This window comes from Glycomyces terrestris (assembly GCF_003933745.1).
GTDB lineage: Bacteria > Actinomycetota > Actinomycetes > Mycobacteriales > Micromonosporaceae > Glycomyces > Glycomyces terrestris.
The window spans coordinates 393,635-502,091 of the sequence record NZ_RSEB01000001.1 but is presented as its reverse complement, the minus strand read 5'-3'; the positions used below and the strand labels follow the sequence as shown (position 1 = coordinate 502,091).

Here is a 108,457-nt window from a genome sequence, read left to right as displayed (position 1 = left end):
GCCGAGAAGACCGTCGAGGCCCAGCGCCGCGCCATCCCCACGTTCGGCGGCATCTACGACATGCACCCCGACCGGCCCGACTCGTGCGTGTGGGTCCTCCCGCACGGCATCGGGCACCTCGTGCGCGTCCACCCGCCCGGCTACGTCCAGTGGATGCTCGACCGCGACTACACCGCCGACTACCGCTACCTCAAGCAGACCCTCCAGGTCCTCCAGCACGGCCTCCCGCGCCGCCGCTGGGTCCTGCGCGCCCCCGCGCACCTGTGGAACCTCGGCGCGCTCATGAAGACCTTCCCGGACGCCCAGGTCGTGTGGACCCACCGCGACCCCGCCACCGCGCTCGCCTCGCTGTGCTCGATGACCGAGACGGCCACCGCCGTCAGCACCACCGAGCACGACCCGCGCGACATCGGCCGCCTGTGGCTCGGCCTGCTCGCCACCGGGGTCGACCGCGCCCGCGCCGAGCGGGCCCGCCTGCCCGCGTACACGGTGGTCGACGTCCCCTACCGGCACCTCACCGGCCAGACCGACCGGCTCCCGGGGCTCTTCGAGCGCCTCGGCGTCCAATGGGGGAGGACCGAGCAGGAGGCGCTCGACGCCGCCGTCGCCGCCCGGCCCTTCGACCACCGGTACGACCTGGCGCGCTACGGCCTCGGCCCCGCCGAGGTCGACCACGCGTTCGCCGACTACAAGCGCATCTACGGGGGCTTCCTCTAGGTCCTCACAGCGACAGGGAGAACGCCCACAGCAGCACGCCCGGGACCGGCTCCCAGTCCAGGGACGGCTCCCGCTCGAACCCGAGCCGGCGGTAGATCCGGTGCGCGGTCGTCATCGTCTGCTGCGAGCACAGGACGATCCGCTTCGTGCCGGGTTCGGCCCTGGCGCGCTCCACGCACGCCGCCGCGAGCGCCGACCCGACGCCGCGCCCGCCCGCGGCCGGGTCGACCGCGAGCATCCTGATCTCGGCGTCCCCGTCCCCGCCGAGCTCCATGAGCGGGCTCCCCGGGAACGCGATGGTCACGCCGCCGAGCACCCGGTCGCCGTCCACGGCCACGAGCACCGTCGCCGACGCCGCCCGGTGCGCCACGTCCCGCAGGTGCGGCACGTACCCGTCCTCGAGCCCTCCGATGAGGAACCCGCCCGCCTCGTACGAGCCGACGGTCAACTCCCCGAGCCCCGCGTACTCGGCCGGGCGCACTGCGCGGACCTCGAAGGTCCCGCTCGCACTGTCACTGGTCACCCCCGGATTCTGCCCCGCGCGCCCGGCTCCCCGCCATCGGGAATCCGACGGGGTTTTCCAGCCCGCCCATGACCGGGTCGTTTCCGCAGGTCGCGCCCGACGTCACGGGTCCATTGGAGGGGGCCGGTGCATGATCGGCGGGCGAAGGGGTACCCCGGGGTCGAACCGCACCGAAGGAGGAGCCAGCAATGGGTGCATTCGACCAGGCAAAGGACAAGGCCGAGCAGATGAAGGGGCGCGCCAAGGAGAAGTGGGGCGACGCCACCGACAACGAGAGTCTCGAGAACGAGGGCCGCGCCGACGAGCTCAAGGGCAAGGCGAAGGAGAAGTGGCACGACGTCCAGGAGGGCGCCGGCGACAAGCTCCACGAAGCCAAGGAGCGGATGACCGGCAACCGCGACGAGAACCGGTAGAGCCCAGAGCGCTCCGGGCCGGGACGCCTCCAGCGTCCCGGCCCTCGCGCGCGTCTAGCCCCGGCGCCGCGGCGGGGCGACGGTCTCCCGGACCACGATGTGGGTTCCCAGGACGATCCTGTCGTCCAGTTCGAGTCCCCTGTGGAGCGCCAGCCGCACCGCCTCGCGGCCCAGCTGCTCGTGCGGGACGTGCACCGTCGTCAGCGCCGGCGTCAGGTCGGAGGCGAGCGGGATGTCGTCGAAGCCGACGACCGACATGTCCTCGGGCACGCGCACGCCCGCCTCGCGCAGCGCCTTGAGCACCCCGGCCGCGACCATGTCGGTGGCGGCGAAGACGGCCGTGACGTCGTCGCGCTCGGCGAGGAGCCGGCGCGTCAGCTCGTGCCCGGCGGCCTTGCTGAAGGTCCCCGGCAGGATCAGCGACTCGTCCACCGCGACGCCGTGGTCGGCGTGCGCCCGCTTGAACCCGCGGATGCGCTCGTCGGTGGTGGTCAGGCCCGCGCCGAACCCCAGGTAGCCGATGCGCCGGTGCCCGGCCGACAGCAGGTGCGAGGCCATCGCGTACGCCCCGCCCTCGTTGTCGTAGTGGACGACCGTGGCCGGGACGTCGTCGCCGGGGGAGGGCCGCCCGCACAGCACCAGGCGCGACCCGGACCGGTCGAGCGCGGTCGCGAAGTACCGCATGCGCTCCTGGTAGTGCTCGTCGTCCCAGCCGCCGCCGACGACGATGACGGCCTCGGCGCGCTGCTCGCGCATGAGCTCGACGACCGCGAGCTCGCGCTCGGGGTCGCCGTGCGTCGTGCACAGCAGGCACAGCCGGCCCTCGGAGGCGGCCTGCTGCTCGACGCCGCGCGCGATGTGCGCGTAGAAGGGCCCGGTCACGTCGTCCACGACGAACGCCACGGTCTTCGTGGTCGCCCCCGCCAGGGCCCGGGCGTGCGCGTTCACCACGTAGTCGAGTTCGCGCATGGCCCGGAGCACCTTCGAGCGGGTCGCGGGCGCGACGGGGTAGTTCCCGGCGAGGACCCGCGAGACCGTCGGCACCGACACGCCCGCGCGCGCGGCCACGTCCCGGATGGTCGGGCGCTTGCCGGCCTCGGCGTTCGACTTCTTCGGCACAGGGGTCCTTCTCTCACCGGTGGGGATGCGGCGGGTCCGCACTCAGGGTAGTTCACACCGTGGACGCCCCTGTCGCGCGAACCCGCCGCGCTCCTACTCGGCGACCTCGAATCCCAGCGTGAACGCGGCGGCGCGCGGCAGCAGGCGGTGCTCGGGGAGCACGCCGGGGCCGCACGCGGCCGAGCCCATGCCCTGGAGGCCCGCGTCGAGGTTGAGGTAGAGCCGGTCGCGTTCGACCAGGTCGGTGCGGTGGCGCGCGGCTGCGAGGTCCTCGCTCGTCCACGGCCGCACCGTGAACGCGAAGTGCGGGGCCCCGAGCACCGTGAGGGTGCGGCCCCCGCCCGAGAGCGATGCCCAGCGCACGTCGATGCGCGAGCCGTTCTCCTGCGGGAACACGTACGGGGTCTGCATCCCGGCCACAGTGGACCGGAACCGGCCGACGCGGGCGGCGTCGCGCGTGTCCGCGTACGCCTCGCCGGGGCCGCCGCCGAACCACGTCACGTCGTCGAGCTCCTTCGGGACGGCGGCGCGCACGCCCAGGCGTGGCAGCGGGAAGTCCCAGTCGCCCTGGGGTTCGACCTCGACGGTGAGCCACAGCCGCCCGCCCTCGGACCGCCACTTGTAGACCGCGCCCATGCCGATCTCGGCGGCGCCGGCGGCGACCCTGGTGGCGACCGTCAGGCCCTCGCCGTCGGCCTCGATCCCGAGGACCTTGTGCTCCAAGCGGTGCAGGCCCACGGTCTCGCGCTTCCACGTGTCGGCCAGCGGCGCGTGCCACGACCGCAGGTCGTTGTCGGTGGGGGCGCGCCACAGGTCGAGCCGCGGCCCGTCGAGCTCGAGGCCGCCGATCGCGGTGAGCCGCCCGAGGGCGTCGAAGGCGGCGTTCCCGAGCCGGTAGCCGCGGTCCGCGGCTTCGGCGGGCGCGCCGCCGGCCGGGACGGGGCCCGCCGCGGCGGCCAGTCGCCCCTGGCCCCAGGCGATCTCGTGCCCGGCCTCGGCCCACGGCTCGTCCTTGGCGAGGACGGCGCGCACGGTGAGCCAGCGCTCGCCGCGCGGTTCGCCGAGGTCGGCGAGGACCGCGGGGAACTGGACGATCGCGGCGTTGCCGGGATCGAGGGCGGGCAGGTCGAGGCCGCCGGAGTGCTCGACGTCGCCGCCGTCCTCGACGGCCCACGTGAACTCGAGGTCGCCGGTGTCGGCGAAGTCGCGGAGGTTCTCGACGGTGATGCGGCGCGAGCCGGGGTCGACGGTGATGCGGACGGGTTCGACGACCTTCTTGAACTCGATGAGGCCGGGGGAGGGCTCGCGGTCGGGGAAGACGAGGCCGTCGATGACGAAGTTGCCGTCGTGGAGGGGTTCGCCGAAGTCGCCGCCGTAGGCGAACCACTCGCGGCCGTCGTCGGTGCGCCTGCGCACGCCGTGGTCGATCCACTCCCAGATGAACCCGCCCTGGCAGCGCTGGTGCTGCTCGAAGAGGCGCTGGTACTCGCTCATGCCGCCGGGGCCGTTGCCCATGGCGTGGGCGTACTCGCACAGGATGAAGGGGAGGTTCCGGCGGTGCCCGTCGAGCGCGGGGTCCTTCGTGGACTCCTCCGTCTGGTGCCCGATGCGGTCGGTCTCGGCGTGGTCGGCGTACATGCGGGAGTAGACGTCGACGTAGCCGGAGTCCCAGTCGCCCTCGTAGTGGATGGGGCGGCCGGGGTCGCGCTCCTTGGCCCAGGCGGACATCGCGGCGAGGTTCTGCCCGGTGTGGCTCTCGTTGCCGAGGGACCACATGATGACCGAGGCGTGGTTCTTGTCGCGTTCGACCATGCGGGCCATGCGATCGAGGTAGGCGTCCCTCCACATCGGCACGTCGCTGGGGTTGTTCCGCCACTCGTGGAAGACGAAGCCGTGGGTTTCGAGGTCGCATTCGTCGATGACCCAGACGCCGATCTCGTCGCACAGGTCCAGGAAGCGCCGGTCGGGCGGGTAGTGGCTGGTGCGCACGGCATTGACGTTGTGCCGCTTCATGACCTCTAGGTCACGGCGCATCGTCGCCACGCTCAGGGTGCGGCCCTGGTCGGGGTCCCACTCGTGCCGGTTGACCCCGCGCAGCAGAATCCGGCGGCCGTTGACCTTGAGCACGCCGTCCTCGACCACCACCGTGCGAAAACCGATGCGCAGCGAGACGCGCTCGGTCGCGGTGGCGACCTCGGCGTCGTACAGGCGCGGGGTCTCGGCCGTCCACGGCTCGACCGCGACACTCACCGTCTCGCCTGCACTGATGTCGATGCCCAGCTCGGGCACGGTGACCCGAGCGCCCTCGGGTGCCTCGATGCGCAAATCACCTCGGCCGGTGCGGTGGTCGTACCCGGCGTGGACGAACACGTCCTCGATCCCGCCCTCGGGCCGGTGGACCAGGGACACGGGCCGGAAGATCCCCGACAGCCACCACATGTCTTGGTCCTCCAGGTAGGACCCCGCCGACCACTGGTGGACCCGGACGGCGACGGTGTTCTCGCCCGGGCGCAGGTGATCGGTCGCGTCGAACTCGGTCGGCAGCCGCGAACCCTTCCCGTCGCCCAGACGGATGCCGTTGACCCACACCGCGAACGCCGAATCCACCCCCTCGAACCGCAGCACGGTACGCCCGGTCCCTGGCCAGTCGGTGGGAAGAGTGAAGGCGCGGCGGTACTCCCCGGTCGGGTTCGCGTCGGGGACCCGCGGCGGGTCGACCGGGAACGGGTAGACCACGTTCGTGTAGGCGGGCCTGCCGTAGGGGGCGTCGCCGTCGAGGTCGTGCATCTGCCACATGGACGGGACGGCCAGGACGTCCCAGTCCTCCGCGTCGAACGCGGGGTCCTCGAAGCCCACGGCGGTGTCGTGGAGCCCGGCGGCGAGGCGGAAGCGCCAGTCGCCGTCGAGGCTGAGCGCGGCGGCGTCGGAGGCCAGCGCCGCTCGCGGATCGCGCCGCCCGCTCCCGGGGCTAACGCTTTCCACGTACGTGAAATCGGTGCGACTCATGAGTCAGCTTCCCTCTCAGTGTGCGTGCATTCCCGTCGAGCTGCCGCGCGGGGGCGCGGCCGCCTCGTCTCGGTTCGACGGGAGGGGCCCGCCCATTGTCCGTCATGATCCGCGCGCCGGGGAGCGGCGTCGCACCATCCGGACCACCCGAATAGATAGCGGTTTCTATCGTAGGGGCCGCCCTCCCGCCCCACCCGGCCCGGGGCCCCGCCCCCGATTCCCAGTCGATTCACAGATGACCGGTGTCGCCCCGCGATGCTAGGTTTTCCCGGGCGCGACCCGCGCCCGCCGCCCGCCGCCGCCGATCCGCGGCCGCCCATCCAGAGGAGCCCCCGCCCCATGAGCGAGCGATTCCACACCCGCGCGGCTCTCGCCGTCGGCGTCACCGTCTTCTGCTGGGCCTCGGCCTTCGTCTCCATCCGCGACGCCGGCCAGCACCTCGACCCCGGGCCCCTGACCCTCGGCCGCGCCGCCGTCGCCGCCGTCGTCCTCCTCGCCGTCTGGGCGCTGCGCCGCGAGGGACTCCCCGGCCGCCGCGCCTGGCCCGGCATCGCCACCGCCGGCGTCCTCTGGTTCGGCCTCTACATGCTCGCCCTCAATTGGGGCGAGCAGCTCGTCGACGCCGGCACCGCCGCCCTCATCGTCAACATCGGCCCGATCCTCATCGCCCTCCTCGGCGGCTGGATCCTCAAGGAGGGCTTCCCGCCCCGCCTCTTCCTCGGCATCGCCGTCGCCTTCGCCGGCGTCGCGGTCGTCTCCCTCTCGATGTCCCGCGACAGCGCCGCCTCCGTCGTCGGCGTCCTGCTCTGCCTCGTCTCGGCCGTCACGTACGCCATCAGCGTCGTGGTGCAGAAGCCCACGCTCCAGCACTGCTCCTCGCTCCAGTTCACCGCCTTCGGCAACGCCATCGCCGCGGTCCTGTGCCTGCCGTTCGCGCCCCTGCTCGTCACGCAGCTCGGCGACGCGCCCGCAGCCGCGACCCTGCACGTGCTCTACCTCGGCCTCTTCCCGACCGCGATCGCCTTCCTCACCTGGGGCTACGCGTTGCGGTACACCACGGCCGGGAAGATGGGCGCCACCACGTACGTCGTCCCCGCGATCGTGGTCGCCATGTCCTGGCTCCTGCTCGGCGAGGTCCCGACCTGGCTCACCCTCGCCGGCGGCGCGCTCGCGCTCGTGGGCGTCGCGATCTCCCGCTCCGGCGGCCGCGCCGGCAAGCAGGCGACCCCGCCCGCCGCCCCGGCCGAGGAAGTCGCCCCGACCGCGAAGCACTAGACCGCGCTCGGGCCGCCGATCGGCGGCCCGAGCGCGGTCCCGGCGACGACGCCGGTGACCGCCTACTCGATCGCCGAGCCGGCGACCGGGTCAACTCAGCCGAGCCGCTCGGCGAGGCGGCCCAGCCGGTCCTTCCACGCCGCCTTGGCCGCCGCGGCGGCCTCGGCCGACTCCAGTTTCGCGACCTCGATGCCCACGGCCGTCTTGTCGCCCTTCGCGGTCAGGTTCGCGTACACCTGGGTGCCGTCCGAGGCGTCGAACCGCACCGACTTCGGCGGCGACGCGCTCCGCTGCGACAGCTCGATCCCGTCGAGCCACGCCGCCTGGAGCTCCGGGTCCGCCAGCTGCTCGAAGACCGATCCGATCGGGGCCGCCACGGTCTTGGACGCGCTGGCGCTGAACGTCCCGTCCGGGCGCTGGCCCGGCTCGCGCAGGTTGCGCTCCTGCTCGTACCCGACGGTGATCGACTGCGCCCACCACCCGTCGATCTCGAACTCGCTCACCAGCATCCGCGCGATCGCGGTGTGCCCGAGCTCCGCCGCGCCCCGCTCGTCGAGCAGGGCCAGCCACGTCTTCCAGTCCGCGCCCGTGCCCTCGATGAGGGCCTGGTCGGACATGCTCTCCCGCCGTCGCGCCGTCGATTCGCCCATGCGTCCAGCCTAGGCGCGCCGACCGCCCGGGACGGCCGGATCGCCCCGCTTCTCGGGCCCGCCGCTCCAGGCAGTCGACCGCGCCGCCAACCCCGTGCCGTCGACCGCCGGCCCGGCGCCCCGCAAGAATCCAAGCGGCTCTCGCGTTTTCGCCACCGCAGGGCGATGTCATACCCTCGCGGTAAACTTGATACCAGGGGTCCCTTAACGGCTGAAATATCGTGACATAGCGCGACTCATCCGAAAAACGACGATTTTCAGCCTCTTTAGGCGCAACGGGCAATACAGTTCCACCTCGTACCGACTTGGAACGGAGCCCGAATGAACCCTCTGCGCCTCGCGGCGGCGGCGCTGGCCGCCTCCGCCGCCCTCGTCCTCCTCCCCGCCGCGGCCCAGGCCGAGCCCTGGCCGAAGGAGTACGCCGCCCTCGGCGACTCGTACGCCTCGGGCACGGGCGCGGGGGAGTACACCGACCCCCAGTGCCTCCGCTCCGACCTCGCCTACCCGCGGCTCCTCGCCCACGGCCTCGGCGCCGACCTCGCCTTCGCGGCCTGCTCGGGCGCGACCACGGCCGACCTCCTCGCCGAGCAACTCGGGGCGCTCGACGCGGGCACCGACCTCGTCACGGTCAGCATCGGCGGCAACGACATCGGCTGGACCGAGGCCGTCGCCGCCTGCCTCACCCCGCTCGCGGACTGCGCCGACGAGATCGCGGCCTCCGAAGCGCTCATCCGGTACCAGCTGCCGGCGCTCCTCGACGGCGCCTACGCCGCCATCGCCGACCGCGCGCCGAGCGCCCGGGTCCTCGTCCTCGGCTACCCGCGGCTGTTCAACGAGCGCAGCACCTGCGGCGCGCTCCACCAGCCCTCGCTGGCCGAGCAGGTCCGCATGAACCAGGCCGCCGACCTCCTCGCCGACGTCCTCGGCGAGGCCGCCGCCGAGCACGACTTCACCTATGTGGACGTGCGCGACTCCTTCGCCGGGCACGCCGTCTGCGACGACGTGCCCTACCTCCACGGCCTGCGCTACCCGGCGGCCGAGTCGTACCACCCGAACGCCCTCGGCCACGCCAACGGCTACTACCCGGCCGTCGCCAGAGCCGTCTGACCGACCGGCGGGGCGACCGCGTCGCCCCGCTCCCGCAGTGCCGCAACCACATCGGTCCCGGCCGACGCCACCATCAGAACGAGATGTGTAAATTTCCCGATTTGTTACCGTCGCAGGGTTCCCAACAAGTTACCGGCGAGTTCACAATGTGGGGCAAGTCTTCCCCCCGACCGCGAAGGACGCCTTCCATGGACCGACTCCGACGATCAGCGACGATCGCCGCCGCCGCGCTCGCCATGCTCCTGCTCGCCCCCGCCGCGGCCCAGGCCCAGCAGACCGAGTACGTCGCCCTCGGCGACTCCTACTCCTCCGGCTCGGGCGCGGGCTCCTACACCGACGCCTGCCAGCGCTCGACCAGGGCCCACCCCGCGCTCCTCGCCGCAGAGCTCGGGGCCGAGTTCACCTTCGTCGCCTGCGGCGGCGCGACCACCGCCGACGTCCTCGCCGAGCAGGTGCAGGCCCTCGACGCCGGCACCGACCTCGTCACGATCGGCATCGGCGGCAACGACATCGGCTGGACCGACGCCGTCATCGCCTGCATCACCCCGTTCCAGAACTGCACCCCCGCCATCGAGGAGGCCGAGCGCAAGGCCACCCAGGAGCTGCCGGCGAGGCTCGACGCCGTCTACACCGAGATCGCGACCCGCGCCCCCGACGCCGAGGTGTACGTGACCGGCTACCCGCGGCTGTTCGCCGCCCGCAACACCTGCGACGCCCTCGGTTCGATCAGCATCGCCGAGCAGGTCCGCATGAACCAGGGCGCCGACCTCCTCGCCGGGGTCATCCAGGCCGCCGCCGAGGACCACGGGTTCACCTATGTGGACGTGCGCGACGAGTTCACCGGCCACGAGATCTGCTCGCGCACGCCGTGGCTGCACGGCTTCACCCTCTTCGACGTCCCCTACCACCCGAACGCGGCCGGCCAGGCCTCCGGCTACTACCCGGCGCTCCTCGGCGCGCTCTGAGCACGGCACGGGGCCCGGCGGCGATCCGCCGGGCCCCGTCACGCGCTTTCGACGGCCCCGCGGCCCCGAGCGCCTGAGCCGGTGCCTCGTGAACACCGGAACCCGCGCTTCGAACGCCCCGGCCCCGCGGCCCCGAGCACCTGAGCATCGGGAACCGCGCTCCGACCCCCCGGCCCCGCGGCCCCGGCGCCTGAGCTAGTGCCTCGCGAACACCGGGAACCCGCCCTTCGAACGCCCCGGCTCCGCGGCCCAGCGCCGGAGCCGATGCGTCGTGAACACCGGAAACCCGCGCTCCGAACACCGGAACCCTGCGCCCTGAACGCTTGCGCCCCTAGAACGTCAGGCCTGGAGTGCCAGTGCGAGCGGATGCACCGAGGTCGCGCCAGCCTGCCGCAGCCGCATCGCGGCCACGGTCGCCGTCCAGCCGCTGTCGCGCACGTCGTCCACGAGGAGCACGCTCACCGGCGGCACCGGGAAGTCGACCGTGAACGCGTCCAGGACCTGGTGCAGCCGCTGGGCGCTGTTCGCGCGCGGCGCGCCCGAGACGGCGCCCGGGGTGCGCCCGAGCGCGCCGAGGTACTCCATGCGCCCGAGCGCCGCGATCCGCTCGGCGAGCCCGTTCACCAGGCGCGGGCGCGAGAGCGACCCGGTCGAGACGACCGCCGCGGGCCGCTCGGCCCAGTCCCAGGCCGCCAACACCCTGACGACCGCGCCGAACACGTCGTCGGGCACGTCGCGGTCGGCCCCGTCCGACAGGAGCGCGCGCAGCGGCCCGCCCCAGCCGATGTCCGACAGGCGCGCCAGCGCCCGGCCCGGCTCGGCCCCGAGCTCGGGCGCGATCTTTCCCTTCAGGTCCACGCCGAGCGCCTGCATGCCCGTGGGCCACATGCGTTTCGGCTCGACCGTGACGCCCGGCTTCGACAGCGCCGCCGCCGCGCCCTCGGCCGCCTCGGACGACACCTTCGCCTCGATGCGCTCCCCGGTGCAGTTGTCGCAGCGCCCGCACGGCGCGGCCTCGGCGTCGTCGAGCTCAGCGCGCAGGAACTCCAGCCGGCACCGGTCGGTCGCCTCGTACTCGAGCATCCGCTGCTGCTCGTGCCGGCGCGCGGCCGCGACCTTCGCGTACCGCTCGGCGTCGTACGTCCACGGCATGCCCGTGGCCTCCCAGCCGCCCTTGACGCGGCGCACCGCGCCGTCGACGTCGAGGACCTTGAGCATCATCTCGAGCCTGGTGCGGCGCAGGTCGACCCGCGTCTCCAGCGCCGCGGTCGACAGGGCCCGGCCCTCGACGGCGAGCACGTCGAGCGTGCGGCGCACCGCGTCCTCGGCCGGGAACGACAGCGACCCGAAGTAGTCCCAGATGGCGCGGTCCTCGGCGCCGGGGAGCAGCACCACCTCGGCGCGGTCGCGGGCGCGCCCGGCGCGGCCGATCTGCTGGTAGTACGCCACCGGCGACGACGGCGCTCCCAAGTGGACGACGAAGCCGAGGTCGGGCTTGTCGAAGCCCATGCCGAGCGCGCTGGTGGCGACGAGCGCCTTGATGCGGTCGTTGAGGAGGTCGTCCTCGCGGGCGAGGCGCTCGGCGTTGTCGGTGCGCCCGGTGTAGGAGGCGACGGCGTGGCCGCGGCTGGAGAGGTAGTCGCTGACCTCTTCGGCGGCGGCGACAGTGAGCGTGTAGACGATCCCGGAGCCGGCGAAGCGGGGGAGGGCCTCGTCGAGCCAGGCGAGGCGGTGGGCGTTGTCGGGTAGGTCGGCCACGGACAGGTGCAGGGACTCGCGGTCGAGGGTGCCGCGCAGGACGAGCGTAGGGGTGCCGGGCCGGTCGAGCTGCTCGGCGATGTCGTCGGAGACGCGGGCGTTCGCGGTGGCGGTGGTGGCCAGGACGGGGACGCGCTCGGGGAGGTCCTCGATGAAGGTGGCGATGCGGCGGTAGTCGGGCCGGAAGTCGTGGCCCCAGTCGGAGATGCAGTGGGCCTCGTCGACGACGAGCATGCCGCAGCCGGCGGCGAGCTTGGGGAGCTGGTAGTCGCGGAAGGCGGGGTTGTTCAACCGCTCGGGGCTGATGAGGAGCACGTCGACGGCGTCCTCGCCGATCGCCTCGGCGATGGCGTCCCAGTCTTCGGGGTTGGCGGAGTTGATGGTGCGGGCGCGGATGCCGGCGCGCTCGGCGGCCTCGATCTGGTTGCGCATGAGCGCGAGGAGCGGCGAGACGATGACGGTGGGACCCGCGCCGCGGCGCCGCAGCAGCGCCGTGGACGTGAAGTACACGGCCGACTTGCCGAACCCGGTGCGCTGCACCAGGAGCACGCGCCGTCCCGCGCTGTCGGCGCCGCCGGTGCAGAGCGCCTCGATGGCCCGCCACTGGTCGTCGCGCAGGCGGGCGTGCTCGCCGGCGAGTGCGCGCAGCAGCGCTTCGGCTTCGTTCCTGAGCGTTTCGGTGGTTTCCCCCATGGGCCCTTTTGTACAGGACTGGTGTGACAGCGGCGGCGCCGCTACGCTCGGACCGATGCACATCGACGCACCCATCGAAGTCCCTTGGAAGTCCGGCGCCTGGACGGCGCTGCCGGCCGCGGCCGAGGAGGCCGGCGGACGGCTGCGGGTCACCGCGGTCGAAGGCAGTGACGCGTGGCGGCACACCGCCTACGGCTTCGTCCATGACGACGAGCACGCGCTCCTGGAGGAGTGGGACCGCGGGCAGGCCGTCGAGGTCTCGTTCATCGCCGACTACGGCTCGCAGTTCGACCAGGCGGGGCTGATGGTCCGCATCGACGCCGAGCGCTGGATCAAGACCGGCGTCGAGTTCGCCGACGGCGCGCTCCAGCTCGGCGCGGTCGTCACCGACGGACGCTCCGACTGGTCGACCGCGCCGGTTCCCGAGTGGGCCGGCAAGGAGGTCACGATGCGCGCCACCCGCTTCAACGACGCGGTCGTGATCCGCGCCCGCGCCACGGACGCCGACGGCGTCGAGGAGCCCTGGCGCCTGGTGCGCCTCGCCCCGCTCGACCCCGACGCGACCGTGCACGCCGGCCCGTACTGCTGCGCGCCCTCGCGCGCGGGCCTGACGGTCGAGTTCACCTCCTGGCGCCTGACCGAACCGGACGCCGACCTCCACTGAGCGAGTACTACCGAATCGGACGCCGATCTCCGCTGAGCGAGCACTGCGGCCCGGCCGGCATTTCGCCGGCCGGGCGGCTTTCCCGAGGGGGTTTCCTGCCGCTCACCTCGGCCGAACGGCCTTCCCGCGGGGGTGTTCCGCCGCTCGCTCCGGTCGGGGCCGCCGCTGGGACCTGCCCCTGACCGCCCGCATCGACCGGACTCCGGCCGAAGGCTGCTTCGTTCAGCTGGGATCGCGCGGGTGCCGAGCGATTGCCGAAGAACATTCTGAAGAAGCTTCAGATTCCTTGTGGCGCTGCAATGTCGTACCCCTGGGGTATTTTTGAACCAGGGGTCCCTTAGGCCTGAAATATCATGATTTAGCGGTTATTTCCGGTCTTTGGTGTCCTCTGGTGCCGCGCCGTCCAGTTCTGCGGCGAGGAGCTTCAGGTCGTAGACGAACATCCGCTGCGCCTTGTCGGCCCGGCCGCTGCGGCTCACCGTCACGCCGTCCTCGCGGAGGAGGTCGGGCACGTCCTTGCCCGAGCGGCCGTCGGACCAGCGGAAGCCCTCCGAGACCGTGCCGCCCGCGGTCAGCACCCGGTAGGCGCGGGAGACGTCCCCGTCGCGCATGTACGCGCCGACTTGGCGCGGGCCGGTGCCGATGAGCTCGGCGAGGTCGCCGTACGAAGTCCAGGTGCCGTCCGGCAGCGCCTCCACGACCCGCTTCACCAGATCCCAATCCTGCTCGCTCGTCATGCCCGCGAGCCTAACCGCAGCGGGCGACGGCCCCCTCCCGCGGACCGGTCCGGCTCGGCTGGCCGCGAGCACCGGCCCCAGACACGCGCGTCCCCCGTACAGGCGTCCCGAACCATCGGCCCCCGCACCCGGGGCACCGGGCCGCCCCGCGTCACCGGCCTGCACTCGCCCCGCTACGGACGCCGCACTTGGTGTTAACGTCGAAGCAGACAGGGGAGCCGATTGGCTGAGAGTGCGGAACCGACCGCAGACCCTCACACCTGATCCGGGTCATACCGGCGTAGGGAGTCGTCGTGTGCCGCTGTCGCGCTGTGTACCCATCACTTGAAAGGCAAGCCCATGCCTACCGACAGCACCCTGGCTGCCCCCGGCCGCTGGCGCACCGTCGACATCCTCACCTGCGCCGTCCTCGCCGTCGCCTTCGGCGTCGTCTTCTGGGCCTGGAACTTCGTCTGGACCGGACTCGACCCCGTCCTCGCGTTCCTGCCCCCGCTCAAGGGCATCCTGTACGGCGTCTGGCTCATCCCCGCCGTCCTCGCCCCGCTCATCGTCCGCCGCGTCGGCGCCGGCCTCCTCACCGAAGCCCTCGCCGCCACCGTCTCCGCCCTCCTCGGCTCCGTGTGGGGCGTCCTCGTGATCTACCAGGGCCTCATCCAGGGCCTCGGCGGCGAGCTCGCCTTCGCGGCCGGACGCTACCGCCGCTTCGGCACCCCGATCGCCGTCGCCGCCGGCGCGCTCGCCTGCATCGCCGCCACCATCTTCGACGTCCTCGTCTGGTACCCCGACACCGAACTGTGGGCCTTCAAACTCCCGTACATCGCCTTCGCCGCCCTCTCCGGCGCGATCGTCGCCGGCCTCGGCTCCAAGGCCCTCGTCGCCGCCATGCTCCCCACCGGCGTCCTCGACCGGTTCCCCGCCGGCCGCGAACGGGCCCGGATCTGACCCCGTGATCCCGGTCGAGTTCCGCGGCTTCGCCTGGCGCCACGCCGGACGCCGCGCCCAGGCGGTCACGGGCGTCGACCTGCGCGTCGAGCCCGGCGAGCGGGTGCTCCTGCTCGGCCCCTCCGGGTCGGGCAAGTCCACCCTGCTCGCCGCGCTCGCCGGGCTCCTCACCGAGGACGCCGGCGAACAGGAGGGCGAGGTCCTCCTCGACGGCAAGCCCGCCGCCGACCAGCGCGGCCGCGCCGGCATCCTCTTCCAGGACCCCGAGACGCAGCTCGTCATGGCCCGCGCCGGCGACGACGTCGCCTTCGGACTCGAGAACCAGGCCGTCCCCCGCGGCGACATCTGGCCCCGCGTCCACCGCGCCCTCGACGCCGTCGGCTTCCCCTACGGACCCGACCGGGACACCCACGCCCTCTCCGGCGGCGAGCAGCAGCGCCTCGCGCTCGCCGGCGTCCTCGCCCGCCGCCCCGAGCTCATCCTCCTCGACGAACCCACCGCGAACCTCGACCCGCAAGGCGCCCAAGGCATCCGTGACGCGCTCCGGGCCGCGCTGGCCGACACCGACGCCACGCTCATCGTCGTGGAGCACCGCGTCGCCGACATCCTGGACCTCGTCGACCGCGTCATCGCCCTCGGACCCGGCGGCGCGCTGATCGCCGACGGCCCCGCCGCCCGCGTCCTCACCGAACACGGCGCGACCCTTGCCGCCCAAGGCGTCTGGGTGCCCGGCGCGCCCCTGCCGCACCGCCCCGCGCCCGCCCCGGGCGGGCCCGCCCTGCGCAGCGACGGCCTCGCGCTCGCCTACCCCGGCGCTGCCCGGCCCGCCCTCGACGGCGTCTCCTTCGAACTGCGCCAAGGCGAACTGCTCGCCGTCACCGGCCCCAACGGCTCCGGGAAGTCCACGCTCGCGCTCCTCGCCGGCGGCCTCGCCGCACCCGACGCGGGGACGGCCACCGTCCCCGGCGAGCGCCGGCCGCTGCACCGCCTGCCCGCACGTCGCCTTGCCACGCGCGTCGGCTCGGTCTTCCAGGACCCTGAGCACCAGTTCGTCACCGCCACCGTCCGCGACGAGCTCGCCTTCGGCCCCAAACAGGCCGGGTGGGCCAAGGACCGCATCGAGGCGCGCGTCGCCGAACTCCTCGACCGCCTGCGCCTCGCGCCCCTCGCCGAAGCCAATCCGCACACCCTCTCCGGCGGCGAGGCCCGCCGCCTCTCCGTCGCCGGCGCCCTCGCCGCCGCGCCCGGCGTGCTCCTGCTCGACGAGCCCACCTTCGGCCAGGACCGCCGGACTTGGGGCGAACTGGTCGACCTCACCGCCGACATCCGCGACGAGGGCACCGCCCTCCTCGCCGTCACCCACGACCGCGACTTCGCCCAGGCCCTGGAAGCCAGGGAACTCGTACTCGAAGGCGGCCGTGTCGCCGAGGAGCGCCCATGCTGACTTCGCGGGCAGTTCGCGCGCCGGGTCATCGCGAACGCTGCCGATGGGCCGCCGCGACCGGCGGGACCACTGGGGAGGGCCGGTGCTGACCCTGGCGCCCGTGTGCGGTCCCGAGGCGGCGATTGCGCGTGCCAATCCTGTCGCCAAGCTCGCCGCTGTCGTGCTCGTGACGACCGTGGCGCTGGTCGCGGGGGACTGGCTCACTCCGCTGCTCCTGCTCGCCGCACTCGCGATCGCCTTGCCGTTCACCGGTATCCGGCCCGGGCCGCTCGTGCGGCGGCTGCGTTGGCTGTGGCTCGCCGCCGCTGCGGTCGTCGTCGTCAACGCCGTGTTCGCCGCCGAGCAGACCGGCCGGCTCCTGGTCGACCTGGGCCCGATCGCGATCAGCTCCGGGACGCTCCTCGACGGCACCGCCATCGGCCTGCGCGTCTGCGTCGCCGCCACCGCCGGGGTCCTCGTCTTCGCCACCACCGACCCCACCGACCTCGCCGACGCCCTCACCCAGCAGCTCAACGCCCCGCCGCGCTTCACCATCGGCTCGCTCGCGGCGCTGCGCCTGCTCCCGCTCCTGGCCGCCGAGTGGCGCCAGATCACCACCGCCCGCCGCGCCCGCGGCCTCGAAGGCGGCTGGAACCCGCTGCGGCGCACCAGGCTCTTCGCCTCGACCATGTTCGCGCTCCTCGTCGGCGCCCTGCGCCGCGCCGGCCGCCTCGCGGCCGCCATGGACGCCCGCGGCTTCGACACCGAGATCCCCCGCACCCACGCCCGCGAGCAGCGAATGCGCCCCGCCGACTGGGCCCTCATCGCGCTGGCGGCCGTAGCCGCTGCGGCCGCCGTGGCCCTCAGCGTCGCCGCCGGCACGTTCAGCCTCTGAGCTGCCGCCGCAGCGCGGGGTGCGCGCCGGCCGCATCACGGGTCCGGCGCCCGCCGACCACCGCCGAGGTCGCGGCCGGCGACCGCGACGCGACCAGCCTGCCGCAGACGCGCAGCGGCGCCCGCCGACCATCGCCGAGGTCGCGGCCGGCGGCCGCGACGCGACCGGCCTGCCGTAGACGCGCAGCGGCGCCCGAGGCATGGCCTCGGGCGCCGCTGCGGTTCGGGGCCCTGGTTTCCTTGCAGCGCTCCGAGTCTCAGGCGCGGGCCGGCGCCGCCGTCACGGCCTCCTCTTCCTCCACGGCCGGCCGCGCGAACTGGGCCTCGTACAGCCGCGCGTACGGGCCGCCCGCGGCCAGCAGCTTCTCGTGCGGGCCCTGCTCGACCACCGTGCCGTGCTCCATCACCACGATCACGTCGGCGTCGCGGATCGTCGAGAGCCGGTGCGCGATCACGAAGCTCGTGCGCCCTCGCCGCAGCGCGACCATCCCCTGCTGGACCAGCATCTCGGTGCGGGTGTCCACCGAACTGGTCGCCTCGTCGAGGATGAGGATCGACGGATCGATCAGGAACGCCCGCGCGATCGTCACCAGCTGTCGCTCGCCCGCGCTCAGGCCGCCCTCGTCCGACTCCACCACCGTGTCGTAGCCGTCAGGGAGCGTCCGGATGAAGTGGTCTGCGTGCGCCGCCCGCGCGGCCGCCACCACCTCCTCGCGGGTCGCCTCCGGCCGGCCGTACGCGATGTTCTCCGCGATCGTGCCCTCGAACAGCCACGTGTCCTGGAGGACCATGCCGATCCGCCGCCGCAGCCGTTCGCGCTCCACCGTGGACACATCGACGCCGTCGACGGTGATCCGCCCCGCGTCCAGGTCGTAGAAGCGCATGAGCAGGTTCACCAGCGTCGTCTTCCCCGCCCCGGTCGGGCCCACGATCGCGACCGTCTGGCCCGGCGCGGCCTCCAGCCACAGGTGCTCGATGAGCGGCTCGTCCGGCAGGTACCGGAACGACACGTCCTCGAACGCCACCCGGCCCTCCACGGCCGCCAGGGCCCCCGCCGCCGCGACCGGCTCCGGCGACTGCTCCTCCGCGTCGAGCAGCTCGAAGACCCGCTCGCCCGAGGCCACCGCCGACTGCACCTGCCCGAACATGGCCGCGAGCATGTTCAGCGGGTTCTGGAACTGGCCCGTGTACTGGATGAACGCCTGGATCTGGCCGAACGAGAGCGCACCCGCGGCCACCTGGAGCCCGCCGGCCACGGCCACGAGCACGTACGTGAACCAGCCGAGGAACATCATCGCCGGGCCCAGCAGGCCCGACACCCACTGCGCCCGCACCGTGTGCTCGTACAGCTCCTCGTTGTGCCGCTTGAAGACCGCGGCCCCCTCCTCGCGCCGGCCGAACAGCGTCACCAGCTGGTGGCCGGTGATCATCTCCTCGACGTGACCGTTGAGCTTCCCGGTCGTGGCCCACTGCTGCGCGAAGCGCGGCTGGCTGCGCCTGCCGATCAGCCGCGTCGCCAGGAGCGTCAGCGGCAGCGTCACCACCACGACCAGCGTCAGCAGCGGTGAGATCGTGAGCATCATGACCGGCACGCCGATGAGGAACAGCAGGCCCTGCACGATCCGCTGCGTCACCTGCCCGACGGTCTGCGTCAGGTTGTCGATGTCGTTCGTGACCCGCGACAGCACCTCGCCCCGCGGGCGGGAGTCGAAGTAGGACAGCGGCAGCGCCGCCACCTTCCGGTCCGCCTCCTCCCGCAGCTCGAACGCCATGTGCTGCGCCATCTTCGCGATCGTGCGCCCGTTGTGGACGGTGATCGCGAAGGTCGCCAAGGCGATCGCGGTCGCGATGCCGAGGATGCGGGTGAGCGCGCCGAAGTCGACGCCGCCCGCGGCCGCGCCGTCGATGACGAGGTCGGTGGCGTCGCCGAGGATCGCGGGGATGGCGAGCATCCCGCACACCATGAGGACGCCGAAGCCGATCACCGAGGCCAGCCGGAACCGGTCGCGCCGGATGAGCGCCACGATCCGGCGCACGGTGCCGCCGAAGTCCTCCGCCTTCTTCAGGGCCGGGCCGCCGCCCATGCCGGGTCCGCGCATGGTCACAGCGCCTCCTGGAGGGTGAGTTGGGAGTTGACGATCTCGGCGTACACGGGGTTGGTCTCCAGCAGCTGCTCGTGGGTGCCGGTGCCGACGACGCGGCCGGCGTCGAGGACGACGATGCGGTCGGCGTCGCGGATGGTCGAGACCCGCTGGGCCACGATCACCTGCGCGGCGTCGGCGATCTCGGTGGCGAGCGCCGCCCGCAGGGCCGCGTCAGTGGCGGTGTCCAAGGCGGAGAAGGAGTCGTCGAACAGGTAGATCCGGGGGTTGGCGACGAGCGTGCGGGCGATCGCGAGCCGCTGGCGCTGGCCGCCGGAGACGGTGGTGCCGCCCTGGCCGATCACGGTGTCGAGGCCGTTCGGCATGGCCCGCACGAACTCGGCGGCCTGCGCGGTCTCCAGGGCCCGCCAGAGGGTCGCGTCGTCGGCGTCCGGGTTGCCGTAGCGCAGGTTCGAGGCAATGGTGCCCGAGAACAGGTAGGCGCGCTGGGGGACCAGCCCGACGGTCTTGGCGATGAGGGCCCGGTCCATGTCGCGGACGTCGACGCCGTCGATGCGGACCGCGCCGCCGTCGACGTCGAACAGCCGCGGGACGAGATTGAGGAGGGTGGTCTTGCCGGCGCCGGTGGAGCCGATGATCGCGGTGGTCTGGCCGGGGCGGGCGATGAGGTCGACGCCGCGCAGGACGGCCTCCTCGGCGCCCTCGTAGCGGAAGGTGACGGCCTCGAGGTCGAGTTCGCCGCGTCCGGGCAGTTCGCGGACCGCGTCGGCACGGTCGGTGATGGTGGGTTCGGTGCCGAGGACCTCGCGGATGCGCCCGGCCGCGACCTTCGCGCGCGGGGTCATCATGAACACGCCCATGGACATCATGACCGAGCCGAGGATGAGCCCGGCGTAGGAGATGAAGGCGATGAGGTCGCCGATCTGCATCGAGCCCTCGGCGATGAACCGGGCGCCGAACCAGACCAGGGCGATCGAGGTGACGTTGCCGAAGACCATGGCGGTGGCGCCGAAGAACGCCTGGACGCGGCCGACGCGCAGCGCGGCGTCGGTGAGCTCGGCGTTGGCGTCGGAGAAGCGGTCCTGCTCGTGGTCGTCGCGCACGAACGCGCGGATCACGCGGATGCCGGTGATGTGCTCGCGCATGACCTGGTTGATGGAGTCGATGCGCTGCTGCATGACGCGGCTGGCCGGGACCATCGAGACGACGATGAAGTAGATCGCCAGGGCCATGAACGGGATCGCGCCGAGCAGCACGCCCGTCATCGGCACGTCGAGCGTGAGCGCGAGCGACAGGCCGACGACCGCGGTGATCGGGGCCGTGATGAACATGGTGAGCCCGAAGACGAGCAGGGTGACGACCTGGGTGACGTCGTTGGTGGTGCGGGTGATGAGCGAGGGCGCGCCGAAGCGGTTCATCTCGGCGGCCGAGAACCGCTGCACCTGGGCGAAGAGGTCGGCGCGGAGGTCGCGGCCCAGGCCCATCGCGGCGCGGGCGCCGAAGTAGACGCCGAGGGCGGCGGCGGTGAGCTGGACGACGGTGACGGCGAGCATGATGCCGCCGTGGCGCAGCACGTACGCGGTGTCTCCGGCGGCGACGCCGTTGTCGATGAGGTCGGCGTTGAGCGTGGGGACGTACAGGGACGCGAGCGTCTGGACGATCTGGAAGAGGACCGCGAGCAGGAGCGGGGTGCGGTGGGGCCGGAGGTAGTCGGCGAGGAGGCGGAGGACCGAGGCCTCCGGTGCGGCCTCCCCGCCGGCCGGTGGCGCGGTCTTGCGGGGGGTGTGGGCGGGACGGTTTCCTGTCATGCCGACGAGCCTAGCACCGAAGTTTGACCGGGTACAAAGTTTTTCCGGGATTATTTTTTGGCCGGGTCCATGGAGTTCTGGTACAGTGGCGGGGTGGAACAACGCAGCGGCCTGCGCGAGCGCAAGAAGAACGCCATGTGGGGGCGCCTGAAGGCCACCGCCCTCCAGATGTTCGAGGAGCGCGGGTACGAGAACGTGTCCGTCGCCGAGATCGCGGCCGCCGCGGAGGTCTCCAAGGCCACCGTGTTCAACTACTTCCCGTCGAAGGAAGACCTCGTCATCGGCGGCATGAAGCACCACATCGAGGACCCGGCCCGCACGGTCCGCGAGCGCCCCCTCGGCCAGACCCCGCACGCGGCCCTGCGCGACCGCTACCTGGACCTGCTCGAACACCGCGCCCCGCAGACCGGCCTGAGCGACAAGCCGCTGTTCCTCCAGGTCCAGCGCCTCATCCAGGCCACGCCCTCGCTCCTGATCAGCGCCATGGACTACCGCCGCCGCTCCTCGGTGCTCCTCGCCCAGGAGCTCATCGAGGAGGGCAACCCGCCGCTCACCTCGCGCCTGGTCGCCTCCCAGCTCCTGCACACCCAGCACATCCTCGTCGAGGTCAACGTGCACCACGTCCTCGAAGGCCGCCCGGTCGACGAGGTCTACTCGCAGGCCGTCTCCGCCGCCTTCCACGCGTTCGGACTGCTCGAGACCGGCATCGGCGACCTCATGCGCCGCGACACCGACCCGCCCGCGGCCGACGCGGCCTTCGCCCCGGACGGCTGCCGCGTCGGCTACGAGCCCGGCCGCGCCGAGGCCGAGGCCGTCCTGGAGCGCTTCGCCGGCGAGGCCGGCGACGAGATCATCGAGGCCCTCGCCGACCCCGGCCGCGCCTGAACCGGGCCGGTGCGGTTTCAGGACGGCCGTTACGGCTGTGGCGCATCGTGACTAGAATCCGGCCCATGTCCTCACTCGACCACCTCGTTCTCGCCACGCCCGACCTGGCCGTCACGGTCAAGGAGGTCGCGCGCCTGACCGGGACGCAACCCGTCCCCGGCGGCGTCCACCTGGGCCTGGGCACCCGGAACTTCCTGCTCGGCCTCGGCGAGGGCACCTACCTCGAGATCATCGGCCCCGACCCGGAGCAGGAGGCCCCCGACAAGTGGCGGCCGTTCGGGATCGACACGCTCACCGAGGCCCGGCTCGTGACCTGGTCGGTGCGCGTGGAGGGCATCGACGCCGCCGTGGCCGCCTCCCGCGAGGCCGGGTACGACCCGGGCGAGCCGTGGGAGATGTCCCGCCAGAGCCCGGCCGGCGACACGCTCACCTGGCGCCTCACCCTCGACAAGGAGGGCCGCCACCGCGGCCCCGTGCCCTTCCTCATCGACTGGGGCGCCACCCCGCACCCCGCCGCCGACCTGCCGGTCGTCCCCCTCGTCGGCCTCGAAGCGGTCCACCCCCACCCCGAGCGGGTCGAACCGCACATCCACGCCCTCGGCGCGAAGCTCCCGATGAAGGCCGGCAACCGCGGCTCCCTCGCCGCCACCCTCTTCGGGGAATCCGGCCTCGTCGTCCTGATCTGACCATGCGGAAGGCCCGCGACCCCGTGCGGTCGCGGGCCTTCCGCGCGCGTTCAGCCGGACGACCCGCCGCCCGGCGGCGTCCCGCCGGGACCGCCGCCCCCGGAGACGCCACCCGCCGCGGCCTCGGTCCCGGTGTCGACCCCGACCGCCAGCGAGATCGCGTACCCGCCCGCGACGTCGCCGGTCACGGTCGCCAGCTGCGACTCGCCGCCGTCGTCGCTGAAGATCCCGTCGGTCTCCAGCGACACCTGCGCGAGGTTCTCGACCGACTGCTCGTAGCCCTCCTCGGCGTACACCGCCTCGCACACGTCCTGCGGGAGCGCGATCTGCGAGGTCGCGATCGCGTTCGCCGAGTCGGTGATCGCGTCGACGTCCGGGTACACCTCGAAGTGGATGTGGGGCCAGCGGCCCGCGTAGCAGGCGGGGAAGACGCTCGTGAACGCCACGACCCCGTCGGCGTCGGCGACCTGCACCCCGCGCAGGTAGTTCTCGTTCTCGACGCCCTCGGAGTACATCGAGTAGCCGCCGCCGCGGTCGCAGTGCCACAGGTAGACCGCGGCGCCCTCGAAGCGGGCGTTGTCGTTCGCCATGTCGTAGAGCGTCAGCTCGATGCCCATCCGGACGCCCTCGGCGGTCGTGGTGCTGCCGCCGAAGCTGGAGCGGATGTCGCTGCGGACCACGCCGCTCTCCGCGAGCACGTCCGGCCCGTTCGAGCCGTCGCCGGGGTAGGGCCCGGCCGTCTCCTGGGGGATCTCCGTCAGATCGCCCGCGGCGGCGCTCGTCGTCTCCGAACCCGTGGCCGAGCCCCCGCCGTTCGTGCACGCGGCCAGGCCCAGAGCCGCGGCCCCGGCGCCGGCGACGAGCACGCCGCGGCGGCTCAGCAGCGTGCCGATGTCGAACTGGAGGCCCTGGTCGACCAGCTCCTCGTCGGGCCTGGCGTACGGCCGGCCCTCGTAGGTCGGCGTCACGTCCTGCTTGGCGGTCACTGACCCACCCCTCTCACCTCGTGGTCCCGCCATTCTGGGGGCCGGGACGCCGGGGTGGGCTGGGAGGCGGTTCAGAGAACCATCGGAACTAGCGCGCGGCAGCCGTCACGCCCGGGACGCCTTGAGGGAGTACATCAGCGGCGCGCGCGGCACGCCCGCCGGCTGCTGGTAGCGGCCCTCGACCTGCTGGAGCGAGCCGAAGTGCTGGAACAGCGTCCAGTCGAACTCGTGCAGGAACTCGATCCGCAGCCCGGTCGCGGCCAGCGCCGACACGACCGCGCCGATCGGGTGGGTCCACTGGAAGTTCAGATTGTGCTCAGTGGCGGCCTCGCCGTCGGTGTAGGTGCCGGGCTCGTCGAAGACCATCGGCTCCCGGTCGAGGTAGCTGCGGGCGAGGCGGGTGCCGGTGTCCCAGTCGAGGGTGTCGCACAGCGGGTGGAACTCGGCGAGGTACAGGAACCCGCCGGGTGCGACCAGGGACGCGGCGACCTCGGCCCAGCCGGCGGTGTCCGGCAGCCAGCACAGGGCCCCGAGCCCGGTGTAGACGACGTCGAAGACGCGCCCGCCGAGGGCCTCGCGGGCGTCGTAGACGTCGGCGGCGACGAATGAGGCCCGGTCGGCGAGCCCGAGGTCGGCGGCGAGGCCGCGGGCGACTTCGACGGCCGGCTCGGAGAAGTCGAGGCCCACGACCTCGGCGGCGCCGCGGCGGGCCCACGAGAGCGTGTCCTGGCCCATGTGGCACTGGAGGTGGACGAGGCGCTTGCCGGTGACGTCGCCGACCTCCTCGGCCTCGAAGGCGTTGACGTCGCCGCGGCCCTCGCGGAAGCCCGCCTGGTCGTAGAAGCGGCTCGCGGCGTGGATCGGGACGCGCTCGTCCCACATGGCCCGGTTCGCGTCGCGCCAGTCGGCATCGGTGCTCATGGGGCCACTCTCGCAGCGGCCCCGGCGGGCGGCAAGCGATTTACCCGCGTTTGCTGCGCGCTCCGGGGAAGTCCGAGACGAAGGACCAGCCGAGGTGCTCGTACAGGGCCCGGCCCTCGTCGCTGCCGACGAGGAGGCCGAAGCGCATGCCGAGGGCGAGCGCGTGGCCGGAGAGGGCGCGCATCATGAGCGAGCCGAGGCCGCGGCGCTGGTGCGCGGGGGCGGTGACGACCTTGTCGAAGACGCCGAAGTCGCCGTCGCGGCCGAGGCGGGCCGAGGCGGCGAGGTCGCCGTTGTCGTGGTGGATCCGCGCCACCGACAGCGGCCCGGCGGTCTCGACGGTGAGCCGGTACTCGGCGGGCACGTCGTAGGAGGCGGGCGCGAACGCGACGGTCATGAGGTGGCCGCCCTCGTCGAGGGTCCAGGTGGAGGGCACGGCCGACGCGAGGAGCGCGGTGGGTCCGGCGATCATGACCTGGTGGCCGGGGGTGTCGAGCCGGGCGGCGGCCGCGGCGAGGGACTCGGGGGTGTAGGTGTGGAAGACCTGGCGGACCTCGGTGCTGGGCGGGCCGACGGCGACTTCGAAGCCGCCGTCGATGGGCTCGGGCGGGGCGGTGATCCGCGAGTGGGCGCGGCCGCGGCCCCAGGCGGTGACGAGTTCGGGGAGGGTGTGGCCGGTGGGCGTGGTGGTCATCGGGGGCTCCTTCAGGGCGGTCGGGACGACGTGAACTCTATTGCAACTATCTTGCAATAAGCCACCGACATTCCACATGGCGGCGGGCTGTCGGTCCCGGCGCGTAGGCTCGCCCGGTCAGGAGGGAAGCGATGAGTGACGCGGTGACGTCGGCCGAGGACGGCCTGGCGCGGTGCCCCTGGGGCGCCGATCCCGAGATCTACCGGGAGTACCACGACGGCGAGTGGGGCCGCCCGGTGCGCGGCGACGACGAGCTGTTCGAGCGGGTGAGCCTGGAGGCGTTCCAGTCGGGCCTGTCGTGGCTGGTGATCCTGCGCAAGCGGGCGGCGTTCCGCAAGGCGTTCGACGGCTTCCGCATCGCGAAGGTCGCCGAGTACACCGAGGCCGACGCGGAGCGGCTGCTCCAGGACGCCGGCATCGTCCGCAACCGGTTGAAGATCGCGGCGACGATCGCGAACGCGAAGGCCGCCGCCGAGCTCGACGGCGGCCTCTCGGACCTGGTGTGGTCGTTCGCGCCCGAGCGGCGCGCCCGGCCGAGGCGCCTCGCCGACATCGCGGCCGTCACGCCCGAGTCGACCGCGCTGTCGAAGGCGCTCAAGCGGCAGGGCTTCCGCTTCGTCGGGCCGACCACGGCGTACGCGATGATGCAGGCCGTGGGGATGGTCGACGACCACCTGGTCGACTGCCACGTCCCCGAGCGGCCCTAGTCAGCGCGGCTCTGGTCAGCGCGCGACGGTCGCGGTGTCGGCGGCGGTGACGCCGTTGACCGCGGCCGTCAGCGACACGCCGCCCGGGCGCCAGGCCCGGAGCTCGCCGGTGGCGGGGTCGAACCAGGCGCGGTACCGGAGCAGGTCCAGCACGCCCGGGGGCCGCTGGCCGATGTAGACGCCCGATCCGGACCAGGACACGCCCATCGGGTAGACCACCGGGATCGTCCGGTTCCCTTGCGTCAGTTCGGCTTCGACGGTCGCCACCTCGCCGCGGGCGAGGTCGGGCACGTCCACGGTGAGGGCGTCGACCTGGGGCCTGACCTGCGCCGCGAGCCATTCCTCGCCCGTGGCGCCGAGCCCGAACTCGGTCCAGCCGATGAAGCCGCCGTCCTCCGGGGTGGCCGAGGGGGCCTTCCCGGAGTTGCCGTTGACCCAGTACGAGACGCCGTCGACGCGGGAGGCGTCGAAGTAGCCGGCGTGCGCGCCGATGTAGACGGCCTCCTTGCCCGAGCCGGCCTCGAAGCCGGTGAGCCACTCCTCCACGACCTCGGCTTCGAGGCGGTCGCCGAGCTGGCTCGCGGCCTGCGGGCTCTTGTCGTGCGGCGGCACGTGCGCGACGACGGCCACCGAGTCCACGTCCGGGTCGGCGGCGGCCTCGTCGAGTGCGGTGCGCAGCATGAGGATCTGGTCCCAGCCGCCCCTCCCGATCGTCAGGCCGGAGGTGTCGAGCGTGATGAAGCGGGTGCCGCCGCGGTCGAAGACCTGGTACGCCGGGCCGAACACGGCCGACCATTCGGACACGGTGCAGCCCATGGCCTCGTGGTTGCCCGGCACGTACACCCAGTCGAGGGCGTCGCCGAGCTCCTCGTCGAGGATCTGCTCCGCGAGCGCGAGGTCGTCGCTTTCGCACTCGTCCACCAGGTCCCCGTTGACGATGAGGAGTTCGGCGTCCGAGGCGACGATCTCGCGGAGGGTGCGGCGGGCGGAGGCCACGATGGCGCTGTCGGGCTGCTCGCCGGTGAACTGGGCGTCGGACATGACCGCGAAGGTCCAGTCGGCGCCGTCGAGGTCTCCGGCGACCATCGCGTCAGGGGCCGTCGCGGACTCGGGGATCGCGACGTCGGGCGCGGTGTGGGCCGTGAGGTCGGAGATGGTCACCGAGCCCTCGTAGAGCGAGGACGGGCGCGTCTCGGCGACGTAGAAGCGGTACACCGAGACCGGGTAGTTCACGCCGTCGGGGACGTCGAACTCGACCTGGGTCCAGCCGGGCGCGGTGAGGTGGTCGCCGCGGAGGATCACGCTGGTCCCGTTGGCGTCCCTGAGCTGGAGCGAGGGCCATTCGCCGTGGCCTTCGGCCTCGACCCACAGGCTGAAGCGCTGCGGCTGGCCGGCGACGGGGATGTCCGCCGGGGGCCGGGCGTAGGCGGCGCGGGTGGCGGTGGACTGGGTGAAGTCGTAGGTCAGGGCGAGTCCGTCGCCGCCGTCGTGCCCGGCGGCGGGCGTCATCGAGCCGGTTGCGCGGGCCGTGGAGAAGGTCCACTGCGCGCCGTCGGCGAAGTCGGCGACGGTGTGCTCCTCGAAGCCGACGGTGACGGCGAGCGCGGTGGTGATGCCGCCGGCGGTGAGTTCGACGGTGCCCGATCCGGCGGCCTTCGCGGTGACGGTGAAGGCGCCCAGGCCGTCCGGGGCGACCGTGAACAGGTCCTCGTCGTAGGCGAGGTCGACGTCCCCGGGGTCGACGGGGGCGGTGAACCCGGCGGCGTCGGCGCCGACGAGCGTGAACGCGGCGTTCGCGCCGGTCTCGGGGAGCGACAGGAGCCGCTGGGAGGGTTCGAGGGCCGCGAGGGGGCCGAGCACGGTCAGCTCGGTCGAGCCCTCGGCGCGGCCGTCCTTCGCGGTGGCCTCGGCCGTGCCGGACCGGTTGCGGGCGTGGAAGACCCCGTCGTCGTCGATCCATCCCAGGCGCGAGGGCGAGACGGTCCAGTGCGGGTCGGCCTCGGCGGGGCCGTACGCGTCGTCGTAGGCGGCGGCCGTGAGGGGGCGGGTGAGGCCGGGGAAGACGCGGTCGACGTCGGTGCCTTCGATCGCGCCGGGGTCGAAGGGCGCCTGCGGGGCGACCGCGAAGCCGACCGGCTCGCCGTCGCCGGCGGGGACGGTGAAGGCGAGGCCGTTGCCGACCGCCCGTTCGGTCCCGTCCGAGGGGGAGTTGACGGTGACGAGGTCGGTCGTGCCGGGGGCGCGGGCGATGAGGGTGGAGGAGCCGCCGCCGTCGAGGTTGAGGGCGCTGTGCGCGCCCATGGCGAGGAGCTGCTCGGCGGTCTCTTCGAGGGTGTACCCGCCGCTGGCGGCCTGGCGGCCGTCGACGGTGAGGACGTACAGCTCGGTGCCGTCCGCGGAGACGCCGACCGCGGTGCGCGGGTGGCGGGCCTGGTCGGCGTGGTCGACGACCTGCCCGTCGGTGATGAGGAGCTGGTGGCCGGAGACGGCGGTCTCGGGGAGCTCCCCGTCCGCGACCGCGCCGTACTCCACGGCGACCTCGTCGCCGACGTCGAGGGCGGCGAGCGCCTGCGCGCCGGCGTCGCGGCCGACCAGGGCGAGCGCGCCCTCGGGAATCGCGCCCGCCTCGGGCGCGGTGGTGACGGCGGTGACGACGCCGTCGACCACGGTCGCCTCGGTGACGGGCACGCCGTCGGCGACGCGGGCGCGGCTCGCGTCGCCCCAGTTCGCGTCGTACACGCCGATGCCGCCGGCGGGCAGCGCGGTCGTGTTCAGGCCGGCCAGGTCCAGGACGCCGTCAGGGGTGGCCGCGGTTCCCTCGAATCCGATCGACTGGATGGAGGCGCGGCCTTCGGCGTCGAAGGCGAGCACAGTGGACGTTCCCGACGAAGCGGATTTGACGAGCGCGCCGTCCGCGATCGCGACGCCGTCGGGGCCGCCGGTGTCGTTGATGTCGAAGAAGTCGGCGTTGAACGCGAGCACCGCGCCCTCGACGCCCTCGAGCTGGGCGCGGACGGGCGCGGACGCCGCCACCTCGCCGGGGGAGAGGTACACGGGGCTCGATCCGGCGGTGAGGTCGATCGTGGCCGCGTCGCCGCGGATCCAGCCCTGATCCTCCCAGCGGTCGAAGGAGTCGAGGGTGATGCCGGGCGCGATCGGCGTCGATTCGCCGTCCACCGGCACCGCGCCGGAGTCGTCCTGGGCGCTCGCCGGCGGTGCGGTCACGAGCGCGGCCGCGAGGGCGGCGGCGATCCACGGGGTCGTTCGCACGATGGGACCTGGCCTTCGGGGGAGGGAGCACGGTCCCGTCCAAGATCCCATGAAGCCGAGTTACATGGATAGGCACCAATTTGAAAATAGTCGCCAAACGCCGGGCGAACCGGAGTGGCCGCGAAGGGGCCGCCGCGCCCTGGGGCTAGGTGCCCGGGGCCGTGGAGCCGCGGACGACGACGCGGCACTGGACGGTGCGCACGCCGCGGCCGTGCTCGGCGCCGATCGCCTCGAACAGGGCCCGGGCCGCGGTGCGGCCCAGTTCCTCCAGGTTCATGTCCACACTGGTCAGCTGCGGGCGGGCGCCGGTGGTCATGACGCGCCAGTCGTCGAAGCCCATGACCGCGACGTCCTCGGGGACGCGGCGGCCCCGCTCGCGCAGGGTGTCCAGGACGCCGCGGGCGACCTGGTCCGAGCCGCACAGGACGGCGTCGAAGTCCGGCTCGCGGTCGAGGAGCATCGCGGCCGCCGCGCGGCCCCAGCCCTCCTGCCAGGTGCCGTAGGCGACCTCGCCGACCGGGGCGAGCCCGGCGTCCGCGAGCGCGGCGAGGGCGCCGGCGGCGCGGTCGCGGGCGGCGCTGAAGCCGCGGTCGCCCGAGATGTGGGCGATCCTGGTGCGCCCGCAGGCGATCAGGTGCTCCACGGCCATGCGGCCGGCCCCCACGTTGTCGGGCACGATCGAGAGGTCCTCGGGGTTCTCGGAGGGCGCGTAGGCGTACACGACCGGGACGTCGACCGCGGCGGCCAGCGGCGGGCGCGGGTCCGTCGAGGAGCCCACCACGATGAGCCCGTCCACGCGGCGGCTCAGCAGCGCCTGCACGTGGTGGCGCTCGCGGATCGCGTCGCCGCGGGCGTCGCACAGGAACACCGACATCTCGCCCGCGCCGAACGCGTCCTCCGCGCCCATGAGGATCGGCAGGCTGAAGCGGCCCACCAGGTCCGAGGTCAGGAGCCCCACGGTCCCGGTGCGCCCGGCCAGGAGCCCGCGCGCGAGCGAGTTGGGGGAGAACGAGAGCTGCGCCGCGGCCTCCGCGACCCGCTCGCGGGTGGCGGCGCTGACGTGGTTGCGCCCGTTCAGGGCCTTGGACGCGGTTGCGACGGAGACGCCCGCGAGCCGGGCCACGTCGGTGAGCGTGGCGGTGCGCGCGCCGCGCGGTGCCGGGGATGGGGCCACCTCGTCCTCCTTCTGCGATCCCGGCCGCGACCGGCCGGAACGGGATCGACTGTATCCGACGCGCCGAAATCCCGCTGATCCCGCTTTCGGACACGGCACCGCAGGTCCCCGCGCCGCGGAGCGATCCACCGGAATCAACGCATTGACAGGGCTCGGTGCGGCCCCTACGATCGACTCGACGGCGATCCGAAAAGGTTTTCGGAACCTTTCGGTCCTTCCCTTCCCCACCCACTACCGCAAGCGCACGGAGGCGCGCCGTCGACATCGGAGCGACCCCGCGGGCGCACGGCGCTGCCCGCTGCACTCCGCCCGCTCCGACGCCACTCCCGTCCGAGGACTCATATCCCGAAGCCATCGAAGGATGACGATGAGAACACCCGTAACGCCCTCCGCCGGCGCCCTGCGGCCCCTGGGGACCGACGAGGTCCGCCTCACCGGCGGCCACTGGTCCGAGCGGCAGGCGGTGAACGCCGCGGCGACCATCCAGCACTGCCTGCACTGGCTCGAGGAACTCGGCTGGATCGGCAACTTCGACCACGCGAGTACGGGCGGCCGGTTCGAGCGCTCCGGACCCCAGTTCTCGGATTCGGAGGTGTACAAGCTCGCCGAGGCCATGGCGTGGGAGATCGGCCGCACCGGCGACCCCGCCCTCGAAGCGCAGTTCGCCGAGCTGACCCGCCGCATCGGCGCCGCCCAGCACGAGGACGGCTACCTCAACACCTGCTACGGCAGCCCCGGCCAGCGGCCCCGCTATGCGGACCTCGAATGGGGCCACGAGCTCTACTGCGCCGGTCACCTCCTCCAGGCCGCCGTCGCCCGGCTGCGCAACCACGGCGAGGACGACTTCACGGCGATCGCCCGCCGCGTCGCCGACCACGTGTGCGACACCTTCGGGCCCGGCGGCATCGAGCGCATCTGCGGCCACGCCGAGATCGAGGCGGCCCTCGCCGAGTTCGCGCGCGCCACCGGCGAGGCCCGCTACCTCGAGCAGGCCCGCCTCTTCATCGAGCGCCACGGGCGCAAGACCCTCAAGGAGAACGGCCTCTACTACCAGGACGACGTCCCCGTCCGCGACGCCGAGGTCCTGCGCGGCCACGCGGTCCGCGCGCTCTACCTCGCGGCCGGCGCCGTCGACGTCGCCGTCGAGACCGGCGACACCGAACTCCTCGACGCCGTGCGCGCCCAATGGGACCGCACCGTCGCCCGCCGCACCCACCTCACCGGCGGCATGGGCTCCCAGTACGCCGACGAGGCGTTCGGCCGCGACTTCGCGCTGGGCCCCGACCGCGCCTACTCCGAGTCCTGTGCGGGCGTCGCCGCGGTCATGACCGCCTGGCGCCTGCTCCTCGCCACCGGCGACGCCCGCTACGGCGACATGATCGAGCGGATCGCCTGGAACGTCCTCTCCGGCGCGGTCGCCCCCGACGGGCGGTCCTTCTTCTACGCCAACCCGCTCCACCAGCGCACCGCCGACCCCGAGCCGCCCCGCGAAGGCGCGCTGGCGCACCTCAGCGCCGGGGGCCGCCGCGGGCACTGGTTCGAGGTCTCCTGCTGCCCGACCAACCTCGCCCGCACCTTCGCCCAGTTCGCCGTCTACACCGCCACCGCCGACGACCGCGGCGTCCAGATCCACCAGTTCACGCCCTGCACCGTCGACACCGAGATCGACGGCGCCCGGTTCGCGCTCACCGTCGAGACGGCCTACCCCGAGGAAGGCTCGGTCACCGTCCGCGTCGACGCCAACGACGGCGGCCGCCGCCGCGAGGTCGCGCTCCGCGTCCCCGCCTGGGCCGAGGACGCGCGGCTCGTCCACCCCGACGGCTCCGTGACCGAGATCGAGCCCGGCACCGCCGCAGCGGGTGTCACCGAGGCGTTCGCCCCCGGCGACGAGTTCCGCCTGGAGTTCTCGGTCGCGCCGCGCTGGACGCTGCCGGACCCGCGCGTCGACGCCGTCCGCGGCTGCGCCGCCGTCGAGCAGGGCCCGCTCGTCCTGTGCGCCGAGTCGATCGACCTCCCCGGCGGCGACCTCGACTGCCTCACGGTCGACACCGCCGCCGCCCCGGTGGTGCGCGACGGCCGCGTCTGGGTCGCCGCCCGCGTCCACGACCGCGCCGACGGCTGGCCGTACGGGCCCGCCCGCCCCGACGACGAAGGCAAGGACGACGGCGAGCCGACCGAGCTGCCGCTCCTGCCGTTCCGGCTCCGCGACACCCGCGGGGCCGCCGCGATGCGCGTGTGGCTGCCCGCGGCCTGAGCGGTTTGGGCCGGTGCGCACCGCTTTGCGGGCGCACCGGCCCCGGTTCGCGGCGATTGTCCGAGAAATCGCACTGGGAGTCCAAGTGCCGCTTGGTCTTGCACGTCTAGGATGTGGCACGTCGGGTGGGTTGGACGAATCGAGGAACCGAATAATGAGCGAGCTGCTTGACTTCCTGGGCACGGCCGAGCAGGCGGTGGCGACCGCCGCCGAGGTCATCCGCACCGGGCTCGGACGCGAACGCTCCATCAGCGGCAAGGGTGACCGCGACTACGCCACCGACCTCGACTACGCCGTCGAGGACGCCGTCCGCGAGTTCCTCGCCGCCGAGACCCCCGGCATCCCGGTTCTGGGGGAGGAGCGCGGCCGCACCGGCGACACCGAGTCCCACTACGAGTGGGTGCTCGACCCGATCGACGGCACCGTCAACTTCGCCCACGGCTCGCCCATGTACGCCGTCTCCCTCGCCTTGACCCGGAACGGCATCTCCGTCGTCGGCGTCGTGGAGGCCCCCGCCTCCGAGGAGCGCTTCACCGCCGCCCTCGGCCACGGCGCGGCCCTGAACAAGCACCCGCTCGCCGTCCGCGGGCCCGCCGCGCTCGCGGACGCGGTGGTCGCCTTCGGGGACTTCGGGGTCACCCCGGAGTCCGAGCGCCGCAACGCCCAGCGCCTGGAGCTGCTGCGCCGCCTGGTCCCCAGCATCCAGCGAGTGCGCATGCTCGGCACCGCCGCCCTCGACATGTGCTGGACCGCGGCCGGGCGCGTCGACGCCACGTACCACTCGTTCATCAACCCGTGGGACGTCGCCGCCGGCGTCGTCATCGCCCGCGAGGCCGGCGCTCTGGTCACCGACCTCGACGGCGTCGACTACGACACCAGCGCCACCTCGATCCTCGCCTGCAACCCGGAGCTTCACCGGGCGCTCCTCGCCGAGATCGCTTAGGACGGCACCGAAAAGGGGCGACCGCGCAGCGGTCGCCCCTCCTCTTGTCGGTCTGTGGCGCTTAGCCCGCGGCCTTGACCAGAGCGGTGAAGTCGGCGGCGGCCAGGTCGAACACCGGGGAGTCGGTGTCGAGCTTCGAGTCCCGCAGGTGGAATCCGGCGTCGTCGGCGCAGAAGGCCACCTCGACGCAGTTGGAGTTGTTCCCCGCACCACTGCGGGTGCTCTTGCGCCAAGCCCGGCGAACCTCGACACAGCTCGAGTTGTTGCCAGAGCCGCTACGGGTGCTCTTACGCCAAACGGTAACGCCAGTCGTCATCGTTGTAGACCTCGATCCGGATCGCCTGTTTCCAAAGCATCTTGCGGATGTCATCGTAACCCGCGATGCGGGTGGGGTCGTCGATGAGCCAGCTGGAGTCGGCGGCCTCGATATAGGTGATCGAAGGTCCTGCAAGCGGAAACTCCTCCGGCAGGTAGATCTCGAAACTGCTTCGCTGTGCGAGCACCGGACCGCGCAGGATGCGGATGAGGACACCCGGCTTCCTGGCCCAGCGCCGCAGGTGCAGCATCTGCTCCTGGTAGAGCTCCTCCGAGATCATCCGAAGTTGCAGGAGCGCGGTCTCGCCGATGAGGAAGTGCATCACCGGCCTGTCCTTCCGGGCTTCGGCGGCGAGCTGTCGCCCGTCCTTGAACACCCATCCGGCATCGACCCATTCGTCTGATCCCGGTTCGGCCTGCCTCGCCACGATGTAGTGGTACTTCTGACATTGCAGAAGTCCGGGGATCATGAGTGCGTCGAACTTGAAGATCTCGCCGTAGAAGCGCTCCGCCAGAGCGATGTAGAGGGCGTTGAACCGCTGATCGGCTTCCAGCGCCTCCCACTCCTCCCCGCGCGCACCGGCGGCCTTCGCCATGTAGGCGGCCTTCTCCTCGTCGTAGCCGCAGGCCTTCGCCAGCGCCTCCATGTTCTTCGCGGGCGGGCTGGAGCGTCCCGCCTCGTACGCGCGGTAGGTATCGGTCGCCAGATGGCACTGGCGCGCAATGGATTCCTGTGTCCTCCTCTGCCTTTCCCTGCCGGTCCTGAGCATCATGCGGATGAACCAGGCTCCCGAGTCCGTCTTTGCCATCGCAGCTCCCAAGGTTGGTGGGCCCCTGTTGCGGAACTATCACTATCGCACAGTCCACACCCGTTGCGCCGCTGTGAGAATCGGACCGGGGAGTTCTGACCGTGCAGAATCCCCTATAGATTTTCCACGGTCGGATTCTCACAGTGCCGTTGCACCGCAACCATTTTCATCTTGTGACCTGCGGTTTCACGGTCTAGATTCATGGTGTCGCGAGTTCGCTGACCCGGGTCGCGGTGTGCGGGGCGGTTCGGCGGATCGCTCCATGGTCGCCTCGTCGTGCGAGACACGCCGGGGAAGTGTCGGAAACATGACAGTCCGAAATGGAGTTACGATGAGAACGGTTCCTGTTACGAGAAGCGACCCCGGTTCGGGTCCGCCCATCCGCGGCACCTTCGAGGACGAGTACCGGACCTACACGGTCCAGGCTTCGAGCGCCGTCGCGCCGGACTCGTTCCAGGTGCTGACCGGGCCCCGCAACGACGACGTGGTCCTCGTCGTCTCCGGCCTCAACTCCGGCGACCTCAAGGCCACCTGGGGCTCGTACTGGAGCCGGCTCAAGCCCCACGCGAAGATCTGGGTCGAGGAGCAGGCGTTCCGGATCTTCTACCGCGCCCGCATCTCCGCCGAAGCCGCGAGGTTCTGCGATGGCTAGCTCGACGGTCCCCGAGGACGGCCCGTACAACCTCCGCTCCGACGGCAAGCCCGGCGTCGACGGCTACCTCGGCGACTTCCGCCGCGGGCCGGCGGTGTTCACGCTCTACAGCCTCGGTTCGCATCCGGCGCAGCGGCCCCGCGTCACGGACTACCTCCTCGACGTCGACGACGGCGGCGGCCCGCGCGAGTGCTGCCGGTTCACCGACGACCGCGAGGACGTCCCCGAGTGGGCCGCCAGCTGGCAGGGTGACGAATGGTGCCCCTGGCTCCTCGAACAGTGCCGGGCCCTCATCGCCGAACCCGACACCACCTGACCACCCTCCACGGGCCGGGCGATCCTTGGTGGAAGATCGCCCGGCCCCCTCTCCGTCGCAAGGCGTTCCTGCTGAGGTCACCGTGGACAGTCGTCTCCGACAGAGCGGAAATCGATTGCTGAAAACGATCAAGAATGCATTTCACATTGCTGTGATTCGCAGTTGATCAAGCGCACTGCGCCAATGCGGACCGTGATCTTGAATAGTGCTCGATAATCTGAAGCGGTCCGACGAAACGCCTGAATTTCAGGAGGATATTCATGGCGCACAAGGGCTTCCGCTCTGCAATCCGAGTGATGACCGCCGTCTTCTTCGCATTCGCGATGACGCTGGCGTTCGTTCCCGCCGCTGCCAATGCGGCACCCGAGACCGACGCCGACTCGCGGGTCTCGCTGATCTCCCCGACCGACGAACCCCGATTCCAAGCCGACGACCTCGACGCGTACTGGACGCCGGAGCGCATGGCGTCCGCGAAGTTCCCGGAGGTCGAGGAGACCGCACCGGACCTCGACGCGTTCCAGGACCTCGACCTCGGTGAGACCCAGCTGGTCGAACCGGTCCTCCCCGACTCCGAGTTCGCGTCCCCGAAGATCGACCACTCGTACGCGACCGGCCGCATCTTCTACGACGACTTCAACGGCGACCCGAGCAGCTGCTCGGCCTCCGCCCTCGCCAGCGGCAACCAGAGCCTCGTGCTCACCGCCGCGCACTGCCTGTACGGGCCCTACGACGACCCAGCCGGCTGGTCCTCCAACGTCGTCTTCGTCCCCGGGTACGACAACGGCTACGAGCCGAACGGCACCTGGACGGCGGACTACTTCACCCAGACCGTCCTCACCTCGTGGGCGGACGACGGCGACGTCAACCGCGACGTCGGCATGTTCCTCGTGAACACCAACTCCAGCGGCCAGACCCTCAACCAGGTCGTCGGCGGCCACGGCTTCGCCACCGGGCAGGGCTACGAAGTGGACCTCCACACCATCGGATACCCGGCCAACCACGACAACAACGAAGTGCAGTGGCACTGCTGGGGCCAGAGCGAGTCCGCCGGACTCTTCGACGACCGCATCCAGATGAACTGCAACTTCTCGCACGGCGCGAGCGGCGGCCCCTGGCTGCTGGAGTACTCGGCGAGCTACCCGGGGCTCGGGCTCGCCAATGGAACCCAGAGCACCTGGCGGTCGTCTGACGGAAGGAACCTCAGCGGCTACTTCGACGACGTCATCTGGGACTTCTACACCCAGATGAGCGCCCTGTAGCCACCTCGATCCGGCAGGCCGCGCCCACCGCGCGGCCTGCCGCCCGTCACCGGAGGGACGATGCGCAGAGAGACGATCTACCTCGCGGCCGGGATCGCGGTCGCCGTGCTCGCCATCGGCATCGCGCTGGCGGCCGGCCTGCGCGGCGGCGACTCCGGCGAGCCGACGCCCGATCCCGGCGGGACCGGGCTGATCCGCCCGACCGAGCCGCCCACCGGCCTCCTCACCGGCGAGGAACTCGAGTCCTACTGGGACGACGACCGCCGTTCGAGCGCCGAGCCCCCGGAGGCGACCGAGTAGCGCCGCCCGCGGCCACCGCCGCGAGCGGCGCCGCACCCGCCGAGCGGCCGCCCGGCGTCACGCCACCGCGGTGCCCTCCAGTTCGACCATCTGGCCCGGGACCGCCAGGCGGACGACGCCGAGCATCGTGGTGGCCGGGGCCGCGCCCGCGCCGCCGAGTCGGGCGGCGAGGACCCCGTAGTGCTGGAAGAGGAGGTCGACGTCCGTGGTGTACACGTTGAGCCGCACCAGGTTCGGCAGGGCCATGCCCGCCTCGCCGAGGACGGCCTCCAGGTTGGCGAGGCTCAGCGCCAGCTGGCCCGCCATGTCGCCCTCGTGCTCGGGCCGGCCCTCCGCGCTCATCGCGGTCTGACCGGAGCAGTAGAGGGTCCGGGTGTGCCCGGAGACGAGCTCGCCCTGATTGAAGCCCAGCTCTTCGGACCACGTCACCGGGTTCACTGCCGTTCGTTCGATCGCCACATCGGTTCCATTCGATTCGTCGGGACACTTGCAGCTCACGAGCCTGCCAAAGAAACACGACATCTCCTGTCGTGTTTTCCTGATAGATTTCGCGGATGCGCGCCGACCGCCTCGTCTCGCTCGTGCTCCTGCTGCGCCGGCACGGCCGGCTCACCGCCGAGACGCTGGCCCGGGAACTGGAGGTCTCCACCCGGACCGTGCTGCGCGACATCGAAGCCCTGTCGGCGGCCGGCGTCCCCGTCTACGCCGAGCGCGGGCGAGGCGGCGGTTTCGCACTCCTGCCGGGCTTCCGCACCGAGCTCACCGGCCTCAACCACGACGAGGCGCTGGCCCTGCTCACGGCGGGCACGCTGCACGGCGAGCGCGTCTTCGGCCTCGGCACGGCCCTCGCCTCGGCCATGCGCAAGGTCGTCGACGCCCTCCCGGCGGGCCACCAGGCCGCCGTCGACGACGCGGCGCAGCGGTTCCTGGTCGAGCCGGAGACCGACCTGCTCTCGCGCCGCCGCGCCGCCGAGACCGTGCCCGGCGCGGTGATGGCCGAGGTCCGCACGGCCGTGCTCGCCGGGCGCAGGCTCCGCATCCACTACGCCGCAGCCGATCAGGACCCGCAGTGGCGCACCGTCGACCCGATCGGCCTGGTCACCGTCCGCGACCGCGGCTACCTGCTCGCCACCAGGGTCGGCGCGGACCGCACCTACCGGCTCTCACGCGTGCTCGCCGCCGAGGCGCTCGCCGAGGCCGCGGCGCGCCCGGACCGGGTCGATCTCGACCGGATCTGGCGCGAGCGCTCGGCGCGGTTCCTCTCCGGCGGCGACCTCCTCACCGCGCTCGTGCTCGTGGACCGGGGACGGCGCGAGGAGCTGCTCGACACCGCGCTGGCCGTCAGGGCCGAGGCGCCCGAACCGGACGGCCGGCTGCGTCTTGAGGTCACCTTCCAGGATGCGCGCCATGCCGAATGGGCGCTGTGGCAGCTCGAAGGGGACGCCGAGGCGCTCGCGCCGCCGTCGCTGCGCGCCGCCCTGCACGCCCGCGCGACCGCCCTCGCGGCCCGCTACGCCCCTGGGGCCTGAGACGGTCGCGTCCGGCGGCGTCCCGGCCCGGCGCGGTCGCCGGGCCGGATGCTCGGCTCACTTGCCCGACCACGACCAGAGCGGGGTCGTGTTCAGGACGGTGCTCGTCTTGTAGCCGCCCTCGACGGAGTGGCGGCCCGACTCGACCCAGTCGAAGTCGCAGCGGGCCCAGGTGCCGGAGCCGAGGTTGTTGCGGCACAGGCGCGAGTCGGTGGCGCCCTCCTCGGACCAGACGTAGGCCATCGCGGCGCGGCCGTCGGCGTCGTTGTCCTTGACGTACACGAAGTCGCCGTCGTACGCGACGCACACGTAGGTGCTGGCGTACTGGCTGGGCGCCATCTCGCACTCGCCCTGCGGCGAGGCGACCTGGACGCCGGTCTGGCAGCTCACGCCGGCGTCGTCGCAGATCCCGAGGTACTGCTCGTCGGCCAGGACCGGCGACTGGACCGCGAGGACGGCGACCGCGGTCGCGGCGGAGGCGAGGGCCGTCCCGCGCAGCGCGGACCGGAGCCGGGGCAGAGCGTTCTTCATCGAGCTTCCCTTCTGGAGTTCGCGGACCGGTTCCGCGAAGCGCGCCAGAAGTATCACCGCACCCGGTTGACCTGCGGTTGCTCCGCGATTAATCGGCGCGGAGGACGCCGGCGATGATCGCGTCGAGCCGCGCGGCGACCCGGTCGAGGGGGCCGGTGTCGCGCCGGGCCCGGCACATCGCGACCGTGCCTTCGACGGAGGCGACGATGAGCGTCGCGATCTCCGCCGCCTCGGTCGCGTCGGCGCCATGGGCCGCAAGGGATTCGGCGAGCAGGCGCTCCCAGTCCGCGAAGACCTCCGCGGCGGCGAGGACGGCCGCGGGGACCGGCCCCGGCGGGGGCTCCTCGACGGCGACGGCGAGCACCGGGCAGCCGGCGCGGAACCCGGTGCCGGTCACGATGTCCCGCCAGAGCGCGAGGAACGCGGCCACCCCTTCGCGGGGGCCGACCCGCAGCTCCTTGCGGAGGCTGCGCGCGACGCTCTCGCCCGCGAAGCGCACCGCCTCGGTCGCGAGCTGGCCCTTGCCGCCGGGGAAGTAGTGGTAGGTCGAGCCGAGCGGCGCGTGCGCGTGCTTGGACAGCTCGCGGATGCTGGTGGCGTTGAGGCCGCGGCGACTGATCATCTCGGCCGCACCGGCCACGATCCGCTCGCGGGGCGCTTCGACCTGCGGCAACGGGTCCTCCTCCGGGGCTATGACGACCGTAATAGCCTATCGCCCGCGCGGCCCCGTCCCCTGCGAGCCGGAACCCTAGGCCGCGGCCACGAGGGCGTCGTAGCGTTCGCGGGCCTCGATGATGTCGGGCCGGTGCCGCTCGGCCCATTCGAGGAGGCCGGTGAGGTGGCCGTAGAGCTCGCGGGCGGAGTCGGTGGCGCTGTACTCGACCTTCGGCGGGACCGTGGGGTAGACGGTCCGGGTGAGCAGGCCGTCGCGTTCGAGGTTCCGCAGGGTCAGCGTGAGCATGCGGCGGCTGATGCCGGGGATGCTGCGCTCCAGCTCGGTGTAGCGGACCGGGTTGCGGATGGCCGCCACCAGGATCGAGACCGACCACTTGCCGGCGACCCGGTCGATGATCTGGACGATCGGGCACGCCTCGACCTGGACGTCGGACATCGGGGCGTCGTCGCACTCGTCTTTCATGGCATGTGCTCCACTTCACAGCAAGGCGCCTGCGGGGATGACCAGGAGAGGAACATCCGTGTATCCCCCGGTACATCGAAGTGCCTTCTTTCGGACGGCTCCATTGGAACACATGATTGCTCCAGGAACAAATCGTTCCCCGTTGAGCTGAAGGAGCCCCCGCCATGTCCACCGCCACCGAAGCGAGTCTGCGCCGCCGCTGGCTCACCGTCACCGTCCTGCTCGCCGCCCAGGTCATGATCATCCTCGACCAGAACATCGTCACCATCGCGCTCCCGGCCATCCGCGACGACCTCGGCTTCTCGCAGTCGAACCTGGTCTGGACCGTGAACGCCTACGTGATCCCCTTCGGCGGCCTGCTGCTCCTCGCCGGCCGGCTCGGCGACCTCCTCAGCCGCAAGTGGGTGTTCATCGTCGGCCTGGCCCTGTTCACGCTCTCCTCGGCCGCCATCGGGTTCGCCGACACGCAGAGCCTGCTCCTGGCCGGCCGCTTCGTGCAGGGCATCGGCGGCGCGATTGCCTCCGCGGGCCTGCTCGGCATGGTCGTGATGCTCCTGCCCGAGCCGGTGCAGCAGGCGAAGGGCATCGGCGCCTTCGGGTTCGCCTCCGCGGGCGGCGGCGCGCTCGGCAGCGTCGTCGGCGGCGTCCTCACCGAGTCCGTCGGCTGGGAGTCGATCTTCTTCATCAACGTGCCGATCGGCCTGGCCGTCGCCGTCCTCGCCTGGCGCCTGCTGGAGAACGACCGCGGCATCGGCCTGCGGGCCGGCGCCGACGTGCTCGGCGCGCTCCTCGTGACCGCCGGCGTCATGCTCGCCGTCTTCACCCTGATCGAGGTCGAGCACCAGGGCTGGGCCTCGGCGCGCACCATCGGCTCCGGCGCCCTCGCCGCGCTGCTCCTGGCCGGGTTCCTCCTGCGCCAGGCCAAGGCCGCGACCCCGCTCGTGCCGCTGCGGATCATGTTCTCCCGCAGCGTGGCCGGAGCGAACATCGCCCAGGCCCTCATGGTCGGCGCCGCGTTCGGGTTCATGTACTTCACCGTCCTCTACCTCCAGCAGGTCCTCGAGTTCGCCCCGCTGGCCGCGGGCACGGCGTTCCTGCCCGCGCCCCTGGTGATCGCCGCGGTGTCCATGTGGGTCGCCCCCCGGCTCCTCACCCGGGTCGCGCCCCGCAAGCTCGCCATCGCCGGCCTCGCCGTCATGGTCCTCGGGTTCGTCCTCTTCGCCCAGATGCGCCCCGACGGCTCCTACCTGGTCGACGTCCTGCCCGGCATGATCACCGCCCCGCTCGGCTTCGGCCTGACGATGCCCGCCCTCATGACCCTCGGCATGGCCGACTCCAGGCCCGAGGACGCCGGCGTCACCTCCGGCCTGTTCAACACCGCCCAGCAGGTCGGCGGCGCGGTCGGCCTCGCGGTCATCAGCACTGCGGTCGCCTCCCGCAGCACGGCGCTCCTCGACGGCGGCGCGGCCCAGGCCGAGGCCCTCACGGCCGGCTACCGCCTCGGCTACACGATCGCCGCGGTCATGGTCGCCGTCGCCCTGGTCGTCGCGGTCACCGTCATCAGGACCCGCACGACCGCAGCGGCCCAAGCCGAACCGGTCCCGGTCGCGGTCTAGCGCGAACACCACGGGGCCGCTGTCCGCAATGGACGGCGGCCCCCGGCATCTGTTGTAACAAGAACTGTTACGATCGAGGGGCGCGAACCGCACACGACAGGAGGCGCCCATGGCGGCCAACAGCCGGCTGACGATCGCCGTCCACATCCTCGCCTGGATGGCGCTGGCGAGCCGGCGCGGACGCGAGGTCATGACCTCCGAAGAGATCGCCGCGAGCCTCGCCACCAATCCGGTCATCGTGCGCCGCAGCCTCGGCGAGCTGCGCGCCGCCGGACTCGTCGCCTCCCGCCGCGGCGCCGGGGCGGGCTGGCGGCTGACCCGCGGACCCGAGTCGATCACCGTCCTCGACGTCCACGACGCCCTCGGCGCCGAACCGCTGTTCGCGCTCCACCCCAGCGCCCCCAACCTCGAATGCCCTGTGGGCCACGGCATCAGGCCGGTCCTCACCGAGGTCTACGCCGCCGTCGACGAGGCGGTCCGGCGGGAGCTGGGCGGGCGCACCGTCGCCGACGTCCTCGCGCAGACCCTCGCCGCCAAGGAGACCGCATGACCCCCGACCGCACCGTGTTCGAACTGCGCCAGTACACCCTCCGCCCCGGGCGGCGCGACGAGCTCATCGAGCTGTTCGACCGCGAGTTCGTCGAGACGCAGGAGGCGGCCGGCATGCGGATCGTCGGCCAGTTCCGCGACCTCGACCGCCCCGACCGCTTCGTGTGGGTCCGCGGCTTCCGCGACATGACCGTCCGCGCCGAAGCGCTGGCCGCCTTCTACGGCGGTCCGGTGTGGAAGGAGCACGGCGCCGCGGCCAACGCCACCATGATCGACTCCAGCGATGTGCTGCTGCTCCGCGCGGCCGCACCCGGGGCCGGGTTCCCGCACCCCGCGCCCGCCCGGCCCGGCCCGGGGGACCGGCCGGCGCCCACGCGCCTCACCGCGGCCGTCCACCGCGTCGCCCCCGATGCCGCCGAGGCGCTCGCCCTCCAGGTGCGCGCGGCCCTCGGCGGCCGCTTCGCGGCCTGCCTGGCGACCGAGCCCGCCGAGAACACCTTCCCCGCGCTGCCGGTCCGCACCGGCGAGCACCTGCTCGCCTGGTTCGCCACCGGCGACGTCGACGCGCCCGATCGCCTCGCCCCCGGCCTGGTCCAGGCGCTGCGGCTCGAGTCCACCGCACGCTCGCAGCTGCGCTGAAGCGCTACTCGGGGAACGCGATCGCCCACGGCGGCACCGACTCCGTCAGCCACACGCCGTTCTCCGAGCGGTAGAACACGCAGCCCTCGGCGGTCATGCGGGCCGCGTCGACCACCAGGACCACCGGCCTGCCGCGGCGCGAGCCGACCCGGACCGCGGTCGCGTAGTCGGGGGAGAGGTGCACGGCGTGGCGGGCCATCGCCTTGAGGCCCTCCTCGCGGATCGACTCCAGGAAGCCCTCGGCGGTGCCGTGGAACAGCTCGGCGGGCGGCTCGACCGGGTCCAGCGCCAGGTCGACCGCGACCGTGTGGCCCTGGTTCGCCCGGATGCGGCCGTCGCGGATCGTGAAGCGCCGCTTGTCGTTGCGCTCCACGACCTCATCGAGCTCCTCGCGGCTGAGCCGGAAGCGCTGCCGCTCCAGCGCCGCCAGCAGCGCCTCGACCTCGACCCAGCCGTGCTCGTCGAGCTCGATCCCGAGCCGCTGCGGATCGTGCCGCAGGTGCCGCGAGAGGTACTTCGAGACCTTGACCAGCCGCCGGTCGTCCATCGCGGCCTACCGCACCTGCTGCGCGGCCGCCACCGCCTGGAGCACCTGGCCCACGTCCTCGGGTCGGCCGATCTTCACGTTCACGCGCTTCTGGCCGCCGTCGGCCTTGATCCGCAGCAGGTTCGTGCCGTCGAACCACAGCCGCTCGCCCTTCGCCGGGCCGTACGTCGCGGCCCGGAAGCCCAGCGGCGAGTGCATGTGGAGCGCGCCGGTCGCCGGCTCGTACGAGAGGTACGGGTTCGTGAACGTCAGGATGCCGATGAGCAGGAACAGCGGACCGGTCACGATGCCGATCGCGAAGGCGCCGGCCAGCGCGTTCAGCAGGCCGACGACGGCCCACAGGGCGCCGACGACGGTGCACAGCACCGGGTACCACGTCTTGTACCTGACCTTGAGGACGTGTTGCGGGGCGGGCGGATAGGCCACGGGGGACTCCAGTCTTCGAGGGAAACGCTCTCGAGGGGGCGCCGCCAGCCTACAAGATCACAGCTGCGTCAGCGAGAACACCAGCGCCAGCAGGGGAAACATGCCCTGCTTGAGCGCCGCCGCGGCCATCGACCGGTCCCGGGCCACCAGCACCAGCGCCGCCAGCAGCATCGAGCCGCACGCGAACACGACGAGCGTCCACCCCACCGGCGGCTCGGAGCGCACCAGGACCGCGCCCGCGAGCGCCCCGACCGCGAGGAAGAGGTTGTACCAGCCCTGGTTGAACGCCCACGGGGTCACGGCGGCGAGGTCGGCCGAGTCGGTCTTGAACGTGCCGCGGTGGACCTTCGGGTCGGCGAAGCGCAGGCTCTCCATGACCCAGATGTAGACGTGCACGAGGCCGGCGATCGCGGCGAGGATCTGAACGATGAGCAACATGGAAGCAGTCTGACCCATCGCGGCCCGCCGCGCCGGGGATCGGGCCTCAGTCGTCGCCGAGGACACGCAGGTCGGGCGGGACGAGCGTGCGGGTGTGGAGGAGTTCGGTGATGAGGTTGTGGTTGAGCATGTTGCCGACCGGCTCGCCGACCTCCTCGCGGGTGAGGCCCGGGACGCCCGCGCCCGAGAGGCGCTGGCGCACCTTCGCGACCAGGTGCTCGACCCGCTTCGGGCGCCAGTTCCCCTCGAAGCCGAGTTCGGTGAGCTCGGCCGCGACCTGCTTCCACGACACCGGCTGCGGATAGGCCTCGTGGAGCAGGTATCGCTGGGCGAGGCAGACGAGGGCGAGCCGCTCGTCCGCGTCCAGGCGCCACGGGCGGTCCTTGAGAGTCGCGGCGTCGGGCGCGGGCGGCGGGAGGCGGCCGTCGTCGCCGGAGACGTACAGCTCGACGAGGTGGCGGCGGCGGGCGGTGCCGGAGATGAAGACGGGCGTGTAACCGGTCTGCACGGGGAAGGGCTCGTCCTCGGGGAAGAGGGTGCGCGAGCCGGGGAGCTGGAGCGGCAGGTGCCCGGTGTTGGTGAGCCACCAGTGGTCGCCGCGGCGGGCGAGACGCCCGTGGCTGCGGCTGACGCGGCGGTCGTCCTCACCGACGCAGACGTGCACCTCCGGGCGGTTCCGTCCGAAGAGGACGATTCGCTCCTCCTTGGGGCGGAAGCGCACGCCGCCGGAGACGGAGAGCGCATAGAGGGTGCCGGGGGTCGTGTCGGCGACCCCGAACGCGAGGCTCGCATGGTCGGGCGGCAGGGGCTCCAGGCCCTCCACCTGCGAGAGATCGGTCATGTCGTCCTCCGGATTCCTTCAGCGCCCACCTTGCCACGCCGGCTCGGGACCACTCCCGGATCAGGCGTCGGGGAGCGCCTTGGCCGCGGGCTGGGCGATGTCGGTCGCCAAGGCGCACAGCTCCTCCTCGGGGTCGTCGCCGGAGACGAGGACGCGCAGGAACTCGGTGGTGGTGGTGCCGTCGCCGTCACCGCTCGGATAGGTGCGGTGGGCGATGCTCACCAGGCAGGACCCCTCGCCCCAGTGGTCGCCCTGGATGATCGCGGTCCGGTCGTGGGCCTGGATGAGGGTGCCGTCGGCGGCGGTCGGCGGGTCGGAGCGGTCGAACACGAGCCGGAGCTCGCGGTCGCTGGTGGTGCTGTACCAGTCGCAGCCCCAGCCGCCGAAGGCCCGGAGCGGCTCATGGGCGTTGACGCCCGGGAACCGTTCCAGCCCTTCGCCTTCGAGCAGTTCGCACGCGTCGAGGGCGTACAGCGAGGACGGGTCCTCGATCGTGCGGCGCGGGATCTCGCCCGCGGCGAGGATGGCGAGCGCGGTCTCGGTGGCGGTCTCGCCGATGGCGCACAGGTCGCTCTCGCCGCTCTCGTCCTGGCGCGTCTCGATCGAGATGAAGGTGGACCCGTCGGGCAGGACCAGGGTGCGCTGGCACTCCTCGTGGTCGCCTTCGTAGCGGATGACGCCGATCGGACCGGACATGGTGGTCGGACCGGGCTCGGGCTCGCCCTGGCTGACATAGAAGTACAGCTCGACGTACACCCAGCCCGCGTCGGTGTCCAGGACGACGTCGCACTGGCCGAAGTTGCCGTTGTCGGTGTCGAGCCGGGAGCGGCCGTAGGCGCCGAGCGCCTCCGCGTCGAGCAGCGAGCACGGATCGGCGGTCCGGGGGTCGCCGATGTAGTCCACGGGGACGCCGCCGCGCGGGGTGCCGTCGCCGGGTTCGCCGCCGGACTCGGCCGGTCGGAGGGCGGGCCAGACGACGGCGGCGAGGACGACGAGCGCGGAGGCGACGGCCGCGGCCCAGATCCAGCCGCGGCGCCGGTCCGCGCGGCGGGCGGCCACCGGTTGCCCGGAGAGGCGGGCGAGTTCGGCGTGCGCTTCCGCGATCCTGATGCGCCGCTTGGGGTCGCCGTCGAGGAGCCGGTCCAGGACGGGCTCGAGCGCTCCAGCGCGCCTGGGCTCGACACGGTCGCCCTGGGCGGTGCGCCACAGCAGGGCGTGGGCGTTGCCCTCCCCGAACGGCGAGGTGCCCTCGACGGCGTGGAAGAGGGTGGCGCCCAAGGAGAACACGTCGGCGGCGGCGGTGTAGCGCCCGCCGCGCACGACTTCGGGGGCGACGTATCCGGGCGTCCCGGTGACGACCCCGGTGCCGGTGAGGGTGGGTTCGGCGTGCACCTGCCGGGCGATGCCGAAGTCCGCGAGTTTGGCCTGGCCCTGCTCGGTGACGAGGACGTTGGCGGGTTTGATGTCGCGGTGCAGGATGCCCTTGGCGTGCACGGCCTCCAGGCCGCCGGCGAGCTGGGCGCCGTAGCGGGCGGCCTCGTCGGCGGTGACGGTGCCGAGGTCGGCGAGGGACCGGCCGGAGACGAACTCCATGACGATCCACCAGTCGCCGTCCTCCTCGACGGCGTCGTGGACGGTGACGACGTTGGGGTGGTTGAGGCTGGCGAGGACCTCGGACTCCTTGCGGACCTTCGCCGCGGCGGACGCGTCACCGCCGGTGAGGGCCCGCTTGAGGGCGACGGCGCGTTCGTGGAGCCGGAGGTCGGCGGCGCGCCAGACCTCGCCCTGGCTGCCCGATCCGAGGCGCGCCTCCAGCCGGTACCTGCCGCCCACTACCTGCCCGGTGCGCAATGGCCGCTCCCACCCAAAAGCCGAATCGCCCGCATGTGCCTGCCTCCACCCTAATGCACCGGAGCGACACGGTTACTCCCCGCGGATGCCGGTCCGGACCGCTCGGCGCGGGGGCGCGGTGGAGCCGCGGACCACCAGCTGGGTCGCGAGCTCCTCGCGCGGGGCGAGCGGGGGCGGGTCGGCGACGATGCGCAGGAGCATCCGCATGGCGGCCTCGCCCATCTCGCTGATCGGCTGGTGGACGGTGGTGAGCGCGGGGCGCAGCCACTGCACCTCGGGAAGGTCGTCGAAGCCGACGACGCTGACGTCCTCGGGGAGGCGCAGGCCGAGCGCCTCGGCGGCGTCGTAGACGCCGACCGCGATGTTGTCGGTGCACGCGAACACGGCCGTGGGCCGGTCGGGGCCGGCGAGGAGCGCCGCGGCGGCGTCGGCCGCGCCGGTCGCCGTCCACTCGATGTACCTGACCTCCACGTCGCGGCCCGCCTGCGCCGCGGCCGAACGGAACCCGTCGACGCGCGCCTGCGTGAACAGGTGCCTGCGGTCGGCGCCGAGGACGGCGAGGCGCTCGTGCCCGAGTCCGAGGAGGTGCTCGGCGGCGGCCCGGCCGCCGGCCCAGTTCGCGGCGCCCACGCTCGCGACGGTGCTCGGCGGCGGCGCCACCGGGTCGAGCAGGACGACCGGGACCCGCGCGGCGGCGAGGGTTGCGAGCTGCTCCGCGGTGACGTCGACGAGGGCGAGGACCGCGCCGCGCAGGTTCCGCTCCAGGAGCCGGGTGAGCCACGCGCCGTCCGGGTGCGCGACGGTCAGGACGAGGTCGACGCCGGCCGCGGTGGCGGCGCGCTCGACGCCACTGAGGGCCCGGTTGGCCCACGTCCCCTCCACCCCGCTCAACACCAGGTCCACAAGCGACGGACGGTCGAGACGCGGGACCGCGCCGCGGCCCGAGCGGCCGCGGTACCCGAGCTCGGCCACGGCCCGCATGACCCGGGCCCGCGTCGCGGCCGAGACGTCCGAGCGCCCGGAGAGCACCTTCGAGGCGGTCGGCACCGTCGTGCCCGCCGCCTCGGCCACGTCGGCGAGGGTCGTCCGTCGCGCGTTCTCCATGCCGCGAGCATACCGAGCACTCGAAAAGTTGCGCAACTTCGCGCCGGTGAAAGGCACTGGATAGCGCGCGAAACTCTTGACATAATGAACCGCGAAGCGCCGACCGGCGCTGAAGTTGCGCAACTTTGGGAGCCCTGCATGGCGACAACTGGGAGCAAGCGCGCGCTGGTCGTGCGCGGCGGCTGGGACGGGCACCAGCCCGTCGAGGCGACCGACTCGTTCCTGCCGTTCCTCCGCGACCACGACTACGAGGTCCGCGTCGAGGACACCACCGCCGTCTACGCCGACGAGGGGTACATGGCCACGGTCGACCTCATCGTCCAGACCAACACCATGAACAAGATCGACCGCGACGAGCTCAAGGGCCTCATCGGCGCCGTCGAGCACGGCACCGGCATGGCCGGCTGGCACGGCGGCATCGCCGACTCCTACCGCGAGAGCTCGGACTACCTCCAGTTCATCGGCGGCCAGTTCGCCACCCACCCCACCCGCGCGCCCCGCGAGGAGCTCAAGGGCGAGGCCGCCGACTGCTTCACCCACTACACCGTCAACATCGTGCCCGAGCAGGCCGACCACCCGATCGTCAAGGGCATCAAGGACTTCGACCTCCACACCGAGCAGTACTGGGTCCTCTCCGACGAGCTGAACGACGTCCTCGCCACCACCACCATCCCCGTCACCCCCTACCACCCCTGGCACCGCCCCGTCACCTGCCCGGCCGTGTGGACCCGCCTGTGGGGCGAGGGCCGCATCTTCGTCGCCACCCCCGGCCACGACATGGGCGTCCTCGCCGACGCCAACGTCCGCACCATCATCGAAAGGGGCCTCCTGTGGGCCAGCCGCTGAAGATCGGCATCGTCGGCACCGGGGCGATCTCCGGCCAGTACCTGAGCGCCTTCGAACGCCTCGACGCCGTGCGACTCACCGCCGTCGCCGACCTCGACGAGGCCCGCGCCAAGGCCGTCGCCGACGCGCAGGGCGTGCGCGCCCTCGGCGTCGACGAACTCCTCGCCGACCCCGACGTCGACCTCGTCCTCAACCTCACGATCCCCGCCGCCCACGCCGAGATCGCCCTCAAGGCCATCGCCCACGGCAAGCACGTCTACGGCGAGAAGCCCCTCGCCTCCACTCCCGCCGAAGCCCTGCCGATCCTGGAGGCGGCCCGCGCCGCCGGCGTGCGCGTCGGCTGCGCCCCCGACACCGTCCTCGGCACCGGCGTCCAGACCGCCCGCAAGGCGATCGACGACGGCCTCATCGGCACCCCCGTCGCCGCCACCGCCATGATGCTCACCCCCGGGCACGAGCGCTGGCACCCCAACCCGGACTTCTACTACGTCCCCGGCGGCGGCCCCCTGCTCGACATGGGGCCCTACTACGTGACCGCCCTCGTCACCCTCCTCGGCCCGGTCGCCTCCGTCGTCGGCGCCGCCAGCCGCAGCCGCGACACCCGCGTCATCGGCTCCGGCCCCCGCGCCGGGGAGACCGTCCCGGTCGAGGTCGACACCCACGTCACCGGCGTCCTGCGCCACGAGTCCGGGGCCCTGTCGACCCTCGTCATGAGCTTCGACGCCACCGCCACCCGCGCCTCCAACATCGAGGTGCACGGCCACGACGGGTCGCTCATCGTGCCCGACCCCAACCACTTCGACGGCGACGTCGAGCTCCACCCGCTCGGCGGCGAGTGGCGCACCCTCCCCGCCTCCGCCGGCTACCGGAACGCCGGGCGCGGCTACGGCCTCGCCGACCTCGCCGCCGCACCGCCCGGGACGCCCTTCCGCGCCAGCGGCGAACTCGCCTACCACGTCCTCGACGTCATGACCTCGCTCCTCGACGCCGCCGCTAGCGGTGAGGCGGTCCCGGTCGCGAGCACCTGCCCGCGCCCCGAGCCCGTCCCGCTCCAGGACGCGCCCGCCGCCGCCTGAACCCCCGCCGGGCCGGACACAATGGACGTCCACCGTGTGTGACCGCGCTCAGACGCAAAGCGATCGGATCGGGTGTTCCAGCAGGTAACGGGGAATGGGTGCAAGGTAGATCAAAGACGGTCTATCTGAGTTCTAGACTCGGCTCATGCAGCACACCCCGGGAGCGTCCGCGATCGGCGTCGAGCTCGGCAGCTCGACCGTCACGGTGTCGATCCGACGCGGCGAGCAGGAGACCGACATCCGCCGGCTCGACGGCGACGCGCCACTGGAGACCGTCCTCGAACGGGTCCGGGAAGCCCGCGACGAGGCCGCCGGAGCGGCCCCGGTCGGCTTCGCCGTGCCCGCCTCCTGGGGCGCGGCGCGCCGCCAGGAGCTCGTCTACCTCGCCGGGGAGGCCGGCCTCGGCGAGGTCGAGGTCATGGCCGCGCCCGAAGCCGCCGCGATCTGCTACGTCAAGGGCCTCGGCCGCGAACTCGCGACCGGCTCCGGACTGGCCGTGTGCGACCTCGGGGCGCGCACCTTCGACGTCGCGGTCGTCGTGCGCGGCGAGGAGGACTTCCAGCACCGCGGCTCGACCAGCACCGCCGAGGTCGGCGGCCGCGAGTTCGACCAGCTCCTCTTCGCCTACCTCTCGGGCCGCTACCGCGACACCGACCCCGAGTTCTGGGACACCGTCGGCGCTCCGGCCGACCTCGACGAGGAGGTCCTGCGCGCCTCCCTCCTCGACGAGATCCGCGCCGCCCGCGAGCTGATCTCCAAGCGCCCCAGGGCAGGCGTGCCGCTGCCCATCGGAGAGCGCGATCTGCACCTGACGCGCGACGAGGTCGAGTCGTGCATCGGCGAGCTCCTCCTCCAGAGCGCCGACCTCGTCGCGGCCGCGATCGCCGAGTCCGACGTGCCCGTCACCGGCCTCATCCTCGTCGGCGGCGCCAGCCGCACCCCGCTGCTCGCCACGGTCCTCGCCGAGCGCACCGGCCTCGAACCCGTCGTCCCCGCGTACCCCGAGGCCGCCGCCGCCGACGGCGCCCGCATCGTCGCGCTCGCCAACGCCCCGGCCGCCGCCGAGTCCCGCCCGCGCGGCCGCACCATGCGCCGCGTCGGCGTCCTCGCCGCCGTCCTCGTGCCGCTGGTCGCCGCCGGCGCCGTCTACGGCAACCAGCTCGGCGGCGACGCGCAGCCCGAAGCGAGCGCCAGCGAGACCCCCGACGGGTCCGCGACCGCCGCCACGAGCGAGGCCGCGACCACCGAGGACGTCGAGGGCGGCTCCGGCGCCGGCGGCCAGGAGGCCCCCGGCTCCCCGCACGCCGCCGCCACCTCCGAAGCCGCCGAGGAGGAGACGAGCGAAGCGTCCACTGAGGAGTCCGAAGCGCCGACGTCCGGGACCGTCCCCGACGTCGCCGGCATGACCGCCGCCGACGCGGTTCAGGCCCTCGGCGGCGCCGGCTTCGCCGAGGTCGCCCGCGAAGGCGAGCAGGAGGGCCTGTTCGGCCCCTACTACGACGACTGCGAGGTCATCGGCCAGAGCCCCGCCGCGGGGCAGGAGGCCGACTTCGACGACACCGTCACGATCACCTACTCCTACAGCGGCTCCGACCCGAGCGTCTGCGACTGAGCTAGGGCGCGAGGTCGAGCGCCTGCGCGATCATGCCAAGCGTCGCCCAGTCGGCCAGGCCGCGCTTGCGGACCTCGCCCCACGTGGCGATCTCGACCCAGGTCCGCTCGGAGTCGCCCTCGCCGTGCGCGGTGCCCCGCTGCTCGGCCAGCCACCGCAGCTCGGCCTCGGTGACCTCGGCGGCGAACAGGTGCGCCCGGTGGCCCGACATCGTGGCCGCCACCTGACGGGACCCGATGGGCCGCAAGCGGTCCGCCGTCAGGCGCAGCCCCGTCTCCTCCCGGACCTCCGCGAGCGCCTGCGCCGCCGGGTCGGACTCCTCGCGGCTGCTGCCGCCGGGCAGCTCGTGCACGAACCCGTCGGCGGTCGAAGCGGGCGAACGGAACTCGCGCACCAGCACCACCGCCGTCTCGTCGAGCGAGGGCCCGGGCCGGTACAGCAGCACCTGCGCCGTGTCCGGCCGCGAGATCACCACCTCGTTCGACTTCACCCGGTCCTCGGCCGCGACCCGCACCTGGACGTGCGCCGCCCAGTACACGACCGCCTCCCGGCGCGCCCCGACCCGGAACGTCCACTCCAGACGCGCGCCTTCGAGGACGTTCCCGGCCGCGCGCTGCGCGCCGTACCAGGTCTGGAAGCTCTCGGTGCGCCACACCAGGAGCGGCACCGACCGCTCCCCGCCCTCGCGGCGCGCCCCGGCCCCGATCAGATCCAGGGCCGCGCCCGCGGCGGCGTCGAGCCGGTCGGCGACCGGCACCCCGCGCGACTCCGCCAGGTACCGCAGGTACTCGTTCTTCGGCGCCGACGGGGGCGCCCCGAAGACCACCTTCCCCGAGTCGTACCAGGCGCCGTACTCGATGTTCGTCGTCAACGCGGGCATGGTCTCCAGGTCCCGCGGCACCCAGAACAGGATCACGTCCGCGTCGTGCAGGCCGCGGTGCTCCCACTCGATCTGCCCGGTGTAGTCGGCGAGCACGCCCTCGCGCAGCTCCGGCGTGAACACCACGAGTCGGCCGTCGTGCCGCCACCGCTCGCGCAGGTGCCGCACCGCCTCCGGGTTCCACGAGGGGACCGCCGCCGAGCGCGGCAGCGGCCCGGCGAGGAACACCGCCGCGTCCCACCACTCGGGCGGCGTCTCGTTCGCATGCACCACAACGACCTCGGATGCCACCGGGACTCCTCTCGACGCGCCTGCGGGCCGCCCCAGTCTACTGCCGCGCGAGGGGTGAACAGGCGTTCCGCGCGACTACGATGGGAGCGACCCACTGGAGGACCAATGGAATACACCCAACTCGGCCGCGCGGGCGTCAAGGTCTCGCGCATCGTCCTCGGCACCATGAACTTCGGTCCCGAGACCGACGAGGCCGACGCGCACCGGATCATGGACCGCGCGCTCGAACTCGGCGTCAACTTCTTCGACACCGCCAACGTCTACGGCCGCGACCGCAAGGGCTGGACCGAGGAGATCATCGGCCGCTGGTTCGCCGCCCGCCCCGAGGCCCGCGACCAGGTCGTGCTCGCCACCAAGGTCTACGGCGCGATGGGGGAGGGCCCCAACGACCGCGGCCTCTCCGCCTACAGCATCCGCGCCCAGGTCGACGCCTCCCTGCGGCGGCTCCAGACCGACCGGATCGACCTCTACCAGTTCCACCACGTCGACCGCTCCGTCCCCTGGGAGGAGATCTGGGAGGCGATCGACGTCCTCGTCGCCCAGGGCAAGGTCGTCTACTCCGGCTCCTCGAACTTCGCTGGCTGGATGATCGCGCAGGCCAACGAGCAGGCCGCCAGGCGCGGCAGCTACGGCCTCGTCTCCGAGCAGTCGATCTACAGCCTCGTCAACCGCCACATCGAACTCGAGGTCGTCCCCGCCTCGCAGCGGTACGGCCTCGGCGTCATCCCCTGGTCCCCGCTCGCCGGCGGGCTCCTCGGCGGCGTCCTCGGCGAGACCGCCGCGACCGGCCGCCGCGCCGGGGCCCACATGGCCGAGCGCATCGAGCAGCACCGCCCCGCCCTCGAAGGCTACGAGGCGCTCGCCGCCGAGAAGGGCATCGCGCCCGCCGTCCTCGGCCTCGCCTGGGTCCTGAGCCGGCCCGGCGTCACCGGACCGATCATCGGCCCGCGCGTCATGTCCCAGCTCGAGGACGCCGTCGCCGCCCTCGACGTCGAGCTCACCGAGAAGGACCTCGCCACCCTCGACGAGCTCTTCCCCGGCCCCGGCGGCGCCGCCCCCGAGGCCTACGCCTGGTAGACGGTCCGGCGCGTGCGCCGGCCGCGGCCGGCGCACGCGCCTATTCGCGCTTTCCCCGCGGCCCGGGCCAGAGGACCGCCTGCGCCACGATGACCCGCTCGCCGTCGAACGTGACGGCCGGACCGCCGTGCAGCTCGTACCCGGCGGCCAGCGCCTCGCTCACCCGGCGGCAGAACGCCGAGTCGTCGGGGCCGGTCAGCACTCGGTAGACGGGCAGCCCGTCCGGTGGCGCGCTCATGTCAGCCCTCCGCGCCGGTTCCTCAAGACTCGCTTCTCGTCGCGCTCGTTCATGGGAACCACTATGGCCGCAACCGATGCGGTCGATCCAGTGTCTCGATCGACATCCCGGGTGCCATTCCTGCCACGGCCGCGCCCTTGACCCGCGGCCGCCGGGGTGCTGAAATGGCTCTGAAACTTCCATGGAAAGTAGCGCCACATGTCTGAAACTTCCGGTCGGTTCGCGCACCGCACGGCCGACGCCGTCGTCACCCTCACCCGCGACGGCGAGCCCCTCGCCGGACGCGAAGTCGTCGTCGAGCAGACCAGGCACCGGTTCCTGTTCGGCTGCATCGGGTTCGACCTCATCGACCACGCCAACGGCACCGCCGCCGACCCCGCGCGGGCCCAGCGCGACGCCGAGCTGTGGGAGGGCGTCTTCAACTTCGCGACGCTCCCGTTCTACTGGGGCCGCTTCGAACCCGAGCGCGGCAAGCCCGACACCGAGCGCCTCCTCCAAGCCGCCAAGTGGTTCGCCGACCGCGGCCACCCCGTCAAGGGCCACCCCCTCGCCTGGCACACCGTCACCGCCGACTGGCTCCTCGACCTCGACAACGAGGAGATCGCCCGCGCCCAGGTCGACCGCATCCTCCGCGACGCGAGCGACTTCGCCGGCGTCATCGACATGTGGGACGTCATCAACGAGGTCGTCATCATGCCGATCTTCGACAAGTACGACAACGGCATCACCCGCCTGTGCCGCGACATCGGCCGCATCCCCATGGTGCGCCTGGTCTTCGACGCCGCCCGCGAGGCGAACCCGAACGCCGTGCTGCTGCTCAACGACTTCGACATGTCCGCGGCCTACGAATGCCTCATCGAGGGCGTCCTCGAAGCCGGGATCAAGATCGACGTGCTCGGCCTCCAGAGCCACATGCACCAGGGCTACTGGGGCGAGGAGAAGACCGAGGCGATCCTCGACCGCTTCTCCCGCTACGGCCTGCCCATCCACTTCACCGAGACGACCCTCCTCTCCGGCGAGATCATGCCGCCCCACATCGAGGACCTCAACGACTACCAGGTCGACTCCTGGCCCTCCACCCCCGAAGGCGAAGCGCGCCAAGCGGACGAGATCGAACGGCACTACCGGACGCTGCTCGCGCACCCCTCGGTCGAGGCCGTCACCTACTGGGGCATGTGCGACGCCGGCATGTGGCTCGGCGCCCCCGGCGGGCTCGTGCGCGCCGACGGCACCCCCAAGCCCTCCTACGAGCGCCTCCACCACCTCGTCAACACCGAGTGGGGCACCCCGCCGACCACCGTCGCCACCGACGCCGACGGGCGCCTGCGCCTGACCGGCTTCCTCGGCGACTACCGGATCACGCACGAGGGCCGCACCGCCGAGTTCACGCTCGACGCGTCCGGCGAGGCGGCCGTGGCGGCCGAGCTGCGGTAGCCGCGAGCGCCTGGAGGGGCGGGGGGTTCGGCCGGGACGGGCTGGGCGGAGGTTCGTACACTCGGCGCAATCCGCCCGCCCGCCGCCGCTCCAGGCGGCCCGTTCAGAGCAAGGACGCCGATGTCCCGACCAGTGCCCGGACCCGGGGCGCTCGTTTCGTATATCCAGACCGGCGCCCGCGATGCCCGCATCGCGTACCGGGCGCTGCCCGACCGGGAGCGGATCGCCTACCGCGACACCGTCAACCGCGTGTACGCGAAGGCGATGGCCCACCACTTCGGACACCGCCCCTCGCGCGAGCTGCTGGAGGAGTTCATCGACCAGGTCGCCGACCGCCACCCCCAGTACGCCGGCGGCGTGCGGCGGGTCGTGCGCGCCGAGGGCGGGCCCGGCGGCGGGATCCACCCCCGCCAGGTCCTCACGGCGCAGCACCTGGTCATCCGCGAGATCGCGAAGCGCCACCCGGGCTTCCGCTCGCGCGCCGACCAGGTCGTCGCCGCCGCCTCGCGGACCCTCGTCCCGGCCGGCGCCGCCGCCGGCCCGGAGGAGCCCGAGTTCACCGGGTCCGACGCGCAGCACGTCGTCGCGCTGGCGATCGGCCTCGACGGCATGCTCCGTTCGCTCGACCTCCTGCGCGGCGCGGAGCGCCTGGGCGGCAGGTCGATCGGCAAGGCCGTCATCCGCGCGTGGGTGGCCGCCGAGAAGCAGCGGTGGGCCCGCGCGAAGGAGCTGGGCGTCCACGACGACTTCCCCGAGATCGGCTCCGGGCGCGGCGGCGGCGACGCGTACCGCTGCGAGGCGTACTCGTCCAGCCGCCTGTGCCGCGCCACCCTGGACCGGTACGGGCGCGTGCGCGACCTGACGTTCATGCGCACCGACCTGTTCGGCGACGACGGCCGCCACGGCCTCGCCGCCGAGATCCGCGAGGCGATCCGCGCCGCGCAGTCCGCCCTGACCGCCTCCTGGTAGGCCCGGTGCCCGAAGCGGGCCGGGTTCGGCCTGGAGCGCCGCATCCCCCGCTTCGCTGCTGTGCGCCGACGTCTTCGTCGCCGGGCGGCACTCGCCGCTCGCAGACCCCGCCGGCGAGCGGCGACTATGATGGTCCCGCTCGACGGAAAGGAAGGCCGCCCATGCCGCTGGAGGAACTGCTCGCCTCGGGGACCGCACGGCCGATCACCCGGTGGGGCACGCCGGTGCTGCACCGCCCGAGCGCGCCGGTGACCGAGTTCGGTCCGGAGCTGTGGAACCTGCTGTGCGACATGTTCGCGACCAACGCCGCCGCCGAGGGCGCGGGGCTGGCCGCGCCGCAGGTCGGCGTCGACCTCGCCGTCTTCGTGTACGACTGCCACGACGCGTACGGCCGCCGCCACCAGGGCCTGGTGTGCAATCCGCGCATCGAGCTCGCCGCCGACCCGGTGGACGAGACCGGCCTCGAAGGCTGCCTCTCGCTGCCCGGCGCCTACCTGCCCGTCGCGCGCCCCGACTTCGCGGTCTGCCACGGCCAGGACCAGTTCGGGCAGCCCGTCACCGTCAAGGGCACCGGCACCCTCGCGCGCTGCCTCCAGCACGAGACCGACCACCTGCGCGGCATCGTCATGGAGGACCACCTCACCGACGCCGAGCGGCGCGATCTGCGCCGTCAGCACCGCCGGGCCGCCAAGCGCTACCCGGCCGCCTGGCCCGCGGCCTGAGTCCCGCGAGTCCGGTGAAGCCGCCCGGACGAGCGTCGGCGCGCCGTCCCTCAGTCGAACCGGTCGAAGCGGGCCCGCAGGAACCGCGGCCGCGGCACGGTGTCCGCGTGCCGGTCGGTGATCCAGAACCGGGACGGCCCGCCGACGTAGGGGCTGTTCAGCCGCTTGGCCACGACGCCGTCGAGGCCGTGCGCGTGCGCGGCGGCGACCATCGCGATCCGGTTGTCCGACCACGGCGGCACCGCCCAGCGCTCCCTGGTCAGCCCGAGGCCGTCGAGGGCGACGCGCCGGTGGACGTACGGCTCGCCCCGCAGGTCGGCGCCGTCGCGGCGGAGCAGGTCGAACACGAGGACCGTGGCCGGCGTCGCGGCCGCCAGCCCCTCGACCTCCTCGGGCCCGGCCCGCAGCCGCGCCACCGTGGCCTCCAGGTCCGGGAGGCGGTCGGTGAAGACCACCAGCTCGCCGTCGAGGACCGCGTCGCCGATCGAGGCGATCGCGGCGAGTTCGGGGAACCGCCAGGCGACGTCCTCACCGTGCCGGGTCCGCAGCCGCCAGTGCCCGCCGCCGGTCTCGCACAGGACGCGCGCGCCGTCCCATTTGAACTCGTACGCCCAGCCGCCCGCCGTCGGCAGCGCCCCGGCGGTGGCGAGCATGAGCTCCGGCGCCTCCTCCACCGCCCGAGCGTACGACCGGAACGCGAGGAGCGCTTGCCGAACGGCCGCACCGGTACCCGTCAGCCCTCCAGCGCCGCGAGGCGTCCGCGCGCCTCGGCCGCGTCGGCGGCGTGGCGGTCCATGTCCGCCCAGGGGTCGCCCCGGCGCGCGAGGCGGCGCCGCAGCGACGCCGGGGTGTACCCGTCGGGCTTGGACCGGCTCAGCTCGTCCCATTCCAGCGGCGTCGCGACGGCGGCGCCGGGCCGGGCGCGCATCGAATACGGCGCGATGAACGTCTGGGCGCGGCCGTTGCGGTTGACGTCGAGGAAGATCCGGTCGCCGCGCTTGTTCTTGCGCAGCTCGGTGGTGAGCAGGTCCGGGTCGTCGGCGGCGAGCGAGGCGGCGAGGCCCCCGGCGAGGTCGCGCACGAACTTGTAGTCCTGGGACCGGTCGAGCGGCGCCACGACGTGGTAGCCGCGGCCGCCGGTGGCCTGGAGGTACGGGGTCAGGCCCAGCTCGGCGAACCGGTCGCGGGCGCGCCTGGCGACCGAGCGGAGCGTCGGGGTCGGGACGCCGCCGGGAGGCGGGTCCAAGTCGAGCACGAGCCGGTCGGGGTGGTCGATGCGGTCGGCGGTCGCGGTCCAGATGTGGAACTCGACGGCGGCCAGGTTCGCCAGGTACAGCAGCGAGGCGGCGTCGTCGCACACCGCGTACCGGGCGGTGCCCTCGCGGCGCTTGTGCGGCACCTCCACGGTGCGGATCCAGTCGGGGTAGTAGGCGGGCGCGTCCTTCTGGAAGAACCCCTCCTCGCCGATCCCGTCGGGGAAGCGCAGCAGCGTCAGGGGCCGCCCGGCCAGGTGGGGGACCATCGCCTCGGCCACGGTCAGGTAGTGGACGAGCATGTCGTCCTTGCTGACGTGGTCGTCCGGAAACAGTTCTTTGTCCAGTTTGGACAGTGAGATGTCGTGTCCGGAGATGCGGAGCGTGGGCGCCATGTCAGACCGCCTCCCGGGCGACGTCGGCGGCGCGCTTGTCGGCGCGCTCGCCCTGGTAGCGGGGGTGGCGCAGGCGCCCGTCCGGGGTCCACTCGGTGAAGCCGACCTGGACGACCATCTCGGGCCGCACCCAGTGCGCGCCCGGTTCGCGGATCGGGCCGGTGAAGGGGCTCGCGTCCTGCTCCATGGCGTCCAGGCGCGCTCGCAGGAGCCGCAGGGTGCGCTCGTCGTAGCCGGTGCCCACCTTCCCGGCGTAGCGCAGCGGGCCGCGCCCGTCGTGGTAGCCGACCAGGAGCGCCCCGAAGCCGGTGCGCGAGCCCTGCGGGTCGGTGAAGCCGCCGACGACGAACTCCTGGTCGCGCACGCACTTGAACTTGAGCCAGTCGCGGGAGCGGCCGCTCCGGTAGCGCGAGGCGGCGCGCTTGGCGATCAGGCCCTCCCAGCCGCGCGCGCAGGCGTCCGCGTACAGCGCCTCGCCCTCGGTGTTGCGGTGGACGGAGTACCGCAGCGGGTCGCGGTACTCGAAGGCCCGCCGCAGCAGGCCCTTGCGCTCGCGCAGCGGCACCCGGCTCAGGTCCTCGCCGCCGTAGGAGGGGAGGTCGAACAGGTAGTAGTAGACCTCGACGCCGGTGGCGGCGATGCGGGCCGCGCCGGTGAGGTGGATGCGGGCCTGGAGGCGCGCGAAGCTCGTCTGCCTCCCGTCGAAGGCGACGATCTCGCCGTCGGCGGTGAAGCGGGGCCCGCCCAGCTCGGTGAGGGCCTCCACGATCTCGGGGAAGCTCTCGTCGATGCGGCGCCCGTTGCGCGACCACAGCCGCGGCAGGCCGCCGTCGCGGACGGCGAGGGCCCGCATGCCGTCGAGCTTGCGCTCGAACACCCAGTCAGGGCTGGAGAACCGCCGCTCGGTGGGCGAGGCCAGCATCGGTTCGCGGAAGCCGTTCATGCCCGCAGGTCCCGGTTGGTGCGGCCGGTGAGGACCGATTCGAGGCGGGTCTTGGCGGGCTTGCGGCGGCGGTCGGCGCCCTCGTCGTCGACCTTGACCAGGATCCAGTCGCCGTCGCCCATGCGCGAGAGCGCGAACGCGCCGGTGAGCCGCTCGCCTTCGAGGTAGACCTTGACGTGGCCGTGCTCGACCGCGTCGGCCATCGCGATCGCCTTGCCGCGCTTCGCGGTCAGGTTCCGGTAGGTGCCGGCGTCCCACACGATCACCGTGCCGGCGCCGTACTCCGGTTCGGGGATCAGGCCCTCGAACTCGGCGTAGTCGAGCGGGTGGTCCTCGGTGCGGACGGCGAGGCGCCGGTCGTCGGGGTTGAGCGAGGGGCCCTTCGGCACCGCCCACGAGACGAGCACGCCATCGACCTCGAGCCGGAAGTCGAAGTGGAGCCGGGTGGCCTCGTGGCGCTGGACGACGAACCGGTCGGCCTTGCCGCGGCGGCGCCCGCCCCCGGGCTCACCGGACTTCCGCAAGTCCCGTTTCGCCCGATATTCTCCAAGTTTGTCCCCCCGTGCCATGGGCGCCAGATACCCGGTCACCACCGGCGGCAAACAGTTGCGCGGGCGCCGCGCGAGCCCCGCCGGGAAGGCGAGAAGATGACACATTCGCCGCCGGGCCCGGGCCCCCGGTGGCATGCTGTGACCATGCCAGGGGGGATCTGGAACGGCACCATCGCGTTCGGACTCGTGAGCATCCCGGTCAAGCTGCACACCGCGACCAGCAGCCACGACCCGGCGCTCCACCAGTACCACGCGAGCGACGCCGGGCGCATCCGCTACTGGAAGGTGTGCGAGCTCGACGACAAGGACGTGCCGCCCGAGGACATCGTCAAGGGCGTCGAGGTCGAGGGCGAGGTGGTCCTCATCGACGAGGACGACCTGGACGACCTGCCCGTCAGCTCCTCGAAGTCCGCCGAGGTCGTCGAGTTCGTCCCGGTCGAGCAGATCGACCCGATCCACTTCGAGAAGACCTACTACGCCGAGCCCGGCAAGGGCGCCGCCAAGCCGTACGTCCTGCTGCGCGAGGCCCTCGCCGAGTCCGGCAAGATCGCGATCGTCCGCATCACGCTGCGCCGCAGGGAGACCCTCGCGGCCCTGCGGCCCCGCGGCGACCTCCTGCTGGTCCACACCATGCTCTGGCCCGACGAGATCCGCCGGCCCGAGTTCGCCGGCGCCGCCGGCGAGGTGCGCGAGCAGGAGCTGGCCATGGCCGCCACCCTCATCGAGTCGATGTCCGACGACTTCCGGCCCGAGGAGTACAGCGACGCCTACCGCGAGGCCCTCGAAGCCCTCATCGCCGCGAAGTCCAAGGGCCGCAAGGCCCCCGCCAAGAAGCAGCGGGCCGAGCCCGCCGCCAAGGTCATCGACCTCGCCGACGCCCTCCAGCAGAGCCTCGACGCCCAGGGCGGCCCGAAGCGCCGGCCCGCCAAGCAAGCGGCGAAGCAGACCGCCGCCCGCAAGCGCACCGCCAAGAAGACCGCCGCCAAGAAGACCGCCGCGAAGAAGGCCGCGCGGCGCAAGAGCGCCTGAGCCTCACCCGCTCCCGACCGCCAGCACAAGCCGCCGCACCGCCATGACCAGCGCGCTCTGGGCCTCGGTCGTCGGGAGGTCGCCACCGGTCGGATCGACCCGGTGCTCCAGCGCGTCCAACGCCGCCGACAGGTCCGGGCCCTCCGCCTCGTCCTCCGGCCCCAGCAGCGCCGCCACCCGCCGCTCGCACGCGTCGGCGGCCGTCTCCAGCATCTCGGCGCAGTCCCTGCGGAAGCCGGGGTCGAGCGACGGGTCCGGGGTGTCATCGCGGCGCACGTCGTCGAGCACCTCCGCGAGCGCCCGCGCCGCCCGCACGACCCGCCGGTTCACCTCCAGCGCCCTCCCCGCCCGCTCGACCGCGTTCCTGATCCCCGCCTCGCTCCGGCGCGGGTTGAGCCGGAGCCCGTCCCGCGCATGCTGGAGCGCGCCCTCGGTGCCGCTCAGGTGCTCCTCCAGGCGCCGCACCCGCGCCGACCACGACTCGTCCCCGGCGTCGGCCTCGCCCGCGCGCAGCCGCCCGGCGAGCTCGCGCATGAGGCCCGCGGCCCCGTCCGCGTCCCGCCGGGCCCGCGCGTCCACCGTGAGCACCCGGATCGGCGGCGCGACCAGCAGGTTCACCCCCATCCCGATCGCCGCTCCCAGCGCCGTCTCCACCAGCCGGAACAGCACGAACGGCTCCTCCACGCTGTCGACCGCGATCATGAACAGGGCCGTGAACGGCACGTACTGGCCCTGGTCGTCCAGGCGCGGCCAGTAGCTCACGAGGAACGCCACCGGCACGCACACCGCGAGCGCGAGCTCCTTGCCCGGCATGAGCGCCGTCGCCGCCACCGCGACCACCACGCCGAGCGCGACAGCGGCCACCTGCCGCAGGCCCGTGAGCACCGACCAGCGCACCGTCGGGCGGACCATGCACAGCGCCGCCCACGGCGCCAGGTACGGCTGGGGGAGGTGCAGCAGGTGCGCCGCCACGAACCACGCCAGGACCGCCGCCATGCCCGCCTTGAGCGCCTGGATCGCCGTCTCGCGCGCCCACGAGCCGCGGCGCGGGACGGCGCGCGCGAAGCCCCAGGCCCCGCGCAGGTCGCGTCCCACGCCCTCGCGAATCGGATGCCGCGTCATGGCCGCAGGCATACCCCGCCCTGGAGTCCGGAACCCGGGGCGGGCCCGCAGGCCCGATGTTTGCGGCCACACGCGGCCGGGAAGTTGCGGGCATGGAATCCGATAAGCACGGTGCGCGCAAGCCGGTCATGCCCCGGGACGTCTCGCACCACGTCAGCCCGTTCGACCGGTTCGCGACCAAGGCCTCCGAGTTCGCCGCCCGGGCGCCGTTCTTCCTGCTCTGCATCCTGCTGGTGCTGATCTGGGCGCCCTCGATCATCTGGCTGCCCATGGACACCTGGCAGCTGATCATCAACACCACGACGACGATCATCACGTTCCTGCTGGTCGCCCTGCTCCAGAACACCGAGTCGCGCAACGACGCCGCGGTCCAGCACAAGCTGAACGCGCTTGCGAACGGCCTCGCCGACCTCATGGAGCACACGGCGAAGGCGGACCCCGACTCGCACGACCTGGACGACTGCCGCGAGGAACTGCGCCGCGCGGTCGGCCTCGAAACGGACGAGAGCGCTTAGCGCGCAAGGAGACGCGGCCGGCATGAGGTGCCGGCCGCGTCTCCTTGCGGCGTGGTCTTGCGGCGTTGTCGTGCGGCGTCTTCCTGCGGCGTCGCCGTGCCGCGGGTCAGGCGGTGCGGCGGGCGCCGCGCGAGAAGACCGCGCCGAGCGCGAGCATCCCGACGGCCAGGCCCAGGTGGAGCCAGTTGTCGGCGTCGTTGAGCGGCACGAAGTTCGCCGCCGAGTCGAAGTCGATGAACAGCCCGTAGAGCCACAGCACGAAGTAGATCGCGCCGCCGACGAGCAGATACGTGACCGACCCGCTCACCGTGCGGACCATGAGGAAGCCCACGATCCCGAACAGCAGGTGCACGAGGTTGTGCAGGACCGACACCTGGAAGACCCCCAGGAGGGCCGCCTCCGAGTGGTGCCCCGCGAACGCGAGCGAGTCGTAGTCGGACGTGACGCCGGGGACGAACCCCAGCAGGCCGACCAGCAGGAAGACGAGGGCGATCACCATCGTCACGATCTGCACCGGCGCGCGCCCGCGTCCCGAATAATCGTCTGAGTCACCCATGTCGGGCCTCCTTCTCCGTTGATCGAGGGAATGGAGAACTACCCGTTTCCCGCGGTTCCACTCCAGACGGCGGTCCGCGGGCCCCGCGGACCGCGCCGGAGTTTCGCCGGCGGCCCCCGCGGGCACCTGCCAAGGGCCGAACCGGACCCGATCCCACGAGGAGGGCCATGCATCCGCTCTGGTACCGCAACGCCGTCGTCTACGCGATGGACCCGGCCATGTTCCGCGACTCCGACGGCGACGGCTGGGGGGACATCCGCGGCATCACCAACCGGCTCGAGCACCTGCGCGGGCTCGGCGCCACCTGCCTGTGGCTCCTGCCGTTCTACCCCTCGCCGTTCAAGGACGGCGGCTACGACGTCTCCGACCACCTCTCGGTCGACCCGCGCCTGGGGACCCTCCCGGACGTGGTCGAGCTGCTGGAGCAGGCCGAGGAGGCCGGCATCCGCGTCATCTTCGACCTGGTCGTCCAGCACACCTCCGACCAGCACCCCTGGTTCCAGCAGGCCCGCTCGGACCGCGACTCGCCCTACCGCGACTACTACATCTGGTCCGACGAGCCGCGCGACGACGGCCTCAAACCGGTGTTCCCCACCGTCGAGGACTCCATCTGGACGTGGGACGAGGAGGCCGGCCAGTACTACCGGCACGTGTTCTACTCGCATGAGCCCGACCTGAACACCGCCAACCCCGCCGTGCGCGCCGAGATCCGCCGCGTCATGGCGTTCTGGCTGCGCCTGGGCGTCTCCGGCTTCCGCGTGGACGCCGTGCCCTACATGGTCCACCAGGCCGCCCAGGCCGAGGAGTACGAGGAGGGCGCCGACTTCCTGCGCGAGATGCGCGAGTTCGTGTCCCTGCGCCACCCCGAGGCCGTGCTCATCGGCGAGGTCGACGTCCCCATCGACGCGTACGGGGACTACTTCCTCGACGGCGACGGCCTCACCATGCTCCTCAACTTCTGGCTCAACAACCACGTCTTCCTCGCCCTCGCCCGCGGCGAGGCCGAACCGGTCCACCGGGCCCTCGCCGAGCAGCCGCAGCCGCCGCGCCAGAGCCAGTTCGCGAACTGGCTGCGCAACCACGACGAGCTCGACCTCGAACGCCTCACCGAAGCCGAGCGCCAGGAGGTCATGGAGGTCTTCGCCCCCGACGAGGACATGCGCGCCTACGGGCGCGGCATCCGCCGCCGCGTCGCCCCCATGCTCGGCGGCGACCACCGGCGCATCGCCGCCGCCCACGCGCTCCTGCTGTCGCTGCCGGGCACCCCCGTGCTCCAGTACGGCGACGAGATCGGCATGGGCGACGACCTCTCGCGCCGCGAGCGCCTGAGCGTGCGCATCCCCATGCAGTGGACCGCCGACGAGCACGGCGGCTTCTCCTCGGCCCCGAAGGACCGGCTCGTCGCCGAGCCCGTGCGCGAGGGCCCCTTCGGCTACGAGGAGGTCAACGTGTACGACCAGCACCGCAGCCCCGGCGGCGGCCTCCTCGCGCGCGTCGGCGACCTCGTGCGGACCCGCTTGGGGCTCACCGAGATCGGCTACGGCACGCACCGCGTCCTGGAGACCGGCAGCCCTTCGGTGGTGGCCCTGCGCCACGACGACGACCGCGACGGCACCGTCGTCACGCTCGTCAACCTCTCCGCCGACGAGGTCGAGGTCCGCATCCCCGACGACGACCTCGACGACCTCGTGGACGTCCTCACCGACGGCGACTACCCGCCCGAGGAGGACGACCTGCCGGTCCTCAAGCTCGCCGGGTACGGCTACCGCTGGCTGCGGCCCCGCCCGCACGTCTTCAAGTGAGGAGTGTCCACCATGGAGATCGGCTACCACGCCTCGCACGAGCAGTTCCCGCCCGCGCGCCTCGCCGCCTGCGCCGCCGCGGCCGAGGCCGCCGGCTTCGACGCGGTCCTCTCCTCCGACCACTTCGCGCCCTGGAGCGCCGACCAGGACGAGTCCGCCTACGCCTGGACCTGGCTCGGCGCCGCCATGGCCGCCACCAGCGTCCCCTTCGGCATCGTGACCGCCCCCGGCAACCGCTACCACCCCGCGGTCACCGCCCAGGCCATCGCCACCGTCGAAGCGCTCTTCCCCGGCCGCTTCACCCCGGCCCTCGGCAGCGGCCAGGCCCTCAACGAGCACGTCACCGGGGCCCTGTGGCCGCGCAAGCCCGAGCGCAACGCGCGCCTGGCCGAATGCGCCGACGTCATCCGCCGCCTCCTCGACGGCGAGACCGTCGACCACGACGGCCGTGTCACCGTGCGCGCCGCCCGCCTCTACACCCGCCCCGAGACGCCGCCGCCGCTGTTCGCCGCCGCGCTTTCCCCGGCCACCGCCCGCGAGGTCGCCGCCTGGGCCGACGGGCTCATCACCGTCAACGCCCCCGAAGCGCACCTGCGGAAGGTGATCGACGCGTTCACCGAGGGCGGCGGCGAGGGCAAGCCCCTCCACCTCCAGGTCCACCTCTCCTGGGACCCCGACGAGGACCGCGCCCGCGCCCAGGCGCTCGCCCAGTGGCGCTTCGTGGCCCTCCCCGCCGCGCTCAACCAGGAGCTCGAACTGCCCGAGCAGTTCGACGCCGCCTGCGCGCACGTCCCGGCCGACGCCCTCGAACCCGGCGTCCACATCGGCGCCGACCTCGGCCGCCACGCCGAGGTGCTCGCCTCCTACGCCGACCTCGGCTTCTCGCGGCTCTACCTCCACCAGGTCGGGCCCGGCCAGGAGCGGTTCATCGACGCCTTCGGCGAGCACGTGCTGCCCTGCCTCGCCGTTTGATCCCGACCGGCCGGGGAACTATGGCGCCGTGAAGTGGAATCGGATCGCCGCGCTGGCGGTCTGCTGCGGCGCCCTCGCCGCCTGCGGCTCCCAGCGCGCGGACGACGCCTCGGCCGCGGCCGAGGCGTTCCTGACCGCGCTCGCCGACGGCGACGCGGCCGCGGTCTGCGCGGCGCTCGCGCCCGAGACCGCCCAGGCGCTCGCCTCCTCGGAGGACCAGACGTGCGAGCAGGCCGTCGCCGCCCTCGACCTGCCGACCGGGACGGTCGGCGAGACCGACGTGTGGGGCGACCGCGCGCAGGTCCGCACCGGCACCGACGTGCTCTTCCTCGCCGAGCTCGACGAGGGCTGGAAGGTCGTCGCGGCCGGGTGCGAGCCGCAGGGCGAGCGCCCCTACGAGTGCGAGGTGAGCGCATGAAGAGGACCATGTTCACGCTGTGCCTGGTCGTCACGCTCGCCGGCCTCGCGTACTTCATCGCCCTGGGACTGATGCACCGGTGAGGAGGACGGGATGAGACGTGCACTGCGCGACAACGGCTTGAGCATCGGCTTCGGGCTGCTGTTCCTCGCCGCCCTGGTCGGCCAGGCGTTCGCGGGCCGCGCGGCCTTCAACGAGCGCCAGCTCGCCGACTCGGGCCGGCAGTTGACGTTGCTGGAGTACGTGACCTCCAGTGACTTCGCCGTCGACGTCGCCGAGAACTGGCAGTCGGAGTACCTCCAGTTCCTCCTGTTCGTGCTCGCCACCGTCTGGCTCGTGCAGCGCGGCTCGAACGAGTCCAAGCTCGTGGAGAACGCCGGCACCGAGTCCGACGAGCAGCAGAAGGTCGGCAAGCACGCCGAACCGGACTCCCCGGAGTGGGCCCGCACCGGCGGCTGGCGAACCGCGGTCTTCTCCACCTCGCTCGGCGTGGTCATGGGCGTCCTGTTCGCGTTGTCGTGGCTCGCGCAGTCGATCGCCGGGCGCAGTGCCTTCAACGCCGAGCGCCTGGCGCAGTTCCAGGACCCGCTGACGTGGTTCGGCTACGTCGGCAGCGCCGACTTCTGGAACCGGACCCTCCAGAACTGGCAGTCGGAGTTCCTGGCGATGGTCTCGATCGTCGTGCTCAGCATCTACCTGCGCCAGCGCGGGTCGCCCGAGTCGAAGCCGGTCGGCGCGCCGCACGACGCGACGCAGGAGTCCGGCTGAACGCGGAGCGCCCGCGGTCCGGCCGGACCGCGGGCGCCGCGCGTTCAGGTCAGCCGGCGAGGCGCCGGGCGAGCAGGGCCTTGCCCTCTTCGGCGCCCTTGCGGCTCGCGGCCTGCGCGCGCTGGAAGAACTCCACCAGTTCGGTGTCGCCGGCGCGCTCGGCGTCGGCGATGTAGGTCTCCAGCCGGAGTGCGTTGCTCAGGCACGCCTCCGTGAACCAGATGATGTTGTAGTCCTTGTCAGCCGTGCCCGTGACGTGCCCGGTCTCTCCACTGCTGCCCATCAGCCCCCCTTTGGCCGTTCGGTTGCGCTTGCGCCGGAGGTGTACCCGCTCGCGCGGCCACGACACGTCAGGAGTCGCGCGGCGCGCCGAAGCGGGCCACGCAGTGCCACACCCGCTTGAGGGCCTCGCCGTCGTGGCGGCCGCCGCGGTCGGCGTCGCCGATGACGCGCGGGTCGAGGACGCCGCCGACGGCGATCGCCTTGCCCAACTCGACGTACTCGCGGCCCCGGTAGTCATGGTGGCGTTCGAGTTCGGCGACCGAGAGCCGGAATCCCCGGTGCCATTCGAGGGGGCAGCCGAGCTTGCGGGCGGCGGCCTCGACGGGCGTGTCCCGGTAGCAGGGGTCCAGGACCAGGGCCTCGACGTCGCGGTCGATGCGGACCGGGCCGTGGACCTGCGCCTCGATGTAGTGGTCGAGGTCGTCCTGGACGTCCCCGAGGGCGGTGCCGATGAGGCCCATGCGGTCCGCGACGCCGAAGTCGTCGGGGTCGAGGAAGCTGTCCGGGTAGCAGAACGTGGTGCGCGCCAGCGTGTCGGCGTTGAGACGCAGGAACGAGGACCCGAACCGGGGCGCGCCGCCGACCTCCTTCTGCCGGAAGTTGAGCGCCCCGTACACGGGCCGCTCGTGGTCGGGCGCGTCGTCGTAGGCGCCGTCGAAGATGCGGCTCTCCCACGCCTGCCGGTCGCCGCTGGGGTCGGCGGTCACGCCGCCGTCGCCGATGCCGGTGACGAACTGCGAGCGGTAGACGCCGTCCTCCGCGACCGCCTCCAGGATCGGGGTGCCGTCCAGCGACCGGTCCGGATGGAAGTTGAGCGTCACGCGCAGCTCCGGCGGGATCGGCGGCCCGGACGACAGGCTCGCGACATGCCGGATGGCCCGCTCCTGCGGCGTGGGTGCGTTCATCCCCCCAGTCTCGCGGAGCGCGGGCTCCGATGCGGGCCGGTTCGCCCGCTTCGGTCCGGGCATGGCGCACCTCCTCGTGTACGGGCCGGGCCGGGCGGGTAACCGGAAACGATGAACACGAACCACGCCGACCTCACCTCGTACTGGCTGGCCTCGGCCCCGGCCCCCGAGCACCCGCGGCTGCCCGACGGCCTCGAAGTGGACGTCGCCGTCGTCGGCGGCGGGATCGCGGGGCTGTGCACCGCGCACGGCCTGGCCCGCGCGGGCCTCTCGGTCGCAGTGGTCGAGGCCGACCGGATCGCCGCCGGCGTCACCGGCCACACCACCGCGAAGCTCTCCGCCCAGCACAACCAGGTCTACGCGCACCTCAAGGACGCCTTCGGCGCCGACGCGGCGCGCGACTACGCGACGGCGCAGACCGAGGCGATCGCGCACCTCCGCGCCGACGTCCAGGAGCTCGGCGTCGACTGCGACCTCGAGACCGCGCCGTCGTTCGTCTACTGCGAGTCCGAGGAAGGGGTCGCGGCCCTCAAGGCCGAGGCCGACGCGGCCCGCGAGGCCGGGCTCGACGCGTCGTTCACGGTCGAGACGGGCCTGCCGTTCCCGGTGGCGGGCGCGGTCCGCGTCGAGGACCAGGCCCAGTTCCACCCGCGCCGCTACCTGCTCGCCGTCGCCGAGGACCTCCTCGCCCGCGGCGGCCGGATCTTCGAGCACTCCCGGATCGTCGACGTCGAAGCCGACGGCGACGGGCAGCGCCTCACGACCGAAGGCGGCGCCGCGCTGCGCTCCCGCTGGGCCGTCATCGCCACCCACTACCCGACCGTGAACCGGGTGCGGCTCTTCTCGCGGCTCAAGCCGCGCCGCGAACTCGTCGTGGCCGCGCCGGTCCCCGCGACCGCGGACCCCGCCGGCATGTACATCACCTCCGAGGACGGCACCCGCTCGGTGCGCACCGCCCCGTTCGCGGAGGGCTCGCGGCTCCTCATCGTCACCGGCGAGCAGTTCACCCCCGGCGACCCCGGCACCGCCGAGCGGTACGCCCGGCTCGAAGCGTGGGCCGCGGACCGCTTCGGCGCCAAGGACTTCGCGTACCGGTGGGCCGCCCAGGACAACGGCACCCCCGACAAGGTCCCGTTCGTCGGCCCCATGCCCGGCGGCGACGGCCTCTTCGTCGCCACCGGGTTCGGCGGCTGGGGCATGAGCAACGGGGTCGCCGCCGCGCGGCTCCTCACCGGCCTCATCACCGAGACGCCCCCGGCCTGGGCCGGCCTGTTCGACCCCACGCGCCTCCACCTCGCCAAGGAGGCCGGGCCGATCGCGTCCAACCAGAAGACCGTCATGGCCCACCTCGTCGGCGACCGCCTCACGCCCGCGCCCGCGCACTCGCCCGACGAGCTCGCGCCCGGCCAGGGCGCCGTCGTCCGCGTCGACGGGCACCTGCGCGCGGTCTACCGCGACGACGCCGGCGACCTCCACACCCGCTCCGCCACGTGCACCCACATGGGCTGCGTCGTCGGCTTCAACGACGCCGAGCGGACCTGGGAGTGCCCCTGCCACGGCTCCCGCTTCGACACGGACGGCGCCGTCCTCCAGGGCCCGGCCCTCGCGCCCCTCCGCGACGAGTCCGTCTGACCGTCCTCACAGGACCTCCTTGAGGAACGCCTCCAGCGCCGCCGCCACCTCGCCGGGGGCCTCCTCCGCCATGTGGTGCCCCGAGTCGACGACCGCCGAGCGCACCGGGCCCGCGCACCAGGGCTCCCACACCGCGGCCGGGTCCCCGTACAGCGCCGCCGTGTCGTCGTAGCACGACCACACCGTCTGCACCGGCGCCCGCACCCGCCGGCCCGCGGCCCGGTCCGCCGCGTCGTGCTCGGGGTCCCTCGTCAGACCGGCCCGGTAGTCCTCCAGCATCGCCAGCACCGTGCGCGGATCGGACACCGCCGCCACCGCGTCGGCGTGGTTCCGCGCGCCCATCGAGGACTCGTCGAACCGGTACCACGCCAGCGGGTCGGCGTTGATCACGCGCTCGGCGTGCGGCGAGGACCCGAAGAAGAACCAGTGCCACCACCGGGACGCGAACACCGCGTCGGTGCGCTCCAGCGCCTCCAGGATCGGCACCCCGTCGCATGCCACCAGGGCCGCGACGCGATCGGGGAAGTCCATCGCGGTCCGGAACGCCACGTACGCGCCCCGGTCGTGCCCCGCGACCGCGAACCGCCCGTGCCCGAGCGCGGTCATCAGCGCCGCCACGTCGGCGGCCATCGCCCGGTCGCAGTACCGCAGGTGCGCCGCGTCCGGCTCGGGCTTCGCGGACCGCCCGTAGCCGCGCAGGTCCGGGCAGACCACGGTGAACCCCGCGGCCGCGAGCGCCGGGGCCACCCGGTGCCACGTCGTGTGCGTGCGCGGATGCCCGTGCAGGAGCACCACGGCCGGGCCGCTCCCGCCCGAGCGGCCGTGCAGCACCACCCCCGGCTGCCCCTCGACGTCCCACTCCTCGAATCCGGGGAACCACGCCCCGTCCGCTTCCTCGCTCATCGCCGCCGGATACCCAGGCCCGCGCCCGCGAAAAGTCCGGGCCCTCGCCCGCGGGAGGTACGCCGCGGCCGGCCCGTACCCCCTGCGGGGTAGGGCGATTGCCTCCTCCAGGCCGATACCCGCGCGCGAGGACGGCGGCACACTGGCCCGCATGCAACGGCGAAGCGCTTGGAGTGTGCGGTGAAGGTGTTCTTCCTGGGGTGGACGCGGTTCGTCGTCGTCCTCCTGGTCCTCCAGATCGGCTTCGCCGGCTGGGGCGCGGTGACGTCCGGCGACGAGCGCGTCATGCGCTTCATCGTCCACGCCGGCAACGGCGGCATGCTCATGCTCTGGCTCATGCTGTCGGTCGTCTTCGCGCTCATCGCCCGGCCCGGCTACAAGGCGGTCCTGCTGTGCGTCCTCTCCCTGTTCATGATCTTCATGCAGGGCGCGCTCGCCTACGGCTTCGGCACCGAAGGCGTGCGCGGCGGCATCGGCATCGCCCTGCACGCCACCAACGGCCTGGGCATCCTCACGGTCCAGCTCGTCGTCGCCCGCCTCGCCAAGCGGGCCGTCGAGGCCAGACGCGCCCAGCGCGCGGCGCAGCGAAACGAGGTCATGGCATGAACCCGATGGTCACCGCGATCCTGCGGGTGTGGACGCTCCTGCTCCTCGTCCTCCTGGTCCTCCAGTTCGCACTGGCCGGCTTCGGCGTCGGCTACGGCGGCGGGCTCGAGACCGGCTTCCGGATGCACTTCGTCAACGGCGACGTGCTCCTCTACGGCTACGCGGCCGCGGTCGTCCTCGCGCTCGCCGCGCGCGTCGGCGCGACGATCACCTGGCTGACCGCGCTGGGCGCGTTCCTGGTGCTGCTCCAGCACGGCATGGGCCTGGTGAGCGTCCCCGGCACCCTGTTCGGCCAGTCGCTGTTCCTGGTGCACGCCCTCAACGGGCTCGCGCTCATCTTCCTCACCCACCGGATCGGCGTGCTCCTGCGGCGGGCGGTGCGCGGGCGCCCGGTCAGCGCGTGACCCGGTAGCGCAGGTACACCACATTCGAGGGGAAGGTGCGGGTCGCGGTGAGCTCGAGCCCCACGAACCGCTCGTTCCGCGCGAAGAACGGGACGCCGCCGCCGACGAGCACCGGGTAGATCCGGACGATGTACTCGTCGATGAGCCCCAGGTCGGCGGCCTGCGCCGCGAGCTCGGCGCCGCCGACCGCGACCGTGCCCTCGCCGGGTTCGGCCCGCAGCCGCTCGATCTCCTCGGCCAGGCTCCCGGAGGCGAGGCGGGCGGCGTCGCCGACCTCGCTCAGCGTCCGGGAGAACACCACCTTCGGCAGCGGGTTCCACAGGTCGGCCCACACCCGCTGGTCCGCGCTCAGCTCCGCGTCATTGACGGTCTCCCAGTAGCGCATCGTCTCGTACAGCCGCCGTCCGATCACATACGTGCCGACGTGCCGCACCTCCTCGATGTGGGACCGGAACACCTCGTCGTCGGGCTCCGTCCACTGGAAACTCCCGTCCGGCCCGACGATGTAGCCGTCGAGTGAGACGTTCATCGAATAGGTCACGCTGCGCATCGCGCTCCTCTCCTCGCATCCGGCCTCGACCATACGACCGGCCTCCGACATCCCGCGCGATTCCGTGCCGGCAAGGGCTTGACACGACCGGTACCCGGGCGGTTACAGTGACACAACTTTACCGATAAACAGCCGCTGTCGCGCGCCGAGGAGGCACCCCCCACATGAGCCAGCGATTCACCGTCCGCGTCGGCGACGCGGTCGCCGACGCCGCCCCCGACCTGTGGGGCCTGTTCATCGAGGACCTCAACGACGCCCTGGACGGCGGCCTGAACGCCGAACGGATCCGCAACGGCGACTTCGAGTTCGACCCCGCCGAGCGCGAGGGCTTCCACCCCCTGACCGGCTGGACCACCGAAGGGGCGGTCGCCGTTAGGACCGCGGCCCCGCTGCACCGCAACAACGCCCGCCACGCCCGCCTCACCGGCCCGGCCGCGATCGCCAACGGCGGCTGGGACGGCGTCGGCGCCGCCCGCGGCGAGCGCCTGCGCCTGTGCCTGTTCGCCCGGTCCGACACCGACACCGCGATCGACGTGCAGCTCGGCGGCGGCCTCGCCGTCGGGACCCTCGCGGTCCGCAAGGGCGACTGGCAGTACCTCGAGACCGACCTCGAAGCCACCGCCGGCGGCCGCGGCGAACTGCGCCTGGCCGTCCCCGCCGGCGCCGTCGTCGACCTCGACGCCGTCTCCCTGCGGCCCCTGGGGGAGGACGGCGAGCCGCTCACCTTCCGGCCCGACCTCCTCCAGGCCCTGAAGGACCTGCGCCCCAGCTTCATCCGCTTCCCCGGCGGCTGCCTCGCCCACGGCTACGGCCTCGCGAACGTCTACCACTGGAAGGACTCGATCGGGCCCCGCCACGAGCGCGTCCAGGCGTTCAACATCTGGCGCTACCACCAGTCCCGCCAGATCGGCTACCTGGAGTTCTTCGAACTCTGCGAGGCCGTGGGCGCCACCGCCATCCCCATCGTCGCCGCCGGCGTGTGCTGCCAGAACTCCCCGGGCGGCCAGCACGCCGTCCCCGAGGCCGAGATGGACGCCTACGTGCAGGACGTGCTCGACCTCGTCGAGTTCGCCAACGGCGGCCCCGCCACCAAGTGGGGGAGGGGCCGCGCCGAACTCGGCCACCCCGAGCCGTTCGGCCTGCGCTACCTCGGCATCGGCAACGAGGACGAGATCACCGAGCAGTTCAAGGACCGCTACGCCCGCATCGAGGACGCCCTGCGCGCCGCCCACCCCGAGATCACCCCCATCGGCACCGCCGGCCCCGCCCCGAGCGGCCGGGACTACGAGGCCGGCCGGGCCTTCGCCCGCGAGCGCGCCACCCCGATCGTCGACGAGCACGGCTACCAGAACCCCCGCTGGTACCACCAGAACATCGACCGCTGGAACGCCTACGACCCCGACGGCCCCCGGGTCTACCTCGGCGAGTACGCCGCCTGGTCCAGCAGGGTGCGCTCGGCGCTCGCCGAGGCCGCGTACATGGTCGCCATGGAGCGGCGGCCCGACGTGGTGCGCCTGGCCTCGTACGCGCCGCTGCTCGCCCGCGTCGGCCACTCCCAGTGGCAGCCCGACCTCGTGTACTTCACCGCCGACGAGGTGCGGCCCAGCGCCTCCTACTACGTGCAGCAGGCCTTCGGAACCGAACGCGGACAGCGCGTCCACGCCGTCGAACTCGACGGCGTCGAACCGCTGCCGGTGGCGCTGCCGCCCGCCGGGAGCGCGGTCCTGAAGTCGCCGCGGGCCGCGGCCGCGTTCACCGGCATCGTGCTCGACGGGCACCCGGTCCCCGACGCGAACACGAGCGCCGGCGGCGACGGCGTGGTCCTCGGCGCGATCGACCCCGCCGCGTGCGCGCTCGCGTTCACCGTCCGCCGAGGCGAGGGCGAGGACGGCGTCGAGGTGCGCCTCGGCCCCGAGGAGCCCGGCAGCTCGCTCACCGTCCACATCGGCGGCTGGCAGAACCGGTCCACGTCCGTCTCCCGCAGCGACGACGGCATCGGCAGCACCGACGACTGGCCGCGGCCCTGGACCGGCCTCCGCGACGAGCCCGTGCGCGTCGAGATCCGGCTCGACGGCCCCCGCGTGCGCGTCTGGGTCGACGGCGCGCTCCGCCACGACTACGAGCAGGACCTGCGCCCCGAGCAGCGCGTCGTCGCCGGCGTGCTCTCACGCGAGGGCGAGCGCGGCACCGAGTACGTGGTCCGCCTGGTGAACGCCGAGGACACCGCCAAGACCGCCCACCTCGACCTGCCCGGCCCCGCCACCGCCGCCGTCACGCTCCTCGCGGGCGCCGGGCCGGACGACGGCGAGGTCTTCCACGCCTCCCCGGTCACCCCGGTCGGCGTGCGCGCCGAGGGCGACGACGGCGTCGACATCGAGCTGCCGCCGTGGTCGTTCGCGACCGCCGTCGTCACCGCGACCTGACCGCCCGCGGGCGGCGGCGCGGCGCCGATATCCTTGCCGAATGGACGTGTTCGAGGACCGGCGGGGGCTGCTGCAAGCGGTCGCGTACCGCGTCCTCGGCACGGTGACCGACGCCGAGGACGTCGTCCAGGAGGCGTGGCTGCGATGGCACCGCGTCGACGCGGCCGAGGTCGAGGACCCGACCGCGTACCTCGTCACCGTCACCACCCGCCTCGCGATCGACCGGCTCCGCAGCGCCCAGGCCGCCCGCGTCGCCTACGTCGGCCCGTGGCTGCCCGAACCCGTGCCCACCGGCGGCGACCCCGCGGACGACCTCGCGCTCGCCGACTCGGTCTCCTCGGCGATGCTCCTCGTGCTCGAGTCCCTGTCCCCGCTGGAGCGGGCGGTGTTCGTGCTGCGGGAGGCGTTCGGGTACTCGCACCGCGAGATCGCCGCGATCCTCGACCGCAGCGAGGAGTCGGTGCGCCAGACCGCGAAGCGGGCCCGCGAGCACGTGGACGCCAAGCGCCGCCGCTACGACACCGACCCGGTCACCCGCGAGCGCGCCACGGTCTCGTTCATGGACGCCTGCGCGGGCGGCGACCTGGCCGCCCTCATGGGCATCCTCGCCCCGGACGTCGCCCTCGTGTGCGACGGCGGCGGGCTCGCCCCGGCCCCGCGCAAGACCGTCCACGGCATGGAGCTGGTCGCCCGCGCGCTGATCACCTTCGCGGGCCGCATGCCCGCGGACCCGGCCGTCGAGTTCGCCGAGGTCAACGGCGGCCCGGCGATCGTCGTCCGCTCCGGGAAGACCGCCGTGGTGGTCATCATGCTGCACCTGGTCGACGGGGTCGTGGAGGAGATCCACCTGATCTCCAACCCGGAGAAGCTCGGCGCCCTGAACATGTGACGGTTGTCACACGACCTCACGTCCGCGCCGCCGCGCCCGTCCTTGGGGCATGAACGACATCCTGATCCTCGGCGCCGGCTATACCGGCATGATGGCCGCGACCGGCATCGCCCGGCGCACCGACGCCGCCCGCGTGACCCTGCTCAACCCGACCGACGTGTTCGACGAGCGCCTGCGCCAGCACCAGGCCGCCGTCGGGCAGGACCTCGGCGCCCACTCGATCCCGGGCATCGTCGCGCCCGCCGGCGTCGCGTTCGTGAAGGGCCGCGCGGCCGGCATCGACACCGCGCGGCGCGCCGTGCTCCTCGAGGACGGCCGCGAACTCGCCTACGACTACCTCGTGTACGCCATCGGATCGGCCACGCCGCGCGTCGAGCACGCCTTCACCATCGACGACCCGAAGTTCGCCGTCGCCCTGCGCGACCACGCGGACGGCGTCCTGACCGTGTGCGGCGCGGGCCTGACCGGCGTCGAGGCCGCCACCGAGGCCGCCGAGGCCTGCCCGCGCCTGCGGGTGCGGCTCGTCTCCCGCGGCGAGCCCGCGGCCATGATGGGCCCGAAGGCCCGCGCCCACCTCGCGAAGGCCCTGGAGCGGCTGGGGATCGAGGTCCGCACCGGCGCCGCCGTCGCCCGGGTCCTGCCCGGCGCGGTCGAGCTCGCCGGCGGCGAGCGCCTCGCCACGGACGTGACCTTGTGGACCACCGGCGTCGCGTACTCGCCGCTCGCGGCCGAGGCCGGGATCGCCGTGGACGACGCCGGCCGCGTCGCCGTCGACGCCACTCTGCGGTCGGTCTCCCACCCGGAGGTGTTCGCCGTCGGCGACGCCGCCGCGATCCGCCAGGGCTTCGGGACCCTCCACGGCACCTGCCAGTCCGGCATCCCCTCGGCCGCCCACACCGCCGAGTCGATCACCCGGCTGCTCCGCGGCAAGGAGCCGCGGCCGTTCCGCTTCGGCTACTTCCACCAGCCGGTCTCCTTGGGCCGCAAGGACGCCGTCATCCAGTTCACCAAGCCCGACGACACGCCGAGCCGCTGGTACCTCAAGGGACGCGCCGCCGTCGCCTACAAGGAGGCCGTCTCCTCGAGCCCGCTCAAGTTCTACCGCGCGAAGACCGCGGTCCCCGCGCGCATGACCGGCCGCACCGGCGGCCGCCGCAACCGCGTCGGCTAGACCCGCTGCCGGACGGTGTGGGCGGCGTGGCCGAGGGCCTGCTCCACGAGCGGGCGCAGGTGCCCGTCGGCCGTCACGGAGTAGTAGACGAAGGTGCCCTCGCGGCGGGTCTGGACGAGGCCGGCCAGGCGGAGCTTGGCGAGGTGCTGGCTGACGGCGGTCGGCCGGGCCCCGGTGAGCTCCGCCAGGCACGCCACGTTCTCCTCGCCCTGGAGGAGCGCCCACATGAGCTTGAGCCGGGTGGGGTCGGCGAGCATCCGCAGCGCGTCGGCGGCCGCCTGGACCTGCTCGTCGTCCGGCATCGTGAAGTCCGGGATGCTCTCGTGCATGCGCTCCAGCCTACCGTACCTTGCTATCTTCGTAATTGCGAAGATAAGATCATGCGCATGTTCATGAGCATGTTCCGCCTGCCCGACGTGCGCTGGGCCGCCGCCGCGCTCGCCCTCTTCGCGGTCGGCGCCGCCGCCCAGTTCGGCGGCGCCCCGACCTGGGTCTGGACCGCCGCCTACGCCGCCTGCTACGCCGCCGGAGGCTGGGGCCCCGCCTGGGACGGCCTGAGCGCGCTTGCCAAGCCCCGCTTCGAAGTCGACCTGCTCATGGTCCTGGCCGCCCTCGCCGCCGCGGCCATCGGCCAGTGGTTCGACGGCGCGCTCCTCATCGTCATCTTCGCGACCTCCGGCGCCCTCGAAGCGGTCCTGACCGAGCGGACCGCCGACTCCGTGCGGAGCCTGCTCGAACACGCGCCCGAGCGGGCCGTGCGCCTCGCCGACGGCCGCGAGACCCACGTGGACGCCGCCGACCTCCTGCCCGGCGACCTCGTGCTGGTCCGGCCCGGCGACCGCGTCCCCGCCGACGGCACCGTCGCCGCGGGGGAGTCGGAGGTCGACGAGTCCACGCTCACCGGCGAGGCCCTGCCCGGCCGCAAGGCCCCCGGTTCCGCCGTCCTGGCCGGGACCGTCAACGGCACCGGCGCGCTCGAAGTGCGCGTCGACCGCTCCAGCGCCGACTCGGTCCTGGCCCGCGTCGCCCGCCAGGTCGAGGAGGCCTCCGAGGCGAAGTCCCAGACCCAGCTGACCATCGAGCGCGTCGAGCAGCCCTACTCGCTCGCCGTCGTCGGCGCCACCCTCGCGCTCATCGCGATCCCGCTCCTGGCCGGCGCCGCGTTCGAACCGGTCCTGCTGCGCGCCATGACCTTCATGATCGTCGCCAGCCCCTGCGCGATCGTCCTCGCCACCATGCCCCCGCTCCTGGCCGCCGTCGCCCTCGCCGGCCGCCACGGCGTGCTCGTCAAGAGCGCCCTCATGATGGAGCGCCTCGCCGAGGTCGACGCGGTCGCCTTCGACAAGACCGGCACCCTCACCAGCGGCGAACCGGCCGTGGCCCGCATCGACGTCCTCCACGGCGACGAAGCCCGCCTGCGGGCCCTCGTCGCCTCCGCCGAGGCCCGCAGCGAGCACCCCGTCGGCCGCGTCCTGGCCGGTATCGGCCCGGCCTTGCCCGTGGAGGCGTTCACGGCCGTCCCCGGGCGCGGCGTCCGCGCCCGCGTCGACGGCACCGACGTCGCGGTCGGCCACCCCGTGCTCCTCGGCGACGACGAGGCCGCCCAGCGCACCGCTGCCGAGTTCGCCGCCCAGGGCCTCACCGTCGCGGTCGTCGTCGCCGACGGACGCGCCATCGGCGTCATCGGCCTCACCGACACCGTCCGACCCGAAGCGACCCAAGCGGTCGCGTCGCTCCGGGCGCGCACCGCCACCGCCCCGCGCCTGCTCACCGGCGACCACGCCGCCGCGGCCGACCGCGTCGCCGCCGCGGTCGGCATCGGCGCGGTCGAGGCGGCACTGCTCCCGGGGGACAAGGCCGACCGCCTCGCCGGCACCCGGACCCTCTACGTCGGCGACGGCGTCAACGACGCGCCCGCGCTGGCCGCCTCCCACGTCGGCGCGGCCATGGGCGGCACCGCCTCCGACCTGGCGCTCCAGGCCGCGGACGTGGTCCTGGTCGGCCGCCGGCTCACCGCCCTGCCCGCGCTCGTGGACCTGTCGCGCCGGGCGCGCCGGATCGCGTGGGCGAACCTCGCGTTCGCGGCGGCCGTGATCGTCGTGCTCGCCGCGTGGGACCTCTTCGGGCACCTGCCGATGGTCCTCGGCGTGGCCGGGCACGAGCTGTCCACGGTCGTGGTGGGCCTCAACGGCCTGCGCCTGCTGTCCTCGCGGCACTGGCCGGAACGGCGCGCGCCCGCGGCCGCGCCCGAGCCGGTCGCCGTCGGGCGTCGCTCCACCTGACGCACCGTCCGCGGCCCGGACTCCTCCGGAAATGAGGACGGCACGGCGCGCACCCGCGCCCGCGGCCGCGCCCGAGCCGGTCGCCGTCGGGCGTCGCTCCACCTGACGCACCGTCCGCGGCCCGGACCCCTCCGGAAATGACGACGGCGCGGCGCGGATCGGAGATCCGGGCCGCGCCGCCGCGCGTCGAACAGGTGCTTAGTACGACTGGACCTCGTCGATGACGCCGTCCGTGTCGTAGTCGATCTGGACCTCGTCGATGACGCCGTCGTTGTTCGTGTCGGACTCGACGGTGTCCGCCCAGCCGTCCTCGTCGCTGTCGGTGAGGATCTGGTCGAGGTCGCCGTCGCCGTCGGTGTCGATCATGGCGGACTCGGCGATGCCGTCGGCGTCCACGTCGGTCACGGACTGCTCGATGAAGCCGTCGTTGTTGAAGTCCGAGTCGAAGGTGTCGTCGATGCCGTCGGCGTTGGTGTCCAGGCCGATCGACTCCTCCAGGCCGTCGCCGTCGAGGTCGAGCTCGGCCTCGGCGGTGTAGTCCCCGTACGTGTCGGTGTACGAGGCCGAGTCGTCGGTGGAGAACTCGTCGGTCGTGCCGTAGTCGTCGGCGGTGTAGTCGTCGCCGGTCGTGTCGAAATCGCTCATCGCTCTCTCCCTGCCTCGTGTCGAGAAGTGTTCGGTGCTTTCAATTCAGCACCCTAGAACGCGCCGGCAAACCGGGCGGACGGAGGTGCGCGCTTCGCCGCGGCCCTCAAGCGGTCTCCGGCGCCAGCGTCGACGACCGCGCCCGCCCAGGCGAAACCCCAGGCAGCGCCCGGTGAACGAGCCGTCGGCGACCGCGGACGGCAGTCCGCTTCGCCTCCCGCGCAGGGCGATTCCGATGCCGTGCGTCACAGGATTCCGCTTGTTCCCGGTTTCGTGCCATTCCGGTTCGGCCCGTCCGCCCGGCGCGGCCATAAGTCCGCTCTCGTCCCGAAACGCCCAGTGCTAGCCTGCTCGCGGCAATCCACATTGACACGAGGGGGAACATCCAATGAGGATCATCCGTACCGCGCTCGCCGCGGGCGTCCTGGCCGCGGCGGCGGGCCTGGCGCTCGCCGCCCCGGCCTCGGCCGCGCCCTGCGGCTGGCAGGGCGACGGCACCCAGGACTACAACCACTGCGGCACCACGAACGTGATGCTCACGGTCGAGCACGTCTTCGGCGACGACGACCACTTCTGCGCGCGGCCCGGCATGAACAACATCAACGCCGGCAACTCGCCGTACAACACCTGGCGGACGACGTACGCCTACTACGACGGCGGGCCCACCAACTGCTTCTACGGCTGGTACCGCTAGCTCACTCCAGGAACTCGGCGAGGCGTTCGGCGAACTGCTCGGGCGTGATGACCTCGATCCCGAGGTCGTTCGCCTTGTCGAGTTTGGAGCCCGCCTTCTCACCGGCGACGACGAGCCCGGTGCGCTTGGAGACGCTCGACGACGCCTTGCCGCCCGCGCGGGCGATGAGCTCGTTCATCTGGGTCCGCGAGTGCTCGGCCAAGGGCCCGGTCATGCCGCCGGTGACGACGACGGCCATGCCGTGCAACGGGAGTCCGCTCTCCTCGGGCTCGGCGTCAGGGGCCGGCAGCGGCACCCAGCCGGGCTGCTCGAGGTTGACGCCCGCGGCCTTGAGCTTGGCGATCACCGGCGCCAGCTCCGCGACCTCCGCGACGATGACCGGGGCCTTCTCGCCGCCGATGCCGTCCACCCGCTCCAGCGCCACCGCGTCGGCGGCCTGGATCGCGTCCATCGACCCGAAGTACCCGGCGATGCGCAGCGACATGGACCGGCCGGTGCCCAGGACCCCGAGGGCGCAGAACACGCGGTTGAGCGGCCGGCTGCGGGCGTCGCCGATCGCGGCCAGGAGCTTGTCGGCGCTCACCTCGCCCATGCGGTCGAGGTCGAGCAGCTGCTCGCGCGTGAGCGAGAAGAGGTCCGCGAAGTCCTCGATCATGCCCTTCTCGACCAGCTGCACGACGAGCTTCTCACCGAGCCCTTCGATGTCGAGGCAGTCGCGGGCGACCGCGTACCGGATCGCCTCCACCTGCCCGCAGGCGCGGCCGCGCTCGCACCGCCACCGCTCCTGGCTGCGGTCGATGGCCGCGCCGCAGCGAGGGCACGCCTCGGGGAACTCGATCACCTGCTCCGCGCCGGTGCGCAGCGTCGTCATCGCGCCCTCCACGCGGGGGATGACCTCGCCGGCCCGGTAGACGGTGACCTGGTCGCCGATCATGAGGTCGCGGCGGCGGATGTCCGCCGGGTTGTGGAGCGTCGCGTACGTGATCGTGGTGCCGCCGACCTCGACCGGTTCCAGCACGGCGCGCGGGGCGATGACGCCGGTGCGGCCCACACTCCACTCGACCCCCAGGAGGGTCGTGATCTTCTGCGCCGCAGGGTACTTGTACGCCGTGGCCCAGTGCGGGACCCTCGAGCCGGTGCCGGCCTCGGCCCGGTCGGCGGGCAGGTCGGCCTTGACGACGGCGCCGTCGAGCTCGTACGCGAGGTCGGGGCGCATCGTCCCGATCGCCTCGATCCGGGCGAGCACCGCCTCCAGGTCGGCGCACGCCAGCGTGCCGACCGGCGTCCCCAGCGTGGTGCCGAGCCCGAGGTCCGCCAGGCGCGCGATGAGCTCGCTGTGCGGCAGCTCGGCCAGGCCGGGGTCGCTCGTGTGCGCCGGGTCGGTGAGCGCGTCGTAGGCGAAGAACGTCTGCTGCACCCGGTAGGGCCGGTCCTTGGCCCGCAGCGACCCGCTGGAGGCGTTGCGGCGGTTGGCGAACACGGCCCCGCCGTGCGCGGCCCGCGCCTCGTTCGCCGCCGCGAACTGCTCCTCGGTCATCAGCACCTCGCCGCGGACCTCGATCGTGACCGGCTCGGCGAGCTCCCGCGGCAGGCCGACCAGGTCGCCGATGACGTGCGAGACGTCCTCGCCGGTGCTCCCGTCGCCGCGGGTGACCAGCTGCACCAGCCTCCCGTCCCGGTAGCGGGCCGCGAGCGCGACGCCGTCGAGCTTCGGCTCGACCACCCACGCCGCGACCGGCCGGCCGCCCAGGCGCCGCTCCAGGCTCGCCGCCCAGTCCCGCAGGTCCTCCTCGGAGAACACGTTGCCCAGGCTCAGCATCCGCACCGCGTGCTCGACATCGCCCGAGGTCACCCCCGCGGCGACCTCGCGCGTGGGGGAGTCGGCGGCGACCAGGTCGGGGTGCTCGACCTCGAACGCGGTGATCCCGCGCAGCAGCCGGTCGTACGTGTCGTCGTCCATCGAGGACTCGCCCGACCCGTAATAGGCGTCGGCGGCCTGCCGGGCCCGGGCCACCGCGTCGAGGTACGCGGACTCGTCGGCGAGGAGATCGGCCGGAGCCGTGGGGATCGTCGTCATGCCACCATGCTCCCATCCACCACCGACACTCCGCGGACCGCCTGAACAGGGACGGCGCGCTGACCGGGCCCACCCGAAAGGGCCGGGAAGATTCCAATGCGCATTCACGCGGACCGGCCGGATCGCCCCGCGGGCGACGGCGCTCCCGCGCCCGCCGGCTGGCCGTGAACCGGAATTCCCTCCTACGCGATCCGCCAGGCCGGCCGCGGGCGGCCGCCCTCCATCGACCGTTGGCCGTGCGTGAAGCGCGATTCCCTCTCCTACGCGATCCGTCAGGCCGGATCGTCCCGCGGGCGACCGCATTCCGTCGCTCGTAGGCCGGCCGCGTACCGCGGGTTCACTCGCACACGATCCGCCCGACCGGATCGCCCCGCGGACGGCGGCGCTCCCGCGCCCGCCGGATTCCCTTGTCCCGCTTCACCGCAGCGGAACATCGAGGCGGGCTGCCCGCCGTGGCGGCCGCGCCGCGAGGCGGGACCGGTCCCGCGCCGGCCGTGTTGCACTGGGGAACCGAAACGCCCGAGGAGTGCCGCATGTACCCGTTCCCGACCGCCGCGGAGGTCGCCTCGCCGCCTCCGCCCCCACCGCCCGCGCCGCTGCGCCCCGCGGCCGACCCGGTCGCCGCCATCGCCGGCAACGCCACCATGCTCGGCCTCGGTTACATGCTCCTGCGCCGTCCCATCCTGAGCGCGCTCGCGCTGACCGGCACCGGGTTCCTGGCCTGGTCGGCCGCCGTCCAGACCGAGAACCCCCTGTGGCGCTTCCTGCTCCCGGCCTGGGGCCTGGCGATGATCCTCCACGCCTGGTGGCTCACCCGCCGCGCCCGCCCCGAGCGCCTCGCCGACATCGCCGACGCCGACCCCGGGCCCCGCACCCGGGCCTTCGCCGTCGCCGCCGCGGCCCTCGTCCTGCTCACCGTGACCTGGTTCCGCTTCGACGCCTGGTGGATCGCCGCGGGCGCCCAGGCCGCCCACGCTGAGGGCGACTGCGCGGCCGCCACCGCCGGAATCGACCGCCTCGACGCCGTCCACCGCGTCGCCTTCGGCCCCGCCGTCCTCCGCGCCGCCGAGGAGCGGGACGCCTGCGCCCTCCTCCTCGCCGCCCTCGACCAGCCGCCCGCGGAGGGCGCCGACACCATGGAGGACTACCTCACCCACCCCGGCGCCCTCTGGGACGGCGCCGGCCCCGAGCGCGCCGGACTCCTCTTCCAGGCGGCCCTCGAAGGCGACGTCCCCGAACTCACCGCCGTCGAAGAGGGCTTCACGCAGCTCACCTCCACTCTGGACGACCATCCCGGCCAGGCCGATGCCGTCCGAGCCGCCGTCGAGGCGTTCACGGCCGACCTCGCCGAGACCGGACCGTGCAGCGGCTACATGGTCGACGACTGGATCGCCGCCCAGACCTGGGACGCGCCCGAGATCACCGAGCCCCTCGCGGCCGCCGCCGACCAGGTCCCGCTGCGGCTCTTCGACTGCGCCCAGGAGCGCACCCAGTCCGGCGACGAGGCCGGCGCCGGCATCCTCTACCGCGAATTCCTCACCGACCACCCCGGCCACGAGCTCGCCGCCCAGGCCGCCGACGGCGTCCTCGACTCGGGCACCTACTGCGACAGCCCCGTCGCCTACGCGGGCGCCCCCGCCTACACCGACGGCGCGGTCAACCCGATGCGCCTGGCCGGCGCCTGGGGCCCCGAGGGCCGCGACTTCCCGGAGTCCTGGCTCGGCGACACCGCGGCCGGCACCGCGCTCGTCGTGTGCGTCGACGCCGAGGTCGGCGAGTTCCAGGACTCGTGCATGTACCGCGCGCCCTCCGGCAGCACGTTCTGGGGCGTGTTCTACGCGCACCGGTTCACCGTCAAGGCGTACGAGCTGCGCACCGGCCGGCTCGTCGCGGACTACGCCCGCGAGATCGGCGACCCGTGCCCCGACCGCCTCGACGGCACCTACACCAGCGTCTACATCTACTCGTCCGACTCCATGCTCCAGATGGCCTCCGAGTTCAGCGACGCCGACTTCCGCGGCCTGTTCACCGACCTCATGAGCTGAGACGTCGCGCCCACCGGGCCCGCCGCACGGGGCCCGGAGGGCGCGGCGCGGGTACGCTCGGACCTTCGGCGGAATCGGGGGGACCGGTGGAACAGGACGAGCTGAACGGGCTGCCGCCCGAGGGCCGCGCACGCTACCTCGTGCTCGGGGCCCTCCAGCGCGCCCGCGGTGCCCGCACCGACTGGGTCGACGCCGCCTCCGACCTCGAAGGCGCCTCGAACGAGACGGCCTGGCCCGCCGCGCTGGCCCGCGTGTTCGGCGAGCTCGGCGACGACGCGGTCCTCCGCGCCTGGGAATGGGGCTGGATGCCGCGCGAGGTGTCGAGCACGCTCAAGAAGTCCGTGAGCGCCGAGGCGGCGCAGGCCGGCGCGGTCCTCATGCGCGGCCAGCTCGCCCGCTACACCGAGGCGGAGCTGAGCGACCGCTGGCTCGCCCACCGCGACGAGCTCGCCGCCGCCGTCTCGGACGCCGGCGTGGCCGAGGCGGCCGCGGGCCTGGGCCGGTGGGACCGGATCGTGCTGTGGGCCGCCGTCCTCGAAGCCCTCGACCTGCTCGGCGGGCTCCCGAAGATCCCGCGCGTCGAGCCGCTCCCGGGCACGCCGCTGATCGCGCACCGCCTCGGCGTGGCCGAGTCCTCCCGCGCGTACGAGCGGATCCGGGCCCTCCTGGCGAAGGCCGAGTCCACGGACTCGGACGCCGAGGCCGAGGCGTTCACCGCGAAGGCCCAGGAGCTCATCGCCCGCCACAGCATCAACGAGGCGCTGCTCGCCGAGGCGGGGGAGGAGCGGCGCGAGCCCGAGGCCGTGCGCGTCGTCATCGAGCGGCCCTACGAGCAGCCCAAGTCCGAGCTCCTGGCGCAGATCGCCGACGCGAACCACTGCCGCTCGGTGTACTGGCCCGACGGCGGCTTCACCACGCTCATCGGCGACCGCGGCGACCTGCGCTCGGTCGAACTCCTCTACCACTCGCTCCTGGTGCAGGCCACGGCCGCGATGGCGCGGGTCGGGTCGGTCGCGGCCAAGCGCGGCAAGTCCCAGACCCGCTCGTTCCGGCAGTCGTTCCTGGCCTCCTTCGCGATGCGCATCGGGGAGCGGCTGCGCGCCTCCGCGGACGACACCGCCCGCGAGGTCGCCGAGGAGACCGGCACCGACCTCGTGCCGGTGATGCGCCAGCGCGACGAGCGCGTCGACGCCCGCACCTCGGAGCTGTTCCCGCGCTTGAAGTTCGGCCGCTCCACCCGGATCACCAACTACGAGGGCCACCTCGCCGGCCTCGCCGCCGCCGACGCGGCCCGCCTCCACCCCCAGGAGCCCATCGGGCGCCGCTAGGCACTGCCCAGGTCCCGGTACCGTTCGAGGTACTCGGCGCCGACGTCGGGCATCGCGCCCTTCCCGGTGCTCGCGAACCAGATCTCGTTCTCCAGCCAGGTGCGGCACAGGAACGTCTCGAAGGACTCGGCGCTGAAGCTGACCTCGTCCAGGTCCTCGGCGACGGCGGCGTCCTCGGAGCCGAAGTAGTCGGGGGAGCAGACCACGGCGTGGTCCGCGCCGTCCTCGGTGAGGTACAGGTACCAGTACAGGCAGCCCTGCTGGTCGGCGAGGAACCGCACGAAGTGCCCGCCGCCCTCGACCGGCACCGGGGCGGTGTCGAGGTCGATGAAGCAGGCCGTGGAGGACCGCACTTTCCGTTGCAGCGCTTCGGATTCCATGAACAGCGTGAACGCGGGCGGGAGCGGGAGGCGGCGGCGGGCGCAGGCGGCCGCCAGAGGGCCGACCGCCTCGGCGGCGTTCCCGACGATCGGCCAGCGCTCGTGCTCGGGCCTCGGCGCGAGCCAGGCGAGGTCGCCGTCCATGGGGAACGGCACCGGCGGCAGGTGCGCGAAGTCGTACTGGCCGTACGTGGCGATGTCCGGCCGGGCCTCCACGCCGAGGTCCGACATGCCGGTGGCCCACCAGTGGGGACGGAACCGCGAATCCTGTGGTCTCATGCGGCCATCCTGCCGCAGCGGTCCGACACCGCCGCAACGCGAGCGGCCGCGGACGGTCGTGCCGGGCCTCCCGGTTAAAGCGCCCGAGTCGGGGTAGACGTGCGGGATGCACCCGCTGAACGGCCCGCGCCCATGACGATCCGCTGGGCGACCCTGTTCCTGGACTTCCCCGCCCCGGACTTCGAGGCGGGCACCGCGTTCTGGCTCGAGGCGGCCGGGGCGACCCGCTCCGAGCCGTGGGGCCGCGCGGACGAGTTCGCGACCTTGGAGCCGCCCGAAGGCGACGCCTGCCTGAGCGTGCAGCGGCTCGGCACCGGCGGGCCCGGCCTCCACCCCGACTTCCACGTCACCGAGCTCGACGCCGATTCGGCCCGGGCCCGCGAGCTCGGCGCCGCCGTGGTGAGCGAACAGCCCGGCCTGCGGGTCTTCACCTCCCCGGCCGGCGCGCCGTTCTGCTTCGTGCGGCACCGGGAGGGCCAGTCCGCGACGCCGCCGCCCGCGCGCTGGGCCGGCGGCCGCAGCCGCCCCGACCAGATCTGCCTCGACGTCCCGCCCGGCGCCTTCGAGGACGAGCTCGCGTTCTGGCGCGCCCTCACCGGCTGGCCGCAGACGGCGACCGACGTGGACGAGTTCCGGCGGCTCCTGCCCCCGCGCGGGTTCCCCGTCCACTTCCTCCTCCAGCGCCTCGACGACGCCGCGCCCGGCGCGAAGGCCAAGGCGCACTTGGACTTCTCCTGCGACGACGTGGACGCCGAGACCGCGCGGCACGTCGCGGCCGGCGCGCGGGCGCTGCGACGCCACCGCCACTGGCAGGTCATGCGCGACCCGGTCGGCCTGGTCTACTGCCTCACCGACAAGGACGCGGACGGGGCCTGGCTCGCGCGAACCAGGCCCCTCGAGTCGTGACGGTCAGCGAGCGGCGCCGCGGTTCGTCTCCCCGAAGTCGCCCTCGTCCCGCGCCTCGCTCTCCCGGGGGAGCTCCCGGTGCAGGACGAAGCCGAGGACGATCATGAGGACGCCCATGCCCAGGTGCAGCAGGCCGGTGGCCCACGACGAGGGCAGGAAGTCCCCGGCGTTCACCGCGTCCACGATCAGCCCGTAGAGGCCGAGGACGGCGAAGAAGACGCCGCCGCCGATGAGCGTGCGGCGCGCGAACCGCGCCATCCAGGACATGATGAGGCCGACGACGCCGAAAAGCAGGTGGATCAGGTTGCTGAGCACCGAGACCTCGAAGACGCCGAACAGCTCGGCGGTCGTCTCCGGCCCGGCGAACGCGATCCCGGAGAACCCGGGCGTGAGCAGCGGGACGAAGCCCATGACACCGATCAGGAGGAAGACCCAGGACACGGCGTTGAGTCCCTGCTGGACGGCGGTCGTGCGCCGCCGTTCCGCCTCCCACCAGTGGTGGCCGGTGGTCGACATCGGTCGCGAGTTCATGGCGCGCTCCCCTCTTCGTGCGTGCCTGCCGGATACCCCGCGCCGCGCGCCGCGACACCACCTCGGCCCGGCTCAGGCCGAGGGGCGGGCCACGGTGAGGAGGACGACGGCGTCCTCGACCACGTCCAGGTCGTAGTCCGGGGTGTCCGGGACGGCGATGAGCTCGAACGGGCCGGCCTCCTGGACGTCGCCGCCCGCGGTGAGCCGGACCCGGCCGCGGATCACCAGGAACGTGGTCTCGGCGGGATTGGGGTTCTCGTCGAGGACCGCGCCGCGGTTCAGGGCGATGAGGGTCTGCCCCAGGATGCGGCCATTGCCGCCGTGCACGGTCCGACCGGCGCGTCCCGACGGCGCGGCCCCGGCTTCGCGGACGAGTGCTTCGACGACGGTGCCTTCTGCGCTGATTTCCATACATTCGATGCTAAATCGCTAGCGCGGCTCACATCGGCGTACGCGGAAGGACGCGGCGGAAAAGTCCGCCCGCGCCCCGGCCCGCGACGCTGCCGGCCGGAGCGAGCCGCGCCTGCTGCTAGATTCGGACTCCTGTTCGCCGTCCTCGCAGGTCTCGGGCTCGCCGTCGCCGCCTGGGCCGCGCTCGCCGTGCCCGCCGTCGCGCCGCTCAGGCCCGTGCCCCAGGCGAACCCGAGCCCCCGGTTCACTCGACCAGGTGCCGCCAGGAGTCCGGCTCGTGCCGCAGGAACTCCTCCAGCGTCCAGGGCCGCCGGCCGGTGACGTGCTCGATGGTGTGGCTGGTCACCGAGGTCTCGCCGGTGGCGACGGCCCGGTACGATCCGGCCCACCCGGCGATCTGCCACTCCTCGGCGCCCGCGCGCGAGGCGCGGGCCTCCTCGTCGGTCTCGGCGGTGTACGTGATCTCGCGCCCGGTGACCTCGCCGAGAATCCGCGCGGACTCGTCCAGGTCGAGCGGCTCGGGACCGGAGACGTCGTAGATCCGGTCGGCGTGCCGCTCGTCGAGCAGGACCTCCACCGCGAGCCGGGCCACGTCGTGGCGCGCGACCCAGGCGACCCGGCCCTGCCCGGCCGGGCCGCGGATCTCGCCGTCCTGCACGAACAGCGGCAGCACGTCGGCGTAGAGCGCGTTCCGCAGCGCCGTCAGCCGCAGGCCCGCCGCGGCGATCAGCTGCTCGGTCAGCGAGTGCTCGCGCGCGAACGTGAACGTCGCCAGCGGCGACGCGCCCATGAAGGAGGTGTAGACGACCCGGTCGACCCCGGCCGCCACGGCGGCGCGCACCGCGCTGCGGTGCTCGGGCATCCGGTCGGCGCTCTCGTGCGCCGAGACCAGGAACAGGGTGTCCACTCCGGACAGCGCGGCGCGCAGCGCGTCCTCGTCCTCGAACGAGGCGGTCGCGACCTCGGCGCCCTCCAGCTGCGGCGCGCGCGAGGCGTCGCGCACGACGAGCCGTTGCGCCACACCGCGATCGGCGAGCATCCTGGCGACTCTCGACCCCAGCTGACCGGTGGCCCCGGTGACGGCGATGGTTCCCACGCCGCGTCTCCTTCCGTCCGCGTCCACGACGCCCTCAGTACCCGCGGCCTCCAGTATCCGCGCCGCGCGCGGCAAGGTCCGGAGTTCCCCCGCGACGGGTCAGTGGAGGACGCCGGTCCAGGTGTACGAGGGGTCCTCGTACCAGGACGCGTCGCAGTCGGCCTCGGAGTAGCCGTCGGCCACGCACTCCTCCACGTACACCTCGTACTGGCTCTGCCCCTCGTAGAGCTGCCCGGTCCAGGTGTACGACGGGTCGTTGTACCAGGAGGTCTCGCACTCGGACTGCGAGTACCCGTCGGCTTCGCACTCGGCGATGTACACCTCGGACTGGCTCGGCCCGGAATCGGTGGTCTCCTCCTCCCAGGGGGTGGTCTCCTCGTCCCACTCGGTGTGCAGCTCCCCGGTCCAGGTGAAGGACGGGTCGTTGGACCAGGAGGTCTCGCAGTCCGACGCCGAGTACCCGTCGTCGCGGCAGTCCTCGACGTACGCCTCCCGGTCGGACGGTTCATCGTCATCGCCCCCGCCCCGGTTCTCGTACCACACCAGGGCCGCGATGATGAGGGCGACGACGAAGAACGCCGCGCCGATGCCGGCGCCCGAACCGTCCCCTGAACCGCCGGCCGAACCCGCCCCGGCGGCCGGGTTCGGGGTGCTCACGGGCGGCCGCGGCGGTGACGCCGGGCCCGGTTGCGGCGGTGACGGCGGCCCGGGCCGCGGCGGCGGAGGCGTCCGCTCGGGCTCCGGGGGCGGGGACTGCACCCACGTGGGCCGGTTCGGGTCCGTGACCAGGGTCGGGCCGCCGAAGTCGACGCGGGTGGGCTCCTCCTCGGCCTCGTCGAGGAACCGCGCGATCGCGAGCCGCTGCTCGCCCTCGAGCGCCGCCACCGGGTCGGGCCACGGCCGCGAGGTGGGCGGGAGCGGCCCGATGAGCGCGAGCAGCTCCGCCGGGGACGGCCGGTCGGCGGGCTCGGCCGCCAGGCACCGCTCCACGAGCGAGCGCACCCGCACGGGCACGCCGTCCAGGTCCGGCTCGGCCCGCACCACGTTGTTCATCGTGTCCAGTGTGGACGAGCCGGTGAACGGCCCCGCGCCCGTGCACGCCAGCACGAGGACCGAGCCCAGCGAGAACACGTCGGAGGCGGGCGTGAGCGGCTGCGACCGCGTCTGCTCGGGCGACATGAACCCGGGCGTGCCGATGAGCGCCCCCGTGCGCGTCAGGTCCGAGCCCTCGGCGGCGCGCGCGATCCCGAAGTCGATCACCCTGGGGCCGTTCGCCTCCAGGATCACGTTGCCGGGCTTGAGGTCCCGGTGGATCACCCCGGCCGCGTGGATCGACTCGAGCGCGGCGGCGAGCCCGGCCGCCAGCCGCAGCGCCGACTCCTCCGGCAGCGGGCCGCCCGCCTTGACCGCGGCGTCCAGCGTCGGCCCGCGCAGGAACTCCGAGGCGAGCCACGGCACCGGGTCGTGCGGCCTGGCCTTGATCACGGCGGCGGTGTACAGCCCCGAGACCTGCGTGGACTTGCGCACCTCCTCGCGGAACCGGGCCAGGAACTCCTCGTCCTCCACGAGCCACTCGCGGATCGTCTTGACCGCGACGAGCCGCCCGTCCGGCCCGGCCCCCAGCAGCACCCGCCCCATCGCGCCGCGCCCCAGCTCGGCGAAGACCCGGTAGGGGCCGATGCGGTCGGGATCGGTGGGGGACAAGGGCTGCATGGCGTCGTCTCCGAGGCGAGGGAACCGGTTCGGGCCGGGCCCGCGCCGGGCGGCCCGGACCACCCGAGCACTACACCACCTCCCGTCACAGATCCGTCCTCGCCCGATTCCGACCGGCGGCGCTCGCCCCGGCTGTTACGGTCGGACCGTGAACGCGAGCCGCGATCGCCGACGCCCGGTCGGACCTCCGGCCCCGGCCCGCGGGGCGCGCTGAGAGGAAGGAGCCGGCGATGCCGGACAGCGAGCGGACGAACCCCGAGCGGCGCGGGCGCGTCGTCGTCGGCATCGACGGATCGGACTCCTCGCGCGGGGCGCTGGAGTGGGCGCTCGCGTACGCGGCCGCGATGGACCTGCCGGTGACGGCCGTCCAGGCATGGCAGGTCCCCGCGAACTACGGCGCCGCCGCGATGGTGCTGCCCGCGGCCGAGTTCGCCGAGTCGGCCCGCGACACCCTCGAACGGACCGTCCGCGAGGCCGCCGCCGCCCGGCCGCAGGTGACCGTCGAGCGCATCGTCCAGGAGGGGCACGCGGCGAAGGTGCTGCTCGAGGCCGCCGCCGACGCGACCCTGCTCGTGGTCGGCTCGCGCGGCCACGGCGGCTTCGTCGGCGCCGTCCTCGGCTCGGTCAGCCAGTACTGCGTCACCCACGCCCGCTGCCCGGTCCTCATCTACCGCGGCGAGTGAGCCGCAGCGCCGGGCCTCGGGTCAGTCCTCGGCGCGGATCACCACCACCGGGCAGGCCGCGTGCGTGACGCACCGCTGGCTCACCGACCCGATGAGCGCGCCCTTGAGACCGCCCTGGCCGCGGCTGCCGACCACCAGCAGGTCGGCCTCCTTCGAGCGCTCGACCAGCACCTCCGCCGGGTGCCCGCCCTGGGCGATCCGGCGGATCTCCAGGTCCTTCCGGTCGCCCAGCTCCTGGTCCACCGTGCCGTTCAGGGCGCGCTGGCCCGTCTCGGCGAAGTCCTCGCCCGGCACCGGCTCCACCGGGCTCCCGTACGCGGTCGGCACCTGCCACACGTGCACCGCGTCGATCGACGCGCCGGTCCGCTCCGCGTACCGCATCGCCCACCGCAGGGCCCGGATCGAGGCCGCCGACCCGTCGACGCCGACCACGACCCGCTCCCGCTCGTCCTGAGCCATACCGATCTCCTTCCGCGGCGCGGACTTCCGCGCCCTGACACGGACTCTAACGCGGCCGGAGGCACGGGGCCGCGCCTCCGGGAGGCACGGAGGCCCCGCCTCCGGCGCGCGGGAGGCGGGGCCTGGCGAGCGTGACTCAGGTTCGAGCGCTCCTTGCGGCGCGGTGGAGACGCAGCGCCGAGACGAGGAAGAAGACGCCGCCGACGGCGGCGTACCCGGCGAGGCTGGTCAGCGAGGCCGCGTCCGTGCCCGCCTGGAGGATGAAGGCCGTGCCGGCGACCGTCGATAGGCCGCCGCTGAGGATCTGCGGCCACTGGCCGCCGAGCCGGCGTCGCCCGATCGCGACGGCGAGCTGCACGATCCCGGCGGTGATCGCCCAGGCGCCCCAGACGCGGAGCACCGCGGGGAGCCCGGCCGTCGCCGCGGCGGCCAGGCCGGCCGCGGCGAGCAGGCTCAGCGCCATGTTCGCGTACAGGCCGGCCGCGGGCCGGTCCTCCCGGGAGGACCGGAAGTCGACGACGGCCGCGGCCACGTCGAACAGCGGGTAGACCACGAGCAGGGTGACGGCGAGCGGGCCGAGCTCGGCGCCGGTCGTGGCGAGCAGGCCCGCCCAGGCGGCGGCGAAGCCGAAGCGGACGTAGTACAGGTTGCGGAGCGCGGTGGCGAGCCCGGTCGGACGGGCGGTGAGGTCAGCGGTCATGGCGGTGTCCTTCGAACAAGGTAGACTGACTAGTCACTCTACATGGAGGGCGTCGCACCGTCAATCCCGGCCATCGCCCGCCGGAGGGGAGGAGACGTATGATCGCGACCGTGAAGACCTCGATGCGCGACCGCCTGACTGAGGCCGCGACCCGGCTGTTCTACGCCGACGGCCTGCGCGCGGTGAGCGTCGACAAGGTCATCGAGGCCGCCGGCACGACGAAGGTCACGTTCTACCGCCACTTCAAGAGCAAGGACGAACTCGTGGTGGCGTACCTGGAGGGCCGCGCCCTGCTGGAGCGCGAAGGGCTCGGCGCGGCGATCGAGCAGGGGGGCGGCGACCCCGAAGCGGTGCTGCGCCTCATGGCCGAGCAGATCGGCCTGCTCGCCTGCGCCCCCGGCTTCCGCGGCTGCCCGTTCATCAACGCCGCCGCCGAGTACCCCGATCCGGACACCCCGGTGCGGCGCACCGTGGACGCGCACCGCCGCTGGACCAAGTCCGCCTTCGCCTCCCTGGCCGCCCCGCTCGGCCCCGACCGCGCCGCGGAGGTCGCCGACGACCTCATGCTCCTGCGCGACGGCGTCATGGTCGCCGGCTACCTCGACGAACCGGCCCGCATCTCGGCCTCGTTCCTGCGCAGCGGCCGGGCGGTCCTCGAAGGCGCCCGAGCCGACTGACGCGGACGACCGCGCTGGGCTGGGTGTTCAGCCCTCGGGCGTCCACGCCGGGTCGCGGCCGATGAAGGCCGCCAGCCGGTCCTGCGGCGAGGCGTCGTCGGGCACCGGCACGGCCGGGCCGAACTGGCCGCTGTCGCGCAGCATCCGCTCGATCGGCTGCATGGCCGCGAGCGCGGCCTTGCAGCGTTCGCGTCCGAGGTCCGGCTCGCGGCCGAGCGCTTTCGCCAGGTCCCAGGAGTGCATCCAGACGTCGGCCGTGTAGAACCGGTCGATCGCCTCGTCCACGGGCGTGTCGCCGGTGTGCGGGTTGCTGAGCACCCGCCCGGCGGGGTCGTCCACGATCGCCTGGATCTCGCGCACGTGCCGCCGCCAGGCGGCGGCCGGGTCGGCCTCGACGTCGAGAGGCTCCAGTTCGATCCCGGCGCCCTTGAGGAAGTCGCGGGGCCACTCGACCAGGTGCTTCACCACATCGAGTGCGGTCCACCCGGCGACCGGGCTGGGCCGCGTCCAGTCCGCGGCCGTCGCGGACTCGACCAGGGCGGTGAACCGCGCGGCGTCATGGCGGTGCCGGCCGGACGGGTCGTCGGGGACCTCGTTCTCGACAAGGAGCTCGTCGAGCTTGCCGAAGCCCTCGCCGACCCCGGTCTCCATGCCGCCGGCGAGCATCCCGTCGCGGGTCGCGAAGTCCTGCGCGAGACTGACGGCGCGCAGCCGGGTGCGCCCGCCCTCGACCGCCTCGAAGGTCAACGTCTCGAGCGCGGTGCGGTCTGGGTCGCCGGTGTAGGTGAAGGTCCGCACGATCCGCTCGTTCGGCCGCACCTCGTGGAAGCTGCCGAAGAACGCCGCGACCTCCTCGCCGCTGCGGTCGCTGGCGAAGGCCCACTCGCCGCCGGTGCGGGCGTCCCAGCGCACGATCCTCGTGGTCATCGAGCGCGGGCCGATCCAGCGCGCGAAGAGGTCGGGGTCGACGTGGGCGCGGAAGACCCGCTCGGGCGGCGCGTCGAACTCGCGGATGATCGCGATCGTCGGCAGTTCGGTACCGGCCTCGATCGCCGTCTCGTGCCCGGTCATGGCGTCTCCTTCTCCTCGGGGCGGCGCGCCTCGCCGTCCCCGGCCGTCGCGGCCAGCAGGTCGTCGAGGCGGCGGTAGCGCTCCTCGGCCTCGCGCCGGTAGCGCTCGATCCACGTCGTCATCAGGCCGAGCGCCTCCGTGTTCAAGTGGACCGGCCGGCGCTGCGCGTCCCTGCTGCGGGTCACCAGGCCGGCCTCCTCGAGCACCTTGACGTGCTTCGAGATCGCCTGGAAGCTCACGTCGTAGGGCTCGGCCAGCTCGCCCACGGACGCGTCCGAGACGGCCAGCCGGGCCACGAGCCCGCGCCGGGTCGGATCGGCCAGCGCCGCGAACACCCGGTCGAGCCGCTGCGTGCTCTCGTCCACCACTCGTCCTCAACTCATCGGTTGCACACGACCGTAGCGCCGCGCGCCCTCGTTGTCAACCGATGAGTTGAATACCAACGCGGCCTGAAGGACCGGCTCCGCGAATGGGAAGGTGGACCCGACACCCGAGACAGGAACCGGAGTCCCGCCATCGCACGCATCCTCATCACCGGCTCGACCGACGGCATCGGCAAGGCCACCGCGGCGCAGCTCCTCGACGACGGCCACCAAGTCGCCGTGCACGCCCGCACCGCGGCCCGGCTCCAGGCCGTCCGCGACCTCACCGATCGCGGCGCAGAGGTCGTCGTCGGCGACCTCGCCCGCATCGAGGAGGTCCGCGACCTCGCCGAACAGGCGAACCGCCTGGGCCGCTTCGACGCCGTGATCCACAACGCGGCCACCATGACCGGCCGCACCGTCCTGCCGGTCAACGTCGTCGCGCCCTACCTGCTCACCGCCGCCGTGGAGCGGCCCGCGCGGCTGATCTACCTCAGCAGCGGCATGCACCGCGGCGGCCGAGCCGACCTGGCCGGGATCGACTGGGCCGGAACCAGATCGACCGGCTCGTACTCGGACAGCAAGCTGTTCCTCACCGCCTTCACGGCCGCGGTCGCACGGCGCTGGCCCGACACGATCGCCCACGCCGTCGACCCCGGCTGGGTGCCCACCCGCATGGGCGGCGCGGGAGCGCCCGACGACCTCGACCTGGCCCACGTCACCCAGGTCTGGCTGGCCACATCGGACGGCCCCGAAGCGCTTGCGAGCGGCGGGTACTGGTTCCACCAGCGCCTCCAGGGCACGCATCCGGCCGTCCACGACGAGCGCTTCCAGGACGAACTGCTCCGGTCCCTCGCGGCGCACACCGGCGTCGGCCTCGCGCCGTGACCGCGATGTCGGTGGGCGGTGCCAGACTCGGAGGGTCCCCGAACCCGCTGGAGGCGGCATGTCCATCGAATCCGAGGTCGGCGCCGTGGCCGTCGCCTTCGACGCGGCCCTGGTCCGCAACGACGCCGACGAGATCGCCGGGTTCCTGGCCGACGACTGGGTCTACGTCGGACCCGACGGCATGGTGACCAAGGCCGAGCTGACCGCGTGGATCGCCTCGGGCCGGCTCGCGCACCACTCCATGGCCGCGGCCGGCCCCGAACGCACGCTCGCCGCGGGCGACGCGCTCCTGGTGACGGCCCGCCGCCGCAGCACCGGCTCCTGGGAAGGCGAGCCGTACGCGACCGACGAGTGGATCAGCGACCTGTGGGTCCGCAGCGGCGACTCCTGGCGCTGCGCCCTCACGCAGAAGACCCCCGCCTGAGCGGACCCTCCCACCGGACGCCGCATCCCGCCGGACCGGTTCCGGCGCTCCTATAGGGAACACCGGAACCGGACCAGGCCCAAGGCGTGTCCCATGACCCGGGCGGTCCGCATCCGGTCCGTTCGTCCGCTCGCCGCGTTGCCGAACCGGCCCGGTTGCCGCCCCGGTGACCAGGCGCCTGGCTGGCGAACACCTGGACTCCGATGCGGCCTCGCCCGGGTCATGAGACACGCCCTAGCCGCCCTGGACCGCGGTCCGCTTCGACCGCTTCCAGGCCGCCGCGCCCAGCGCGAGGCCACCGAGGCCGAGGAGGATCGCGAGGGCCGACCCGACGACGCCGTTCCCGGTGCCGGGGCCGCCGTCGGCGATCGCCAGGGCCACAGCTGCGATCGCGATGGCGACCGCCGCCGTTGCGAGCGCCACCAGCGCGGCGATGCGTCCGGCGCCGCGGTTCCTGCTGCGCCGCAAGGCGAGCGCGCCGGAGCCGACGCTGAGGAGCGCTACCAGGTCGGCCGCGATCGAGGGCCCCCGGTCCTGGATGTCGTAGGCGGCCAGCGTGTCGGCTGCGGCAGCGGGTGCGGCCGTGAGCAGCACGAGCGCTGCGGCCCCGGCGAGCACGGTGAGCGGTGTGAGCGAGGCTCGGGGTGCGGACATGGCGTGGTCTCCGTTCGTGAGTTGCGGTTCCGCTCCGATCGTCGCCGCCGCGGGGCCGCTCCACGTCCGTCCGGAGGCGGCTTTTCGCGCTGCCGCGCCCGCGGTGCCCGCCTGCTGCGGACGCGGCAGGTCCGGCCCGGACTACCGCGTCCGCAGTAGGCGGCGATTCGGCCGCTCGGCGCTGTCGCACGCGCCGCGATCTCGTTAGAGTTCGCGGCATGGGAATGCGAAGGGCGGTCGCGGCGTCCGCGGCCCGGGACTGGGCGGTCCCCGCCGGGGTGGCGCTCCTGCTCACCGGCACCGCCTGGGCGGGCGGCCACGGCGCGACCGGACTCGGCGCCGTCGCGTACGCGCTGCTCGCGGCGAGCGGCCTGGTCCTGTACGCGGGGCGGCGGGCGCCGGTGCGGGTCCTGGCCGCGACCGGGCTGTGCGCCGCCGGCTACCAGGCGCTCGGGTTCGACGTCGCCGCCGTCGCCTTCCTGTTCGCCGTCTACGCCGCGTTCCGTGAAGGGCGCCGCCTCGCCGCGGTCGCGGCCGCCGTCGGGATGATCGCCGCACTCCCCTTGGCGGCCATGGCCTCCGGTGTGGACGACCTCGCCGCGGCGCTCGCGCAGGGCCGCGACGCGATGCAGATCGCGTGGCTGGTCGCCGCGGCCGCGGCGGGGGAGGCGCTGCGGCAGGCCGAGCGGCGCGCCGACGAGGCCGAGCGCACCCGCGAGGAGGCCGCCCGGCACCGCGCCGACGAGGAGCGGCTCCACATCGCCCGGGAGCTCCACGACTCGCTCACCCACCAGATCTCGGTCATCAAGGTCCAGGCCGAGGTCGCCGTCCACCTCGCCCGCCGGTCCGGCGAGCCGGTCTCCGACGCGCTGCTGGCGATCCAGACGGCCGGCCGCGAGGCGAGCCGCGAACTGCGCGCGACCCTGGAGGCGCTCCGCGACGACGACACGAGCCCGCCCCGCGGCATCGACGACCTCCCCGAGCTGGTCGAGCGGGCCCGCGCGATGGGCCTGGACGCCGTGCTGACCGTCGACGGCGACCGCTTCGCCGTCCCGGAAGCGTTGGGCCGCACCGCCTACCGCATCGTCCAGGAGGCGCTCACCAACACCGCCCGCCACGCCGGCGCGTCCGGCGCCTCCGTCGACATCGGATACCGGCCGGACCTCCTCGCGATCCGGATCGAGGACGACGGGCGCGCCGCCCCCGGTCTCGTCCCCGCGCCCGGCATGGGCCTGATCGGCATGCGCGAACGCGTCGCGGCCCTCGGCGGCCGCCTCGACGCGGGCCCGCGGGACGGCGGCGGCTTCCGGGTCGCCGCGGACCTGCCCGTGGAGCGGTCCGCATGATCCGCGTGCTCCTCGTGGACGACCAGCCGCTCATGCGCAGCGGCTTCCGCGCGCTCCTCGAACTCGAGCCCGACATCGAGGTCGTGGCCGAGGCCGGCAACGGCGAGCGCGGCCTCGCGCTCGCCCGGGAGCTGCGGCCCGACGTGGCGCTCATCGACATTCGGATGCCGCTCGTCGACGGCATCGCCGCGACCCGCCGCATCGCCGCCGATCCGGAGCTCGACCGGGTGCGCGTGGTCGTCTTGACCAACTACGGCTTCGACGAGTACGTGCTCGACGCCCTGCGCGCCGGCGCGACCGGCTTCCTCGTCAAGGACGTCGAGCCCGAGGACCTCGTCCACGCGGTCCGCGTGGCCGCCCGCGGCGACGCCCTCCTCGCCCCCTCGATCACCCGCAGGCTCATCGCCCGCTACGTCGCCCAGCCCCCGGCGCCGGACCCCGGCGCCCTCGCCGAGCTGACCGGCCGCGAGCGCGAAGCGGTGGTCCTGGTGGCCCAAGGGCTCTCGAACGACGCCGTCGCCGAGCGCATGGCGATCAGCCCCATGACCGCGAAGACCCACGTCAACCGCGCCATGGCGAAACTCCACGCCCGCGACCGCGCCCAACTCGTGATCGCCGCCTACGAGTCCGGCCTGGTGTCGCCCCGCCGCGGGCCCTGACAGCGCCCGGGCGGCGGCGCGACCGCGGCCGCGCTTCAGGTCACACCGCGGCGAGGAGGGCCTTCACCGCCGCGTCGAGGCGGTCGTCCTCCTCGGGCTCGGCGAAGCCGTGCCCGGTGAGCGCGCGGTCGGCGGCGGGGAGGGCGAACTCGGTGTCGAGCACGTGCATGCCGTTGCTCGCCAACGTGATCCTGAGTGCCGCCAGGCCGCGGGCCCCGCCGAGGGCGCCGGGGGAGGCCGACATGAGCAGGGCGGGCACCTCCGAGGTCGGCCACGGCTTGATGCGCGAGACCCAGTCGAGGAGGTTCTTGAGCGCGCCGGGCATCGAGTGGTTGTACTCGGGGGAGACGAGGACGAGGCCGTCGTGCCGCTCCAGGTCGGCGGCGAACCGCCGGGCGCCCTCGGCGATGCCGTCGACCAGCTCGATTCCGCCCCGGTAGAGCGGCACCGCGTAGTCGTCCAGGTCGACGAGCCGCACCTCGGCGCCCTCGGACTCCAGCCGGTGCGCGGCGGTCTCGGCCAGCCGCCGGTTGAGCGAGCCGGGGCGGGTGGAAGCGCAGAGGACGAGGAACCGGGGCGCGGCGGTCATGGCAGGACTCCAAAGATCAGTTACATGTAACCGAAAATCTAGCGCGAAGATCGGTTACATGTCAACTATCGGCTATCGTGAAGCCATGACCGAACCCCGCTGGCTCACCGCCGCCGAGATGCGCGCCTGGCTCGGCTACCGCCGGATGCGCCGCCTCCTCGACCTCCGCGTCAACCGCGACCTCGCCGCCGACGCCGGCCTCTCCGAGCAGGACTACGACGTCCTCTCGATCCTGTCGGAACCGCACGACCAGCGCCTCCGCGTCGGCGAGCTCAGCGAACGGCTCCTGTGGACCCGCAGCGGCCTCTCGCGCCACCTCGGCCGGATGGAGCAGCGCGGCCTCGTCACTCGCGACGACGACCCCGACGACGCCCGCGGCACCGTGGTCGCCCTGACCGCCGCCGGCCGCACCGCCATCCAGGACGCCGCCCCCGGCCACGTCGCCTCGGTCCGCCGCCACCTCATCGACCGCCTCACCCCCGCCGAACTGCGGACCCTCGGCGACATAGCCGAAAAGGTCCTCGACGACTGACCACCCGCGATCGGCGTCCGCGATCCGGTCGTCATTGCGTGAGCAGGGCCCGGACCCGGCGCGACTGCGCAGGACCCCGGGAACGCTGAGCATCGATAGAATGTCGTGATCGGTTCGTCACTGACGCAGATGGTCTCGGACCGGTGGATCAGCCGTCCCGTCTGGAGCGCACGTGGCCACACCCCAGCACCGAAGCGATCTGTACAACGACCCCGAGTTCCACACCGGTGGCACGCCGCCACCGGGCCGCCGCCGCATCCGGTCCTGGCTGAGAAAGCACCCGGCGAAGGCCTGGGGCATCACAGCGGCGGTCGCCGGCGGTCTGACGCTGCTCCTCACCCTGTTCAACACCGGTGTCACCGCCATAGGCAATCTGCGAACGCTCCAAGAACCGAGCCCGTCGTCGACCGTCCCTTCGGCCACCGAGGCGGAGGCGACCACCGCCGCAGCTGAACCGGCGCTCGGCCTCACAGCCACACTCGTCGGCGTCAGTGCCGAGTGCAGCGAGGTCGTCGTCCCGCCGGGCAGTGCCGTCTCGCTGAACCGAGACGACGTGACCGATGGGAACTTCACCGTCTACGCCGACACGATCGCCGCACAGGCCATGGCCGGCGGAGGCGCCGCCGACGAAGCGTTCACCGCACGGCTCACCCTGGCCGCCGAGACCGACGAGACCTTCACCGTCCTCAATGTCCGGGCGACGGAGGTGACGGTCGCCGACCCGGTCGACGGTCCACTGCTGATCCCCTCGCCGTGCGCCGGGGTCGAGGTCGACCAGATGGCTTATCTCCTCAACGCCCCCGACCCGGGGCCTTTCGTCTACGACAGCGAATGGCCCCATCTCTACCTCGAGGACCAGAAGTACTTTCAGTCCCAGGTCATCGAAGTCACCAAGGCCGACAAGCAGACGCTGGACGTCACGTTCGTCATCGCCGAGGAGTACGGCGGGGGCGTCGCGTACGAGTTCGTGCTCGCACTCGACGTCGAAGCCGGGGGCGAGCAGTTCACGCTCGTGGTCGACCTGGACGGCCAGCCGTTCCGCGTCTCCTCGCAGAACGGATGCGACTACGACGCCGTGTGGCACCCGACGAACCTGATGGACGCGGACTGGGACTTCGTCGAGGCGACCGCGGCCGAGTACTTCGCCCCGGGCTGCGGCTGACCTCGCCGGTCGATCAAGCGGTCGCGCCGCCGCGCCCACGAACCGGAGCGCGCCTGGACCGCCGAGCGGCGGTGGCGTCGTGACCGGTGGACGGGCCCGCCCGGCCAGACCCGGCACTGGCGCTTCGGCGCTTCCTCGGGTTTGATTCCACTTATGGGCATGCACTCCTTCCATCTCGTGCGGGCGCCGCTGGGCCAGGCGGCCGGTGCGCTGCTGCGGGCGCCGTCTGCGCCCGGGCTGCGCCACATCGAAGTCCTCGCCGGGATGGAGCTCGGCGCGCCGGTGGTGTCGCCGCGGCGGATGCGGGTGCGCCACCTCGCGGTGTTCGCCGAATGGGCCGACGAGGACGCGCTGGCGGCGTTCCTCACCGAGCGGCCCTTCGGCCGGACGCTCGCCGAGGGATGGCATGTGCGGCTCGCGTTCCTGCGCCGGTGGGGCACGCTCAGCGAGCTCGCGCACCTGCCCGAGACCGCCGCGCGCACCGACCCGGCCGAACCCGTCGTCGCCGTGACCGTCGCCCGCATGCGCCTGCCCGAGCTGCCGCGCTTCCTCCACTGGGGCCGGCCCGTCGAACGCCAGGTCCGCGACCACCCCGAGACCACGCTCGCGCTCGCCGCGATGCGACCGGTCCGGACGGTCGCCACGTTCTCCGTCTGGACCAGCGCCCGCGCGATGACCGGCATGGTCTTCGGCCGCGGCGAAGGCCCGACCGCCCGCCTCCACCACGAGGCGATGGCCGAACGCGACCGGCGCGACTTCCACCGCGAGTTCACCACCATGCGCTTCCGGCCCCTGTCCGAGCACGGCGCCTGGGACGGCCGCTCGGCGATCGTGCCCGGACTCCGCCCCGGGGCCTAGTCCGGGGCGGAACGCCGCGCACGGCTCGACGTGCAGGATGAGCCCGTCGGCGTCGAGCGTGCGGGCCTCGGCCTCGAAGGCGGCCGTCAGGAACTCGATCAGCTCCCCGGCCGCGTCGGCGATCACGAACGGGTTCACGGTGTTCGACCCGGCAGGGACAGCGCTCCATGTCATTTGACAGCATGTTGTCAACTTGGTAGTATGCTGTCAAGAGATTCACGAAGGAGCGGGGAACATGGTTCGGCACGTGCACATGGCGGTCTACGACGATCTGGCCGACTGGGAGGTCGGATACGCGACCGCGCACATCAACAACGGCGAATGGCAGCGGGAACCGGGCCGGTTCAAGGTGGTGACCGTCGGGGCGACCCGCGACGCCGTCACGAGCATGGGCGGCCTGCGCATCACTCCCGACATCGCGCTCGACGAGCTCACCCCGGCCGGCAGCGCGATGCTCATCCTCCCCGGCGCCGGCACCTGGCTCACGGGCGGCAACGCGCCGTTCGCCAAGGCGGCCAGGGCGTTCCTGGAAGCCGGCGTGCCGGTCGCGGCGATCTGCGGGGCCACGGGCGGCCTCGCCGCCGCGGGCCTCCTCGACGACCGCCGCCACACCAGCAACGCCCGCGAGTTCACCGAGGCGTTCGGCTCCACGGGCGGCGACCTGTACTGCGACGCCCCCGCGGTCACCGACCGCGGCCTCATCACCGCGTCCGGCACCGCCCCGGTCGACTTCGCCCGCGAGGTCTTCACCGCGCTCGACCTCTACACGCCCGGCGTGCTCGCGTCCTGGTACAAGCTGTACGGCCGGAACGACCCGGCCGGCTTCTACGAGCTCATGGGCGCGGCCGCGTGAGCACCAGGCAGGAGCTGCTCTCGGGCATGGCGCTCACCGTCTTCAAGCTCAACGGCCAGTTCCTCGACGTGGCCGACGCGCTCGCGACGCCGGCCGGCCTGACGGCCGCGCACTGGCAGGTGCTCGGCGCGGTCCTCGAGACACCGCTCCCGGTGGCCGGCATCGCCCGCGAGATGGGCATCACGCGCCAGAGCGTGCAGCGCATCGCGGACCTGCTGGCCGCCAACGGGATGGTCGAGTACCGCCCGAACCCGGCCCACCGCCGCGCCAAGCTGGTCGCCCCCACGCGGCAGGGCCTCGACGCGGTCCGCCGCATCGACCCCGCCCACGCGGCGTTCGCGGACCGGCTCTGCGAGGTCCTCGGCGACGACCGCGCCGCCGAGGCCCTCGCCGTGCTGCGCGAACTCTCGTCCGCGCTCGCGGCCATCGAAGAAGAGGGCTAAACCCGCGCGGCGCTGCGGGCACGGGCGACCGTGACCGCGATGCCAAGGACGGCAACGAGAACGGAGGCGGCGAACGCGGCGAGGGTCGCCGCGTCGGGAGCGGTGAACGCCTGACCGCGCGCCGCCTGCCACACCGTCGTCACGAAGACGCCGGAGTAGCCGAGCGCGAACCAGCGGACGATCCCGGCGCGCACCCGGTCGTCGCGGAGCCAGGCCCGGCCCGCGGCGAGCAGGCTCAGCAGCATCGCGAGTCCGATGAGGACCTGGATGCCGTGCAGCCCGATGAAGTGGGAGACGCGCAGGTCGCCGCCGGTGGTCGACCAGCCGGTGAGGAACATGCCGCTGCCGTCCGGGTCGCCCACGCCGTGGCCGCCGCTGAGCGGGACCTGGTCGCCGTTGGCGTCGACCTGCGTGCGGTCCGGCTGATCGGCGACGGCGAGGATGAAGATCGCGGCGAGCATGCCGAGGCTCGCCAGCGCCAGCCCCCACCGGACCACGGCGGTCACGGCGCGATCGCCGACGCGCTGGAACAGGACGATGACCCCGATCGCGGCGCTCGTCAGGAACAGGACGGGCACGAAGTCGAACGCGAACTGCACCAGCTGGTTCAGCGGGGTGTCGGCGCCGTTGAAGTGGCTGAAGGTCCCGGCCGCGGCGGCCGCGACGACCACCGCGAAGTCGACCAGGCCGACGACGGCGAACCCGGTGCCGACGACCCAGCCGGTGCGCCGCAGCCGCGTCAGGTGCGACAGGAGCCATGCGAGGCTGAGGGCGTAGGCGAAGAACGCGAACCCGAACTTGAACGGCTTGGACCAGACGCTCTCGCCGAGGAGCGTGCGGTCGTCGAACGGCATGGCGGCGAGGGAGAACAGCGCAACTGCGCCGCCGGCGGCGGCGAGTGCCACGAGTGGACGGTGCCAGCGGCGGCCGCCGTGCGTGAGCGCGTAGGCGGCGGGGCGGGCGGCGGCCGTGTCGGCCGCAGCGGGGGAGGGGGTGTGGGACATGCTTCCGACGCTACGGACGGTTCCGTTGCGGCGCACTGCCGCAGGCTGCCGCATGCGGGGTGGGGCTGGCCTCACCACCGTCCGGTCGAGGCCCGTTCGGCCGCTGGGGTACTGTCGCCCCGCGCACCGGCCTGAGCGAGGAGCCACCGTGAACGAGACCCCCGACGACGCCCCGGGACCCGCCCAGCCGGGGAACCACGCGGTCCCCGAGTTCGACTTCGCCGCCTTCATGGGCGGCTTCCGCGACCAGATGGCCAAGCTCGACGAGCAGGCCCGCCCCGTGCGGAGCCTCATCGACGCCGCCAGCGTCCGGATCGAGTCCGAGGGCGGGGAAGTGGCCGTGACCGTCACGATCGGGGGCGAACTGGTCGGCGTCGAGTTCCTCCCCGCCGCCGAGGACGCCGCGCCGGCCGACCTCGCGGCGGCGATCACCGCCGCCTACGACCGCGCCCGCGAGACCGCCCGCGCGGGCTCGCCCGAGGTGCTCGAACGGCTCCTCCGTCTCCAGCTCCGGATGATGACCGAGGACCGCGACCTGCTCGATCGCATGCGAGCGCGCCGCGGCGACGAGCCCGGCCCCGGCTCCTGACATCGATCACGAATCGAGAAGCGCAGGTCAGCGGCGAAAACTAGCATCGAATCATCACATCGAACCAAGAGGAGCCAGTGATGACCGCGAAGCAGACCACCGCCAAGACGACCGCCAAGACCGCCGCCGCCAAGAGCTCGGTCGGGTTCTCCGAGGAGGAGCGCGCGGCGATGAAGGACCACGCCGAGGAGCTGAAGAAGGAGCAGCGCCGCGGCAAGCGGTCCAGCAAGGCCGACGGCACGCGCGACGTCCTGGAGAAGATCGCCGAGATGGAGGGCGATGACCGCACACTCGCCGAGCGCCTCCACGCGATCGTCACCGAGCACGCGCCGGAGCTGACCCCCAAGACCTGGTATGGGATGCCCGCGTATGCCCGGGGCGGCAAGGTCGTCTGCTTCTTCCAGAGCGCGCAGAAGTTCAAGGCCCGCTACGCGACGCTCGGGTTCAACGACGAGGCCGCCCTCGACGACGGCGAGATGTGGCCGACCGCGTTCGCGCTCAAGGAGATCACCCCGGCCGTCGAGAAGCGGATCACGGAACTCGTCAAGCGCTCGGTCGGCTGACGCCGCCGGGGCCCTCCGAGCCGCGCGGTCCCGGATCACGGGCGCCCGGGCCGGAATCCGGCGGATCCCACCGCGAGTCGCGGCGCCAAGCCAGGAGCAGCCTCGCGCGGCTCAGCCGGAGCATCGCCGAGGCGCCGAACAGCAGCGCCGCCGCGGTGATCGTCGCGCAGAGGAGCACGAGCACGGCCCGGCCGTCGGCCACCGCGATGCCGGCCAGGCCCAATACGATCACCAGGCACGTGGCGACCGTGAGCGCGAACTCAGCGGCGCTCGACCGCATCAGGGCTCGCTCGATCTGGAAGTCGGTGGGGTCCATGCGGACATCCTAGGAATCGCCTCCCGCTGCCGCACCGTCCCCTTCGGGCGGCCAGCGCCTCCATGCAAGGCCGGCCTGCGATTCCGCCCGACGCCGCCCGCGGTCTTCTCCTCCCCGCCCCGACTCCCCTTCCGGGGGACCGGGATTGGGGGAGGAGCGCCGGTCGAAGTCGGGGCCGCACGTGGATTCGTCTCAGGGGCCGGTCAGGGCGGGGCCTGCGTCGATGATGTCGCGGGCGGTGCGCGCGAGGTCCTCGACGCGCTCGATGCCCTCCTCATGGGAGACCGAGCCGCCGGTGAGGACCGCGATCGTGATCGGACGGTCGGTGTCGCCGGCGATGACGCCGATCGAGTTGACCACCCATTCGCCGTCGACCGCTTCGCGGGTGTCCCAGCCGTTCTTCATCCACACGGTCTCGCCGTCAGCGGCCGCCGCGTCGACGCCCCATTGCTGCGAGGGGGCGAGGTCGCCCATGAGATCGCGGGCCACCTCGGTCTGCTCGGCGGTAAGCATCCCCTCGAAGAGCGCGGTGCGGAGCATGGTCAGCTGGTCGTTCGCGGTGGTCAGCGTCTGGCCCCAGCGCTCGCCCTCGTGGGGTTCGGTGTCGTGCAGGCCGAAGTCGACGTGGGCCCGCCGGATCTCGGCGTGCGGGTCGTCCCAGCAGCCGAAGAAGATCTCGTTGGTGGCGTCGTTGTCGGAGTCCCGGATCATCTTCTCGGCCGCGGCCATGGCCCAGTCGGGGATCTGGTCGACCGTGCCGTACTCGAGCAGCATCATGGCGAGGATCTCGGTCTTGACGATCGAGGCGGACTCGTGCTGGTCGTCGCCGTGGTGCGAGAGGTGGAACTCGCCGTCGTCCACGGCGACGGAGGCGTAGAAGTTGGCGTCGCCGAGCCCCTCGGTGTACTCGGTGAGGGCCTCGTCGAGCCGGCGCTGGAGCTCGGTCTCGGCGGCGAGGCGCAGCTCCTCCGGGTCGGGCGCCGACGAGGAGTCCACAGTGGGCGATGGTGGTTCGGCGGTCGCCGCGCCGCCGCTGCCGCCGTCGTCGGTCGCGAAGGGGCCGTAGCGCAGTGCGACCGCGGCCAGAACCGCCGCGGCGAGGGCCGCGGCGAGGAACGGCCACCTGAACTCGCGTCTGGCGTGTTTCGCGCGCACCGTGGGGACAGACTCCTAGCGTGCTCCCGATGTGAAGTCCGGGCCGGGGCGAACGCCCCGGCCCGAGCGCATCTCGGAACCGATATCCCTGGACCCACCGGGCACCTTCGACGCCCTCTCAGCCTGCCCGGGTTCGTTTAGCCGCCGATTGGCGACGGTTTAATCGCAGGTCGGGGCCGCGAGTCGGCCGGAGCACCCCGCTTGAAGGGACATGGCGTCCGGCGGCGGACCGGGTCCGCACAGCGGTGTCGCGGTCGGAGACGCCGTGCGGTGCGGGGCCCGGCGGACGCGGTGCGGCCGCCGCCGGGGACCCCGGGCCGAGCCGTCCTCGCATAGAATCGCGAGTGGAACTGAACACCTGGACTGGACCCCCAGATGTGTCCGGGTTCCCTTCGACTGGACGGAATCCAGTATGCGAGTCACCCCACGCGCCCTCGCCGCCGCCGCGGCGTCGGCGCTCCTCACCGCGACCCTCGTCGCCGCCGGACCCCAGGCGGCCGCCGCCGGGCACGGCCGCGGCATCGACTGGGCGCCCTGCCCTGACGTCGACCCCGCCGAAGGCGTCGAATGCGCGAGCATCGAAGTGCCCCTCGACTACAACCGCCCCTGGGGCGAGAAGATCGAGATCGGCCTGGCCCGCCGCCAGGCGACCGACCCCGACGAGCGCCTCGGC

General features: G+C 73.2%; 112 protein-coding genes, 2 pseudogenes and 1 riboswitch (1 of these 115 only partly in view). Of the genes and pseudogenes, 59 read left to right on the top strand and 55 right to left on the bottom strand.

Going from position 1 to position 108,457, the window contains the following annotated elements; genetic code table 11:
- Positions 1-717 carry the 3' portion of a sulfotransferase family protein gene (locus EIW28_RS02390; RefSeq protein ID WP_125246112.1) on the top strand. It extends 468 nt beyond the left edge of the window, so only the last 717 of its 1,185 coding nucleotides appear in the window; the start codon falls outside the window, past its left edge; the stop codon is at positions 715-717.
- A 4-nt stretch (positions 718-721) separates the two neighbouring features.
- Here the strand turns inward: EIW28_RS02390 and EIW28_RS02385 are convergent, their stop codons facing one another.
- Positions 722-1,240 (bottom strand): GNAT family N-acetyltransferase, encoded by a 519-nt coding sequence (locus tag EIW28_RS02385; protein WP_187350558.1) that lies wholly within the window; start codon positions 1,238-1,240, stop codon positions 722-724.
- A 188-nt stretch (positions 1,241-1,428) separates the two neighbouring features.
- Between EIW28_RS02385 and EIW28_RS02380 the strand changes: the two genes are divergently transcribed.
- A complete protein-coding gene (locus EIW28_RS02380; protein WP_125246111.1) occupies positions 1,429-1,653 on the top strand; it encodes a CsbD family protein in 225 nt (74 codons plus the stop codon).
- A gap of 54 nt (positions 1,654-1,707) precedes the next feature.
- Here the strand turns inward: EIW28_RS02380 and EIW28_RS02375 are convergent, their stop codons facing one another.
- Positions 1,708-2,772: a LacI family DNA-binding transcriptional regulator gene (locus tag EIW28_RS02375; protein WP_125246110.1), complete on the bottom strand. Its 1,065-nt coding sequence runs from the start codon at positions 2,770-2,772 to the stop codon at positions 1,708-1,710.
- A gap of 93 nt (positions 2,773-2,865) precedes the next feature.
- Positions 2,866-5,778 carry a glycoside hydrolase family 2 TIM barrel-domain containing protein gene (locus EIW28_RS02370; protein ID WP_125246109.1) on the bottom strand — a complete coding sequence of 971 codons (2,913 nt, stop codon included), beginning with the start codon at positions 5,776-5,778 and terminating at the stop codon, positions 2,866-2,868.
- A gap of 339 nt (positions 5,779-6,117) precedes the next feature.
- Between EIW28_RS02370 and EIW28_RS02365 the strand changes: the two genes are divergently transcribed.
- Complete coding sequence (locus tag EIW28_RS02365; RefSeq protein WP_125246108.1) at positions 6,118-7,053, top strand: DMT family transporter; 936 nt, start codon at positions 6,118-6,120, stop codon at positions 7,051-7,053.
- 95 nt (positions 7,054-7,148) lie between these two features.
- Here EIW28_RS02365 and EIW28_RS02360 read toward each other — a convergent pair whose 3' ends face one another.
- Positions 7,149-7,703: an SRPBCC family protein gene (locus EIW28_RS02360; protein WP_125246107.1), complete on the bottom strand. Its 555-nt coding sequence runs from the start codon at positions 7,701-7,703 to the stop codon at positions 7,149-7,151.
- Positions 7,704-8,024: 321 nt separating this feature from the next.
- Between EIW28_RS02360 and EIW28_RS02355 the strand changes: the two genes are divergently transcribed.
- Both EIW28_RS02355 and EIW28_RS02350 read left to right on the top strand, forming a co-directional pair.
- Positions 8,025-8,810, top strand: coding sequence for an SGNH/GDSL hydrolase family protein (locus tag EIW28_RS02355; RefSeq protein ID WP_125246106.1), 786 nt, complete (start codon positions 8,025-8,027; stop codon positions 8,808-8,810).
- Positions 8,811-8,998: 188 nt separating this feature from the next.
- Positions 8,999-9,775, top strand: a complete 777-nt coding sequence (locus EIW28_RS02350) for an SGNH/GDSL hydrolase family protein (RefSeq protein ID WP_125246105.1) — start codon at positions 8,999-9,001, stop codon at positions 9,773-9,775.
- A gap of 339 nt (positions 9,776-10,114) precedes the next feature.
- On the opposite strand, the gene EIW28_RS02345 is transcribed toward EIW28_RS02350, so the two are convergent.
- Complete coding sequence (locus tag EIW28_RS02345; RefSeq protein ID WP_125246104.1) at positions 10,115-12,226, bottom strand: RecQ family ATP-dependent DNA helicase; 2,112 nt, start codon at positions 12,224-12,226, stop codon at positions 10,115-10,117.
- Positions 12,227-12,281: 55 nt separating this feature from the next.
- Between EIW28_RS02345 and EIW28_RS02340 the strand changes: the two genes are divergently transcribed.
- The gene (locus tag EIW28_RS02340; protein WP_125246103.1) at positions 12,282-12,890 is read left to right on the top strand and encodes a DUF1349 domain-containing protein; all 609 of its coding nucleotides are present in this window, start codon (positions 12,282-12,284) and stop codon (positions 12,888-12,890) included.
- 365 nt (positions 12,891-13,255) lie between these two features.
- Here EIW28_RS02340 and EIW28_RS02335 read toward each other — a convergent pair whose 3' ends face one another.
- Entirely contained in the window at positions 13,256-13,627 is a 372-nt protein-coding gene (locus EIW28_RS02335) for an MGMT family protein (RefSeq protein WP_125246102.1), read from the bottom strand.
- 201 nt (positions 13,628-13,828) lie between these two features.
- A riboswitch (TPP riboswitch) is annotated at positions 13,829-13,931 on the top strand.
- Between the two features lie 35 nt (positions 13,932-13,966).
- Here EIW28_RS02335 and EIW28_RS02330 point away from each other — a divergent pair.
- The 3 genes from EIW28_RS02330 (at position 13,967) to EIW28_RS02320 (ending at position 16,887) form a co-directional block, all read left to right on the top strand.
- Positions 13,967-14,569, top strand: a complete 603-nt coding sequence (locus EIW28_RS02330) for an ECF transporter S component (protein WP_125246101.1) — start codon at positions 13,967-13,969, stop codon at positions 14,567-14,569.
- A gap of 4 nt (positions 14,570-14,573) precedes the next feature.
- Positions 14,574-16,013 carry an ABC transporter ATP-binding protein gene (locus tag EIW28_RS02325; RefSeq protein ID WP_125246100.1) on the top strand — a complete coding sequence of 480 codons (1,440 nt, stop codon included), beginning with the start codon at positions 14,574-14,576 and terminating at the stop codon, positions 16,011-16,013.
- 82 nt (positions 16,014-16,095) lie between these two features.
- Positions 16,096-16,887, top strand: a complete 792-nt coding sequence (locus tag EIW28_RS02320; protein ID WP_125246099.1) for an energy-coupling factor transporter transmembrane component T family protein — start codon at positions 16,096-16,098, stop codon at positions 16,885-16,887.
- A 256-nt stretch (positions 16,888-17,143) separates the two neighbouring features.
- Here EIW28_RS02320 and EIW28_RS02315 read toward each other — a convergent pair whose 3' ends face one another.
- Both EIW28_RS02315 and EIW28_RS02310 read right to left on the bottom strand, forming a co-directional pair.
- Entirely contained in the window at positions 17,144-18,985 is a 1,842-nt protein-coding gene (locus EIW28_RS02315) for an ABC transporter ATP-binding protein (RefSeq protein WP_197717089.1), read from the bottom strand.
- Between the two features lie 2 nt (positions 18,986-18,987).
- The gene (locus EIW28_RS02310) at positions 18,988-20,796 is read right to left on the bottom strand and encodes an ABC transporter ATP-binding protein (protein WP_125246098.1); all 1,809 of its coding nucleotides are present in this window, start codon (positions 20,794-20,796) and stop codon (positions 18,988-18,990) included.
- A 93-nt stretch (positions 20,797-20,889) separates the two neighbouring features.
- On the opposite strand from EIW28_RS02310, the gene EIW28_RS02305 reads away from it, so the two are divergent.
- The gene (locus EIW28_RS02305; RefSeq protein ID WP_187350557.1) at positions 20,890-21,681 is read left to right on the top strand and encodes a TetR/AcrR family transcriptional regulator; all 792 of its coding nucleotides are present in this window, start codon (positions 20,890-20,892) and stop codon (positions 21,679-21,681) included.
- Positions 21,682-21,746: 65 nt separating this feature from the next.
- Complete coding sequence (locus EIW28_RS02300) at positions 21,747-22,367, top strand: VOC family protein (RefSeq protein WP_187350556.1); 621 nt, start codon at positions 21,747-21,749, stop codon at positions 22,365-22,367.
- A gap of 50 nt (positions 22,368-22,417) precedes the next feature.
- Here the strand turns inward: EIW28_RS02300 and EIW28_RS02295 are convergent, their stop codons facing one another.
- The 3 genes from EIW28_RS02295 to EIW28_RS02285 form a co-directional block, all read right to left on the bottom strand.
- Positions 22,418-23,386, bottom strand: coding sequence for an intradiol ring-cleavage dioxygenase (locus tag EIW28_RS02295; protein WP_125246096.1), 969 nt, complete (start codon positions 23,384-23,386; stop codon positions 22,418-22,420).
- A gap of 72 nt (positions 23,387-23,458) precedes the next feature.
- Positions 23,459-24,274 carry a class I SAM-dependent methyltransferase gene (locus EIW28_RS02290; RefSeq protein WP_125246095.1) on the bottom strand — a complete coding sequence of 272 codons (816 nt, stop codon included), beginning with the start codon at positions 24,272-24,274 and terminating at the stop codon, positions 23,459-23,461.
- A gap of 40 nt (positions 24,275-24,314) precedes the next feature.
- Positions 24,315-24,968: a GNAT family N-acetyltransferase gene (locus EIW28_RS02285; RefSeq protein ID WP_197717026.1), complete on the bottom strand. Its 654-nt coding sequence runs from the start codon at positions 24,966-24,968 to the stop codon at positions 24,315-24,317.
- A 131-nt stretch (positions 24,969-25,099) separates the two neighbouring features.
- Here EIW28_RS02285 and EIW28_RS02280 point away from each other — a divergent pair, with 131 nt between their 5' ends.
- Positions 25,100-25,675, top strand: coding sequence for a DNA-3-methyladenine glycosylase I (locus tag EIW28_RS02280; RefSeq protein ID WP_125246094.1), 576 nt, complete (start codon positions 25,100-25,102; stop codon positions 25,673-25,675).
- A 15-nt stretch (positions 25,676-25,690) separates the two neighbouring features.
- Here EIW28_RS02280 and EIW28_RS02275 read toward each other — a convergent pair whose 3' ends face one another.
- Positions 25,691-28,945: a phosphodiester glycosidase family protein gene (locus tag EIW28_RS02275; protein WP_197717025.1), complete on the bottom strand. Its 3,255-nt coding sequence runs from the start codon at positions 28,943-28,945 to the stop codon at positions 25,691-25,693.
- A gap of 145 nt (positions 28,946-29,090) precedes the next feature.
- Positions 29,091-30,119 carry a LacI family DNA-binding transcriptional regulator gene (locus tag EIW28_RS02270; protein WP_125246092.1) on the bottom strand — a complete coding sequence of 343 codons (1,029 nt, stop codon included), beginning with the start codon at positions 30,117-30,119 and terminating at the stop codon, positions 29,091-29,093.
- A 367-nt stretch (positions 30,120-30,486) separates the two neighbouring features.
- On the opposite strand from EIW28_RS02270, the gene EIW28_RS02265 reads away from it, so the two are divergent.
- Positions 30,487-32,373 carry a glycoside hydrolase family 127 protein gene (locus EIW28_RS02265; RefSeq protein ID WP_125246091.1) on the top strand — a complete coding sequence of 629 codons (1,887 nt, stop codon included), beginning with the start codon at positions 30,487-30,489 and terminating at the stop codon, positions 32,371-32,373.
- Between the two features lie 154 nt (positions 32,374-32,527).
- Positions 32,528-33,316 carry an inositol monophosphatase family protein gene (locus EIW28_RS02260; protein WP_125246090.1) on the top strand — a complete coding sequence of 263 codons (789 nt, stop codon included), beginning with the start codon at positions 32,528-32,530 and terminating at the stop codon, positions 33,314-33,316.
- A gap of 61 nt (positions 33,317-33,377) precedes the next feature.
- On the opposite strand, the gene EIW28_RS25320 is transcribed toward EIW28_RS02260, so the two are convergent.
- Both EIW28_RS25320 and EIW28_RS02250 read right to left on the bottom strand, forming a co-directional pair.
- Positions 33,378-33,632 (bottom strand): DUF397 domain-containing protein, encoded by a 255-nt coding sequence (locus EIW28_RS25320; protein ID WP_125246089.1) that lies wholly within the window; start codon positions 33,630-33,632, stop codon positions 33,378-33,380.
- Complete coding sequence (locus EIW28_RS02250; protein WP_125246088.1) at positions 33,604-34,440, bottom strand: Scr1 family TA system antitoxin-like transcriptional regulator; 837 nt, start codon at positions 34,438-34,440, stop codon at positions 33,604-33,606. Before EIW28_RS02250 ends, EIW28_RS25320 begins: the two co-directional genes overlap by 29 nt.
- A 331-nt stretch (positions 34,441-34,771) precedes the next feature.
- On the opposite strand from EIW28_RS02250, the gene EIW28_RS02245 reads away from it, so the two are divergent.
- The 4 genes from EIW28_RS02245 to EIW28_RS02230 all read left to right on the top strand — a co-directional run bounded on the left by EIW28_RS02245 (position 34,772) and on the right by EIW28_RS02230 (position 36,967).
- On the top strand, positions 34,772-35,092 hold the full coding sequence (locus EIW28_RS02245; protein WP_125246087.1) for a hypothetical protein: 321 nt from the start codon (positions 34,772-34,774) through the stop codon (positions 35,090-35,092).
- A complete protein-coding gene (locus EIW28_RS02240; protein ID WP_125246086.1) occupies positions 35,085-35,408 on the top strand; it encodes a hypothetical protein in 324 nt (107 codons plus the stop codon). Before EIW28_RS02245 ends, EIW28_RS02240 begins: the two co-directional genes overlap by 8 nt.
- Positions 35,409-35,704: 296 nt before the next feature.
- Complete coding sequence (locus EIW28_RS02235) at positions 35,705-36,667, top strand: trypsin-like serine peptidase (protein ID WP_125246085.1); 963 nt, start codon at positions 35,705-35,707, stop codon at positions 36,665-36,667.
- 60 nt (positions 36,668-36,727) lie between these two features.
- The gene (locus tag EIW28_RS02230) at positions 36,728-36,967 is read left to right on the top strand and encodes a hypothetical protein (protein ID WP_125246084.1); all 240 of its coding nucleotides are present in this window, start codon (positions 36,728-36,730) and stop codon (positions 36,965-36,967) included.
- Positions 36,968-37,024: 57 nt separating this feature from the next.
- Here the strand turns inward: EIW28_RS02230 and EIW28_RS02225 are convergent, their stop codons facing one another.
- On the bottom strand, positions 37,025-37,420 hold the full coding sequence (locus EIW28_RS02225) for a RidA family protein (RefSeq protein ID WP_125246695.1): 396 nt from the start codon (positions 37,418-37,420) through the stop codon (positions 37,025-37,027).
- Between the two features lie 101 nt (positions 37,421-37,521).
- On the opposite strand from EIW28_RS02225, the gene EIW28_RS02220 reads away from it, so the two are divergent.
- Positions 37,522-38,496 (top strand): helix-turn-helix transcriptional regulator, encoded by a 975-nt coding sequence (locus EIW28_RS02220; protein ID WP_125246083.1) that lies wholly within the window; start codon positions 37,522-37,524, stop codon positions 38,494-38,496.
- A gap of 57 nt (positions 38,497-38,553) precedes the next feature.
- Here EIW28_RS02220 and EIW28_RS02215 read toward each other — a convergent pair whose 3' ends face one another.
- The 3 genes from EIW28_RS02215 to EIW28_RS02205 form a co-directional block, all read right to left on the bottom strand.
- A complete protein-coding gene (locus EIW28_RS02215) occupies positions 38,554-39,027 on the bottom strand; it encodes a hypothetical protein (protein WP_125246082.1) in 474 nt (157 codons plus the stop codon).
- An 88-nt stretch (positions 39,028-39,115) separates the two neighbouring features.
- Entirely contained in the window at positions 39,116-39,700 is a 585-nt protein-coding gene (locus EIW28_RS02210; RefSeq protein WP_125246081.1) for a TetR/AcrR family transcriptional regulator, read from the bottom strand.
- A gap of 75 nt (positions 39,701-39,775) precedes the next feature.
- Complete coding sequence (locus EIW28_RS02205; RefSeq protein ID WP_125246080.1) at positions 39,776-40,165, bottom strand: winged helix-turn-helix transcriptional regulator; 390 nt, start codon at positions 40,163-40,165, stop codon at positions 39,776-39,778.
- A 164-nt stretch (positions 40,166-40,329) separates the two neighbouring features.
- Here EIW28_RS02205 and EIW28_RS02200 point away from each other — a divergent pair, with 164 nt between their 5' ends.
- The 3 genes from EIW28_RS02200 (at position 40,330) to EIW28_RS02190 (ending at position 42,969) form a co-directional block, all read left to right on the top strand.
- Positions 40,330-41,781 carry an MFS transporter gene (locus tag EIW28_RS02200; protein ID WP_125246079.1) on the top strand — a complete coding sequence of 484 codons (1,452 nt, stop codon included), beginning with the start codon at positions 40,330-40,332 and terminating at the stop codon, positions 41,779-41,781.
- A gap of 109 nt (positions 41,782-41,890) precedes the next feature.
- Entirely contained in the window at positions 41,891-42,331 is a 441-nt protein-coding gene (locus tag EIW28_RS02195) for an Rrf2 family transcriptional regulator (protein ID WP_125246078.1), read from the top strand.
- Positions 42,328-42,969, top strand: coding sequence for an NIPSNAP family protein (locus EIW28_RS02190; protein WP_125246077.1), 642 nt, complete (start codon positions 42,328-42,330; stop codon positions 42,967-42,969). The genes EIW28_RS02195 and EIW28_RS02190 overlap by 4 nt, the downstream gene beginning before the upstream one ends.
- A 4-nt stretch (positions 42,970-42,973) precedes the next feature.
- On the opposite strand, the gene EIW28_RS02185 is transcribed toward EIW28_RS02190, so the two are convergent.
- The 6 genes from EIW28_RS02185 to EIW28_RS02160 all read right to left on the bottom strand — a co-directional run bounded on the left by EIW28_RS02185 (position 42,974) and on the right by EIW28_RS02160 (position 48,176).
- The gene (locus tag EIW28_RS02185; protein WP_125246076.1) at positions 42,974-43,516 is read right to left on the bottom strand and encodes an RNA 2'-phosphotransferase; all 543 of its coding nucleotides are present in this window, start codon (positions 43,514-43,516) and stop codon (positions 42,974-42,976) included.
- Between the two features lie 6 nt (positions 43,517-43,522).
- The gene (locus EIW28_RS02180; protein ID WP_125246075.1) at positions 43,523-43,942 is read right to left on the bottom strand and encodes a hypothetical protein; all 420 of its coding nucleotides are present in this window, start codon (positions 43,940-43,942) and stop codon (positions 43,523-43,525) included.
- Between the two features lie 57 nt (positions 43,943-43,999).
- A complete protein-coding gene (locus EIW28_RS02175) occupies positions 44,000-44,380 on the bottom strand; it encodes a DUF1304 domain-containing protein (protein WP_125246074.1) in 381 nt (126 codons plus the stop codon).
- A 46-nt stretch (positions 44,381-44,426) separates the two neighbouring features.
- Positions 44,427-45,221 carry an FHA domain-containing protein gene (locus tag EIW28_RS02170; protein ID WP_125246073.1) on the bottom strand — a complete coding sequence of 265 codons (795 nt, stop codon included), beginning with the start codon at positions 45,219-45,221 and terminating at the stop codon, positions 44,427-44,429.
- A gap of 60 nt (positions 45,222-45,281) precedes the next feature.
- Positions 45,282-47,072 carry a serine/threonine-protein kinase gene (locus EIW28_RS02165; RefSeq protein ID WP_125246072.1) on the bottom strand — a complete coding sequence of 597 codons (1,791 nt, stop codon included), beginning with the start codon at positions 47,070-47,072 and terminating at the stop codon, positions 45,282-45,284.
- Positions 47,073-47,144: 72 nt separating this feature from the next.
- Positions 47,145-48,176, bottom strand: a complete 1,032-nt coding sequence (locus tag EIW28_RS02160) for a LacI family DNA-binding transcriptional regulator (protein ID WP_125246071.1) — start codon at positions 48,174-48,176, stop codon at positions 47,145-47,147.
- A 138-nt stretch (positions 48,177-48,314) separates the two neighbouring features.
- Here EIW28_RS02160 and EIW28_RS02155 point away from each other — a divergent pair, with 138 nt between their 5' ends.
- From EIW28_RS02155 to EIW28_RS02145, 3 genes are all read left to right on the top strand, one after another.
- The gene (locus EIW28_RS02155) at positions 48,315-49,022 is read left to right on the top strand and encodes a ThuA domain-containing protein (RefSeq protein WP_125246070.1); all 708 of its coding nucleotides are present in this window, start codon (positions 48,315-48,317) and stop codon (positions 49,020-49,022) included.
- The gene (locus tag EIW28_RS02150) at positions 49,007-50,098 is read left to right on the top strand and encodes a Gfo/Idh/MocA family protein (protein ID WP_125246069.1); all 1,092 of its coding nucleotides are present in this window, start codon (positions 49,007-49,009) and stop codon (positions 50,096-50,098) included. Before EIW28_RS02155 ends, EIW28_RS02150 begins: the two co-directional genes overlap by 16 nt.
- 145 nt (positions 50,099-50,243) lie before the next feature.
- Positions 50,244-51,710: an Hsp70 family protein gene (locus EIW28_RS02145; protein ID WP_125246068.1), complete on the top strand. Its 1,467-nt coding sequence runs from the start codon at positions 50,244-50,246 to the stop codon at positions 51,708-51,710.
- 1 nt (position 51,711) lies between these two features.
- Here EIW28_RS02145 and EIW28_RS02140 read toward each other — a convergent pair whose 3' ends face one another.
- Positions 51,712-52,881 (bottom strand): nucleoside 2-deoxyribosyltransferase domain-containing protein, encoded by a 1,170-nt coding sequence (locus tag EIW28_RS02140; protein ID WP_197717024.1) that lies wholly within the window; start codon positions 52,879-52,881, stop codon positions 51,712-51,714.
- Positions 52,882-52,986: 105 nt separating this feature from the next.
- Between EIW28_RS02140 and EIW28_RS02135 the strand changes: the two genes are divergently transcribed.
- On the top strand, positions 52,987-53,958 hold the full coding sequence (locus EIW28_RS02135) for an aldo/keto reductase (RefSeq protein ID WP_125246066.1): 972 nt from the start codon (positions 52,987-52,989) through the stop codon (positions 53,956-53,958).
- A 40-nt stretch (positions 53,959-53,998) separates the two neighbouring features.
- Here EIW28_RS02135 and EIW28_RS02130 read toward each other — a convergent pair whose 3' ends face one another.
- Positions 53,999-54,196: a DUF1737 domain-containing protein gene (locus EIW28_RS02130; protein WP_125246065.1), complete on the bottom strand. Its 198-nt coding sequence runs from the start codon at positions 54,194-54,196 to the stop codon at positions 53,999-54,001.
- Between the two features lie 198 nt (positions 54,197-54,394).
- Between EIW28_RS02130 and EIW28_RS02125 the strand changes: the two genes are divergently transcribed.
- The 3 genes from EIW28_RS02125 to def all read left to right on the top strand — a co-directional run bounded on the left by EIW28_RS02125 (position 54,395) and on the right by def (position 57,321).
- Positions 54,395-55,630: an endo-1,4-beta-xylanase gene (locus EIW28_RS02125; RefSeq protein WP_125246064.1), complete on the top strand. Its 1,236-nt coding sequence runs from the start codon at positions 54,395-54,397 to the stop codon at positions 55,628-55,630.
- 120 nt (positions 55,631-55,750) lie between these two features.
- Positions 55,751-56,599: a hypothetical protein gene (locus tag EIW28_RS02120; RefSeq protein ID WP_125246063.1), complete on the top strand. Its 849-nt coding sequence runs from the start codon at positions 55,751-55,753 to the stop codon at positions 56,597-56,599.
- A 161-nt stretch (positions 56,600-56,760) separates the two neighbouring features.
- Positions 56,761-57,321 (top strand): peptide deformylase, encoded by a 561-nt coding sequence (def, locus tag EIW28_RS02115; RefSeq protein ID WP_125246062.1) that lies wholly within the window; start codon positions 56,761-56,763, stop codon positions 57,319-57,321.
- Positions 57,322-57,371: 50 nt separating this feature from the next.
- Here def and EIW28_RS02110 read toward each other — a convergent pair whose 3' ends face one another.
- The 4 genes from EIW28_RS02110 to EIW28_RS02095 are packed head-to-tail and all read right to left on the bottom strand — an operon-like array spanning position 57,372 to position 60,481.
- The gene (locus tag EIW28_RS02110; RefSeq protein WP_125246061.1) at positions 57,372-57,995 is read right to left on the bottom strand and encodes an ATP-dependent DNA ligase; all 624 of its coding nucleotides are present in this window, start codon (positions 57,993-57,995) and stop codon (positions 57,372-57,374) included.
- Positions 57,996-58,054: 59 nt separating this feature from the next.
- Positions 58,055-58,969 carry a non-homologous end-joining DNA ligase gene (gene ligD / locus EIW28_RS02105; RefSeq protein WP_125246060.1) on the bottom strand — a complete coding sequence of 305 codons (915 nt, stop codon included), beginning with the start codon at positions 58,967-58,969 and terminating at the stop codon, positions 58,055-58,057.
- Between the two features lies 1 nt (position 58,970).
- Positions 58,971-59,912 carry a non-homologous end-joining DNA ligase gene (gene ligD, locus EIW28_RS02100; protein ID WP_125246059.1) on the bottom strand — a complete coding sequence of 314 codons (942 nt, stop codon included), beginning with the start codon at positions 59,910-59,912 and terminating at the stop codon, positions 58,971-58,973.
- Positions 59,909-60,481, bottom strand: coding sequence for a DNA polymerase ligase N-terminal domain-containing protein (locus EIW28_RS02095; RefSeq protein ID WP_125246058.1), 573 nt, complete (start codon positions 60,479-60,481; stop codon positions 59,909-59,911). Before EIW28_RS02095 ends, ligD (EIW28_RS02100) begins: the two co-directional genes overlap by 4 nt.
- Before the next feature lie 126 nt (positions 60,482-60,607).
- Here EIW28_RS02095 and ku point away from each other — a divergent pair, with 126 nt between their 5' ends.
- Positions 60,608-61,492 carry a non-homologous end joining protein Ku gene (ku, locus tag EIW28_RS02090; protein WP_125246057.1) on the top strand — a complete coding sequence of 295 codons (885 nt, stop codon included), beginning with the start codon at positions 60,608-60,610 and terminating at the stop codon, positions 61,490-61,492.
- A gap of 3 nt (positions 61,493-61,495) precedes the next feature.
- Here ku and EIW28_RS02085 read toward each other — a convergent pair whose 3' ends face one another.
- On the bottom strand, positions 61,496-62,614 hold the full coding sequence (locus tag EIW28_RS02085) for an FUSC family protein (protein ID WP_158630259.1): 1,119 nt from the start codon (positions 62,612-62,614) through the stop codon (positions 61,496-61,498).
- Positions 62,615-62,706: 92 nt separating this feature from the next.
- Between EIW28_RS02085 and EIW28_RS02080 the strand changes: the two genes are divergently transcribed.
- Positions 62,707-63,129, top strand: a complete 423-nt coding sequence (locus EIW28_RS02080; protein ID WP_197717023.1) for a low affinity iron permease family protein — start codon at positions 62,707-62,709, stop codon at positions 63,127-63,129.
- 106 nt (positions 63,130-63,235) lie between these two features.
- Here the strand turns inward: EIW28_RS02080 and EIW28_RS02075 are convergent, their stop codons facing one another.
- Entirely contained in the window at positions 63,236-63,685 is a 450-nt protein-coding gene (locus EIW28_RS02075) for a DUF4383 domain-containing protein (RefSeq protein ID WP_125246055.1), read from the bottom strand.
- Between the two features lie 167 nt (positions 63,686-63,852).
- Here EIW28_RS02075 and EIW28_RS02070 point away from each other — a divergent pair, with 167 nt between their 5' ends.
- The 4 genes from EIW28_RS02070 (at position 63,853) to EIW28_RS02055 (ending at position 67,645) form a co-directional block, all read left to right on the top strand.
- Positions 63,853-65,487, top strand: a complete 1,635-nt coding sequence (locus EIW28_RS02070; RefSeq protein WP_125246054.1) for an alpha-amylase family protein — start codon at positions 63,853-63,855, stop codon at positions 65,485-65,487.
- A gap of 12 nt (positions 65,488-65,499) precedes the next feature.
- Positions 65,500-66,459 (top strand): TIGR03885 family FMN-dependent LLM class oxidoreductase, encoded by a 960-nt coding sequence (locus EIW28_RS02065; protein WP_125246053.1) that lies wholly within the window; start codon positions 65,500-65,502, stop codon positions 66,457-66,459.
- Positions 66,460-66,487: 28 nt separating this feature from the next.
- A complete protein-coding gene (locus tag EIW28_RS02060; RefSeq protein WP_125246052.1) occupies positions 66,488-66,877 on the top strand; it encodes a hypothetical protein in 390 nt (129 codons plus the stop codon).
- A 93-nt stretch (positions 66,878-66,970) separates the two neighbouring features.
- Positions 66,971-67,645, top strand: a complete 675-nt coding sequence (locus EIW28_RS02055; RefSeq protein ID WP_125246051.1) for a DUF6766 family protein — start codon at positions 66,971-66,973, stop codon at positions 67,643-67,645.
- 49 nt (positions 67,646-67,694) lie between these two features.
- Here the strand turns inward: EIW28_RS02055 and EIW28_RS02050 are convergent, their stop codons facing one another.
- Together EIW28_RS02050 and EIW28_RS02045 are read right to left on the bottom strand one after the other, a co-directional pair.
- The gene (locus tag EIW28_RS02050) at positions 67,695-67,928 is read right to left on the bottom strand and encodes a hypothetical protein (RefSeq protein ID WP_125246050.1); all 234 of its coding nucleotides are present in this window, start codon (positions 67,926-67,928) and stop codon (positions 67,695-67,697) included.
- A gap of 67 nt (positions 67,929-67,995) precedes the next feature.
- A complete protein-coding gene (locus EIW28_RS02045; RefSeq protein ID WP_125246049.1) occupies positions 67,996-68,832 on the bottom strand; it encodes a DUF3626 domain-containing protein in 837 nt (278 codons plus the stop codon).
- A gap of 111 nt (positions 68,833-68,943) precedes the next feature.
- On the opposite strand from EIW28_RS02045, the gene EIW28_RS02040 reads away from it, so the two are divergent.
- Positions 68,944-70,464: an FAD-dependent oxidoreductase gene (locus EIW28_RS02040; RefSeq protein ID WP_125246048.1), complete on the top strand. Its 1,521-nt coding sequence runs from the start codon at positions 68,944-68,946 to the stop codon at positions 70,462-70,464.
- Positions 70,465-70,470: 6 nt separating this feature from the next.
- On the opposite strand, the gene EIW28_RS02035 is transcribed toward EIW28_RS02040, so the two are convergent.
- The gene (locus EIW28_RS02035) at positions 70,471-71,367 is read right to left on the bottom strand and encodes an alpha/beta fold hydrolase (RefSeq protein ID WP_125246047.1); all 897 of its coding nucleotides are present in this window, start codon (positions 71,365-71,367) and stop codon (positions 70,471-70,473) included.
- A 180-nt stretch (positions 71,368-71,547) separates the two neighbouring features.
- Here EIW28_RS02035 and EIW28_RS02030 point away from each other — a divergent pair, with 180 nt between their 5' ends.
- Together EIW28_RS02030 and EIW28_RS02025 are read left to right on the top strand one after the other, a co-directional pair.
- Positions 71,548-71,973, top strand: a complete 426-nt coding sequence (locus tag EIW28_RS02030) for a hypothetical protein (protein ID WP_125246046.1) — start codon at positions 71,548-71,550, stop codon at positions 71,971-71,973.
- Complete coding sequence (locus EIW28_RS02025) at positions 71,970-72,377, top strand: hypothetical protein (RefSeq protein ID WP_125246045.1); 408 nt, start codon at positions 71,970-71,972, stop codon at positions 72,375-72,377. The genes EIW28_RS02030 and EIW28_RS02025 overlap by 4 nt, the downstream gene beginning before the upstream one ends.
- Here EIW28_RS02025 and EIW28_RS02020 read toward each other — a convergent pair.
- Entirely contained in the window at positions 72,367-72,927 is a 561-nt protein-coding gene (locus EIW28_RS02020) for a dihydrofolate reductase family protein (RefSeq protein WP_125246044.1), read from the bottom strand. The genes EIW28_RS02025 and EIW28_RS02020 overlap by 11 nt on opposite strands.
- Before the next feature lie 164 nt (positions 72,928-73,091).
- On the opposite strand from EIW28_RS02020, the gene EIW28_RS02015 reads away from it, so the two are divergent.
- The 3 genes from EIW28_RS02015 to EIW28_RS02005 are packed head-to-tail and all read left to right on the top strand — an operon-like array spanning position 73,092 to position 77,410.
- Positions 73,092-75,350, top strand: coding sequence for an alpha-L-arabinofuranosidase C-terminal domain-containing protein (locus EIW28_RS02015; RefSeq protein WP_125246043.1), 2,259 nt, complete (start codon positions 73,092-73,094; stop codon positions 75,348-75,350).
- Positions 75,351-75,390: 40 nt separating this feature from the next.
- A complete protein-coding gene (sigJ, locus tag EIW28_RS02010; RefSeq protein WP_125246042.1) occupies positions 75,391-76,239 on the top strand; it encodes an RNA polymerase sigma factor SigJ in 849 nt (282 codons plus the stop codon).
- A 49-nt stretch (positions 76,240-76,288) separates the two neighbouring features.
- A complete protein-coding gene (locus tag EIW28_RS02005; RefSeq protein ID WP_125246041.1) occupies positions 76,289-77,410 on the top strand; it encodes an NAD(P)/FAD-dependent oxidoreductase in 1,122 nt (373 codons plus the stop codon).
- Here the strand turns inward: EIW28_RS02005 and EIW28_RS02000 are convergent.
- Positions 77,407-77,739: an ArsR/SmtB family transcription factor gene (locus EIW28_RS02000; RefSeq protein ID WP_125246040.1), complete on the bottom strand. Its 333-nt coding sequence runs from the start codon at positions 77,737-77,739 to the stop codon at positions 77,407-77,409. The genes EIW28_RS02005 and EIW28_RS02000 overlap by 4 nt on opposite strands.
- 57 nt (positions 77,740-77,796) lie before the next feature.
- Here EIW28_RS02000 and EIW28_RS01995 point away from each other — a divergent pair, with 57 nt between their 5' ends.
- Positions 77,797-79,692, top strand: a complete 1,896-nt coding sequence (locus tag EIW28_RS01995; protein ID WP_125246039.1) for a heavy metal translocating P-type ATPase — start codon at positions 77,797-77,799, stop codon at positions 79,690-79,692.
- A gap of 198 nt (positions 79,693-79,890) precedes the next feature.
- On the opposite strand, the gene EIW28_RS01990 is transcribed toward EIW28_RS01995, so the two are convergent.
- Positions 79,891-80,337: a hypothetical protein gene (locus tag EIW28_RS01990; RefSeq protein WP_125246038.1), complete on the bottom strand. Its 447-nt coding sequence runs from the start codon at positions 80,335-80,337 to the stop codon at positions 79,891-79,893.
- A 388-nt stretch (positions 80,338-80,725) separates the two neighbouring features.
- Between EIW28_RS01990 and EIW28_RS01985 the strand changes: the two genes are divergently transcribed.
- Positions 80,726-81,031: a DUF6355 family natural product biosynthesis protein gene (locus EIW28_RS01985; protein ID WP_125246037.1), complete on the top strand. Its 306-nt coding sequence runs from the start codon at positions 80,726-80,728 to the stop codon at positions 81,029-81,031.
- Between the two features lies 1 nt (position 81,032).
- Here the strand turns inward: EIW28_RS01985 and ligA are convergent, their stop codons facing one another.
- A complete protein-coding gene (gene ligA, locus EIW28_RS01980) occupies positions 81,033-83,108 on the bottom strand; it encodes an NAD-dependent DNA ligase LigA (protein ID WP_125246036.1) in 2,076 nt (691 codons plus the stop codon).
- Between the two features lie 533 nt (positions 83,109-83,641).
- Here ligA and EIW28_RS24055 point away from each other — a divergent pair.
- Together EIW28_RS24055 and EIW28_RS01970 are read left to right on the top strand one after the other, a co-directional pair.
- On the top strand, positions 83,642-85,153 hold the full coding sequence (locus EIW28_RS24055) for a hypothetical protein (protein WP_158630258.1): 1,512 nt from the start codon (positions 83,642-83,644) through the stop codon (positions 85,151-85,153).
- A gap of 86 nt (positions 85,154-85,239) precedes the next feature.
- Positions 85,240-86,481 (top strand): DUF2786 domain-containing protein, encoded by a 1,242-nt coding sequence (locus tag EIW28_RS01970; protein WP_125246035.1) that lies wholly within the window; start codon positions 85,240-85,242, stop codon positions 86,479-86,481.
- On the opposite strand, the gene EIW28_RS01965 is transcribed toward EIW28_RS01970, so the two are convergent.
- Complete coding sequence (locus EIW28_RS01965) at positions 86,478-87,140, bottom strand: hypothetical protein (RefSeq protein WP_125246034.1); 663 nt, start codon at positions 87,138-87,140, stop codon at positions 86,478-86,480. The genes EIW28_RS01970 and EIW28_RS01965 overlap by 4 nt on opposite strands.
- A gap of 132 nt (positions 87,141-87,272) precedes the next feature.
- On the opposite strand from EIW28_RS01965, the gene EIW28_RS01960 reads away from it, so the two are divergent.
- Complete coding sequence (locus EIW28_RS01960) at positions 87,273-88,046, top strand: VOC family protein (protein ID WP_125246033.1); 774 nt, start codon at positions 87,273-87,275, stop codon at positions 88,044-88,046.
- A gap of 3 nt (positions 88,047-88,049) precedes the next feature.
- On the opposite strand, the gene EIW28_RS01955 is transcribed toward EIW28_RS01960, so the two are convergent.
- The 4 genes from EIW28_RS01955 to EIW28_RS24600 all read right to left on the bottom strand — a co-directional run bounded on the left by EIW28_RS01955 (position 88,050) and on the right by EIW28_RS24600 (position 91,797).
- Complete coding sequence (locus EIW28_RS01955) at positions 88,050-88,577, bottom strand: DUF4383 domain-containing protein (RefSeq protein WP_197717021.1); 528 nt, start codon at positions 88,575-88,577, stop codon at positions 88,050-88,052.
- A gap of 72 nt (positions 88,578-88,649) precedes the next feature.
- The gene (locus EIW28_RS01950) at positions 88,650-88,988 is read right to left on the bottom strand and encodes a cupin domain-containing protein (protein WP_125246032.1); all 339 of its coding nucleotides are present in this window, start codon (positions 88,986-88,988) and stop codon (positions 88,650-88,652) included.
- A gap of 244 nt (positions 88,989-89,232) precedes the next feature.
- Positions 89,233-90,084, bottom strand: coding sequence for an SDR family oxidoreductase (locus EIW28_RS01940; RefSeq protein ID WP_125246030.1), 852 nt, complete (start codon positions 90,082-90,084; stop codon positions 89,233-89,235).
- Positions 90,085-90,183: 99 nt separating this feature from the next.
- Positions 90,184-91,797 (bottom strand): serine/threonine protein kinase, encoded by a 1,614-nt coding sequence (locus EIW28_RS24600; RefSeq protein WP_197717020.1) that lies wholly within the window; start codon positions 91,795-91,797, stop codon positions 90,184-90,186.
- 230 nt (positions 91,798-92,027) lie between these two features.
- On the opposite strand from EIW28_RS24600, the gene EIW28_RS01930 reads away from it, so the two are divergent.
- On the top strand, positions 92,028-92,480 hold the full coding sequence (locus EIW28_RS01930) for a universal stress protein (protein ID WP_125246029.1): 453 nt from the start codon (positions 92,028-92,030) through the stop codon (positions 92,478-92,480).
- Positions 92,481-92,501: 21 nt separating this feature from the next.
- Here the strand turns inward: EIW28_RS01930 and EIW28_RS01925 are convergent, their stop codons facing one another.
- Together EIW28_RS01925 and EIW28_RS01920 are read right to left on the bottom strand one after the other, a co-directional pair.
- Complete coding sequence (locus EIW28_RS01925) at positions 92,502-92,939, bottom strand: universal stress protein (protein ID WP_125246028.1); 438 nt, start codon at positions 92,937-92,939, stop codon at positions 92,502-92,504.
- A gap of 136 nt (positions 92,940-93,075) precedes the next feature.
- Positions 93,076-93,639 carry a hypothetical protein gene (locus EIW28_RS01920; RefSeq protein WP_125246027.1) on the bottom strand — a complete coding sequence of 188 codons (564 nt, stop codon included), beginning with the start codon at positions 93,637-93,639 and terminating at the stop codon, positions 93,076-93,078.
- 98 nt (positions 93,640-93,737) lie between these two features.
- Here EIW28_RS01920 and EIW28_RS01915 point away from each other — a divergent pair, with 98 nt between their 5' ends.
- The gene (locus EIW28_RS01915; protein WP_125246026.1) at positions 93,738-94,316 is read left to right on the top strand and encodes a TetR/AcrR family transcriptional regulator; all 579 of its coding nucleotides are present in this window, start codon (positions 93,738-93,740) and stop codon (positions 94,314-94,316) included.
- 27 nt (positions 94,317-94,343) lie between these two features.
- Here the strand turns inward: EIW28_RS01915 and EIW28_RS25580 are convergent.
- The 3 genes and pseudogenes from EIW28_RS25580 to EIW28_RS01905 form a co-directional block, all read right to left on the bottom strand.
- A pseudogene (locus EIW28_RS25580) lies at positions 94,344-94,895 on the bottom strand (TIGR03086 family metal-binding protein); the annotation flags it as partial.
- 18 nt (positions 94,896-94,913) lie between these two features.
- A pseudogene (locus tag EIW28_RS25575) lies at positions 94,914-95,387 on the bottom strand (SRPBCC family protein); the annotation flags it as partial.
- Entirely contained in the window at positions 95,384-95,752 is a 369-nt protein-coding gene (locus EIW28_RS01905; protein ID WP_125246024.1) for an ArsR/SmtB family transcription factor, read from the bottom strand. The gene EIW28_RS01905 and the pseudogene EIW28_RS25575, both read right to left, overlap by 4 nt.
- A gap of 84 nt (positions 95,753-95,836) precedes the next feature.
- On the opposite strand from EIW28_RS01905, the gene EIW28_RS01900 reads away from it, so the two are divergent.
- Together EIW28_RS01900 and EIW28_RS01895 are read left to right on the top strand one after the other, a co-directional pair.
- On the top strand, positions 95,837-96,637 hold the full coding sequence (locus EIW28_RS01900) for an SDR family NAD(P)-dependent oxidoreductase (protein WP_197717085.1): 801 nt from the start codon (positions 95,837-95,839) through the stop codon (positions 96,635-96,637).
- A gap of 58 nt (positions 96,638-96,695) precedes the next feature.
- Positions 96,696-97,061 (top strand): nuclear transport factor 2 family protein, encoded by a 366-nt coding sequence (locus EIW28_RS01895; protein ID WP_125246022.1) that lies wholly within the window; start codon positions 96,696-96,698, stop codon positions 97,059-97,061.
- 234 nt (positions 97,062-97,295) lie between these two features.
- On the opposite strand, the gene EIW28_RS01890 is transcribed toward EIW28_RS01895, so the two are convergent.
- Positions 97,296-97,715 (bottom strand): DUF6223 family protein, encoded by a 420-nt coding sequence (locus tag EIW28_RS01890; protein ID WP_125246021.1) that lies wholly within the window; start codon positions 97,713-97,715, stop codon positions 97,296-97,298.
- Between the two features lie 218 nt (positions 97,716-97,933).
- Between EIW28_RS01890 and EIW28_RS01885 the strand changes: the two genes are divergently transcribed.
- Both EIW28_RS01885 and EIW28_RS01880 read left to right on the top strand, forming a co-directional pair.
- Positions 97,934-99,061: a sensor histidine kinase gene (locus tag EIW28_RS01885; protein ID WP_125246020.1), complete on the top strand. Its 1,128-nt coding sequence runs from the start codon at positions 97,934-97,936 to the stop codon at positions 99,059-99,061.
- Positions 99,058-99,720 (top strand): response regulator, encoded by a 663-nt coding sequence (locus EIW28_RS01880; protein ID WP_125246019.1) that lies wholly within the window; start codon positions 99,058-99,060, stop codon positions 99,718-99,720. Before EIW28_RS01885 ends, EIW28_RS01880 begins: the two co-directional genes overlap by 4 nt.
- A 40-nt stretch (positions 99,721-99,760) precedes the next feature.
- Here the strand turns inward: EIW28_RS01880 and EIW28_RS01875 are convergent, their stop codons facing one another.
- Positions 99,761-100,309 carry an NADPH-dependent FMN reductase gene (locus EIW28_RS01875; protein WP_125246018.1) on the bottom strand — a complete coding sequence of 183 codons (549 nt, stop codon included), beginning with the start codon at positions 100,307-100,309 and terminating at the stop codon, positions 99,761-99,763.
- Positions 100,310-100,394: 85 nt separating this feature from the next.
- On the opposite strand from EIW28_RS01875, the gene EIW28_RS01870 reads away from it, so the two are divergent.
- From EIW28_RS01870 to EIW28_RS01850, 5 genes are all read left to right on the top strand, one after another.
- Positions 100,395-100,841, top strand: coding sequence for a MarR family winged helix-turn-helix transcriptional regulator (locus EIW28_RS01870; RefSeq protein ID WP_125246017.1), 447 nt, complete (start codon positions 100,395-100,397; stop codon positions 100,839-100,841).
- A gap of 172 nt (positions 100,842-101,013) precedes the next feature.
- Entirely contained in the window at positions 101,014-102,003 is a 990-nt protein-coding gene (locus EIW28_RS01865; protein WP_125246016.1) for a hypothetical protein, read from the top strand.
- A 153-nt stretch (positions 102,004-102,156) separates the two neighbouring features.
- Entirely contained in the window at positions 102,157-102,861 is a 705-nt protein-coding gene (locus EIW28_RS01860) for a hypothetical protein (RefSeq protein ID WP_125246015.1), read from the top strand.
- Between the two features lie 235 nt (positions 102,862-103,096).
- Complete coding sequence (locus EIW28_RS01855) at positions 103,097-103,714, top strand: DJ-1/PfpI family protein (protein WP_125246014.1); 618 nt, start codon at positions 103,097-103,099, stop codon at positions 103,712-103,714.
- Between the two features lie 26 nt (positions 103,715-103,740).
- On the top strand, positions 103,741-104,157 hold the full coding sequence (locus EIW28_RS01850) for a MarR family winged helix-turn-helix transcriptional regulator (protein WP_125246692.1): 417 nt from the start codon (positions 103,741-103,743) through the stop codon (positions 104,155-104,157).
- On the opposite strand, the gene EIW28_RS01845 is transcribed toward EIW28_RS01850, so the two are convergent.
- Positions 104,154-105,161 (bottom strand): hypothetical protein, encoded by a 1,008-nt coding sequence (locus EIW28_RS01845; protein ID WP_125246013.1) that lies wholly within the window; start codon positions 105,159-105,161, stop codon positions 104,154-104,156. The genes EIW28_RS01850 and EIW28_RS01845 overlap by 4 nt on opposite strands.
- A 148-nt stretch (positions 105,162-105,309) precedes the next feature.
- Between EIW28_RS01845 and EIW28_RS01840 the strand changes: the two genes are divergently transcribed.
- Positions 105,310-105,750: a YbaB/EbfC family nucleoid-associated protein gene (locus EIW28_RS01840; protein WP_158630257.1), complete on the top strand. Its 441-nt coding sequence runs from the start codon at positions 105,310-105,312 to the stop codon at positions 105,748-105,750.
- A gap of 80 nt (positions 105,751-105,830) precedes the next feature.
- A complete protein-coding gene (locus tag EIW28_RS01835) occupies positions 105,831-106,313 on the top strand; it encodes an iron chaperone (protein ID WP_125246011.1) in 483 nt (160 codons plus the stop codon).
- Here the strand turns inward: EIW28_RS01835 and EIW28_RS01830 are convergent.
- Both EIW28_RS01830 and EIW28_RS01825 read right to left on the bottom strand, forming a co-directional pair.
- A complete protein-coding gene (locus tag EIW28_RS01830; RefSeq protein WP_125246010.1) occupies positions 106,294-106,629 on the bottom strand; it encodes a hypothetical protein in 336 nt (111 codons plus the stop codon). The two genes, EIW28_RS01835 and EIW28_RS01830, sit on opposite strands and share 20 nt — an antisense overlap.
- Before the next feature lie 192 nt (positions 106,630-106,821).
- Positions 106,822-107,784, bottom strand: a complete 963-nt coding sequence (locus EIW28_RS01825) for a serine hydrolase (protein ID WP_125246009.1) — start codon at positions 107,782-107,784, stop codon at positions 106,822-106,824.
- Between the last annotated feature and the right edge of the window lie 673 nt (positions 107,785-108,457).

What these genes read in the sequence shown, in the direction of transcription:
- EIW28_RS02300 (WP_187350556.1), top strand. Translation starts at nt 21,747, where the DNA reads ATGTCCTCACTCGACCACCTCGTTCTCGCCACGCCCGACCTGGCCGTC.
- EIW28_RS02200 (WP_125246079.1), top strand. Translation starts at nt 40,330, where the DNA reads ATGTCCACCGCCACCGAAGCGAGTCTGCGCCGCCGCTGGCTCACCGTC.
- EIW28_RS02035 (WP_125246047.1), bottom strand. Translation starts at nt 71,367, where the DNA reads ATGAGCGAGGAAGCGGACGGGGCGTGGTTCCCCGGATTCGAGGAGTGG.
- EIW28_RS02230 (WP_125246084.1), top strand. Translation starts at nt 36,728, where the DNA reads ATGCGCAGAGAGACGATCTACCTCGCGGCCGGGATCGCGGTCGCCGTG.
- EIW28_RS01885 (WP_125246020.1), top strand. Translation starts at nt 97,934, where the DNA reads ATGGGAATGCGAAGGGCGGTCGCGGCGTCCGCGGCCCGGGACTGGGCG.
- EIW28_RS24600 (WP_197717020.1), bottom strand. Translation starts at nt 91,797, where the DNA reads ATGCAGCCCTTGTCCCCCACCGATCCCGACCGCATCGGCCCCTACCGG.
- EIW28_RS02025 (WP_125246045.1), top strand. Translation starts at nt 71,970, where the DNA reads ATGAACCCGATGGTCACCGCGATCCTGCGGGTGTGGACGCTCCTGCTC.
- sigJ (WP_125246042.1), top strand. Translation starts at nt 75,391, where the DNA reads ATGGACGTGTTCGAGGACCGGCGGGGGCTGCTGCAAGCGGTCGCGTAC.
- EIW28_RS02120 (WP_125246063.1), top strand. Translation starts at nt 55,751, where the DNA reads ATGTCCCGACCAGTGCCCGGACCCGGGGCGCTCGTTTCGTATATCCAG.
- EIW28_RS02155 (WP_125246070.1), top strand. Translation starts at nt 48,315, where the DNA reads ATGGCGACAACTGGGAGCAAGCGCGCGCTGGTCGTGCGCGGCGGCTGG.
- EIW28_RS01870 (WP_125246017.1), top strand. Translation starts at nt 100,395, where the DNA reads ATGACCGAACCCCGCTGGCTCACCGCCGCCGAGATGCGCGCCTGGCTC.
- EIW28_RS02040 (WP_125246048.1), top strand. Translation starts at nt 68,944, where the DNA reads ATGAACACGAACCACGCCGACCTCACCTCGTACTGGCTGGCCTCGGCC.
- EIW28_RS02005 (WP_125246041.1), top strand. Translation starts at nt 76,289, where the DNA reads ATGAACGACATCCTGATCCTCGGCGCCGGCTATACCGGCATGATGGCC.
- EIW28_RS02020 (WP_125246044.1), bottom strand. Translation starts at nt 72,927, where the DNA reads ATGCGCAGCGTGACCTATTCGATGAACGTCTCACTCGACGGCTACATC.
- ligA (WP_125246036.1), bottom strand. Translation starts at nt 83,108, where the DNA reads ATGACGACGATCCCCACGGCTCCGGCCGATCTCCTCGCCGACGAGTCC.
- EIW28_RS02280 (WP_125246094.1), top strand. Translation starts at nt 25,100, where the DNA reads ATGAGTGACGCGGTGACGTCGGCCGAGGACGGCCTGGCGCGGTGCCCC.
- EIW28_RS01845 (WP_125246013.1), bottom strand. Translation starts at nt 105,161, where the DNA reads ATGTCCCACACCCCCTCCCCCGCTGCGGCCGACACGGCCGCCGCCCGC.
- EIW28_RS02015 (WP_125246043.1), top strand. Translation starts at nt 73,092, where the DNA reads ATGAGCCAGCGATTCACCGTCCGCGTCGGCGACGCGGTCGCCGACGCC.
- EIW28_RS01855 (WP_125246014.1), top strand. Translation starts at nt 103,097, where the DNA reads ATGGTTCGGCACGTGCACATGGCGGTCTACGACGATCTGGCCGACTGG.
- EIW28_RS01995 (WP_125246039.1), top strand. Translation starts at nt 77,797, where the DNA reads ATGTTCATGAGCATGTTCCGCCTGCCCGACGTGCGCTGGGCCGCCGCC.
- EIW28_RS02345 (WP_125246104.1), bottom strand. Translation starts at nt 12,226, where the DNA reads ATGGGGGAAACCACCGAAACGCTCAGGAACGAAGCCGAAGCGCTGCTG.
- EIW28_RS02290 (WP_125246095.1), bottom strand. Translation starts at nt 24,274, where the DNA reads ATGAGCACCGATGCCGACTGGCGCGACGCGAACCGGGCCATGTGGGAC.
- EIW28_RS02295 (WP_125246096.1), bottom strand. Translation starts at nt 23,386, where the DNA reads ATGGCGGGACCACGAGGTGAGAGGGGTGGGTCAGTGACCGCCAAGCAG.
- EIW28_RS02130 (WP_125246065.1), bottom strand. Translation starts at nt 54,196, where the DNA reads ATGAGCGCGCCACCGGACGGGCTGCCCGTCTACCGAGTGCTGACCGGC.
- EIW28_RS02050 (WP_125246050.1), bottom strand. Translation starts at nt 67,928, where the DNA reads ATGGGCAGCAGTGGAGAGACCGGGCACGTCACGGGCACGGCTGACAAG.
- ligD (WP_125246060.1), bottom strand. Translation starts at nt 58,969, where the DNA reads ATGGCGCCCACGCTCCGCATCTCCGGACACGACATCTCACTGTCCAAA.
- EIW28_RS01830 (WP_125246010.1), bottom strand. Translation starts at nt 106,629, where the DNA reads ATGGACCCCACCGACTTCCAGATCGAGCGAGCCCTGATGCGGTCGAGC.
- EIW28_RS02355 (WP_125246106.1), top strand. Translation starts at nt 8,025, where the DNA reads ATGAACCCTCTGCGCCTCGCGGCGGCGGCGCTGGCCGCCTCCGCCGCC.
- EIW28_RS01950 (WP_125246032.1), bottom strand. Translation starts at nt 88,988, where the DNA reads ATGGAAATCAGCGCAGAAGGCACCGTCGTCGAAGCACTCGTCCGCGAA.
- EIW28_RS02380 (WP_125246111.1), top strand. Translation starts at nt 1,429, where the DNA reads ATGGGTGCATTCGACCAGGCAAAGGACAAGGCCGAGCAGATGAAGGGG.
- EIW28_RS01895 (WP_125246022.1), top strand. Translation starts at nt 96,696, where the DNA reads ATGTCCATCGAATCCGAGGTCGGCGCCGTGGCCGTCGCCTTCGACGCG.
- EIW28_RS02360 (WP_125246107.1), bottom strand. Translation starts at nt 7,703, where the DNA reads ATGGGCGAATCGACGGCGCGACGGCGGGAGAGCATGTCCGACCAGGCC.
- EIW28_RS01920 (WP_125246027.1), bottom strand. Translation starts at nt 93,639, where the DNA reads ATGACCGCTGACCTCACCGCCCGTCCGACCGGGCTCGCCACCGCGCTC.
- EIW28_RS01925 (WP_125246028.1), bottom strand. Translation starts at nt 92,939, where the DNA reads ATGGCTCAGGACGAGCGGGAGCGGGTCGTGGTCGGCGTCGACGGGTCG.
- EIW28_RS01915 (WP_125246026.1), top strand. Translation starts at nt 93,738, where the DNA reads ATGATCGCGACCGTGAAGACCTCGATGCGCGACCGCCTGACTGAGGCC.
- EIW28_RS01930 (WP_125246029.1), top strand. Translation starts at nt 92,028, where the DNA reads ATGCCGGACAGCGAGCGGACGAACCCCGAGCGGCGCGGGCGCGTCGTC.
- EIW28_RS02125 (WP_125246064.1), top strand. Translation starts at nt 54,395, where the DNA reads ATGTCTGAAACTTCCGGTCGGTTCGCGCACCGCACGGCCGACGCCGTC.
- EIW28_RS02340 (WP_125246103.1), top strand. Translation starts at nt 12,282, where the DNA reads ATGCACATCGACGCACCCATCGAAGTCCCTTGGAAGTCCGGCGCCTGG.
- EIW28_RS02335 (WP_125246102.1), bottom strand. Translation starts at nt 13,627, where the DNA reads ATGACGAGCGAGCAGGATTGGGATCTGGTGAAGCGGGTCGTGGAGGCG.
- EIW28_RS02075 (WP_125246055.1), bottom strand. Translation starts at nt 63,685, where the DNA reads ATGGGTGACTCAGACGATTATTCGGGACGCGGGCGCGCGCCGGTGCAG.
- EIW28_RS02265 (WP_125246091.1), top strand. Translation starts at nt 30,487, where the DNA reads ATGAGAACACCCGTAACGCCCTCCGCCGGCGCCCTGCGGCCCCTGGGG.
- EIW28_RS02250 (WP_125246088.1), bottom strand. Translation starts at nt 34,440, where the DNA reads ATGGCAAAGACGGACTCGGGAGCCTGGTTCATCCGCATGATGCTCAGG.
- EIW28_RS24055 (WP_158630258.1), top strand. Translation starts at nt 83,642, where the DNA reads ATGTACCCGTTCCCGACCGCCGCGGAGGTCGCCTCGCCGCCTCCGCCC.
- EIW28_RS02135 (WP_125246066.1), top strand. Translation starts at nt 52,987, where the DNA reads ATGGAATACACCCAACTCGGCCGCGCGGGCGTCAAGGTCTCGCGCATC.
- EIW28_RS01880 (WP_125246019.1), top strand. Translation starts at nt 99,058, where the DNA reads ATGATCCGCGTGCTCCTCGTGGACGACCAGCCGCTCATGCGCAGCGGC.
- EIW28_RS02185 (WP_125246076.1), bottom strand. Translation starts at nt 43,516, where the DNA reads ATGGACGACCGGCGGCTGGTCAAGGTCTCGAAGTACCTCTCGCGGCAC.
- EIW28_RS02175 (WP_125246074.1), bottom strand. Translation starts at nt 44,380, where the DNA reads ATGTTGCTCATCGTTCAGATCCTCGCCGCGATCGCCGGCCTCGTGCAC.
- ligD (WP_125246059.1), bottom strand. Translation starts at nt 59,912, where the DNA reads ATGAACGGCTTCCGCGAACCGATGCTGGCCTCGCCCACCGAGCGGCGG.
- EIW28_RS01835 (WP_125246011.1), top strand. Translation starts at nt 105,831, where the DNA reads ATGACCGCGAAGCAGACCACCGCCAAGACGACCGCCAAGACCGCCGCC.
- EIW28_RS02045 (WP_125246049.1), bottom strand. Translation starts at nt 68,832, where the DNA reads ATGAACGCACCCACGCCGCAGGAGCGGGCCATCCGGCATGTCGCGAGC.
- EIW28_RS02220 (WP_125246083.1), top strand. Translation starts at nt 37,522, where the DNA reads ATGCGCGCCGACCGCCTCGTCTCGCTCGTGCTCCTGCTGCGCCGGCAC.
- EIW28_RS02310 (WP_125246098.1), bottom strand. Translation starts at nt 20,796, where the DNA reads ATGACAGGAAACCGTCCCGCCCACACCCCCCGCAAGACCGCGCCACCG.
- EIW28_RS02160 (WP_125246071.1), bottom strand. Translation starts at nt 48,176, where the DNA reads ATGGAGAACGCGCGACGGACGACCCTCGCCGACGTGGCCGAGGCGGCG.
- EIW28_RS02240 (WP_125246086.1), top strand. Translation starts at nt 35,085, where the DNA reads ATGGCTAGCTCGACGGTCCCCGAGGACGGCCCGTACAACCTCCGCTCC.
- EIW28_RS02215 (WP_125246082.1), bottom strand. Translation starts at nt 39,027, where the DNA reads ATGAAGAACGCTCTGCCCCGGCTCCGGTCCGCGCTGCGCGGGACGGCC.
- EIW28_RS02070 (WP_125246054.1), top strand. Translation starts at nt 63,853, where the DNA reads ATGCATCCGCTCTGGTACCGCAACGCCGTCGTCTACGCGATGGACCCG.
- EIW28_RS01860 (WP_125246015.1), top strand. Translation starts at nt 102,157, where the DNA reads ATGGGCATGCACTCCTTCCATCTCGTGCGGGCGCCGCTGGGCCAGGCG.
- EIW28_RS02085 (WP_158630259.1), bottom strand. Translation starts at nt 62,614, where the DNA reads ATGACGCGGCATCCGATTCGCGAGGGCGTGGGACGCGACCTGCGCGGG.
- EIW28_RS01960 (WP_125246033.1), top strand. Translation starts at nt 87,273, where the DNA reads ATGACGATCCGCTGGGCGACCCTGTTCCTGGACTTCCCCGCCCCGGAC.
- EIW28_RS01965 (WP_125246034.1), bottom strand. Translation starts at nt 87,140, where the DNA reads ATGAGACCACAGGATTCGCGGTTCCGTCCCCACTGGTGGGCCACCGGC.
- EIW28_RS02055 (WP_125246051.1), top strand. Translation starts at nt 66,971, where the DNA reads ATGAGACGTGCACTGCGCGACAACGGCTTGAGCATCGGCTTCGGGCTG.
- EIW28_RS02190 (WP_125246077.1), top strand. Translation starts at nt 42,328, where the DNA reads ATGACCCCCGACCGCACCGTGTTCGAACTGCGCCAGTACACCCTCCGC.
- EIW28_RS02095 (WP_125246058.1), bottom strand. Translation starts at nt 60,481, where the DNA reads ATGGCACGGGGGGACAAACTTGGAGAATATCGGGCGAAACGGGACTTG.
- EIW28_RS01875 (WP_125246018.1), bottom strand. Translation starts at nt 100,309, where the DNA reads ATGACCGCCGCGCCCCGGTTCCTCGTCCTCTGCGCTTCCACCCGCCCC.
- EIW28_RS02315 (WP_197717089.1), bottom strand. Translation starts at nt 18,985, where the DNA reads ATGCGCGGACCCGGCATGGGCGGCGGCCCGGCCCTGAAGAAGGCGGAG.
- def (WP_125246062.1), top strand. Translation starts at nt 56,761, where the DNA reads ATGCCGCTGGAGGAACTGCTCGCCTCGGGGACCGCACGGCCGATCACC.
- EIW28_RS01985 (WP_125246037.1), top strand. Translation starts at nt 80,726, where the DNA reads ATGAGGATCATCCGTACCGCGCTCGCCGCGGGCGTCCTGGCCGCGGCG.
- EIW28_RS02245 (WP_125246087.1), top strand. Translation starts at nt 34,772, where the DNA reads ATGAGAACGGTTCCTGTTACGAGAAGCGACCCCGGTTCGGGTCCGCCC.
- EIW28_RS02235 (WP_125246085.1), top strand. Translation starts at nt 35,705, where the DNA reads ATGACCGCCGTCTTCTTCGCATTCGCGATGACGCTGGCGTTCGTTCCC.
- EIW28_RS02370 (WP_125246109.1), bottom strand. Translation starts at nt 5,778, where the DNA reads ATGAGTCGCACCGATTTCACGTACGTGGAAAGCGTTAGCCCCGGGAGC.
- EIW28_RS02285 (WP_197717026.1), bottom strand. Translation starts at nt 24,968, where the DNA reads ATGACCACCACGCCCACCGGCCACACCCTCCCCGAACTCGTCACCGCC.
- EIW28_RS02195 (WP_125246078.1), top strand. Translation starts at nt 41,891, where the DNA reads ATGGCGGCCAACAGCCGGCTGACGATCGCCGTCCACATCCTCGCCTGG.
- EIW28_RS02365 (WP_125246108.1), top strand. Translation starts at nt 6,118, where the DNA reads ATGAGCGAGCGATTCCACACCCGCGCGGCTCTCGCCGTCGGCGTCACC.
- EIW28_RS02065 (WP_125246053.1), top strand. Translation starts at nt 65,500, where the DNA reads ATGGAGATCGGCTACCACGCCTCGCACGAGCAGTTCCCGCCCGCGCGC.
- EIW28_RS01955 (WP_197717021.1), bottom strand. Translation starts at nt 88,577, where the DNA reads ATGAACTCGCGACCGATGTCGACCACCGGCCACCACTGGTGGGAGGCG.
- EIW28_RS02260 (WP_125246090.1), top strand. Translation starts at nt 32,528, where the DNA reads ATGAGCGAGCTGCTTGACTTCCTGGGCACGGCCGAGCAGGCGGTGGCG.
- EIW28_RS25320 (WP_125246089.1), bottom strand. Translation starts at nt 33,632, where the DNA reads ATGACGACTGGCGTTACCGTTTGGCGTAAGAGCACCCGTAGCGGCTCT.
- EIW28_RS02205 (WP_125246080.1), bottom strand. Translation starts at nt 40,165, where the DNA reads ATGAAAGACGAGTGCGACGACGCCCCGATGTCCGACGTCCAGGTCGAG.
- EIW28_RS02080 (WP_197717023.1), top strand. Translation starts at nt 62,707, where the DNA reads ATGGAATCCGATAAGCACGGTGCGCGCAAGCCGGTCATGCCCCGGGAC.
- EIW28_RS01890 (WP_125246021.1), bottom strand. Translation starts at nt 97,715, where the DNA reads ATGTCCGCACCCCGAGCCTCGCTCACACCGCTCACCGTGCTCGCCGGG.
- EIW28_RS02350 (WP_125246105.1), top strand. Translation starts at nt 8,999, where the DNA reads ATGGACCGACTCCGACGATCAGCGACGATCGCCGCCGCCGCGCTCGCC.
- EIW28_RS02170 (WP_125246073.1), bottom strand. Translation starts at nt 45,221, where the DNA reads ATGACCGATCTCTCGCAGGTGGAGGGCCTGGAGCCCCTGCCGCCCGAC.
- EIW28_RS02145 (WP_125246068.1), top strand. Translation starts at nt 50,244, where the DNA reads ATGCAGCACACCCCGGGAGCGTCCGCGATCGGCGTCGAGCTCGGCAGC.
- EIW28_RS02000 (WP_125246040.1), bottom strand. Translation starts at nt 77,739, where the DNA reads ATGCACGAGAGCATCCCGGACTTCACGATGCCGGACGACGAGCAGGTC.
- EIW28_RS01850 (WP_125246692.1), top strand. Translation starts at nt 103,741, where the DNA reads ATGGCGCTCACCGTCTTCAAGCTCAACGGCCAGTTCCTCGACGTGGCC.
- EIW28_RS02330 (WP_125246101.1), top strand. Translation starts at nt 13,967, where the DNA reads ATGCCTACCGACAGCACCCTGGCTGCCCCCGGCCGCTGGCGCACCGTC.
- EIW28_RS01990 (WP_125246038.1), bottom strand. Translation starts at nt 80,337, where the DNA reads ATGAGCGATTTCGACACGACCGGCGACGACTACACCGCCGACGACTAC.
- ku (WP_125246057.1), top strand. Translation starts at nt 60,608, where the DNA reads ATGCCAGGGGGGATCTGGAACGGCACCATCGCGTTCGGACTCGTGAGC.